The following is a 115,343-nucleotide window of genomic DNA, read 5'->3' on the forward strand; positions in this document are numbered from 1 at the left end:
AGATGCCCTGTTGTCCGGGTGATTTCTCAGATGACACATGAGCGACAAGTTGATGCCCGGACAACCCGAATGTGACGGCATGTTTTGATTCTCGTCCCAATGTGCAGCCTAGGCCAGTCACATAAAATGACTTTGCCTGCTCCAAATTATGTGTGGGGAATGCCAGATGAAATATGGGCGGTTTCATGGCCACACCGCCTTGACCGTCGGTCGATTCGTGCCGTTCCACCATCCCGCAGCCATGTAGGGCGTCACGTGGACCAACGCAAACTGGCCGGATGGCGACACGACCAGCATGCCTGCCCGCCCCCCCACCCTCGTTACCAGCTCATGCAGCAGAGCCTTCGCAGCTTTTTCAGGACCGGTTCCCATACGTAAACGATCGCAGACGGATTTCGCAATTGCAAGCCGGATGATCCCTTCGCCCAACCCCGTCATCGACACCGCTGCGCTACGATTGTCGGCATAGACGCCGCATCCGATGAGCGGCGTATCGCCGACGCGGCCCGGCAACATCGTGTCGATCCCACCGGTCGATGCCCCGGCGGAAATCGTCCCAGAGCGATCCAGCGCCACCGCGCCGACCGTTCCGTGTCCCGAGCGAGTTCGCCGCCTATTCAACAAAGCTGTATAGTCCATTCGCACACGCTTCTGTGAAGAGCGATACCTGAGAACGTTGAAGTGCCGTGCAAATCGTCCGGCGGAAGGTCCCACGAGCAGGACGTGATCCGTCTTTTCCAGGACCAACTTGGCCGCGGCAATCGGATGGAGAATGCCCTCGACGGAGGCGACCGCCCCCGCCCGCAGGTCTGCTCCGTCCATGATGGAAGCATCCATCCGCTGCACACCGTCGAGTTGCCGATTGGCACCTCGACCTGCATTGAACAGACCGGAGGCTTCCAATAGTTGAATCGAACTTTCAACGGCCATGAGGGCTGCTCCGTCACGCCGCAACACCTCGTGGCCCGCGGCAAGCGCCTCGGCAAGACAATCCGCCTGCATACGTGTCATGCGCCGTTTGCCTGCACCGCCATGGACAAGGATGAGAGGGGAGAAGGGGCGTTTCAATTCAGCAGAAGGTTCCGCGCCTGCCGGTAACCGGGATTCTTCATTCGATCCAGATCAGACCGCACGAATCCCAAGCCGGTGACGCACAATTCGAAGTTATCGGACAGGGTTTTGAACAAATGGGGTTCATCTTGCGCCAGACTGTCGGATAACTCGGCCAGTATCCCGTATGAACGCTTGCCGGTCTTCATGTAATCGACGAGAAAGTCCTTATGGTAGATCAGCCCCGCGGTCTTCAAACGACGCAGGTATTCGGGAAATAATCCCGCCATAAACAGCGTGAAATCTCCGATGTGCCGATGGACCGTGCGCTCGCGGTCCGGTGACTGCGCCTCGAACAGAATTTCAGATTCGTAAAGAAGCTCGACCACCGAGTCCACCCGATGTTCCTGTTGATTGCGAATTTTATAGAGCTGGTCGGTATGCGTAAACTCGACGAGCAGGTTGGACAGATACGTCGTGACCTTGAGATCCGGCCATCCGAGATGTTCGGTGAAGCTCTTTTCGGTCAATGCACCGAAAAGTTCCCGAAGTGGATGTCGAGGAGGGACTTCCGTGCCCATGATTCCCCTCGTGAACTCCAGACGTCGCACTCAGAGTATAGCAGACAAGTCTTTCAGCCCCTAGACTCCTTATCGGAACCTTCATCACACACTTGACAGATCCATCTCATCGGGTGTCGAAGACGAATGTCACCGGGCCATCGTTCACCAATTCGACCCTCATGTGCGCCGCGAAGACGCCGGTCTCGACCATCGTTCCTTGCGATCTCAGACCTGCCGCAACTTGCTCATACAGGTATCGCGCCTTGTCCGGCTCAGCAGCACCATCGAAACTCGGCCTCCGTCCGTTCCGGCTGTCCGCAAGAAGCGTGAACTGGGAGACGAGCAGGACGGCGCCTTCGACATCCACTAACGATCGGTTCATCTTTCCTCTGTCGTCTGGGAAAATCCTGAACGTCCTTAATTTATCGACCATCGAGCGGCAGTCTGACTCCTCGTCTCCCTTGGCCACACCCAGTAAGACCAATAATCCGAGCGAGATGCGGCCGATCGTCTGGTCGTCCACGTCCACCGATGCCCTGGTCACGCGTTGGATCACGGCTTTCATGATTGATGAGATCCGTGAATGCGGGCCAACGTTCCTTCCAGCGACAGAAGGCGACGTTTCATCGACAGTCCGGATGAAAAGCCGCCAAGAGTATCATTCGCTGCAATGATTCGATGACAGGGGACGACAATCGGAAGAGGATTGGCACCCACGGCATTACCGACCGCTCTCGCATAGGGTCGACCGCCCACCCGCAGGGCAAGCCATTGGTACGACCGAAGACTGCCGTACGGGACTCGCCGCAGAGCGCGCCATACCCGCTGTTGGAAAGGGGTTCCGTTTGCCAGGTCCAGAGGCAGCGAAAAGGAGAAGCCTCCACCTTGCAAGTACCTCAGGATCTGAGCGCGGGCGGCACGCAGCTGCATAGTGGACGACTCAACGAACAGGGGGCCGCTGCATCCGCGCAGATCGGCCAGAACCTCCTTCCTCGTGGGACGAGGGAGGATCACGGCGCGCAGCCCTTTTCGAGACTCCGCGATCCCCATCCAGCCCCACGGAGATCGAAACACCATGCCCTTCATCATGGGTGGACCCCGATCGTCATACGATGCGCGGGAGTTTCTTCCTCACGATTCCCCAGAGCAGCGACAACTCATCCGATTTCAGAAGAGCCTGCATACCCACGTATCCTGCCACGCTCGATCCGATGGCTACACTGAGCAAACCCGATTTGAGCGTCCATTCGCCCGGAGACGTCCAGATCGGAAAATCGGCGATCCAGGTGCACACAATCGTCAACGGGATGCAGGCACACGCCGAACGCAGCATCGAGCGCCCGACCAAGCCCCATTCGACCCCTCCCAGCCTCTGATTGAGGACTGAAATCAAAATAATCCCATTCACCATTCCGGCAAGAGCCGTCGACAGAGCCAATCCGGAGAATCCCAACGGTGTCATGAGTGCCAGCGAGAGGCCGATATTCGCCACGACTGCGACCACCGCCGAGATGGCCGGCGTACGGGTATCCTGCAACGAATAAAACGCCGAGACGATGATTCTGACTCCGGCAAAAGCCCAGAGGCCGACGGCGTAGCAGAGTACCGCACCGGCTGTGGCCACCGTGTCCTCATGCGTAAACGAGCCATGTTCGAAAAACAGATGGACCAGAGGCTGCCTGAGCAGGATGAGCCCCAACATGGCAGGAAGAATGATGAAGAGGATCATGCGCAGCCCAAAACCCACAGTTCCGCGTAATTCGTCCAATGCTCCTCGAGCGGCTTGAGCCGACAGCGTGGGAAGAATAGCGGTCGCTAATGCGACGCCGAAGATGCCCAACGGAAACTGGATCAGACGCATGCCGTAAAAGAGGTAGGTCGGCCCACCGGAGAAATACGACGCCAAAATGGTGCTGACGGTGATATTGACCTGCGTCACGGACAGTCCGAGCAACGAAGGAATCATGAGCGTGCCAACCCGGCGAACACCTGGATGGGTCGGTTGGAACCGCCAACCGAAGAGCATGCCGCGCTTTTTGAGGCCGGGAAGTTGCATGGCAAACTGGGCCGCGCCGCCTGCCACCACTCCCACCGCTACGGCGAGGATCGGCTCGGTAAATGCCGGGGCGAGAAAGAACGCGCAGCCAATAATGACGATGTTGAAAAAGACTGGCGAGAATGCCGGTGCCGCAAATGCGCGCATGGAATTCAAGATTCCCATGGCCACGGCGGCAAGGCTGATGAACAACAGATAGGGAAACATGATGCGTGCGAGGAACGCCGTCATGTGCAACTTGGCGGGGTCGCCATGAAAACCCGGTGCGAGCAGCCAGACCAGCGCAGGCGCGGCGATGATGCCGAGCACCGTGATCCCGGTGACCACGGTCAGCAGCGTCGTGAACACCGCGCTTGCCAGTTCCCATGTATCGTGCTTCGATCTCAGAGTCTGGTATTCGGTGAAGACCGGGATGAAGGCAGAGGACATCGATCCTTCCGCGAACAACTCGCGAAGCAAATTCGGAATACGATAGGCCACGAAAAACGCATCGGCTGCGGGAGTCGCGCCGAAGAGCCGGGCGAGCACCATGTCGCGGATAAATCCGAGGATCCGGCTGGAAAAGGTGGCCGCTCCAATCAGGCCGGCCGCTTTCATGACCGAATGGCTGTCGTCCCGGGGTTGAGCCGGAATTGAAGATTCCGCTGTGGATTCAGGCATGAACGGGGATTTTAACGGATCGATGCAGGTCAGTCCATGAAACTATGGTTAGGGCTCCTCGATCAACCGATCGGGAAGTTCATTTGGATTCTCACCGGATCGTAGCGGACAGGCAGTGGACAAAATCACTCCGCATTGTTCAATGCCATCGCACAATCCGCCGCACAGGTCGCCTTGCTTGAGCCGGCGCACCACGGCCTCCGCCACCGACTGCCATTGATCCGAAGGTACCGATGATCCGATTCCCTGATCGGGCATCACGTACACTTGATGCTCCAGCAGAGAGACCAGGATCAATACGCCGTTTCGGTCGCTCGTCCGTCCGATACCATGCCGGACGAACGCGCGCTCGGCTCTGAGTTGAACCTTCTGGCGCATCCGCTCGGCCGACGTCAGCAACCGAACGAACGCGTCACGCCGGCCGACCCAGCTTCCTGCGATATAGCCCGTCATGGTCGCCAGGAGAAGCCATGCCGCATTGCCTTGATGCCACCCCCAAGGTAACCACGACGTTTCAAGGGCCAACAAGAGTGAAAGAACCAGCATGGCCACACTGAATCCAGCCCAATGCCAAGACTCTCGATATAAGCCGGACCGAGACACCACCATCGGGACGATCTCAGCTCGCGTTCGCCGCTCTGCCTTCTGCACGGCTTCACTGATAGCGAGACGATCTTCCTGGGTCAAATGTGAGGTCTTACCAATCACCGCTGGCACCTCCACCGCCAAAATCCCCACCACCGCCGCTAAAGCCCCCGCCGAGGGATCCCCCACTCCACCCACCGTCACGACTACTGTACGAGGTCCAGTCATGGCTGATCCACTGTCCGCCGGTGCGTCGATTTCCCTGAAGGATCAGCCACAGGAGAACAGCCGTCACTCCTCCGGAGAGGAGCGCCAGCGGGATTCCGGCGGATTGCGCCACGATAATGGAGAGCAGGCTGCCGAAGAGCGCCCTCACACGATGCTTTCCTTGGCTCAGAATCATTCCAGCCAAGAAGCCGACGACTATACCGATCACGACGAATTCTATACCGGCCGTCCGGTCACCCGACGAGGCCTTCGGGGGAGGCTGATCGTGTCCAGCCTCGGCCTGTCCTATGGTCCATAGAATTGCCTGGACGCCGGCTTCGATACCGCCTGCCATGTCCCGTGCGCGGAACCGCGGGACGATTTCATCTCGTATGATGTGAGCCGACCGAAGATCGGTGAGTGACCCTTCGAGTCCGTAACCGACTTCGATCCGAACCTTCCGCTCCTTGATGGCAACCAGCAGCAAGACGCCGTTGTCAGCGCCTATTCGGCCAAGCTTCCATGTCGTGGCCACGCGATGTGAAAATGATTCGACTGGATCTCCCTCGAGCGAGGGCAGGATTAAGACGGCGACTTGATTGGTGGTAGCATCCTCGTGCGCCTTCAAAGCGCCGGTCAGCGATTCTTTCTGGGCGGAGGAGAGGACACCGGCCAGATCGACGACGCGACCCGTCAACGCGGGGACTTCCAGGCCCCAGGCCGTTATGGACCCGAGTATCCATAAAACGGCAAAGAGCCGTGCCGGCAGAGGCCAGACACGGCTCGTGAGTTTCGAAAGCGTCATCGCACAGCGACTTGCTAGAACTTGACCTCCGGCGGCTTGGCGACGGCACGTTCATCCGCGACCGTGAAATTCGGCTTCTCCTCGAGATGCAGCAGCATCTTGGCCGTCAAATTCGTCGGAAAATAGCGCACCATCTTGTTGAATTCCGCGACCCGGTCGATATAGCGCTTTCGCGCGACCGTGATCCGGTTCTCCGTCCCCTCAAGCTGGCTTTGAAGATCCCTGAAATTCTGGTCCGCTTTCAGATTCGGATAATTCTCAGCGATGGCAATCAGGCGTCCCAAGGCCGACGTCAGCCCGGCCTGAGCTTTTTGGAACTGTTCGAATGCCGCCGGATCTTTCAGCATCTCCGGAGTGATTTGCACACCCGTGGCTTGAGCGCGAGCCTGGACGACTCCCTCGAGCGTGTCCTTCTCATGAGCGGCATAGCCCTTGACGGTCGCCACGAGATTTGGAATGAGATCCGCTCGACGCTGGTACTGGTTGACCACCTCACTCCAAGCGGCTTTCGTGTCTTCATCCAGTCCCTGCAGATCGTTATAGCCGCATGCCGAGCAACTTATGGCTGCGATGAGAATCATCAGCGCTCTGCTCACCCGACCCATGGTCGACACTCCTCTCGCTGGGATGGAATCGCTTCATGCTATCATGGTCAATCTACCGAAGATATAGTGTGCCATGTCTCTAGAGCCGACCTCACAGACGCCCGGCGGGTTTCAGATACGGCATCGTTCGCTCGGCGTGTTTCAGGGGACCGCGATCGAGTTGGCGTTCTGGTATCCCTCTTCCGGTATGCCGGAATACGGCCTCTGCAGATTCTCTTCGCGTGAAAAAGCGCAAGCGATGGTCGACTGGTTGATCTCCCCGGCTTGTCCGGAGCCGCTCAGTTCCAGTGACCTGACCGTGGAACCGTACGACTTTGCCGAACACGAGCGGTTGACAACGGAGTTTCCCCTGCCGTCTGCGTGGGAACAACCCTTCTAAACAGAAACTTAGCGTTGGGGATCAGCCTGCGGCTCTGAGCGGGGGAGTCGTGCGTTCGAGATGATCGGCCGTTCTCGCCTGTACGAAGGCCAACAGTCGCTTGTTCTCCTGCGCGGCTCGCAGGAACTTGAAGGCGATCCCGCGCTGGGTGATGGAACGAACCATGGCCGCCACCTCAAGGGGAGGTTCGTCCTGATCCGTCGTGATTTCCAAATAGAAAATATCGTCGATATGCACCTGCGTGTCGCTCTTGATAATACAGCCTCCGACAGAAAGATCCATCACGATTCCCTCTCCACGGACTTTCCCTCCGGAAAAGGAGAGATACAGGCGAACGGGAATACGAAGATGTTCACGTCGTTCAACGGCATGCTGCGGGACGTTGGCGCCGATGCGCGAGGCCAGGAACCGGCAGCTGCATTGTTGACAGGAGAACGGCACCATCATGAAAAGCGCAGCCACGCGCTCGGTCGTCGAGAGCGGGCGAGCGCGGACGACCTTGTCGTGACGACATTGCGGGCAATAGAGAGAGCGGCGCATCGTGCGATTGTCGAACCTTGATTCCAGGACGGCCGGGACAAACTTTGGCCAGAGAGGTTGGCAAAGTCCCAGCGCGCGAGTCTCCTCGTAGCTAGCGATAATTGAAGCGCCCGGATCTGTCAAGAAAACAGCGCGTTTGCTCTGGCGAGCGTGCGTTCAGTGGAACTCTGAGTGGGGATCTTGAGCGGATTCGACAAGAGGGCGAGGCTCATCGATCACGGCGCGAATCAGTTCCCGGTTCAACATGGCGATAAAGCGCACGCTGATCGATTTTGGACAGACCGCTTCACATTCGTATTGATTGCCACAGGAGCCGAACCCTTCGCGGTCCATGGCGCGGACCATGGCTTTCGCGCGGCCCGTCCGTTCCGGCTCCCCTTGCGGGAGGGAGGCGAGATGAGAGACCTTTGCGGCAACGAACAGCATCGCGGATGCATTCTTGCAGGCCGCGACGCATGCGCCGCATCCGATGCAGGACGCGGCGTCCATGGCCGTCTCCGCTCGATCCTTTCCAATCAACAACACGTTACCGTCGACTGCTCCTCCGGTGTTTGACGAAATATACCCGCCTGCCTGCATGATCCGATCAAGCGCGCTTCGATCCACGACGAGATCTTTGATAATGGGAAACGCTTTTGCGCGCCAGGGTTCGATCGTGATGGTCGAACCATCGGGAAAGCGGCGCATGTACAGCTGACACGTGGTCATCCCCCGATCGGGTCCGTGCGGAACTCCATTGATCACCAGCGAGCAACTTCCGCAGATGCCCTCTCGACAATCGAATTCGAACGCAATCGGCTCTTCCCCTTTGAGAATCAATCGCTGGTTGATGGTATCCAGCATCTCCAGAAATGACATATCCGGACTGATGTCCATGGCCTCATAACTCACCAGGCGGCCGTGAATGGATGGTCCTGCCTGCCGCCAAACTCTCAAGGTGAACGTCATCGGTCTCCCGTCACTTATAGCTTCGCGCCGCTGGCTTGACGAACTCGAACGCTAACGGTTCCTTGGAGAGCGCCGGTGGGCTGTTCGGAACGTATTCCCATGCGGCGACATGTGCGTATCGCTGGTCGTCGCGGATCGGCTCGCCATCTGGCGTCTGATACTCCTCGCGAAAATGCGCTCCGCAGGACTCTTCACGCTCGAGCGCGTCATAACAAAGGAGCTCCGCAAACTCCAGGAAGTCCCCGACACGGCCTGCATATTCCAGCTCCTGGTTGAAGGCCTGCCCCGATCCCGGCACCGCGACGTCACGCCAAAATGCCTCTCGCAAAGGAGGAATGTCCTGAAGCGCTTGACGGAGTCCGGCTTGGTGACGCGCCATGCCACAGGCATTCCACATCAGCCGCCCGATTTCACGATGGAACGACGCTGCCGTCCGACGGCCCTTCCCTTGAAGCACGCGCTCGATCTTCCCCGTCGCCCGCTCCAAGGCGACGCGCACATCCGAATGCGTCTGCCCCAAGGGGATATGTTTGGTGGTGGCAAGGTAATGCCCGATCGTATAGGGCAGAATAAAATACCCGTCCGCTAAACCCTGCATGAGTGAACTGGCGCCTAACCGATTGGCCCCATGATCGGCGAAATTCGCCTCACCGATGACAAATAGGCCAGGCACCGTGCTCATCAGATTATAGTCCACCCATAATCCCCCCATCGTATAGTGAGGGGCCGGATAGATCCGCATCGGGAGCGTATAGGCATCCTCTCCTGTAATCCGGTTGTACATGTCGAACAGATTTCCGTAACGCTCACGAATCTTTTCCAAGCCCTGCTGCGCGATGGCATCAGAGAGGTCCAGGAAGACGCCCTGCCCACCGGGCCCGACCCCTTGTCCTTCGTCACAGACAACCTTGACGGCGCGTGAGGCGACATCTCGAGGAACGAGATTGCCGTAACGCGGATACCGGCGTTCAAGAAAATAGTCGCGGTCAGCATCGGGTATGTCAGACGGTACTCGCCGGTCAGAGGGTTGCTTCGGCACCCAGATTCTGCCGTCGTTTCGGAGTGACTCGGACATCAGCGTCAGCTTTGCCTGGTATTCTTCGCTTGGAGGAATCGCCGTGGGATGAATCTGCGTGAAGCAAGGATTGGCAAAGGCTGCCCCTTGTTTCCAGGCCCGATAGGTTGCCGTCACATTGCTGCTGCTGGCATTGGTCGAGAGAAAATAGACGTTGCTGTACCCGCCGGTGGCCAGCACAACGGCTTCCGCCGTATGCACGCCGATCTTTCCGGAGACGAGGTCGCGCACAACGATGCCGCGCGCATGGCCGTCGACAACGATCAAGTCCAGCATCTCCGTGCGCGGGTGCATCCTGACCTGCTTCCGCTCGATCTGCCAGCACAACGCTGAGTACGCGCCCAACAAGAGCTGTTGCCCGGTCTGCCCGCGGCAATAAAATGTTCGGGAGACTTGCACCCCGCCAAACGAGCGATTCGCCAGCTGTCCTCCATATTCACGGGCGAAGGGAACGCCCAGCGCCACGCACTGATCGACGATTTCGGCGCTGATCTGCGCCAGACGATACACGTTCGCTTCTCGCGAGCGAAAATCCCCGCCTTTGATGGTGTCATAGAACAGCCGTTGGATGCTGTCGCCGTCATCTTGATAGTTTTTTGCGGCGTTGATCCCTCCTTGTGCAGCAATGCTGTGCGCCCGGCGAGGGCTATCCTGAACACAAAAGCACTCGACGTGATAGCCGAGCTGCCCGAGCGTGGAAGCCGCACTGGCCCCCGCCAATCCGGTGCCCACGACAATGATTCGAATGTGTTGTTTATTGTGCGGACTGACCAGCTTCTCGCTGAACCGATGACGATCCCATTTTGATTCAAGGGGCCCTTCCGGCACTCTGGCATCCAGACGGATCATGCCCGCACCACCCCTGACGCAATGGCAAGGATGATGACGATGTTTCCGACCACGACGAACCCGGCGACCACCGGCCCCGTACCACGAAACAGGCGATCGAGCAGCGGATGCTCCAAACCCAGTGTTTGAAAACTGCTGGACAACGCATGACTGAGATGAAGTCCCAAGACGGCCTGGGCTGCCAAATAAATCGTCACGTACAAAGGGTTCTGGAAGGCATGGACAACCTTCCCGAACACATCGCGCTGTCCCCGTCCATCCACTCCTTCGACAAAGGTATGATCGACCACCCCGACCGTGAGGTGGAGGATATGGAAGATGATGAAGAGTATTAACAGCATACCGCTGGCCGCCATGGTCCTCGATGCGAACGAAGCTCGACGATACGTCCGTGCGGCGTAGCCCTCGGGGCGGGCGCGACGGTTGCGCTGTGCCAACCGGACTCCGATCACCAGATGCATGCCGACCAACCCCAACAAGCCCAATCTGGCGGTCCAAAGCAACAGCGGCATATCCCGGAGCACTGCGGCATACCCATTCAAAGCGGCCGCCCCCTGAAAGACCTGCAGATTCCCAAGCATGTGGAAGACCACGAAGGCGGCAAGGAGAAGACCCGACAGCGCCACGATGACCTTGTGGCCGATCGACGTCTGCACATACCCGAACGGGCGGTTCATGGTTCGACTTTCATCATGATCGATTCATCAGTTGTACGCCGGTCTGCTTCCACCCTCAAGACAAACTCTCCAATGAAGATGCCGAACGATCGGTTGGATCACCGATCAGCTTGGCGGAAATCGCACGGCCGGCCAGATATCCCGTCGCCCAGGCCCACTGAAAATTGAAGCCCCCGATACGCCCGTCGCAATCCAACATCTCTCCGACCATATACAGATTGGATATTCGTGTCGATTCCATCGTGCGAGAGTTGATCTCTTCGAGCGGCACCCCTCCGGCCGTGACCTCGGCATGGTTCCAGCCCCGATCGCCTGTCACCGGGAACGCAAATCTGGTGAGCGTCTGACACAGCCGGTCTCGATCGCCTCGGGACAATTGGCGGATGGGGGTATCCCGAGAACACTTTGCCTGTCCGCACATCGCCTCGGCGACTCGTTCGGGCAGTCGTTGAGATAAAACCCTCCTCGTCGATCGCTGCGGGAACCGAACAGCCTCGTCCTTCAGCCAAGCCGCGGCCTGGTCCGGTTGTTGATCCGGTAGAAAGTTCCCGAACAATTCGACTCTGGCTTGGACCGTTCGAGCGAGCGTCCAAAACCTGCTGGTATCCATCACGGCCGGACCGCTGATACCTTGGTGAGTCCAGAGAAGACTCCCTGTACGCCGATCAACGGGAATCCCATCAACCATGGTCGTCAATTGGACCTGATGGCTCACACCTGCCAATGATCGATGAAAAGAGGTGTCTTCTAACGTAAGAGCCACGAGGGCCGGGACGGTATCTGTCACCCGGTGCCCAAACGACCGGGCGAGCTCATAACCCAGCCCATCACTCCCCGACTTGGGAAGGGATCTCCCCCCCGTCGCGAGGACGACCTGACCGGCCTTCATCTCCCCTTGACGGTGAGAAATCATGAATGGTCGATCCGCATCGGATATCTGTGCAATGGCTGTCACTCGATGGTCGAGATATATCTGTACTCCCAATATTCTACATCGTTCCATGAGGGCGGCGAGCACGGTTCGAGCCCGGTCGGTTACGGGGAACAGCTTTCCGGTTTCCTCTCGTTTCAACTCCACTCCCAATGAACCAAACCATTTCACCGTGTCGTCGGCTGAAAAGGCAGCGAGAATGTTCCTGATCACTCTTCGATTACCGAAGAAATCTCTCGCCGTCACGTGTTGATGGGTGACATTGCAGCGACCACCGCCTGACACCAGAATTTTGGCTCCCAACGTTTTTGCGCCGTCGAGGAGCGCGACCCGACGAAATTTCATCCGTTCCGCAGCAAAGATCGCGGTGGCCAGACCTGCTGCCCCTGCTCCGACAATGGCGAGGTCCACCTCATATTTCATGATGGAAGGTCGATGTGGAGATCCACACGGGCAGTCTGAATGGAGGGAACGGAATGCATGTGTCACCGAAAGAATGCCCACAATCACCCAGCTCGATCACTGGGGAAGCGGCCTCGTCGTTGCCGGTCCGGTGCGCATCCGCAAGACGCGAAGACGCAGCCGGTCAAGGTACAGATACACCACCGGCGTGGTGTACAGAGTCAACAGTTGGCTGACGAGAAGTCCTCCTACAATGGCAATGCCCAGCGGCCGACGCAGTTCCGATCCCACGCCCGTTCCCAACGCCAACGGCAAGGCGCCAAAGAGTGCGGCCATCGTCGTCATCATAATCGGCCTGAACCGCAGAAGGCAGGCCTCATAAATCGCTTCCTCGGGGCGTTTGCCATCCCTCCGCTCTGTCTCAAGAGCAAAATCGATCATCATGATGGCGTTCTTCTTCACGATGCCGATCAGCAATATAATGCCAATCATGGCGATCATGCTCAACTCGCTCTTGAAGAGCAATAGCGCGAGCAGGGCGCCCACGCCGGCCGAGGGAATCGTGGAAAGAATCGTAAGTGGATGTATGTAACTTTCGTAGAGAATGCCCAGCACGATATAAACGGTAATCAGCGCGCCCAGGATCAGCAGGGGCTGGTTCTGGACTGAGGCTTGAAAGGCTTTCGCGGCTCCCTGAAAACTTCCTTTCACTCCTGCAGGAAGTCCGATGTCCTGCATAGATCGTTCAATCGCCTGTACCGCCTCACCCAATGAGACCGCTGGCGCCATGTTGAACGACAGGGTGACACCTGGGAACTGTCCCTGATGATTCACCATGAGCAGCGTATTGGACGGTTCAAAGCGCGCGACCGCGCTGAGGGGGACCTGTGTGCCCGCGGCGGATCTCACATAAATGTCATGAAGCGTTGAAGGGTTCTGCCAATATTGTGGAGCCACCTCCATCACGACGTGATACTGATTCAGTGGAGTATATAAAATTGATACCTGCCGCTGCCCAAAGGCGTCATAGAGCGTATCGTCAATTAGTTGAGGACTCAGTCCCAGGCGTGATGCCGTGCTGCGATCGAATACGACCAGCGACTGGACGCCTTTGTCCTGCTGATCGCTGTTGACATCCGTGATTTCCTGAAGTGTCCGCAATTGGCGCTCGACCCGTGGAGCCCAGGCATTGAGTTCGGCCAGATCCACGCTTTGAAGGGTATATTGATACTGTGCGCTGCTGGACCGGCCTCCTATGCGCAGATCTTGAATAGCCTGAAGCACCGTCGGCGCTCCTGAAATCTTGGCCAGCTTCGGACGCAACCGCCCGATCACTTGATCCACGCTCAGTTGACGCTCATGCAACGGTTTCAAGCCGATAAACATCCGTCCCGCATTCGTGTTGCCGCTGACACCCCCGCCGCTGAAACCCGTCACTGATTCGACGGCTGGATCGCTCTTGATCAGCTCCACGACTTCCGTCAGTTTCTGACGCATCGCCTGGAACGAAATATCCTGCGCGGCTTGAATGTTTCCGAACATGCGCCCGGTGTCTTGCTGGGGGAAAAACCCCTTGGGCACAATTGTGTACAGATACACGCTAACCGCCATGGTGACGAGCGTCACGGCGAGCATGCTGCGCGGATGGCGGAGCACCCAGGTCAGACTTCCGGCATATCCATTGCGCATCGCCTCGAACGTCCGTTCGCTCAGACGATACCATCGTCCATGATTCTTCTCCTGACGAACGCTCAAGATCCTCGCACACATCATGGGTGTGGTCGTCAGCGAGACCGCGAGCGAGACGATGATCGCGACGGACAGCGTGACGGCAAATTCTTTGAACAGCCGCCCCATCATTCCTCCCATGAGCAGGATCGGAATGAACACAGCCACCAGCGATACGGTCATGGACAACACGGTAAATGTGATTTCTTTTGCTCCACGGAGCGCGGCGTGAAAGGGCGCCATGCCCTGCTCCCGGTACCGGCTGATATTTTCAAGGACGACAATGGCGTCATCCACGACAAAACCGGTGGCGATCGTCAACGCCATGAGCGACAGATTGTCCAGGCTGTAATCCAGCACATACATGACACCGAAGGTACTGATGAGAGACACGGGGACCGCAACACAGGGGATCAGCGTTGCTCGAATATCCCTGAGAAACAGGAACACGACAAGAATCACAAGCAGCACGGAAATCACCAAGGTCCGCTCCACATCGTGCAGAGAGGCGCGGATAACGGGCGTACGGTCAACGACGAGGGAGAGGGTCATACTGCCCGGTATCGAGGCCTGGAGTTGAGGCATGAGCGCACGGACGCGATCGACCGTCTCGATGATGTTGGCTCCGGGCTGGCGGTTGACGATAATGAGGACGGCCGGCGTCCCGTTCGACAATCCGGTCGTGCGCAGATCCTCGACGGAATGTTCCACGGAGGCCACATCCGAAAGCCGGACGGCTCGTCCTTCCCGATAACTCACGATCAACGGCAAATAATCTTCGACGCTGTGGAGCTGGTCGTTCGTCCTGATTTCCCACGTCCGGATCCCGTCCGAGAGCTGGCCCTTCGGCCGATTGACGTTCGTCATGCTGAGCACCCGGCGGACATCGCCGAGCCCGATGCCGTACTTATTGAGCGCGGTCGGATTCACGTCCACACGGACGGCGGGCAGAGAACCGCCTCCCACTGTCACCTGACCCACACCATCGACCTGCGATAGTTTCTGTTGAAGAACGCTGGATGCCACATCGTACATCCGGCCTCGGCTGACGATGTCCGACGTCAGCGCGAAGATCAGAATGGGGGCATCCGCCGGATTGATTTTTCGATACGTTGGATTGCTCGGAAGATTCGCTGGCAAATCTCCTCGGGCCGCTGCGATCGCAGCCTGAACGTCGCGCGCCGCACCGTCAATATCGCGGTTCAACTCGAACTGCAGCGTAATGCTGGATGAGCCGAGCATGCTGGTGGACGTCATTTCCGTTACGCCGGCGATACGGGTGAACTGGTGTTCGAGCGGAGCCGCGACGGAGATGGCCATGGTTTCCGGGCTTCCTCCCGGAAGGGTCGCTGAGACGCTGATGGTGGGAAACTCCACTTGAGGCAATGCGGCAACGGGGAGAAATCGGAAGGCGATGAGGCCGACGAGCGTGGCGCCGATGGTGAGCAGCGTTGTCGCGACGGGACGATGAATGAACGGAGCGGAGACGTTCATGGAGAACCGGTACTCCAGGCATCGGCCGGTGCGATCCTCTGACGCCGGGACGTGGCGCGGCGCGCCAGACGATCAAAGGCCAGGTACACGACAGGAGTGGTGTACAAGGTCAGGACCTGGCTTAGGACCAGCCCCCCGATAATGGTGATCCCGAGGGGATGACGAAGTTCGGAGCCGACGCCGGACCCGATCGCCAAGGGCAGAGCTCCGAGGAGGGCGGCCATGGTGGTCATCATGATCGGTCTGAACCGCAAGAGGCAGGCCTCGTAAATAGCTTCCTGGGGCGTTTTCCCCTCCTTGCGCTCCGCGTCGAGAGCGAAATCGATCATCATGATCGCATTCTTTTTTACGATCCCGATCAACAGAATCATCCCGATCAGCGCGATCACGCTGAATTCGGTCCGAACGAACATGAGCGCAAGCAACGCCCCTACGCCGGCGGAAGGTAACGTCGAGAGGATCGTCAGCGGATGGATGTAGCTTTCGTAGAGGATCCCCAAGACGATATAGACCGTGACGAGTGCGGCGAGGATCAACCACGTTTCATTCGCGAGAGAAGCTTGAAAGGCCTGGGCGGTGCCTTGAAAGCTGCCTCTAATACTGGCAGGCAGGCCGATCATCCTGGTCGCCTGCTCGATCGCTGTCACCGCATCCCCCAAGGATTTGTCCGGTGCGAGATTGAACGAGAAGGTGACGGCCGGGAACTGCCCCTGCCGGACAATCGCAAGCGGCGTGGTCGTCTCGGAGAATTGAGTGAACACGTTCAAGGGAACCTGCCCACCAGTCAACGATCTGATGTCGAGAAACTGGAGAGCCTGCGGTCCGCTTTGAAACTCCGGCATGACCTCGAGCACCACACGATACTGGTTCAGTTGCGTAAACATCGTCGAGACCTGACGCTGTCCAAACGCGTCGTACAGCGTGTCGACGATCAATTGAGGCGTAATACCCAGACGTGAGGCCGTACTCCGGTCGATATGCAGCAGAGAAGCCAGGCCGTGGTCTTGCTGGTCGCTACCGACATCGCGCAGCTCCGGCAATGAATGGAGGGCGTCGAGCATGGTCGGAGCCCAACGACTCAGCTCCTCCGGATCCGCATCCTCGAGCGTGTATTGATACTGAGTACGGCTGAGACGGTCTTCAACCGTCAAATCCTGCATCGGCTGCATATATAGGGTAATACCGTCGACCGAATCGATCTGCGATTGCAGTCGGTGAATCAGATCCTGCGCGCTGATTCGACGTTCTCGAATGGGCTTCAGATTGATCTGAATCCGACCGCTGTTCAACGTCGTGTTCGTACCGTCTACACCGATAAACGAGGACAGGCTTTCCACGGCCGAATCGGCCAGGATGACCTCGGCCAGGGCTTGCTGCCGCTCGGCCATTGCGGCAAATGAAATCGATTGGGCCGCCTCAGAGATCCCGAGAATGACTCCAGTATCCTGGACGGGAAAGAACCCTTTGGGGACCAGGACATAGAGAAGGATGGTGAAGAGCAGCGTCGCGATCGCAACCGCCATCGTCGCGGGCTGATGTGCCAAGACCCAGCGCAGTGTTCTTCCATATGCAGCGATGGCATCATCAAAGACTCGTTGAGAAGTTTGATATAGACCTCCCCGTTCCGTCTCCAGCCTTTGCCGCAGCAGCCGTGCACACATCATCGGCGTCAGGGTAAGCGACACGATGGCCGAGATGACGATCGTGATGCTCAATGTGACTGCGAATTCACGAAAAAGGCGACCGACCACATCGCCCATGAATAGGAGCGGGATCAGTACGGCAATAAGCGAAATCGACAGCGAGAGGATCGTAAACGCGATTTGCTCTGATCCTTTCAGGGCCGCCTGCAGGGGCGACTCTCCCCGCTCGATGTAGCGGGAGATGTTTTCGATCATGACGATCGCGTCGTCGACCACGAATCCGGTGGAAATCGTCAGGGCCATCAGGGTCAAATTATTGAGGCTGAATCCCATGAAATACATGGCGCCGAAGGTGCCGACGATCGAGAGAGGGACTGCGGCGGCCGGGATGACCGTCGCCGAAGCAGTCCGGAGAAAGAGGAAAATGACCATGATCACCAGGGCTATGGCAAACAGCAGCTCGAATTGCACATCTCGCACCGATGCGCGGATGGATGTGGTGCGGTCCGCTAAAATGGTCACCTGCACTGATGAGGGGAGAGCGCTCTCGAGCTGAGGCATGAGTTTCTTGATCCGATCGACGACCTCGATCACATTGGCGCCGGGTTGCCTCTGGATATTGACCAATACCGCGGGGGTCCTATTCATCCACGCCGCCTGTCGGACGTTTTCGACGTCATCGACGACCTCTGCCACATCTGACAAATACACCGGCGCAGCGTTCCGGTAGGCGACGATCAATGGTTGATAGTCCCGGCTCGAGAGCAACTGGTCGGTCGCATTGATGATGGAGGATCGTCTTGGACCATCGAAGGCCCCTTTGGCTTGGTTCACATTCGCAGCCGCCACAGCCGCACGCACATCTTCCAAGGTCAGTCCATAGGCAGACAGCGCGCGAGGATTAGCCTGTATCCGGACGGCCGGCCGTTGTCCCCCGCTGATGCTGACGAGTCCGACCCCTGACAATTGCGAAATCTTTTGTGCGAAACGGGTTTCGGCGAGATCTTCGACCTGAGGCAGCGGCAACGTATTCGAGTTCAGGGCCAGCGTCAGGATCGGCGCATCGGCAGGATTCACCTTGTTATAAACCGGCGGATTCGGCAGGTCCCGGGGAAGAAACGTCGACGCGGCATTAATGGCGGCCTGAACTTGCTGTTCGGCGATATCCAAGCTGAGGTCCAAACTGAACTGCAGCGTGACGACCGAGCAACCGCTGGAACTCGTTGTGGTCATTTGGTTCAGGCCGGGCATCTGCCCGAACTGTCGTTCAAGCGGTGCCGTGACTGACGAAGCCATGACGTCCGGACTGGCTCCGGGATAGAAGGTCATGACCTGTATAGTGGGATAGTCGATCTGAGGAAGGGCCGACACCGGAAGCTGTCGATAGGCTGTAAACCCTGCGAGCAGAATGGCGACCATGAGTAATGCGGTCGCCACCGGCCGCATGATAAACAGCCGGGACGGATTCACAGCCGCTTCCCGCGTGTGTGGCGCTCCACGTCCGGAGACGGGCCATCTGCTCCTTTTCCTGCAGATTCCGTCTGATTTCGGACATCCACTTTGCTTCCCTCCCGGAGTTTTTCCGTGCCGTCGACGACGACCAGTTCCTCGGCGACGAGGCCGTTATCGATGGATGTCTCTTCTCCTTGCGAAGTTCCGAGAGTGACGTTCCTCACGGCCACAGTACGTTCGTCGTTCACTACGTACACGAACGTGCCCTTGGCGCCCCGTTGAATCGCAGCGGAGGGGACGATAGGCACGCCACGTTTGACATCCAAGAGAAGCCGGGCATTGACGAACTGGTTGGGGAAGAGGGCGCCGTCTTCATTTGGAAATACCGCTTTGAGCCGGACCGTGCCGGTATTGGGATCGATTTGATTGTCCACGGTCAACAGTTTTCCGCTCGCCAGCTTTTTCTTCTGCTCCCGGTCGAACGCATCGACCGTCAGGTCCTGTCCGGCCTTGAGACGCTCAAGGACCGGAGGAAGGCTGTCCTCAGGAATCGTGAAGATTACGGTGATCGGTGTGAGCTGCGTAATCACGAGCAACCCGTTGGCATCGCCGGCCCGCACCATGTTGCCAGGATCCACGAGCCTCAATCCCACTCGCCCGCCGATGGGAGCCGTAATCCGGCTGTATGCCAGTTGAAGTTTGGCATTGTCGATCTGTCCTTGATCCGCTTTGACGATTCCTTCCAGCTGACGCACCATCGCATCCTGCGTGTCCAACTGCTGTCTGGCCACGAAGCCTTGTTCAAGCAACCGTTTATAGCGCTGCAGATCCAACCTCGCATTCTTCAATTGCGCCTGGTCACGCGCCATCTGGCCCTCTACTTGGGTCAGTTGGACCTCGAATGGTCTCGGATCAATCTCAGCCAGCAATTGACCGCTTGAGACGAGTTGGCCTTCTTGGAACAGGACCTTCATCAGCTGCCCGTCTACCCGACTTTTGACGTTGACGGTATGCATCGGAACCACGGAGCCAAGCCCGTTCAGATAGATGCCCATATCACCCGTTTTGACGGGTGCCACCAGAACCGGCATCACTCGTGAGACTCCGGGAACTTGGCCGGCACGCGACGGTTCCTCTCCGGACTTTGCAAGGAGCGCATACCCAGCCAGGGCGAGCAAGCAGGCTGCAAACAATCCCAACAGCCATCGTTTCACCGTTGTTGCAAAGCGTACGGATTCCGTCATGATGTCCTTCTCGACAAACGCGGTCGACGCTATTGAGCCGAGGCCTCGTGTCTCTTGGAGTGAAGATACTCGCGCGAAACCTGCCAACGCTGCTGCAGGCCGCCATACATTTTGTCCAATCCGGATTGCTGTTCAGGCGAGAGTGTTTGCTTCAACTCCGCCATGCCTTTCATTAGTATCTGCTCAATTTCCGGTTGATGAGCGAACCGCAGCGATAGAATGCTCACATGAGCACGTGTGACGATCGGATCAATCTCGATACGTTGCTGTTCGGTCAGTGACAACTCATATGTGAGACGATCCATAATACGCTTGTGCTGGGCGACGGGACCGCGGTCTGGACGATGCGCCCGTTCGGACTCGGCATACAGTGATGTCCCTACGGTGCCAGTCAACACCCCGGCGCCAAACAGAAGAATCAAACCAGCCCATAATTTTAATCTCGACATTGGTAGATTCCTCCTCTGTCACCAGTCCGCCAGGCAGGACCCGTTCACCGGACCTCTGAGGGACCATAAACAGGTGACATGTCAGTCACCAAATAGCGGGGCCGACTCAAACTCTTCGGCTAACAGCGTGGGGCTCTCCCACAGCGTCGGTCGAACCCACTCGACCGCCAAAACCGTCACGACGAGAGCGATGCCAGCTGCGATCGTTGCAGTGCGCCAGACCAACTGCTCGAGCACGACGGAGGACGTCCATCCGCCCTGTTTCCATGATGCTTGGCGAATGTCCCTCATGACGGTCTGCGTTACGTCGAGTCGACCATATTCATTCGCATCAGGCGACCGATAGGCTTCGGTCAACGCACGTTCGAACGCATCAATCCTGTCATTCTGTCGTTTCATGATGTTCTCCCCGCAGGCTGCCGCTCAAAATCTTACGAAGGGCCTGGCGCGCGCGATGTGAGCGCACCTTGACGTTGACCACGCTCCACCCTAGCAAAGCGGCAGCTTCGCGCACAGAGTAACCGTCAAGGTGAACCAGGGTCACGACGGCACGATTTTCCGGCGAGAGCTGATCCAGAGCCCAGGCCAGCACCTCTTGCGCCTCACGGTGTTTGACCTCGTCCCGGAATGTTTCTTCAGACTGCGGGGACAATACGCGTTCGATCCATCGGTGATGATCTTCAGCCAAATTGCTGACCGGAATTTCACGACGTCTCTGCATCCTCCAAAAGTCGTAACACGTTCTGACGGCAATGCCCGCTAGCCAATGGTCGAGAGACACCTTTTCGGAAAATTGCGTGAGCCCTGAATAGGCTCTCACGAAGACGTCATGGACCAACTCTTCCACATGATCCGCCGGCACCCGCCGACGCACAATCCGGCCCACGTGTTGTTGATATCGATCAATGACTTCCCTGAACCGCTCGGTGTCTCCTTGTTTGATCTGGCGGAGGAGTTCATGGTCCTCCGCCATGCATCTCTGAACCGTCAACGACTCATCGGTCATCGGCAGGTGAAATCCCCACTCGACAGGCATGCTCGCTGTCCCCGCACCGCTGTGCATCATAGCACCGCGGACAATTCTGTGGAGCGTGGAATGCCTGGCATCAGCTTGCCGAGAACTCACCCGTTTCGGATCCGGAGTCGGAGAGAGCGGCCTGACCTTCCGAATCTCGCGCTCCAGCGTCCGGTTCGCCGTATTCAGCGCGCATCGCATGACGTCGTTCTGATCCGTGTTCGCGCCATAACGCTTTGAGCTTGCTCTGCTGTTCCGGCGTCAACGCGGCGATCAACTCCCGCTTGGCCCTCACATCGAGAATCCGCACATTGGCCTTCAGGGATGCCTTTTCCTTGATCTTGGCTTCGATGGCCGGCAATTCCGACTTATCGTCCCACATCAGCGAACGAAGTTCCCGTGCGCTCACTTTCATATCAGCTTCTGCGCGTATCCGCGCCTTATCGGAATCAAGCGCCATGGCACGAAGCTTCGCAATCTGTTCGTCTGTAAGCCCGATCTCCTGTTTATTCTTCATAAGATGGCGCAGCAGGTGAGTGGCCACGCTGCCCTGCCCGTGACTGCTATGACCAAACATCGCCCGGCTGCTTGAACAGCGGGAGCCTGGGTCAGCCCAGACAATTGGTGACGCGATCAATACACTCCCCAAGATGACGCCTAACATCAACCGGGTTTTCATACGTCCCTCCTATTTCTTGAAACAGTGAGTGGTTGAAGTCCGGGATTTGCCTTCTACTTCATAGTCGGAACGATTTTCAGAAGGTTACACCTGAGAGGTTATACTCGCTGATAACCTATAAGCCGCTGTAAGTGCGGCGGTTATTAGGAGTGATGCTTGAGAAGAAAGGCGATCGATGTGGGGATACGGGCTACCAATCGAGGCCATAGCGGTCTTGGAAAACCGTCCACGCAGCCAGCCCAAGGAGGATGAACCCGGCGACGTGCTTCGGTTTCAACCCCTCCCCCATATAGACGTGTGCAAACAGGATGAAGACCGTCAGGGTAATGACCTCTTGGAGCGTCTTTAATTGATAGGCAGTGAGAGCGCTGTATCCGATGCGATTAGCTGGGACCTGCAAACAATACTCGAAAAAGGCGATCCCCCAGCTCGCCAGAATGACCAGCCAGAGCGGACGGTTCATGAATCTTAGATGTCCATACCAGGCGATCGTCATGAAGAGATTTGAAAGAACCAGCAGCCCGACAGCCGAGAGAACGGTCATGGCGATATCTCCTGGTAAGTGTTGATGGCCACTCGACTACACCGCAGTATTCTCTGACACCTCGGACGCCGAGGGGTCATCCCATTCCCGTAATCCAAGCATCTCCCGCATGGATAGCAGTCCCAATTTGTTTAGAAGGCAACCCGCTACTGGCCGACATTAGAGAGTTTTAACTGCCCGTTAACACTGCATTAATGTTTCCTTGCTACATTTCCTGCCCGTATATAGGCAGAACTAAGGAGGTGGGCAATGACGTGTCAAAAGTGCAAGGGGTTGATGATCGAAGAATGGCGACCGGACTATTCGTCTGAGACAGCCGTCATGCGTTGCATCAATTGTGGTCTCGTGCTCGATCCGTTGATTCAACAGAATCGTCTGTCGAAGTCACATCAAAAGCATTCGGCATTGGATGCCGCATAAGACAAGGAACCAGGCTCAGCCGGTCCGGTGACTTTCGGGTCGGCTGCGCAGGGCAGGTGTGGATATCGCGCTGATGAATGACCGGGCATTGAGGATTTAAAGTTATGCAGATGTACGCTCATGTCCGCTCGGAACAGCTTGATATCCACGTCCACCCTGAATCTGGCATAGATGAGTACCGTCTCTCAAGAGACGAGTTGTTTGCCTGCTGATCGCTTTTTTCGTTCAAGCTCCCCACCAGTTCATCGTACTCGATGCACGCCAATACCTGACACGGGGGCGGAGAAGGTCTACGTTTTCGGTCGTCTCCGGACTGTATTGCTGTATTGCAGACTCCGAGTCAGTTCGATACTCTATCAGAATCTTCCGCCGCAATGATCAAGCAAAGGCGTGCGTTCATTCTACGATTGGTTCATGAGCACAGGCTGCTTAAGATCGAAAGGCGAGCACTGCTCTCCCGCGGCCACTCACTCCCGAAAAATACCGCCGTCTCTCAATACCATTTCCTCAGTCTTCGGCCCATGAAAGGCTAGAATGGCCCGACGATCCGTCATAGTGGGTGCGACAACCAAGAGCGTTGTATGAACGCGCCAATGGACAAAGTTTTTACGATCCTGTTCGTGGAAGATAACGGGGGAGACGTCGAAATGTTTCTCCGGACGATCGAAGATGAACTTCCCCGCGAGGAGGATGAAGAGGTCGAACTCGTGCTGGCCGCTCGTGCAGAGGGAGGCCTCAAAATTCTCGATGAACGGCGGATCGATTTGGTTATTACCGAAATCCGGTTGCCCGGGATGAACGGGATCGAATTCCTGCAGCGAATTCAGGCAAGGGATCGCCGTATTCCTGTCATTATCATGAGCTGGGTTGATACCGTGGACACGGCCGTGGAGGCCATGCGGTGTGGCGCATTTGATTACGTGACCAAACCGTTCGAAAAAATGGATCTTGCAGCCAGAATTCATCGGGCCATGCGCATCTCAGAAATCTTGTTCCGCTATGAGCCGGCGCAGCAAACAGAAACGCTTTCGTCCAAAGAGTTGATCGGGGTGAGCCCGCCGATTCGTCATGTGATGGCCATGATCGAAGCAGCCGCCCGCGTGCAATCCACAACCCTGATCATCGGAGAAACTGGTACGGGAAAAGAGTTGATCGCGAGAGCTATCCATGAACGAAGTGCCGAGCGAGATGGTCCGTTTCAGGTGGTCGATTGCACCACGTTCTCAGAAGGCACCGTCGACAGCGAGCTTTTCGGTCATGTTCGAGGAGCCTTCACAGGAGCCGTAGGCGACAAATTGGGCCTGATCGAACGAGGAATAGGCGGTACCCTGTTTCTGGATGAAATCGGCGATCTCCCTCTGCCTTTGCAGGCCAAGCTATTGAGAGTGTTGGAAGAAGGAGAAATGCGGGCCGTCGGCAGTGTGCAGATGAAGAAGGTCAGCGCAAGATTCATTGCGGCGACCAATCAGGAGTTGGCCGAAAAAGTCAAACGAAACGAGTTCCGGAAGGACCTTTTTTTTCGACTAAACGTCATGGCCATCAAGGTTCCTCCCTTGCGCGACAGATCACAGGATATTCCGCTGTTGGCCAGGCATTTCATGGCGCGATATGCAAAAGAGTTCGGTAAACCCGTCACCGATTTGCTTCCGTCTGCTGTAACAGAACTTGTCGCCTATCCATGGCCTGGCAACGTCCGTGAGTTGCGGAATGTCATGGAACGCGCGGTCATGTTGGCAAAAGGCAACCGCATCAGCAGTTCCGATGTCCTCGGTATGCTCCAATTTACCGACCAGGCGCGCAGAGGCTCGGACGACGACTATCTTGTATTGCCCTATGCCAAAGCCAAGGAAAAGGTACTTGAAGATTTTAGCCGGCGATATATTCAGAGCAAACTCGATCACCACAATGGCAACGTCACACACGCGGCCGAGGAATCCGGGCTTCCCCGCCCCTATTTTTATGAAATCATGCGTCGATTCTTGAAGACTGACAAATGACCTGCAGTGTCATTATTTACTGACACGAGGATCTTCAGAACGCTCTTCTCGCCGCTCCCACCAACTGATTCGTTGAACTAGCTATACATGTCAGTACTTACTGACACATAAAAAATCATAAATATCAGCTATTTATGTAGAGTTTTGTGTTCGGCAGTCAGGTATTACTTACTGCGACTCCAAACGTCCGACCTACCGGTTGAATTCGGCTGGCGATCAGTTTCATAAGACATTGATTTATAAGCAATAAATTGCTCACTGTTTCGTCCAAAGAGTTTGGAAAATGGCATAGGGCTTGTAAAGCACACCTGGTGGCAAGGTTCCAATTTACGTATTTTTTTGGTTCAAGCGCTGGGCTAAGAGAAAGGGGGTGAGCGGAAAAGTGTTGGAAGCTTTTCATACCGAGAGTAGGTCAGAGCAGTAGGATTTTTTGAATTAGGAGGTGTTCGCGATGCAGCTAACACAAGTATCACGTCGGCAATTCCTCAAAGCGACGGTCGGGACTGTGGCCGCGATAGCGGTGGCGGACAAGGTCCTGGCATTAACCGCTTTGCAGCCGGTCATCGAGGTGGGCAACCCACTCGGTGATTATCCGGATCGCTCATGGGAGCGGGTGTATCACGATCAATACCGCTATGATTCATCATTCACCTGGTGTTGTTCTCCGAATGACACCCACGGCTGTCGCATCCGCGCATTCGTCCGGAACGGTGTCGTCATGCGGGTGGAACAGAACTACGATCACCAAACGTATGAAGACCTGTACGGCAATCGCGGAACGTTCGCCCATAACCCGCGGATGTGTCTGAAGGGCTTCACCTTCCATCGCCGCGTCTACGGCCCGTATCGTTTGAAGGGCCCGCTGATGCGGAAAGGGTGGAAGGAATGGATGGATGCCGGCTCACCTGAGCTGACGCCGGATGTGAAGCGCAAATACAAATTCGACAGCCGCTTTCTCGATGACATGATGCGCGTGTCCTGGGACACCGCGGCGACGTATGCGGCCAAAGGTTGCGTGGTCATTGCAACCCGCTACAGCGGAGAGGCCGGTGCGCGGCGGTTGCGCGAACAGGGTTATGCGCCGGAAATGATCGAGATGATGAAGGGCGCCGGAGTGCGGTGCTTTAAGCATCGGGCCGGTATGCCTGTCCTGGGGATCATCGGCAAAATGATGAACACCCGCTTCAACGGCGGAGTGTTGCCGCTCCTGGATTCGTGGATCCGCAAGGTCGATGCGGATCGGGCCCAGGGTGGAAAATATTATTCGAACTATACGTGGCACGGGGACCAGGATCCTTCTCACCCCTGGTGGAACGGCACGCAGAACTGCGACGTGGATCTTTCCGACATGCGCTTCTCCAAGCTGAACACCAGCTGGGGGAAGAATTTCGTCGAGAACAAGATGCCGGAAGCGCACTGGAAGCTCGAGTCGATCGAGCGGGGCGCTCGCATCGTGGTCATCACTCCGGAATACAATCCAACGGCGTATCGGGCCGATTACTGGATTCCAGTCCGTCCGGAGACCGATGCTTGTCTCTTCCTGGGTGCATGCAAAATCATCCTCGACGAGAACTTGCAGGACATCGATTACATCAAGCAGTTCACGGACATGCCGTTGTTGGTCCGTACCGACACGCTGCAGTACTTGGATCCGCGGGACGTGATTGCGGATTACAAGTTCCCGGATTTCACCAAGTCCTACTCAGGCCGCATCCAGGCGCTCAAAGGTGAACAAATCGAGCGGTTGGGCGGATTCATGGTGTGGGATTCGAACAAGAAGCAACCGGTGGCTATCCATCGGGAGCAGGTCGGTCACCATTTCGTACAGACCGGTATTGATCCGGCATTGACGGGAACCTACCGCGTCAAATTACTGAACGGCCGAGAAGTGGACGTCGCGTCCATCTATCAGCTGTACCTGGTGCACTTGCAGGACTACGATCTGGATACAACACATCAGATCACGAGGTCGCCGAAGGATCTCATTGTCCGTTGGGGCAGAGATTCGGGCACGATCAAGCCTGCTGCGATGCACAACGGTGAAGGTGTATGTCACTACTTCCATATGACCGAAATGGGACGGGCCGCTGCATTCGTCCTGACCCTGACCGGTAACATCGGGAAGTTCGGCACCGGTTGTCATACGTGGTCCGGAAACTACAAGGCCGGTATCTGGAATGCCACGCCTTGGTCCGGAGCTGGCTTGGCGGTACACACGGGCGAGGATCCGTTCAATCAGACCCTTGATGCCAATGCGCACGGCAAAGAAATCAAGACCAAGTCCTACTATTACGGCGAGGAAGTCGGCTACTGGAACCACGGCGACACCGCGCTGATCGTGAACACCCCGAAGTACGGACGCAAGGTCTTTACCGGCAAGACACACATGCCGAGCCCCAGCAAAGTCCGCTGGGTCACCAACGTCAACATCCTCAACAACGCGAAGCACCATTACGACATGGTGAAAAACGTGGATCCGAACATCGAGATGATCGTGACCCAGGACATCGAGATGACCTCGGACGTCAACCACGCCGATATCGCCTTTGCGTGTAACTCCTGGATGGAGTTCACCTATCCGGAAATGACCGCCACGGTGTCCAATCCGTGGATCCAGATCTGGAAGGGCGGCATCCGGCCGTTGTACGACACGCGAAACGATGCCGACACCTTTGCAGGTGTGGCAGCCAAGTTGACGGAAATGACGGGTGACGTGCGAATCCGTCAGGTGTTCCATTTCGTCTACCAGAACCGCGTCGACGTCTATGTGCAACGCGCACTCGACGCCAGTGCGACCTGCTACGGCTACAGCGCAGACGTCATGCTGAAGTCGGAGAAGGGCTGGATGGTCATGGGAAGAACCTATCCCCGCCACCCGCTCTGGGAAGAGACGAATGAAAGCAAGCCGCAGTGGACGCGTTGCGGACGGATCGAGACCTATCGAATCGAGCCGGAAGCCATTGAATACGGCGAGAACTTCATTGTCCACCGGGAAGGCCCGGAGGCGACGCCGTATCTGCCAAACGCGATCTTCACCACGAATCCGTACATCCGACCGGATGACTACGGGATTCCGATCACGGCGCAGCACCACGATGACAAGCACATCCGCAACATCAAGCTGCCGTGGCAGGAAATCAAGCGGCACGGCAACCCGTTGTGGGAGAAGGGGTACCAGTTCTACTGCGTGACGCCCAAGACCCGGCACCGGGTGCACAGCCAGTGGTCGGTGAACGATTGGGTGCAGATTTACGAGTCGAACTTCGGCGATCCGTACCGCATGGACAAACGGACGCCGGGCGTCGGCGAGCACCAGATCCACATCAACCCGCAGGCGGCGAAAGACCGCGGCATCAACGACGGCGACTATGTCTATGTGGACGGCAACCCGGTGGACCGGCCCTATCGGGGCTGGAAGCCCTCGGATCCGTTCTACAAGGTCGCGCGCTTGATGATTCGCGCGAAGTACAACCCGGCCTATCCGTATCACGTGACGATGGCGAAACACGCTCCGTACGTGTCGACGGCGAAGTCGGTGAAGGGCCACGAGACGCGGCCGGACGGCCGGGCGATCGCGGTGGACACCGGCTATCAATCCAACTTCCGGTATGGGGCCCAACAGTCCTTTACCCGGTCGTGGCTGATGCCGATGCACCAGACCGACTCACTCCCGGGCAAGCACGCGATTGCCTGGAAGTTCAAGTGGGGCTATGCGATTGACCACCATGCGATCAACACGACCCCGAAGGAATGCTTGATCCGCATCACGAAGGCGGAAGACGGCGGCATCGGGGCCCGCGGGCCGTGGGAACCAGTCCGGACCGGGTTTACGCCGGGTCAGGAGAACGAATTCATGATCAAGTGGCTCAAAGGGGAGCACATCAAGATCAAGGTGTAACAACTTGACCCGCATGACGCACCCATTGAGCAGCAAGACTCACATGATCATGATCAGAAGGAGGATTCACAATGCCTGAAGTCTATAACTGGCAACTGGGACGGAAGATGCTGTACCCGTACGAGGAGCGGCATCCGAAGTGGCAGTTTGCCTTTGTGTTCAACATCAATCGGTGTTTGGCCTGTCAGACCTGTTCGATGGCGGACAAGTCGACGTGGCTGTTTTCGAAGGGGCAGGAGTACATGTGGTGGAACAACGTGGAGACGAAGCCCTACGGGGGGTATCCGCAGTTCTACGACGTGAAGATCACGCAGTTGATCGAGCAGGTGAACCCGGGGGGGCAGGTGTGGAACGTGCGGGTGGGCCGCAAGCACCATGCGCCCTATGGGGTGTTCGAAGGGATGACGATCTTCGACGCGGGGGCCAAGGTGGGCCAGGCGGCGATCGGCTACATCCCGACGGACCAGGAATGGCGCTTCGTGAACATCTACGAGGACACCGCCACCTCGATGCGCTCCTTGGTGGAAGGCATCGATAAGTCGGGGTTCTCGCGCGATGAACCGTGGCGGCTCACGGGCAGCAGCCTGCCGGAGCATGAGACGTTCTTCTTCTACCTGCAGCGGATCTGCAACCACTGCACATACCCGGGGTGTCTGGCGGCCTGTCCGCGCAAGGCGATCTACAAGCGGCCGGAAGACGGCATTGTGTTGATCGACCAGAACCGCTGCCGGGGGTACAAGAAGTGCGTGGAGCAGTGTCCGTTTAAGAAGCCGATGTACCGGGGGACGACCCGGGTGTCGGAGAAGTGCATTGCGTGCTATCCGCGGATCGAGGGCAAGGATCCGCTGACGGGCGGGGAGCCGATGGAGACGCGCTGTATGGCGGCGTGCGTGGGCAAGATCCGCATGCAGAGCCTGGTGCGCATCGGCGAAGACGGCCTGTGGGCGGAGGACCGGTGGCATCCCCTGTACTACACCATTCGGGTGGAGCAGGTGGCGCTGCCCTTGTATCCGCAGTGGGGCACCGAGCCCAACGGCTTCTACATTCCGCCGCGGCATTCCCCCCGGGGCTATGCGCGGCAGATGTTCGGCCCGGGCGTCGACAATGCCATTGAGAAGTACCTGGTGCCGAGCCGGGAGCTGTTGGCCGTCCTCCAACTCTGGCGGGCCAGCCAGCAGATCATCTTCCGCTACGACGTCATTCCGGGCCCGAAGGTGTTTGAAACCCAGATCCACGGGAAGCGCTTTGAGATGTACAACGATACCGTGCTGGGCTTCAACAAGTCGGGCAAGGAAGTGGCCCGCATCCAGGTCGAAGAGCCCATCTACATTCGCCCCGCCGAACGGGTGAACTGGCTCTAGGCTCAACGGGACCCTACGATCGGCTGGGCGGCAACGTCCAGCTGGATCGTACCGAGGTTCGGCGAAGGGCAGAGTATTGAACAAATACTCTGCCCTTCTTCTTTTAGACTGCTTCGTTCTTGCCACGCACCTGAAACACACACGACAAACTTGGCGGATATTGGTAGTATCCGGCTCGGATACAAAACCACCAGAGGAATCGTGGGACAACGCAACAAGATGTGGGTCTATTTCTGTACGGGGGTCGTTCTGGTCCTGCTTTTCCTGGCGGAACAGGCCTACATCGTAAAGCAATGGCACGAAGCCCTGGACGCACAACATCGTCGCAATGCCATCAAGGTACAGCTGCTGACGCTGCAACGCCTGGCAGCTGATATCGACAACGGATTTCGAGGCTATGCCCTCATGCGGCAGAGCATGTTTCTGGCCCCGATGGTAGCCGCGGAAGCCGAAATCCCTCAGGTTCTCAGGAAATTGAACGAGCTGATGGAATCGACTCCATCCCTCCAGGGCACCGTTCAGGTCCTACGGAGACGGATGGAGGAACTCGTGGATACCAAGCGTCGTCTCACCTTAAAAATCGACTCCGGACATCAAGAGGAAGTGCTGATGTACGTCCGAACCGGGGACGGGTTGGCTCTTGCCAAAACGATCGCTAATGCATTTGTTGATCTGGAAACGAAGATCGAGCGGGAATTTCACGACGCCGACATCCTCTACGCTGACAAGCAGAAACAAACGATGTGGCAACTCGTCGCCGCCCAAGGCGGTGCGGTCTTCGTCGGGGTGCTCGTCATCGAACTCTTGCTTTCCACCTTTTCATCATCTCATCGTCAGGAAGTATAGTGCTCACCGGCGCACGTTCGGAGATGCGCGTGCCAAATCCTTTGTCGGGACTATGACCGCGTGTGCCGAAGCGGGGTGGAGGCTGGAGATACCTGTCAGATCAGAAATTCCGCCCACAGAAACGTATGGTCTGATGGATCTTTTCCTCGACGGGGATCCACATCGACTTCCGCCTTGACGCATTGCTTGGCCAGCGAGGCGGTAGCCAAAATATGATCAATACGCCATCCCTTGTTGGAGTCCAGAGAACTCGGCGCTCGATAATCCCAAAATGTGAACTGCTGCCGGTCTGGAAACAGCGTCACGAAAACATCTTCAAACCCCCACCCTCGCGTCATCTCGTAAGCCTTCCGGGCATCTTCGTGATAACAGACGTGGGTGAGATGTTTCTCGGGACTATGCACATCCATCGGCCTTGGTGCCACGTTCATGTCTCCGCACCAAACCGCCGGTTTCTCAGGCGATAAGTGCCTCTCAAAATAAGTACGCAACCGCCTGAACCATTCAAGCTTGTAGGCATACTTGGGTGAATTGATCTCAAACCCCTGAGGAATATAGGTATTGATGATCGGTATGCCCTTGATCACGGCGTGGAGAAGCCTTGGCTCATCCGGCTCCCTTCCATCATCGAGCCCGGCCCGTACGGCTTCAGGCTTTTCGCGACTCAAGATCGCCACGCCATTATACGACTTCATGCCACGAAATGTGATGTCATATCCTGAAACCGCCAGGGCTTGCAGCGGGAACTCGCCATCTTGCACTTTCGTTTCCTGCAAGCAGAGGACATCCGGATTCTCTTTTTGTAGCCAAGCGAGCACGGTCGGAAGCCTCTTACGAAGCGAATTGGCATTAAATGTAGCGATTTTCACAGCAACGCCTGTAGGTGTGGTCGGATGCTACCAGATGCTCATAAGGGCAGACAAGCCGTGAGCGGACCTCACGTGTTTTCAGCGCCTCCGAAATCCAATGCTCGTAGAGGGCGTTTATTTATCGGGGGAGCGGCGCTCCGTCGTCCGAAGAAGAAGGGCGGCCTTCCCAGCGACGATGTGAACGGAGAACTGGGCAATCGGTGAGCCCGCCGACAAAGGGCGTGACGATGGTTTTGAGATTACTCGGTGTGACGCGGTCGTGTCAGAAATCGTCTCAGAATAGCTTGTTCAACTCGCGACCGACCACGATCCAGGGCTGGGAACCGAAGGACTAAACTGATCCGTCCAGGCTCAGGAAGTTGGATCGTCACCCGGGGCTCCGGTGACGGTGCTTCAAGAAGATCCGTCTCCTCCAACAGTTTCATGTGTCGACTAGCCTCTTGCATGAATGGTTCGCATTCAGCTTTAGCCGCAGCCAGTAGCCGTTGTTCCGCTTCCTGCCAATCCTCTTCTCCCCGAAGCGGTACCGTAATCGTGTAGAGACCATATTCCTGTGCCGGATTCTCCTTTATCAGAGGGGTCGTAAACAACAGGCTGTTCGGAAAGATGGTTACACGTCCGGTGTACAGATGGGTTGTCTGGCCTGGACCGATCTCCAGCAGTTTGGTTGCGAACGCATCATGGTCGAGCACCACTCCCCGATAGCCTGCGATTTGAATGCGGTCTCCGACGGAATACACTTTCCCCGCCACCCGCAGCGCTGCACCGCTCCAGCAAAGGAGCAGTTCTTTCGTGGCCAACACGAGAGCAGCCGCCAGCGCCACCATTGAGACCGCAAAGACCTGAAGCTCATGTGCCCAGATCACGGCCAGTCCGAGCAGGAACGAAAAGACGATCCAATTGCGCGTGGTCACGACCCAGCGTCGCTTTGTTTCCATTGAGAGGGCATGGTTACGTGAAATCCACCGGACGATCAGCACCCTGCTGATCAATAGAAGAACCAACCACAGCAGAGACTTCAGGCCGTCGAGAAGGACTGAGCTATCAACGGGTGCCAAATGGAACTCCATCATCATGACATGGCCTACGCGAAGACATCGGTCAAGAATCGTTCCCATTCATCCGATAGAGAGACAAGCCGACCTAAGGAGACGCGATGTCTGTGTTTTCCCTGAGCGAAGAGCCGGGGCTTGTGACCGCCGTTCGGACACACGTGCACGAAAATCTCAAATCACTCTTCGATAGCGCAAATCCATGCTTACCAGCACTGGAGAAAACGTGCCAGAAAATTCTCAGTCTCGCGGGAGGCCTCACGGGAGCCGATGAGCTGGCTCAATTAGTCAGCCGGGACCCGGCATTGACCTGTAAAGTGCTTCAGGTTGCCAACAGCATTGCTTACAGCCCTCACCATGTCATCAACTCAGTCCCTCACGCCGTCACATGGCTCGGACTCGATACCGTGCGTTCCATCGTAACGGCCGCGCAACTCGTCGAGCAACTACATGACATGCCGGAACGGCAACAATTGGTCGGAGACATCATCGGTCGCGCGCTGGTCGTCGCGGTGCACGCCAATGAATTGGGAGCGGCGGTCAATCACTCCGCAACGCATCAGTTGTTTGGATCGGCCATGCTCTACACGGTCGGTGACCTTGCGATCGCCTACCAGGCGCCGACACTGTACCGATCGATCCTGAGTGTTTCCAGTTCTCCTTTGGGCGTTTCTCGTGAGTCGGAAGAAATCAAGGTGATCGGCGTGTCGAGACGCAGGTTTACTCAGGCATTGGCACACATCTGGGGACTGCCCGGGCACATAAACCAGTTGTTTGCAGCGGATGTCGACGGTCTGCACGGCCACTGGCATGGGGACCGTGAAACGTTTCAGGGCCTCATCATTGGGTGTGCGGCCTTGGTAGAAGCAAAGATGGGTGCCGCTTCCCGTCCGGCTCTGGAGGAGGCACGGGGGTTTCTGCAGAAGGGAACAGGGTTACCGAGCCAGGTTCTGGGAGACATCCTCGTCCGAGCCATGGATAGGGGTCATCAACTCATTCGTTCCGCAGGGATGTTTTGGAACCACAAAGAGCAATGTCTGGAACCTCCCAAACCCAAGGTAGTCATGTCCGTTGGCCATTCCAGTCCTTCCGCTCAAACCGTGTCCGCACAGCCGGCGTTCCAGAAGAAACCTTCTCCGGTCGAAACCAGACCGCTTGAAACCCTGCAGGCATTGCAATCGTGTCTCCACGAAGCCAAAGATTTAAACGCGCTCCTTGGAGCGCTGGTTCGGGCGCTGCATCGGGATGCAGGCTTCGATCGAGTGGCTCTCGCGCTGCTCAATCCTCATGATACCGATCAATTGGTGGGCAGGCTTCTCTTGGGTATCGACCCTCCGGGGCCGCACCTCACGAGTTTGAATGGATCACTCGGCCATGACCATCCCTATTTTTTGAGTCTGCTAAAGCAGCCAGGACCGACACTGATCGAGGATTGGGGAAAAGAAACGCAGAACTCCTCCAGTTTTCTCCACCTTTGGAATGCCGGCTCCGGGATCGTCGCGCCTTTACGGATCGGGACCAGACCCATCGGCCTCATTTACAGCGATTGCGGACCGCGGCCTCGGACCGTCGTTGCGAAAGACTACCAGGCGTTTCAACTCTTTTTCAGCCAGGCAACGCTCAGCATGAATCGCCTGGCCGGAGTTCTGTAAAATCAACGTCACTCCGCATTCAGCTGATCGCGAGTGCCGGGCACGCATTCTTCGCGTTTCCATTGTTTGAGGATTTTTTCCTCATTAAAGGTCAGCGTGTATCGATAGCAGTAGAGTCTTTCCTTCGGCCCTTCTCCCGGTTTTCCCAATAAAGAAGCTGCCTGTTTGGTCGCATCCGCCAGGCCCGAAATATGAAAAGCGCTCAACTCCTTTTCAGTGAGCGGAACCCGGTATGTCCAAATCGTATCGCCTCCGAGCGCGGGTGTTTTGGCCGTATGGGGAGGACCCATCTTTTCGATCACGTTGTCCTGAGACAAATGATTGATCCCTTTCTTGAAATATCCGTCGCGCCACGGACCACCACACCCGGCACAGAGAACGGTCGCCAAAAGCCATGACGGCATTGTACGGATAATCGACGGGGTGTTCATCTCACGATTTGGGTGGGTCTTGAAGTTCCTGCATGCGCTTGATGGAGCAATAGAGGGCATACCCTTGCGCGAGCATTCCGGTGACGAGCAGGCCGAGGGCCGTCCGAAGCCAGTGAGACCCCTGGTCTTCAAGGCCGTACATTCCAGCCACAAATCCTAAGGCAATAGCGACGATTCCGACAAACCGCGCCACCATGGCATTGGCTCGCCAATTCGATTTGGCCGGGTCTTTGGCCGAGGAAAACATACTTGTACGCTACAACGGAACGCGCGAGCGGTTCAACTCTGCGCAAGGCGAATCGTGCGTGCTCGGGATTCGAAAGTCACGGCTTCATCTTTCCGGCCCATCTTCCTCAACGCATTGGCAAGGTCCTCAAGTGTTTTGGCCACTTCAGGATGAGAAGCACCCAGCGCGCGCTCTCTGATCATCAAGGCACGGCGATAGAGAGGCTCGGCTTGGTCGGGATGACCCTGGGAGACACGCAACTGCGCCAGATTCACCACACTGAGCGCGACATCGGGATGATCCGGCCCGAGCAATTGCTCCTTGATGGCCAACGCCCGTTTCAAGAGTGGATCGGCCTCAGCATATTGCCCGTACATGCGATGCAGGACGCCCAGATTGTTCAGCACTGCCGCCACATCCGCATGCTGCTCTCCGTGGACCGCTTGGTAAATTTTGAGGGCCTGCAAATACACCGGCTCGGCCTCCGTGTGCTTCCCCTGTCCGGCATAGACCTGCGCGAGCTGTGAGAGACTGACGGCGACTCGTCGATCCTGGAGACCGAACTCCTCGGCTTTCCCAACCGCCACCCGAAAGATCCGTTCAGCCTCCGCATAGTTGCCTTGCTGGACGGCTCGTTGCCCGGCGGCCATCGTCGATTCCCACGATTGCTGCTCGCAGCCCTGCAAACAGAGGGCGAGGACTGCGGTCACAAGGCAGGTTCGGATCATCGTTTGTCTATGCGCTCGACAAGGGCTTCGGCCGGATATGTGACGATCTCGGCAAGCGTCGGGTGGTAATGCGGCATGCGCATCAGATCATACACGGTCCCACGATAGTACATGACGGCGATCAGCTCATGAATCAGCTCACCTGCCTCTGGTCCCACGATTTGCGCTCCCAGCAATTGCCCATTCTCCGGAACCGCCAGGAGTTTCACAAATCCGTACCGATCCCCTCTGCACATGGCCTTGCCGTGATCACTGAAGGGATAGGACGCCACGAGATAAGGAATCTCTCTCACACGGCAGGTCTTCTCGCTCAAGCCCACGAGAGCGACTTGAGGATCGGTGAAGATGACCTCCGTCACGAGCCGATCGTCGAACTGTCTGGGCACCTCAGCCAAATGAGTCGCGTTGAAACCGGCCAGCTCACCCTGCTGAATGGCAATATGGACGATGTCATACAGATTGGTTACGTCGCCGACGGCAAAAATATGCCGCTGTGACGTTCGCATCGCTCCATCAACGACCACGCGCCCGTCAACCACCCTGACATCAGCCGCCTCCAGGTTCAGATCGTCGACACAGGGACGCCGTCCCATTGCCTGCAGTACCTGTTCGCCCCGGACAGTCATTGGTTCTCCACGATGTATGAACGAGACGGACCTGCTCGCTTCAACTCCTTTGCGGATTCCAGTTAGAGCCGTATCCGTGAATACCGTTACGCCTTCATCTTCAAGAGCCTGCTTCAGTACCGTCCCGATATCATCGTCGAGGTGCGACAGCAGGTGAGGGCTCCGTTGAATGACCGTGACAGACGTTCCAATACGTGAAAAAAATTGCCCCAGTTCCAGGGCAACCGGGCCGGCGCCCAATACAATCAGAGAGGAGGGTTGATCTCGAAGATCGAGGAGGTCATCGCTGGTGAGATAACCGCACTCCCTCAATCCGGGAATGGCGACTTCCCGGGGCACCGAGCCGGTGGCAATAATGAATGCCTTGCCCGTCAGACGAAATGGCCCTGCTTGCAGCTCGTGAGGACTGAGAAATGAGGCGTGATGCTCGTAGAGCGCAAAGCGAGGATCTCGAAGTTGGCCGATGCGATAGTCTGCAAATTCGCTGACTAAGCGGTCCTTGCGGTCAATAATGGTCTTGAGGTCGGCCTTCGCCGCGGCGGGTGCCAGCCCGAATTCCTGCGCCCGTTGTATTAAAGCGGCGATCTCTGCCGTTCTGAGAATCGCCTTCGTGGGCATGCAGCCACGGAGAATACAGAGGCCTCCCAACGGCCCCTGATCCACAATGGCCACATCGGCGCCTGCATCCTTTGCGGTTCGAGCGGCGGCATACCCAGCCGACCCCCCTCCGATAATGATCACATCATGTGTCCGGTCCATGTTCCGTCAGACCTGTCGTTCAGTTTACACTGTACTCAGAGCGTATGAATGGTGAAGAATACATGATGATCCGTCCAGGCCGCTATCGTCATTATAAGGGACGGGAGTACGAGGTTATCGGTGTCGCCAGGCATTCCGAAACCGAAGAGGAGTTTGTCGTGTATCGCGCTTTGTACGGCGACTTCGGTCTTTGGATCAGGCCGACATTGATGTTCAGTGAGACCATCCTGATCGAAGGTCGCTCCATTCCCCGATTCCAGCTCATCGCAGATCCCCCCTCTTAGATACTTTAATCGGCGCTTCCGGAACCCGGTGGACTTCCCGCCCAGCCCGGTCACGCAAAACAGCGACGTCCTGCTCCTTAAGTATGGACCCTCCCTGCCGATAGAGAGATGAGAGGGGAGCATGCCGATCATACTCAGTGTCAACGGCAATGTGGAATCGTATCCGGCCTCCCCGCTGCCATCGAAGACAGCTCGTGTCGAATCCGTGGGAGCTTCGGCGGATGCGCCTTCGGAGGAGCGTGGCCGACGGTCCACTCAACTTGCACGCGAAGCGTACGAACAGCAAACCAGGCAGACGGGGTTCACCAGGATCACCGTCCTCGCGCAAGATTTGATGACCTCGCCGGTCGTGACGCTCGGTTCAGACGGTACCCTCACCGAAGCGTGGGAATTGATGAAGCTGAAAGGATTTCGTCACCTTCCCGTCACATCGCTCCACGGTACGTTAGTGGGAATGGTATCCGATCGAGATCTTCTTCGACAGGTTCCAGACTTTCTGGTTTCCAAGATGGCCGTCATTGCCTCCACTCGCCGTTTGGCAGAAATTATCTCTCCCCGTCTGATCTCAGCGACTCCGACAACCGACATCCGGGAGATTGCGCGGGTCATGGCAGAAGAGGATATCCGCGCCGTTCCGATACTGGATTGGAACCGTTGCCCCATCGGCATCATTACGACTGCGGATCTTCTTCACGGACTCGCTCGCCATATTCCTCTCGAATTGTGGACGTGAGGCAGTTGCCTTCGTCGCCTGCCTTCAAGCCTGATTGCCTAATTTGCATCTCTCCGTCGAGAGATGTGACGAGGCGTCAGGACATCCACTTCCACTTTTCAAACGTGGCGGCTTGACCCACCGTCTGCCCGTTGCAATCCCGTATCGTCCAGATGCACGCATCATCGACAATAAAACGCCGTCCCGAAGACGTGATCCGGACACCCCGGTAGCGATCGAAATATCCACGCTCCCTCGCCAGAGACAACATGCGATCGCGCTCGGCCTGTTCAACAGGTTCGGCAGTAAATCTTGAGGGCATGGTTTTCATGCGTTCCCAGGAAAAATCCCACAGCGAGAGCGCCGCCTGGTTGGCATAATTCAGAATGGGATCCTCTTCTTTGCCATGTGATACGACAATGCGCGGAAATTCAAATAACCTACGGGCCTGAGTTTCCGGCCCTCCGCTCCGATCGATCAATTCACGGCCGGTCCAATGACAATGGCTGTCCAACATCCATTGGGTCCATTCCACCACCTGACCATCCTTCCAAGGCAATCGGGACACAGTCGTCCACTCCTTCGTTGAAATGATTCGTGCGTGCCCGGCTACGGTGAGGCAGGGCGCTTCACACGTGTACAGGGCCTAGGACGACTCTGTATAATAGCTCTCCCTGAAACACTCAGAGGAGATAGTCATGTCGGGTCAGACTCTATTCGAAAAAATCTGGGATTCACACATCGTTCGCTCGGAACCTGATGGAACGACTCTACTATATATCGACAGGCAACTGGTCCATGAAGTGACGTCCCCCCAAGCCTTCGAAGGCCTGAAACTCGCGGGCCGACGTCCCAGGCGTCCGGGAGCGACGCTGGCGGTCCCCGACCACAATGTTCCAACGACCGATCGCAGTCTGGGTATTACGGACCGCGTCAGTGCGTTGCAGATTCAGACGCTGAGCGACAACTGCCGGGATTTCGGGATCACGTTGTTCGGGATGGATGATCCCCGCCAGGGCATTGTGCACGTCATCGGTCCGGAGCAGGGATTCACGCTTCCGGGTACCACCATCGTCTGCGGTGATTCGCATACGTCCACTCATGGTGCCTTTGGCGCCTTGGCGTTCGGCATTGGAACCAGCGAAGTCGAGCATGTCTTGGCCACGCAATGTTTGGTCCAGAAACGACCGAAGACGATGGCCATCAAAGTGGACGGGGCCCTATCACCCCACTGCTCGGCCAAGGATGTCATTCTCGCCATTATTGGAAAACTCGGAACGGCAGGAGGCACCGGCTACGTGATCGAGTATACCGGATCCGTCATTCGTGCTCTCAGCATGGAAGGACGGATGACGCTGTGCAACATGTCGATCGAAGCGGGAGCGAGAGCGGGGATGGTGGCGCCGGATGAAAAGACTGTCGCCTATATTCAAGACCGTCCATTGGCGCCTCGAGGCGCCCTCTTCAATCAGGCGGTGAACGCCTGGGCGTTGCTGAAAACCGATGAAGATGCAAAATACGACGCGACTGTTGTATTACATGCGGAGGAGATCGCCCCGCAGGTAAGCTGGGGGACGAGCCCCGGTATGGTGACCGGTGTCGACGGCACCGTTCCTGATCCTGCGGCCATCGGAGACGAGAAGACGAGGATGGCAACCGAGCGGGCGCTGGAATATATGGGACTGAGACCCAACATGTCTATTACCGACATCACCATCGACAAGGTCTTCATCGGGTCTTGTACGAACTCACGCATCGAAGACCTTCGTCTGGCGGCGAGACTCGCGAAAGGCAGAACGGTCGCGAAATCCGTACACGCGATGGTAGTGCCTGGATCGGGGCTGATCAAGCGACAGGCTGAGGAAGAGGGTCTCCACCGAGTGTTTACTGATGCGGGATTCGAATGGCGGGAGGCAGGGTGCAGCATGTGCTTGGCGATGAACGCCGACGTGCTTCAGCCCGGCGAACGGTGTGCGTCGACCAGCAATCGAAACTTCGAAGGACGGCAGGGGGCCGGCGGCCGAACGCATCTGGTGTCCCCCGCTATGGCCGTCGCCGCGGCGATTGAGGGGCATTTCGTCGACATTCGAAACTGGAGATAGGGAGATGCAGGCCTTTACCACATTGACAGGGCGAGTAGCCGTTCTCGATCGCATGAATGTCGATACGGACCAGATCATCCCGAAGCAGTTCCTGAAGACCATCAAGCGGACGGGATTGCGCGAAGGGCTGTTTTACGACTGGCGGAAGTTGAAAGATGGATCGGCTGATCCGGCGTTCTTTTTAAACCAACCTCGTTACGCGGGGGCGGCGATTCTGCTGACCAGGGATAACTTCGGCTGCGGGTCGTCCAGAGAGCACGCGCCGTGGGCCTTGCTCGATCAGGGCTTTCGCTGCATCATTGCGCCGAGCTTTGCCGACATTTTTTACAACAACTGCCTTCAAAACGGCATCCTTCCAGTGACGTTACAGGCCGAAGAAGTGCAAGATCTCATGCGTGACGTCATCGCAACTCCCGGCGCGCAAGCGACCGTCGATCTGGACACTCAGCTCGTGACTGGGCCGGCAGGTGGGACCTATCGGTTCGCGATCGATCCGTTCAGGAAGGATTGTCTATTCCGTGGCCTGGACTCAATCGGGCTGACATTGCAGCACGAGGGAGCCATTGCCGCCTATGAGGCCCGACGACGTGCCGAGGCGCCCTGGCTGTTTGCCGATATTGGGCGGTAAGGGATGAATCTCCGTTGAACCGGTCTGCGTTGCTCATTCCCGTTATGTGGCTTTGGCGCCCAAAACTCTTTTTCCTCCTCATCCTGTTCGTTGGATCGGCGTATTTGCTCGTCGCGTTCAACTATAGTTATTCCGACGGCAGCCGGGCCGGGTATATTCAGAAGTTTTCCAAAAAGGGATGGTTCTGCAAGACTCACGAAGGTGAGCTGGCGATGACGACCGTCCCGGGGTTGGCGCCCGTCTTGTGGGATTTTACAATTTGGGACGAGAACGTGGCGACCGACCTCTCGAAGATCTTGGGAAAACGTGTGATCCTTCATTACAAGGAATATCGGTATCTTCCCACGACCTGCTTCGGTGACACGCCCTATTTTGTGGATCGCGTCGAGCTGCAAGAATAGCAGGGTTATAACCACTGCTTCTTACGAAATGCGATGAGCATTCCGATGCCGACAGCGGCCATGACCCCCAGGATGATGGGATACCCCCATTCAAATTTCAATTCGGGCATATTTTCAAAATTCATCCCGTAGATGCTGGCGATAAAGCTCAGCGGCATGAAGATAGTGGTAATGACGGTCAGCACGCGCATGACCGCGTTCAGACGATAACTCACGCTTGAAAGATAGATATCCAGGCTCGCCGATACCATTTCCCGCAGCGTTTCGATCGTGTCCACGATCTGAACGACATGGTCATAGACATCCCGGAAGAAAATCTTCGTGGTCTGCTGGAGCAACGGACAATCCGACCGTGACAAATTGTTCATGACATCGCGCAATGGCCAGACCGCCCGTCGGATGAAGAGCAACTGCCGCTTGAGCGCGTGAATGTCCTTGAGCGTGTCCGGTTTGGGATCGGCCACCACCACTTGTTGGACCGATTCGATCTTTTCACCGACTCCCTCAAGCACGGCAAAGTATTGATCCACGATGGCGTCCACGAGCGAGTACAGCAGGTAATCTGGTCCAGCCTGCCGAAGACGTCCTTTTCCTCCCCGCAGTCGATCCCGCACCGGCTCGAACACATCGGTCCCATTTTCCTGGAACGACAGTACGAAGTTTCGTCCCAATACCAGGCTGACCTGTTCGACCATCACCTCCTGACGTCCTGTGGGTGTCAGCATCTTCATAACGAGGAACACATGGGTGTCGTAATCGTCCAATTTGGGGCGCTGGTCCGTGTTCGCGATGTCCTCGAGCAACAGGGGATGCAGAGTGAATTGTCTTCCGAACGCCTCGAGCACTTCCATCTTATGGACCCCGCTGACATTGAGCCATACGGTCGAGTCGTCCGCAGGAGGCGCCACAAGGTCCCATGAGCCGTCGACCTGTCGCTCGTTGCAGGTGGCTGAGGAATAACGGAATTCCGTCACCGTCACCTGTTCGGATTTCTTCTCACCGATATGGACGAGTGTTCCGGGAGGGAGCCCAGTCTTCCTGGAACGCTTTTGCACGAGTTTCATAAGACCCTCAACGCTCAGCTTGTACGCAGGTTTCACCAATCGGTCAAGAGCCGGCCCGGCCGTCGGATGACTTTCCCTTTCCCGACAACGACGGACCTGCTAGTCTCTCATTGGAAACCCTGGGGAATGAACCATGGAACCTGAGTTGATACGGTTGACGGAAGCCATAAGACAAGCGGGCACTCGGTCGCTCGAGCTGGCGAAATTGGGCTTTGAAGTCCACACGAAAAAAGATCATTCACCGGTCACCACGGCTGACCTCGAAGTCAACGCGATCCTCCACCGGATGCAGCAGGAGCACTTTCCGTCGGACGGGTGGCTTTCTGAGGAATCGCCGGATGATCTCACCCGATTGAACAAATCCCGCGTCTGGATCGTCGATCCGATCGACGGCACGAAGGCCTATGTGAACCGATTGCCGGAGTTTTGCATTTCCGTGGCCTTGGTCGAAAATCGCACCCCGGTCTTGGCAGCCATTCTCAATCCTTCCACCCGGGAGCTCTTCACGGCGATTCGCGGGAAAGGCCTTTCGCTCAACGGCAAGCCGCTCTCACCGCCGCCTCAGCCGGATGATCGGCCCGTCGTCCTAGTCAGCCCCTGGGAATTGAGAACGGGCCGCTGGAGTGCTATGGAACAATCCGTCCATTGCCGGCCGATCCTCTCTATCGCCAGCGCGCTGGCTCTTGTCGCAGCCGGACGCGCACAGGCCAGTCTCACGATCGAGTCAGAAAATGAATGGGATTTGGCTGCCGGAGTGCTACTGATCGTCGAAGCAGGCGGATCCATTACGGATGGATCGGGTCGAGCATTCGTCTTCAATCAGCCGACTCCACGTTTTCATGGGGTCGTCGCGGTAGCAGGTACGGCTGAGCCGGGTCTACGCCGTGCGCTGGAAGCCCATGCCGCAACCGCACGAGAGAAGAAGGCTCCGTCATGAAGGTCGACAGTTCGGTTTCGTTGCTGGGGACAGGCCTATTGGGCCTGGCAATTGCGGAACGGTTACAGGCCTGCGGTCATGTTCTGTCAGTATTCAATCGCACCCCTGAGAAGGCGCGTCCACTTCAATCGCGCGGGGTGACAGTCTTCGAAAGGCCTGAGCAGGCCATTGAGCAATCCGAGTGCGTCATTCTCGTCCTGGCTGATGCGAGGGCAATCCGCTCAGTCCTGCTCGCGCCTTCATCCAAACAGTCCTTGCGGGGTCGATCGATTGTTCAGATGGGAACGATCGGACCTGATGAGAGCCTCGCGATCCAACGGGAAGTCGAAGAAGCCGGTGGTTCCTATTGCGAGGCGCCGGTGCTTGGAAGCGTGGCAGAGGCCAACTCGGGAACGCTTCTCGTCATGTTCGGAGGGACTCGTGAGCATTTTGATCAGGTCAACCCCGTTTTGCGGTCATTGAGCCACGAACCGCGTTTCACCGGACCGGTCGGCACGGCGGCCGCACTTAAATTGGCGCTCAATCACCTGATTGCAGCTGAAGTATCGGCCTTCGGGCTCAGCCTTGGACTGATTCAACGGGCAGACGTTTCGGTGGAGCTTTTCATGAGTGTTCTGAAAGAGAGTGCCTTGTTTGCGCCAACGTTCGAGAAGAAACTCCCCCGCCTCCTGGCTAGGCAGTACGACCACCCGAATTTCTCCACCGAGCATATGATGAAAGATCTCACCTTGGTGCGTCAGGAGTGTCAACGGGCTCAGCTTGCCCTTGATGGCCTGGAAGGAGTTCTTGCGCTGTTCCGACAAACTCTCGGGCGAGGCATTCAACAGGTAGACTACTCTTCTGTATTTGAAGTCATCACCTCTCCTGATAGGCACCGCTCGCGCTAATCGCCGCCCGTCCTTCCAGCACATGGCCGATCGAAGCGAACCTTCGCAAAATTCTTGTAAGTCGAAGGTAATGCTTTATACTGACGACATATTCGTTCTCGACGCGTCAATGGCGCCGGCCGGGACTTCTTCGAACGATCCATGCAAAAGATCGCCAGACCCACTATCGACCCCGAGGCCTTTGATTCGCTCATCGCGGAAGGTTTTATCCGGCAATCGGATTTGATTAAGGCGATTCAAGAGTCCTTGACCGGCACCTCCGATCTCGAAACGTTGCTGATCGACAAGTACCGGATTCCCAAGAGCGAGCTGGGGAAGGCGCTCGGCGGCTTCTTCGCATGCGCCTACGTTCCCTTCGATGACCGCTCTGTCGCCGATCCAGAACTGCTGAAAGACCTCAGTTACGATTACCTGAAAAAATACAACTGGATTCCGTTCAAGCGTCAGGGGCAAATCATCGACGTGTTGATCGATAATCCCCATGACCTCGAAAAGGGGCACGACATCAGGCGCGCCTTTCCCGGGCTGACGATCCGGTTCTCTGTCAGCCTCAGGCGCGACATTGAACGCTATTTGATGGTCGCGGCCGGGGAAACGGACATGGGATCCATTACGGATACACTCGGCGAACTTCGCCTTGAAGCCCGGTCCGAGCGCGACGCGGATAACGAGGGAACCGGGGTTAACGAGAATGACTCGGCGATCGTGCGCCTCGCCAACCAGATCATCGTGGAGGCGTATCGAAAGGAAGCTTCGGACATCCATATTGAACCCTATTCGGACCGGAAGGAAACGTCCGTCCGTTTCCGCATCGACGGGACGTGTTCCACCTATATGCGGGTGCCGGCAACCTATCGCCGGGCCCTGGTTTCCCGTATCAAGATCATGGCCAGCCTGGACATCTCCGAACGTCGTAAACCCCAGGACGGCAAGATCCGCTTCAAACTCGGTGACGACCGCCCGCTCGAGCTGCGAGTCGCGACCCTTCCGACCGCAGGCGGGAATGAAGACGTGGCGCTCAGGTTGCTGAGCGCGAAGGAGTCGTTGCCCTTGGAGGCCATGGAATTCTCGCCGGACATGCTCCGGTCGTTGCTGAAACTGGCCGAAAAGCCTCACGGCCTGATCTTGTGCGTCGGACCGACCGGCTCGGGCAAAACGACGACCCTCCATGCCATTCTACGATCGCTCAATACCGATGAACGGAAGATCTGGACGGCTGAAGATCCCATCGAGATTACACAGGACGGTCTTCGTCAGGTCCAAATCCACCCGAAGATCGGATTTACCTTCGCCTCGGCCATGCGTTCATTTCTCCGCGCGGATCCCGACGTCATCATGATCGGGGAGATGCGGGACAAGGAGACCGCCGACGTCGCGATCGAGGCGTCGCTGACCGGCCACCTCGTCCTGAGCACCCTCCACACCAACAGCGCTGTGGAGACCGTCACGCGCCTCCTTGACATGGGATGTGATTCGTTCAACTTTGCCGATTCAATGCTGTGCATCATCGCCAAGCGACTGTGCAAGCGGCTGTGCTCGATGTGTAAACAGTCCTATCATCCGCCCCAGTCGGAATACGACGAATTGGCCGCCACGTACGGCCAACAGGAATGGGAGACTCTTGGGATTTCCTACGACGAGACCTTCTTGTTGAGCCGCCAGCAAGGCTGCGCCGCCTGTAATCATTCCGGCTTCAAGGGCCGGGTACCACTTCACGAATTGTTCTGTAATACCGAGGAACTCAAGAACATGATTCAGGGGCGAGCGAAGACCACGGAGATCCAGCGGGCGGCTATCAAGGCCGGGATGGTGACGCTGTTACAGGATGGAGTCCGGAAAGTCTTGAGTGGCACGACAACTTTGAAACAGGTCCGCGCCGTCGCCATGAAATGAGAACCCCCTGCGAAGGGGTAGCCTACCTGATTGGATTTTCCCCGAGTGTGACCATAAAGAGTTTCAGCCTCTCCTGTTCTTCGGATCCCACCTTGATATATTCCAGCCCGAATCGGGTCGCGGACGACCATCGCACCGCCGCCAAGCTGACACGGACCGGCGCATGTCCGTCAACCAAATACATATCCAACTGCAGATACTGCGCCGGTTCCGCGGGCTGATCGGTCATGATCATGCACCCATCCTGGGAGAGATTCAGAATGGTGCCACTCGTCTCGGTATGTTCTTTTCCGAAGCGGACTTCAAGCTGAACCGCAAAACGGGGACATTTGCGTGAGACCACAATCACCCACTTTCCAGTTACCAGACTGTATAAGGTCAGGGAGGTGTCGGCGTACTGTTGTCGGCAATCCCTTCGGTTTTTCTCGTGAGGCGAAACGTACCACCCTTTTCTGCCGGCGCGCGGTCGTCACCGATTCGGGTGTACCACCAAGAGCCCTCTCCTTCTGAGAAATCATCCGACAATTCGACACGGAATTCACCTTCACGGTCATTGCCCTTTTGCATCCATCTTCCCAGCCAAATTCTCCCCGCCAAATCCGTCGTCTCGAAGCGACCGTCCTTCCACGCATAGTTTCCGTTGCCCTCTCGGTCCAGGCGGAGCGCGATGACGGCCCCATCCTCATAATCCCAGTCGCCCGCGAGGATACTGCGTTCGATGGAAACATCCGGGATAGCGGCTGGAACCGCTTCCGGTCGGACCACAGGCCGTGAACAACCTACGGCGAGCAGCAGCGTCATGGGGATCAGGACGGCTTTTATTGCGGTGCAAGACATAGGGATTCTCATACCATGAGCCCGGTACCTGAACAAGCGTTCACAGGAATATCAGGCAAGCGTCGAAAGTCTCCGGCAAGCTTCATCCAGATCCGCATCCGTTTTGGCGTAACTGAACCGTAGGTATCGTGAACCTTCCTGCCCAGCAAAAAATGCTTCTCCTGGCACCCCGGCCACGCCGGTACGTTCGAGCAGATGCATGGCACGCTCCTTCCCGGTTGTGCCCGGCAACCTTGCGGCATCCGCGAGCACATAGTAGGCCCCATCAGGAATGGATGGACGGAGACCTGCCTGCGCCAGCGTTGCACAGAAGCGGTCCCGTTTGGCTTCATAGTCCTTCGCCAGTTGGTGATAGAACGAGGGCGGGAGGGCCTGGATTCCGGAGGCGACGCCCGCCTGGAGCGGAGTCGGTGCGCACACGTACAACAGATCATTCATAGCACCGATGGCTCGCGCCCACTGAGCGGTGGCGACGCTATAGCCAATGCGCCAACCGGTAATGCTGAATGTCTTGGAATATCCACCTATGGTAATCGTCCGCTCGGCCATGTCCGGCAACGAGGCCATGCTGACGTGCCTGCGACCGTCGTACAGGAAGTATTCATAGATTTCATCCGTAAACACAAAGAGGTCATGGCGCCTCGCGATTTCGCCTACACCAGCCATCTCCTGGACGCTGAAAACTTTTCCAGATGGATTCCCCGGCGAATTCACGATCAAGGCTTTGGTGTTCTTGGTGACCGCTTGCTCGACGGCGTCCAACGAGAGGCTCCACTCCGGGGACGCCATCTTCACTATCACCGGCACGGCTTCGACCGCCAGCAACGTGCTGATGTGGTATTGATAGTAGGGCTCGAATAAGATGACCTCGTCTCCCGGATTCAACAGTGCCAGACATGCGGCGTGAAACGCTCCAGTGGCGCCTGCGCTGACGGTAATGTCGGTTTCAGGATCTGCGTGAATCCCATTGTCGCGCAGCAACTTGACTGCAAGCGCCTGCCGTAATTGCGGCAACCCATCGAAGCGCGAATAGACGTTATCTCCGCGATCGATAGCGCTGGCCGCAGCCTGCAGAACGATGGCGGGAACTGCGGTGTCGCAGACTCCTTGAGCCATGTTCAAACCCTTGAGTTGTGCGCAGGCCTGAGTCATCGCACGTATTTCCGAATGGCCGAGTTGTGTGATACGTCGATTGACGGTTCTTTTGGTCACATCAGTCTCCCCTTTACAAAGCCTCTTTTTTGGCAGAGCATCGTTCAAAAGGTCAAGCCTCTTTAGCCTTCAACTGGCCAGGCCACACCCCTCCAGCCGCCTAGTTTAGTCAATCATGTGGTTGTGATAGAGTTGCGCCGCCTTGCGGAATTCCACCGCAGGGCCGACACTGCACCTCCGTTTTTCTTCGAAAGGTCCGGTCCCGCCAATGGATGAACCTTCGGCCCCTTCCAATCGAACCAAGAAAGAGGATGAGGGTATTGACCGGCGTGGGAGAAGGCTCAAGATCGACAGACGCCTATTCTTTTTCGGCGAGGAGGATCTGGAGGGTGAAGCCGCGATTCTCGACATATCGACCGGTGGATGCAGAGCCACCTCGGTGACCGAAGTCAAACCTGCCATGACGTTGAAGCTATCCATTTTCTTGCAGGACCAACCCTGGCCGCTGCGTATCGATGAAGCGATCGTACGGTGGGTCAGCGGACAGGCGTTCGGTCTCGAATTCGTGGGAATCAGACCGGCGCAGCGTGAACGGTTACGGGCTATCGTGATGAAAAGCAAACTATGACCGAGAACGTGAAACAGGAGTGTCTCAGGCTTGATGGCGTGCTGTTGACGCGGGTGCGGCGTAGCGATGGTAGTATTTCATGACTTTTTTGACATAGGCTCGCGTCTCTGCGATTTGCGGAACGGACGAGCCCTTCACACGGTGCACGCCTGCGTTGTAGGCTGCCAATGCGAGAGCCAGATTCCCTTCATACCGATCGAGCAAATACCGAAGATGCTTCGAACCTCCTCGAATATTCTGTATGGGATCATAGCGGTCCGTGACCTGCAGGGAGACGGCGGCGGCAGGCGTCAGCTGCATGAGACCGACGGCGCCCTTTCGTGAAACTGCATCATGACGAAAATCGGACTCGGCCTTGATCACCGCGCGGAGCAACGCCGGATCCAACCGGTTTCGTTTTGCATAGAATCCCAATGCGCGCCCGATTTCTTCTTTGGAATAACTATGCCTCGTGTCTGCGTCCAGGCTCGTCCAGGCTGGGTAGAAGACAAATGTTGCAGAGGCTCCCACTGCCAATGACAGTCCGATAGCTCGACTCCAAAGAGTATGCCCTCTCATGATACCTGCCGTATATGGCAGCTTCCGTGCCACAACGGTTTATCCATAACCATTTGTTCCGACTCATATTTAGTGTAAGCGTGACTATATCGTCACACCCCAGCCTGTCGGTCCAATGCCTCGTCTGCGTCATTTTTGTGCCAGTTACAGCCTAAATTTACCCGGTAGGGACGGAATGTCCCCAGAGTTCCTCTAAGCGCTGAGCACGTCCACAGGTGTATTTGTAAAATTTGTACCGGACGGGATTCTTTTTGTAATAGTCCTGATGATAATCCTCGGCAGAAAAAAATTCAGATGCCGGTCCTATTTGTGTCACGATGGGCTGTTTGAATCTCTTCGATTGTTCGAGCATCTGCTTAGACTGTTCCGCCAGCCGTTTCTCCTCTTCGCTTTGATAGAAAATCGCGGAGCGATATTGCGATCCGTGATCGCAGAATTGCGCGTTCGCGGTAATCGGATCGACATTCTTCCAAAACGATTCCAGAAGTCGGGAGTAAGAAACTTTGGACGGATCGTATAGCACTTCAACCGACTCCGCGTGACCGGTTCGACCCGAGGAGACGTCCTCATAGCTTGGATTCTTCACCGTCCCATCCATGTAGCCTGACGTGACGGCAGATACGCCGTCGATTTTCTCGAAGGCCTCTTCCATGCACCAGAAACACCCTCCTGCAAAATACGCTTTTGCCGAGCGACCAACCTCGCCAGCCTGAGACATGGTTCGTTGTGATATCCCAATTCCGACTGCTGCCATCATCGTGATCAGCAGCACGGCCAATCCTGTGCGCGTCATCGGTTCACGCTTCATCTCCATACCCCTGGTACGTAGGTCGCGGGAGGAAGGCCTTCCTTACAACATCTACGTGTTGTTCACGGCACCGGATGTGTCGGCACTCTCCACTGCTTGCCTGCTATGTCACAAGCAAGGCAAACCGCTGGGACCCCTGGACGATGGCAACGGGGATTAGAACCGAGCCCAGGTTTGCGGCCCTTGCATCGCCGGACGCTCGTCTTGCTCCAACATTTTCAAGATCACGTTGATCGCATCCTCCGGCGTTTGGACGCTGAACACCGATTTGCCACCGAGATTCTTGAAGAACCTGTCCTCAGCGGGTGTTGCGCCGAGGAGGATGACGTATTTTCCGGCCTTCAGGGCCAAGGCCACTTCTGAAACCGTGCCGGCGCCTCCCAATCCGCACGCAACGATGACATGACTCGACAAGACACAAATGTTGTTTCTGGCGTTTCCCATTTCGGTCACGATGGCCACATCGACGTACTTGGACACTCGATCACGTGTGGACGGCAGGACGCCGACGGTCAAACTGCGAGGGACGCGCTTGGCTCCTTGGTTTGCGGCATGCATGACGCCCACGTCTCGGCCGCCTGTGAGAAGCACCCATTCGCGCCGCGCAATGAGTTCTCCAAGAGCGCGCGCGTTCTCAATGTCTTTTCTCCTTGCTTTGGCGGGCCCCATGACCCCGACCACATAACGCATCTACGTCTCCTCTGCGTGGTCTGCGGATTGTAGCCTTTTGTGCATCAGCGTTGTCAAAGTCATGTGCGCTCGGGCGCAGCGGTTTCAAAACCGGGAAGCCGCGAGATTCACGTCTGCATGTTCCCATGCCTTCACGAAACGGCGAGCGACTTCTGACGCTTCATCCTCTTTTTGCTGAGCTTTCAGGCTTTGCGCGAGACCGAAGAGAGCCCACCCATTTTCTGGATATCGCTTGAGATCTGCCCGGTAGACCGCTTCGGCCTCGGCCTGGCGCTGAGCGAGGAGCAAGGCCGCACCGAGATAGTGCCTGACCGAGAGCGGCCAGAGGGGGGGTTCGGAATACGGAAGCGCCTCCTCCAATCGTACGGCCTCTTGCAGAGCCTTGATCGCTTCCCCATAGTGTCCTCGGCGGACGGCAATCTCCCCGGCCAACATGCGTTCGGCAATCCTGATCTGTTCCCGTTCAATTTTTTCTTCAGGCGATCTGGTACGCCGAATCTGTTTGGTGAGCCCGGCAAGCGCATGCTGTTCGCCCGCCGCCCCTGGGAATCGTCCCGTCGCCGACAAAGCAAGCCCTCGGCCTAACCGCCAGACACTTTCCACCAGCCGAAAATCTTTAGGCGGCGGTGGCTCCTTCAACAATTCCTCCCAGCGTCCGAATCGGATCCAGGTGAACAATTTGGCTGTCACATATTGTTCTTTGAGCCGATTGTGACGCACTTCGTCGTCCGTTATCGTACCGAGCAGCGTACGCGCTGCTCTCAGCGATTCCACGCTTCGGCCTTCCATTGTCACTGACGACCAGAGGAAATGAAGATTATGACTGTAGTAGCCGTCCGCATAATCGCCGGAGAGATGCCGACTTGCCAAATAGGCTTCGTCGACTCGGGCCGCCTGCGCGTTGTGTTCAGCGGAATCGTGATACTTTCCGAGTCTGGCGTAGATGTGTGCCGGCATGTGCACCAAATGGCCGGCACCGGGCATGAGACTCGCCAGCCTGTCTGCACAAGGCAGAGCACGCTCCGGGTGCATCGACGCTTCCACCGCATGGATGTACAAATGGCACGCACCGGGGTGCTCGGGGTGAGTTTCCAATACCGTTTCCAGAGCGGAGACGATTTCATCGGTGCCCGCCTTCGGGCTTCCATCCGCAGTCCACAGATCCCACGGGTGCAGATCCATCAAGGCCTCTGCGAACAAGACGCCAGCATCGGGATCATGGCGGTACTGCCGCCATACGGATCGCATGGCATCCGCGTACGCCTTGTTGAGCACGGCGCGCCGGCCGCCTTTTGCGGCGATGTACCGTTTGGTGAGCGCATCGACATAGGCTTTGTCCAATTCGCCACCTCCTGCGGCACGGGCCTTGGCCTGCTTAATCGCCTCAAGGGCTCGCCGCTCATCGTCCTTGGACATCGCCGCATTGATGTTCGGGCCGAGCGCGAGCGCAATTCCCCAATGCGGCATCGGCGCCTGCGGGTCCAACAAGGCCGCCTGCTCAAACGAGCGGATGGCTTCCTCATGGTTGAAGGCATAGACCAGCCGCAACCCCTGGTCAAAATAACGCTGTGCCGTCTCGGAGGTGGTCGTGATGGGATGATGAAGTGCGCCCAGATTTTCAAACAATGGCGGAACTCCCCCCCAGGCGCTTCCGCAGGCCACCCAGGCCAGCATAACGGTCACGGCTGTCATGCCGACGAGCCTAGAATGTTGACGAGGAACCGTTCGCATGGGTGTGGGCTGAGATTCAGAAGGTCGTCACGCTGGAGAAGTTAAATTCTCGAATGAGCATGGACGGGACGAGCATCTTCCCCGTCTCCGACGTTACGGCCTCGGCGGGATGCGTAAAGCCTTCTATGCGGTTGAACGCCCGCAACGGGCTTTCGTGAAATCGAAAGTTTTTCACCGCCGACACAATTTGGCCGTTCTCGACCAGGAACGTTCCATCGCGCGTCATACCCGTCAGCGTGAGATCTGCGGGGTTGACCGTCCTGATGTACCAGAAATTGGTGACAAGAATCGCTCGGTCGATCTGCTTCAGGAGATCGGCGGTTCGCCCTTCGGCCACTCCGGTCATCGAGAGACAGGGGGCTTCAAGGGTCGGAATATCAGAAAGGCCATGCATCTTGGCCGTGAACCGATCATACATCAGATGATTCAGAGTGCCGTGTTCGATCCAGGTCGCTCTGTCGCTCGGCAATCCTTCCGACGTGAATCCGACGCCGAAGAGATCCGGATGATCGGGTAGATTCTGAAGGGTCAGGCGCGTATCTAGGATTTGCCGGCCGAGCTGCCCAGCTACCGGGCTCGTTCCCTTATCATATGATTTGGCGTCGAGCAGCCACAGCAGCCAGGTTACCAGCCCGGCCACCGCCGCCGGTTCGAGAATGACCGTATACTTCCCGGGCGGCAATTCACGGGTCTCCACACTACGCTTCGCTTTTCCGATTGCCGTCAGAGTCCGCTCCTGGACCTTGAGATGGTCGATGGAGCGGTGGGCCGCCGCGCTCCATCCCGTGGCGTCTCCCGCCTGGACAGTCAGGCTGAACCGCGCGTCCGTCCGAACCTCATGTGCAAACAACCCGTTGCTCGCGGCAATGCCGGCCGCGGCGGAAGACGACGACACAATGCCTGCAGCCTGAAGATTCTCGATGCGGCATTGACCGACAGCTTCGTTGGTGTATTCCAAGCGCCGTGCGGGTCCTGCCGCGGCTGTTTCCACTCTGGCAGTTTCTCGTTGCGCAAAGGACCGGCCCTCCGGCGGAGGGAGATATTCCGGATCTTCGGGTGACGCCTTGGCGATCCGTTCGGCCCGAAGCAAGGTGTCTTGCATTGAACCGGCAGTGAAATTCGTCGTACTGGCCGTTCCTCTTCGACCATCGAAGGCGACGGTCACGGTCAGAGTCCCACGGCGGGTATCGACGTTCTGAATGACCTGGCTGTTCGCAAACCTCGTTGTTCCGCTGTGTTGATCCGACAGCGTCACCGTGGTGGCGTCGCCTGACGATCGTTCAAACAGGAGATCGCAGAGAAAACCGAATTCTTCGCGGCCGGTCAATTTGGGCCAGCCTTTCATCGTCGTCACGATGTTCGCTACCCCCTGATGACGTCGACTTGCCGGAAGCGTGCCGGCGAGGCGGCATGGGTCATCCATCCCGACTGTCCAGGCTGCCCCTTCCCGCATGTGATGAACCCATAGCGCTTCCTATAGCTGCGGCCGGCCACGCCGTCACAGCGATTCCAGAACTCCGGCGTGATGCCATGGTAAATGACGTCGCGGAGCATATGGGAGCGCCTCCCGTTTTCGATCAGCCAAAATGCATCTCCTCCGAACTGGAAATTGTATCGCCGTTGATCGATGCTGTAGGAACCGTGACCCTCGATGTAAATTCCCCGCTTGACGTCTGCGATCAGCTCTTCCGGTGATGAGGTCCCGGGCTCCAGACCGATGTTGGCGATCCGCACGATGGGGACAGAGGCCCAACTGTCCGCGCGATTAGATCCGCGGGAACGGCCCTCTCCTATTTTCCCCGCCACTTCACGGTTCGTACAGTATCCCACGAAGATGCCTTCGCGAACGATGTCCCATTTCTGGCATTCGACTCCGTCGTCGTCATACCCCGTGGCTGCAAGGGTTTCGGGCTCGGTATTGTCGGCGACCAGATTGACGCAGGAGGTGCCATAGCGGAAGCTTCCGCGCTTATCGGTGGTGAGAAAACTCGTCCCGGCATAATTGGCCTCGTAGCCCAGGGCCCGATCCAACTCGCTGGGATGACCACAGGACTCGTGCATGGTCAAAGACAAATGCTCCGCATCGAGGACCAGGTCGTATCGCCCGGGCGGGACCGCCGGCGCTTTGACCTTCTCGGCCGCTTGGGCGGCAATCCGTGGAGCCTCGGCAAGGAAATTCGCGTCTTGAATCAGTTCATAGCCGGCTCGAAGGTGCGGAGTGCTGCAACTGCGGGAAGCGAAGCGGCCGTCATACTTGGCCGTTGCCGTGAACTCTCCTTGCCCGGCCAGCAGGTCGAATTCGATGTGAGATCCCTCAGTCGACGCGAATAGTTTCCGGTCGCGCCTCGCCCACAGGCTCGCGCTGCTACGGACGACCTCTGATTGCCGATGCACATATTCCATGGTTTCGCGGAGCAATTCGGCCTTTTGTTGCAACGGGACTGAAAAGGGATCCAGCAGGTACTTGGTGACCACCCGATCACGATGCGGAGGTTCAAGCACGAGCGTGGTGCGCTCTCTGGCCAGCGAGGCCGAGCTTTTCGCAATTTCAACAGCCAAATCCGCGACGCGTGGAATCTCTTCGAGGGACAGGACAGAACTGGCGGCAAACCCCCATCCTCCATGGTACAGCACCCGTATTCCAAACCCTTGATCGTCCGCATCTCTGATCGATGCGATCCGGCGATCTTCCCCGGTGATAGATTGACTGGTGCTATGAACGATCCGGATGTCGCCGTAGTCAACTCCGGCGGTGGCAAGACGCTTCAACGCAAGGTCGGCACATTCGTCCCAACTCGTATTCATCATCACCTCTCATCCTGCCAAACTCAGCGGTTCCATTCAACTTGGATTTCGCAGCAAGACGATCTAGGATTACAACATGCCAGCCCCTGAACGAACACCCCGCCAACACTTGGCCGAGCTGCTCACCGGCACCAGGTTGTCTTCCTATCAGCTGGCCCATATGCTGGGGATTCCGGAGCGCCAGGTTGAAGATCATCTGACGCACGTCGAGAAGACGATCGCTCATGACCCGACACGTCGTTTCATCCTTGAGCCTTCACGCTGTCCGGACTGCGGATATGTGTTTCGAGATCGAACCAGGCTGACGAGACCGAGCCGTTGCCCCGACTGCAAAAGTGAAGGAATCTCCGCTCCGCGTTATGGTATAGACGCACAACATGATCGTCAGGGCCGATGATCCACCTTCCCGGATAGATGCGTTCGCAACGACGATAGAAGGAATATGCACATGCACATTCGACTTATTCTCCTTTTGATCGCCTGCCTGTGGATGACAGGTTGTCCCGGCGATAACGCCAAGGAGATGCTCGAAACGGCCGAATTCGAGGAACGGCAGATGAACATCCCACACGCCAGACAGCTCTATGAGGAAGTCATCCGCCTCTACCCGGGGAGTCCGGAAGCGGTCAAAGCGCGCACCCGGCTGTCAGCACTGGGCAGCAGCTAGGACTTTGGAAACCATGGGAAGAAGGCGTTGGTTGTTCGTTGATAATCGCGATAATGCCGGCCGCGGCTTTTCAATGCTTGCGCCTCCGCCCAGGGAATGCCAGTCCATTTTATCAGTGCCAAGCCCATCACAACCGGGCCGATCCATGTCAAGGGCCATCCGGGGGATCCGGCGGCCATTACGACGTACGACCACCAATAGAGCCATTCGAAGAAATAGTTGGGATGCCGGGAATACATCCAGAAACCATCGCGGCAGACATGGCCCTTCGCGTCCGGCCTGGAACGAAACCTCGTCAGCTGATAATCAGCCAGCGCTTCGCCTCCGACCGCGATGATTCCCACTAGGAATCCCCCGAGCTCCCACAGGCCGAACGGGGGTCTGGGATTTTGCATCGCTACCAAACACGGCAAGGAAAACACGGCCACGGCGACCGCCTGCATCTGGAAATAGCCAAATACCAGAAGCCTCTCGTAAGGGCCCCACTGCCGGCGCAAAGCCGCATACCTGGCATCTTCTTGCTTGCCCATAATCCGGTGAACAAGGATGAAATAGCCAAGACGCCCTGCATAGAACGTAACCAGTGAGACAATCAGGACTTTGCGTTCGATATCTCCGGGCACCGATGCGGCGTGCCAGCACACCGACACAATTAATCCGAGACACCACCCTAGATCCGCGAGAGAAGCGTTGCGCTGCACCGTCCGTTGTATGAGCCATAGCGCGCTCATGATAACGACCATGGCCACGTACACAACCACCGACGACGCCAGCGGGTCAGTCGCAGTCATAATCTCTTCCGTCACTGTGGATGAGCTCTACCCTCGCTCATAATCCCAGAGATCTCTCCCTCGGCCGGCACGTCCATCGAGCCACTCACGGAACCCCGGGATTCGAAATGACAACATCCTTTGCAGCTTTTCGCAGCGGAGGGAGAGATCGGCCGGCCTCGGAACGCCGAGATGGGTGCGTGCAGAGCCTGCAACGAGACGGCCCTGAAGTTCCGGATACCAGCGAGACAGGAGGTCACCGATTTCCCATCGTGACAGCCGTTCGCTACCGGCCACATGATAGAGTCCCGGCCTGTCGCGGCCGACCACTTCCCAAACAATCCGGGCAATCACTCCGGCAGGCAAAGGGCATCGGAATTCATCGGTATAGAGGGTAATGGGCTTACCCGCCTGTGCCGTACGGGACATCTCTTCCACGAAACTCCTGTCGGCTCGCACGGATACGCCCGCGGTGAGGACGATCCTCAGGACCGTGTGTCGAGGGTTCTGTAGAACGATTCGCTCGGCGTCCAGCTTAGTACGGCCATATACGCTGAGCGGGACGGGGTTATCGGATTCCTCATACCGGCCCTTCTTGCCGTCGAATACATCGGCGCTCGAGAGGAAGATGAACGGCACAGCCTCGGCCAGCTTAGCAAGATGAGCCGTGGCTCTCACGTTGACACGCTGCGCATGGTCGGGATCCCGTTCGCAGTCGGAAATCCTGCTCACAGCGGCACAATGGATAACGAGGTCCGGCTTGTCCCGCAACCAATAGGAATCGAGCCGCTTCGTATCGGTCAGGTCGAAATCAGAACGCGCAAGTCCGACGATATTCCAGCCCGGTGCCCATCGGTGCGCAGTCTTAACGAGATAGTTGCCGATCAATCCTCCCGCGCCGGTGACCAGGGCACGCAGAGTCATGTCTGCACGTGACCCAGTGTCCGGATGCCAGGCACTTCGAGAATACGCACGTTCTCAGCCGGATGGTCGACAGCCCATCGCAACGCCGCCAGCATTTCCTGCAGCGTCAACAATCCCAGCCGCAAGGCCGCTTCCCGCCATCGCGAGTGGCGTTCACACAGCCAATAACCCGGCTTGAGGAGTAGCGGCCACCAATGTCCGGGCCCGAGGATGTACCAGGGGCGCAGTACGGTCGCCCGAAGGCCGCTGTCTCGCAATGCCATTTCACATTCGGTTCGGACCGCGATGTAGTCTTTCATGACAGGTGCGGGATGAGCCACACTGACGTAAATGAAATGTGGGACGCGGGCTTCGGCGGCCGCCTGGATCGATGCCAGACCGGCCACACGATCGACCGCACGGAACTGCTCGCCTTTCCAAGGCGCAGGCTTCGGCGTCCCGATCAGTTGGATGATGGTGTGGATCTGATTGAGATTGGCCGCGAGAAAGGCAGGATCGAGGGCATCACCAATCAAGGGGGTACACGTTCGAGGCAGTAAGCCGGCCGAGACCGGCCTCGCCGCCGCGACCACGCGATGCTTGTGATTCTGCAGCAAAGGGATCACACGGGAACCGAGGTACCCAGTCCCGCCGAGTACGAGAACGCGCCTCCCGATTCCAGCTGTGCTCATGGTCACCGGTAGCGAAAACGGACGCCTGGGTCTGCGGGGCCCTTCTCAATGCCTCGTCAGTTTGCGATACCTGATGCGGTGGGGCTGGTCAGCTTCTTTGCCCAAGCGTTTTTTCCGATCAGATTCGTAATCGCTATAATTCCCTTCGAACCAGAGAACCTTGCTGTCTCCTTCGAACGCCAGGATATGCGTGGCGATCCGATCGAGGAACCAACGATCGTGGCTGCTGATGACGGCGCAGCCAGCGAAGTTCTCCAGCCCCTCTTCCAGCGCCCGCAAGGTATTCACATCGAGGTCGTTGGTTGGCTCGTCCAGGATGATCAGGTTGGCTCCTTCTTTCAGCATGCGCGCAAGGTGGACTCGATTCCGTTCGCCTCCGGACAGCTCCTTGACCTTCTTCTGCTGATCCGTCCCCGCAAAGTTGAACCGGGCGCAGTAGCCCCTGGCGTTGACTTCGACCTTCCCGAGCTTCACGGTGTCATGCCCCTCTGAGATGATCTCGTAGACCGTCTTTGCGCCGTCGAGACTTCGATCCTGGTCGACGTAGCCCAATTTGACCGTCTCGCCAATCCTGATCGTGCCCGCATCCGGTTTATCCTTGCCGATGATCATCTTGAACAGCGTCGTCTTGCCCGCTCCGTTGGGTCCGATGACACCCACGATCCCGCCCTTTGGCAAACTGAAGTTGACATTTTCATAGAGCAGGTTGTCCCCGAATCCCTTGGTCACCCCCGCGGCTTCGACGACCACATCGCCCAAGCGAGGACCGGGTGGAATATAGATTTCCAGATCGTCTGTACGCTGCTCCTGCTTCTGATTGACCAGCTCCTCATACCGGTTTAACCGCGCCTTTCCCTTGGATTGACGGGCCTTGGGCGACATGCGGATCCACTCGAGCTCGTGTTCGAGGGTCTTCTTGCGTTTCGACTCGGCCTTCTCTTCCTGCGCGAGGCGCTCCTGTTTCTGCTCCAACCAGGACGAATAGTTCCCCTGAAAGGGAATCCCGTGGCCGCGGTCGAGCTCGAGAATCCATCCGGCCACATTGTCGAGGAAGTAGCGGTCGTGTGTGACGGCGATGACAGTGCCCTTGTACTGCTGGAGATGCTGCTCGAGCCACTGGACCGACTCGGCATCGAGATGATTGGTCGGTTCGTCGAGAAGAAGAATGTCCGGCTCCTGGATCATGAGCCGGCAGAGCGCCACACGACGCTTTTCCCCGCCCGAGAGCTGGCCGACCTTCTGATCCGCCGGAGGGCAGCGCAGCGCATCCATCGCGATGTCCAGTTGGTTCTCCAACTCCCAGCCATTGGCCGCCTCGATTTTCTCTTGAAGATCAGCCTGTTTGTCGAGGAGTTTCTCCATCTCGTCCGGAGACGATTCGCCGATCTTATTGCTGACCGTCTCATACTCCTTCATCAGCGCCACCAGTTCCTTCTTCCCTTCCTCGACGATCTCTTTGACCGTTTTGGAAGGATCGAGTTGCGGCTCTTGTTCCAGGAGTCCGACGCTGTACCCCTTTGACCGTGTGATCTCTCCCGTATAGTTCTGATCGACTCCGGCAATGATCTTCAGAAGTGAGCTTTTTCCCGAACCGTTGAGCCCCAAGACGCCGATCTTGGCGCCGTAATAGAAACCGAGATAGATTTCCCTCAAGACCTGTCGCTTGGGCGGATAAACTTTGCCGACGTTGACGAGCGAGAAGATGACTTGTTTGTCGTTGGTGGCCATAGTGTCCTTCGGATTGATTGGGAAAGGGTGACACCTTAACAGAGCCGGCGCACAGACCTCAAGAATTGCTCAACTCCTGGGTGGCGGACCAGATTGGCATAGGTCGTGCCGGAGATGACCGCAAGACGACATCCCTCAGATGCCGAGATCCTCTCCGAGGCGTAGTTCCGTTTCGTCGAGGATTTCCTCAAGACAGGTAAAACAGGCAAATGGGAACCGGTCGACGGGAAGAGCGCACACCTCTCCAATCGATGTGTTGGTCTCGACCGCAGGGCCTCCGCATTCTTTATGAATAATGGCCAGCATGACGGTCACTCCACCTCGATGACCAAACGGCGCAGACGTTCCATGTGTTCCGGAGCGCTTAAACGGTGATCTCCTGGAACGAGCAGCAGTTCGACCGGAAATCCTGGATGGATGACCGACAAGCGTTCCGCAAATTCGACGCTTCCGCGAAAGTGAATCACCTTGTCCTGAAGGCCGTGAACAATAGTGGTTTTGACGGGCCGAAGACGGTGGAAGCTATCATTCCAGGATGATTCACTCTCTTCAACCCATTTCCAGGCGAGCGGCCAGTCTTTATGCAATGGATCGTCATCCCACGGCATCCACCCCGTCTTGCGCCACGCCTGGCGTCTGTCTTCGGAAATGGAGCCCGCCCGCACCCCCATCATATTGAACGCCGGGGCGACCATGATGAGGCGTTCGATCAACTCATGCTCGCGGGCTATCAACCATGCAATCCAACTGCCCAACGAATTGCCGACGACCGTGATCGGTGGTCCGGTCTGTAGCGAAGCCAGTACGACGCGGGCATCCGCAATCCAATCTGAAAGCGTATAGTCGCGAAACCGGCCGTCGGAATCCCCGAATCCACGTACGTCGTAACAGCTGAAACCCCATCCACGCTCCTGACACCATTGTGCCAAAGCCTTGCTCTTGTTTCCCCACCGTTTGGAAAGGAATCCTGTGATAAAGAGCACCTGGCGATCCACGCCATCAAGGCGATCCCCTCGAATCATGCAACCGTCCGCTCCTTTGACCTCAAAGGCCCGTACATTCATGTCTTGGTCAGTCGTCATGTCGGAACCTGAAAACACACTTCTTTGATAATCTCGGTTGGCCGCATCGTCGTGCAGTTCACCACATGATGGAGGTCATTTCCCCGAATGTTGAGGAATACGGTTCATGAAGCGGGGGCCATTCGATACAGGCCGGAGTCGCACAGATGCTTCCCCACACCAGCATCGAGTTTGTCAAAAGTCTCCGTGTCATGTAGCACCCAGCACCCTGCTCAAGAAGGCACCGAGGCGAAGGAGCACGGGTTCAGGAATTTCATGTCCTCCGCGAAAGCTGTGCCAGTCTACCGTCAGTCCCGCCTTGACGAAGGCATCGCGCAGCCGCTCGGCCATGAGATAGGACAGAATTTGGTCCTGCATCCCATGACTCTGGAAGACCGGAACGCCGGACCGCCGTGAGATCGCAGGTCGCCAATCCTGTTTGGCGATCAAGGTCCCGGAAAGCTGAATCAGACCGGCACAGGGAAGGCTCGTCCTCATGAATACATCGGCGGTCAGCATCGCCCCCTGCGAGAAGCCTCCGATGCAGGTCGTTCGAGGGTTAAATGGCAGACTCCTGGGCAGCTGGGACAGGAATCGTTCGAACGTCTCGCGAGCCTGGGGGAGACCGCGCGGCACCTCGTCGGATAGATCACGCACACGGCCGGCGGCTCGATCCGCCTCGATCCTTGCCATGTCGATGAGCCACCAGGCGCGGGACTCTCCGTAGCCCATGCTGAGCGAGAGCGGACCCTCCGGATAGAGAAACCTTGTACCCTTTGGGACGGTCAAGACTTCTCCGATGGCGACCAAATCGTCGCCCGGAGCACCGAAGCCGTGAAGGAGGATCACGAGAGGGCCGTCTCCGCCGCCTTTCCCGTCCGTCCCACCGGTTATTCTGGTCTTCACACCGCCTATGAGTGCGTGATGCATGTGCGAGTCCGTCAGCGGACGTAGAGATATTGAAGCAGCGCGATCAGGCCATAGAGTGAGGATTCAATCACCGGCTGCTGGTAGAGCGGCACGAAGGCTCCCTTCTCATTATTTTCCACCTCGTTGATAATGAATTGAATCTGCTTGGTACGGATATCATAGTTCTCTCCGACACCGAGAATTTTCACCATCTGCCGGCTGAGACCCGCTAACATCGCGGCCTTGGCTTTACTGGCCGCCTGATAGAGAAGAAATGCGCCGATGAGCGCCACCAAAATGTTCAACGCCCAAGCCGACAGCAAAATCACGGGATAATTCCAAATGTCGAAATAGTCGTTTCTGGCCGCGATCATGATCAGCAGGGCGATAAACGGATACCGAATCATGCGATTGACCACTTCGGTGCGCTGGGCGATGAGATCGACGGTGGCCAGATACTTGAGCTTTTGAAACTCCGCTTTCTGAGCTGACCCCAGGCCATACTCAGCGAGATATTCCTCCTGGACCTGATCGGACCATCCGCCCGTCGAATTCGTCAGCCAGCCGATCCAGCGCCGGCACAACATAACGGCATCGAATACCGCAAGATTCAGCAGGACGACGGCGGCCATACTGATCCAGGTCATGAATGCGTCCATCGTGCAACTCAGATGACCACGGCAAGGTCTGATCATTTCCTCATCAAGAACCCACCGCTTCAGCGCCCACAGGATCGCCAGGTAAAAGAAAAACAAAATCAGGGTCCGAGCCACCCGATGCGACGGTTTCCCTGCTTCCCGATACCATGCCCAGGCCTGATCCACGGTCGCTGGAGTCATCGTGGCCGGAGGATGATGAACGCGCTTCAGATTTTCCCAAAAGCTCCGCCACGAGAATGGCCGTCGGCTGGAACTGTCTTCGAATCGGAATTTTTCCGCGATCCGCTGATTGTTTCTGGCCAAATCTCGGGCGCCCTTGGTCATGAGTACGGCAGAAAGAATCACGACGATCACGCGCAGAGTTTCGCCAGGCCAGAGACTGACGCCAGCCGTCAGCGAAAACGGTTCCCCTTCATCGTGATTGGCGAGCAGCGCCGGTGCTCCGCCCAGCGCGATGAAGGCGGAGAAGGAGCCCAATAGTACGATGCCGAGCACACCAACCAGTGTCGGATTGGCGGATACCCACAACCATGTCCGCTGATTGCTCCAGGCGATGATCGTGCCCACGAGAAGCGCGATCAATACGGATGCGGCAACGGCCGTATCGTTGAACCCGATGCCTTGTTTCAGCTGGCCGAGTTGCGGCGTATGGTCCAAGTCAGGCCGTAACGGATGGATGGTGCGGATGCCTTCGCGGTCGACGACGCTCAAATCCACTGCCCCATTACGTCCGACTTCGAAGATTCTGGGATGCAACCCGGCATCGTACAGCCGGTCATCAGGAGTGAGAGCCACATGATAGGCGGTCGAGCAGGATCCATCCGCCCGTTGCCCTCCTGGGGTGCAGACGACGTGCTGAACGGCCTGCAACGCAGCGAAATAGGCTGCGGTCTGGTAGCTGCCCCGGAACGGCGGGACATCGCGCTGGAGTCCGCCTTCCAACTGAAGACCGAACGGCGAGACGATGAGCATGTTGCGGGTCGATTTGTATTCGCTTGGATGAAGATAGCGTCCGTCGAGGTCCACCGTGAAAAAGATCGCGTGAGGAAATGACGGCCTGAGCGCCTTGATGATCAGCAAGGCATCGTAGGGATCCGAGCCAAGGATCCCAATGGCCCTGGCACCCTCTCCCTCATCGTAAATCCTCGCGGCAAGCGCCCGCACATAGTCGGTCTGGCTCGTGCCTTCGGGGCGATCTCTCGTATTGTCTTTCGCCTGGTCCGGAGCATTCGCCTTCGCAGCCCTCGCCGCTCGCGCCGCGTCATCACCCGGAATCTCCCCGTCAAGTCCGCTGAGGTAACTATAGCGGAACACATTGAGCGTGAGTGCTTCATACTCCGCCGGTCGCTGGATCTGCAGATCGAGGGCGCGAGGAACGTTCGGGCACACGTGCTTGATCTCGACGGGAACCTGGATCTTTTTTAAATCCTCTTCCGGAAACGTGGCCACCTTGGCACAGGCCGCGGCTCGAAACTCCACCGGCAGGGTTCTGCCGTAGAACGAATCCCATTCCCCGATCAAAATGACGGCATCCCAGCCGAGTCGGACCTGGCGGCGCTCCAATTCGCCGACCAATGCATCGAACAGTTCGTTGTCGGAACCAATATCATAGGCCAGCCGGATATTCGCATCCTTGAGTCGTCGATAGAATTCGTGTTCGCAGTCTTCGTACGTGGCACAGACCGCCCCTTTTCCCGATTCAGCCTTCATGCCATACGCGAGCAACCCTTTCATGGCGCTCGCCCAGGGGGAGAATAATTCGATCGTCCCGTCGGCGTTGGGCCAGACTCCGACCTCTTCGTGTGAATCTCGGTACAGACGTCCTGACTCTTCCAGAAGAGTCCGAAATCCCGATGAACGGCGCGGCCCGATGATCTTGAACGTGACCGCGCGCTGCGAGGCTCCGTCCAACCGAATGAGCTTGCGTTTCCCATCGTTCAACAGGCACTCGCCCTTTTCATTGTCCTGGCACACGAGTGCCTGGGAGAGGGAAGACAGGGTGGAAATGAAACCCCGATCAAGGGCTTCGTCGGCGAGCCAAATGAGGAGCACCCCGGTGGAGCGCGAGTTCATACCTCCACAGACCCGGGTTTTCCGAAGCCGGTACCATTCGTAGGGAAGCGCTTGGATGGGACCTTGACGTTCCCATTCGATAAAAGAGAGGTGCCCTTCATCTTCAGGAGCATAGCATCCTACCCCGAGTCCCGTGCCGATCGCATAACGGTCACGAATCCGGGATTCGGTGCTTTCGACGTATGGCCCGCCGCTCGTGCTCACAAACAAGACGGTGACGCGCTCGCCGTTCTTGACCCGTTCCCTCAAGGCGTGGCGGAGCGGTTTGAGCCGTTGCGCAAATGAGCCCTCGGGCCCGGATTTGGGAGGAATAGTCTTTATCGCGCGAGAGACGGCCGCAACTGGATCTTCCCACAGGCGCGCGCGCACCAGCTGCTCTCCCGTGGTCGGTTTCATCTCGAGGCCGGCGCCGACCGGTCGCGAGCTGCGCAACGGTTCCTTCACAAGCAGGACACCCGCAATGGCCAGGGCCAGCGTCAGCGCTCCGGCTACGGCCAGTTTCGAATCGCCGCGTGCTTTAGCCATGAAATGGGATTCTCCGCGGGTACGGCAGCGCCACTGTACAGCGACTTCTCAAGGACTTTCCAGTAGCTGGAACAGCATGAGCACATCTGTGGCAGGACGGCACCGCCGCGAGGGCGGCGCGCCATCGTATCACCATCACGTTCGGAGCAGAGCCGCAAGTCGATCTCAGCCCCGACGCCGGTCGGGATCTCTTATTGGGGGGCGTTCGGGTTCAAGACCACCCGGTAAATGCTGCCCCCGCTCGATGTGGAGCCGCTGACGTACATATACCCATCCGGTCCCTGCTTGAAGGCAATTAACCCACCGGCGGCATTTTGAACGTCCAAGGCCACGGAATCCGATGCGACCGTTTTGAATGAGGGATCAAGCACAAGGCGATGAATTTTCCCCTCCACATAGTCCGTGAAGAACAGGTTGTTGTGATAGAGCGAGGGATAGACCGAAGTGGCCTGCAAGGCGACGATATTGGTAATGCCAACCGGTTGCTCCAAGACAAAGGCGGGATCGATAAACCGGGGATCGCCCTTTCCGGTCGTTTCAGGCCAGCCGTAATTGCCGCCTTTGGCAGCGAGATTCACCTCGTCGTTTACGGTGGGTCCGTTATCCGTAAACCAGAGATCGTTGGTCGCCGGATGCACGGCCAAGCCAAAGCTGTTTCTCACACCGTACAGCCAGGTCCGCGAACCGGGGAACGGATTATCGGCCGGGATGCTGCCGTCGGTATTGATACGAAGGATCTTGCCGTTCAACGACGCCGGATCTTGAGCTAAATTGTCCTGCGTGGCTTCCCCGACCGTAACATATAGCTTTCCATCTGCTCCGAACAACAAGACCCCGCCGTTGTGCTGGTCGGCTGCAAGAATACCGTCGATGAGGATTTGCTCATTGCCCGCTTGGCCATTCATATCCGTCACCCGAACGAGACGATTCCGTTGCTGATCCGGTGTCGAGAAATAAATGTAGACAAATTTGTTTGTGGCATAGTTGGGATCGATCGCGATTCCGGCGAGCCCTTGTTCACCCAGTTGACCGACCTCTGTGTGGTAAAACGGCGTGGTCCGTCTTTGCCATGCCCCTCCGGCCGTATCGATCACCCAGACGTTCCCGCCCTTGCCATCGGTATAAAAAAGCTGGTCACCCGGGGCAAACGCCATTCCATTGGCGGATGCGTCGATCATGGGCTCGAGGTCGAAGTCCCCGGCAGCCGTCGACTGGGCGACGGAGAACGTCAAGATTTGCATTGCTTCGGGATTGGCGAGCGGCTGATGCGCGGCATCAACCAGCACAAACTGGACCTGGTGCTGTCCGGCTCCCAATGCAAACATCCGAAAACTCGTCGGACTGTGCCAATGAACGAGATGAGTATGGCCCCCCTTGTACACGACACCGTTCTCATCGTCGATTCCCGGCCCGTTGTAAAAGTGGTGTGGCTCCGTATCACCATCGACGAAGAAATGCAGGTGCGATTGTCCGTTCACCCCGATCGAATGGTTCAGGCTCACAAATGACACCGTCACCGGTCCGGGAACCTCGCTCCCGCTCAACGGAGAAATCGGGACAATCGTGGGAACCGGGGCGCCAGCCACGCCTTTCGAAAAATACAATGCCGTCGATGATCCGACAGCCTGGTTATCAGTCCCATTCGCATTGACGAGCTGAAATACTATCGCGTGCTGTCCGTCGGGAAGATTGTTGAATCGGAAAGATGTCGGGCTCAGCCACTCGGGCTCCGTCGTTTCAACCCCGTTGTAGAGGATTTTCTTATCATTGCCGTTCAGAACCGTATAGGGATTCGGATCACCGTCCAAAACGAACCGCATGTGGGGCTGTCCAACCCCGCCGATGGTAAAGTTTGTGGTCGAATACACGATGGTGACGGGTCCCGATGCCGTACTCGCATTTTGATCAGGACTCGCGATCGTAATTCCCACTGTTTGATTTGAACTTCCGGAAGTGCCGCCTCCACCATTCGTGGTACCGGGGGGGGGCGCCGAACCGTCGGATCCACTGCTACAGTTCATGAGCGTAAGAGCAACAAACAGCACGACACTCGCTTGATACAAACGGCTTCTTCGCGACATGGAATTCCTCGAATTGGGGGTACCCGGGTGTGAAATCAGCTTCCGAAAAGACTCAACGGACTGTACCTCTTGCTTTCATCCTTGCTATATACCTCTTTGGAGTCAGAGGATTTTACGTAGGCATACACACATCGATATCGGGGATTGATCGATCACATTTCTTTGCCTCGCTCCGTGTACGCGAATCTTAAGATGAGCAACTGACGGAGAGGTGTTTACCCCAATTTGGAGGGGACGCGGTGTATCCGGACATTTCCGGGCGATCCGTAAAAGGGTCCTGCAGTAATCTATACAACCGATCGATTTCGGTAAAGTCTTTCCGGTGCGCCTTGTCAATCGCCTGCTGCGCCAGATAATTGCGGAGCACGATGGCGGGGTTTGTACGGTTCATCCGCGTCAACCGTTCCTCGTCCCGGCTTTCCTCGCTTCTCAGCCGCTCGGCATACTGCGCTGCCCAGTGATCGAACATCTCGCCATTGATAAAATGTTCGCGCAGGCGGCCGTTCACCGCTCCCGGAGCGGAGGAGAAGGCCGCGAGTTCGCGAAAGACAATCGTGTAGTCTGCATGACTGTCCTGCATGAGTTGCAACAACCCCTGGATCAAGACCTCGTCTTCGGGCCGCTGTTGCGTCAATCCCAGTTTTGCTCTCATGAGCGCGGCATACTCGCCTTCATAAAGCGGCGTGTAGTGGTCGAGCGCCGACTTGAGTTCTTCTTTCGCCACCAGCGGGAGGAGTGCCTGCGCGAGGCAGCTGAGATTCCAGAGTCCGATAAAGGGCTGTTGATTGAAGGCGTAACGCCCATTGTGGTCCGAGTGATTACAGATGAATCCGGCGTCGTACGCGTCCATGAATCCATACGGCCCGTAATCCAGCGTCAACCCGAGAATCGACATATTATCGGTATTGAGGACCCCATGGGCCCAGCCGACCGCCTGCCATCGCGCGATGAGTTTCGCGGTGCGTTCGACGACTTCGTGAAAAAAGCGCGCATACTTGTCCGCGGCGACATGAATCGCAGCAAAGTGTTGACCGATGACAAAGTCGGCCAACACTTTCAAATTCTCGTACTGCTTTCGATAGTAAAATACCTCGAATGTGCCGAATCGGACATGCGATGGCGCCATGCGGACCAGCATGGCGCCCGGTTCGGTCTGCTCACGATAAATTTTATCGTCGCTGCCGACGAGACAGAGGGCCCGGGTAGTCGGAATGCCCAAGGCATCCATGGCTTCGCAGCATAAATACTCGCGGATGGTCGAGCGCAGCACCGCCCGGCCATCCCCGTCGCGGGAAAAGGGCGTCATCCCGGCGCCTTTGAGATGCAAATCCCATTTCTGTCCCCGCTCGTTCCGAACTTCCCCCAACAGGATGGCGCGACCGTCGCCCAGTTGCGGCACATAGACGCCAAATTGATGTCCGGAGTACAGCATGGCGAGTGGGTCCATGCCCGGCGCAAGCATGCTGCCGCCGAACAGGGCGGCGAATTCCGGCCGGGAACATTCCCCGTGGTCGAGATCGATCAGCTCGATCGCCGAGCGGTTGGCATGGATGAAATATGGAGGTGAGGTGAATGGTGTCGGGTTCTGCTTGGCGTAGAACGATTCAGGGAGACGGGCGTAGGTATTGTCGAACCGAAGTGTTTCCAGTGTTTGCTTCCTCATGTTACCCATGAGCCGAGCATGACAGGACCGCAGACTCGGTTTCAAGCCGAGGGACTCACCAAAATGCCATGCCCCTTCAATGCTTGTTCGGAGAATTTCGGCACGTTATGAATGAGGCGCGTGTCTGCGCGAGGAGATACTTACGGATCCAAGACGTTTAGGCTACCGTACGCCGGTTTGGATGTCCCGGTCCATCGTGAAGACAAAGACCCGTTCGCCAAGCTGTACGTCGATGTCGGTAAAGATGCCGAGAATTTTGGCACGGGAGATGTCGCTGATCTGATCACAGAGCTTGTCGCGTCCCTGTGCGATCAGAGTTTGGCGAAGCCGTTTGACCATTTCCACACCTTCAACGGTCTTGGCCAATTGACGTTCAGCGGGCGTCAGCACCCCCTTCAGTCTGACGACGATCATGTCGCGAACAATGACGGCTCGCACCTCGTCAGGGCCCCGGCCCAAGAACTCCTGTTCGAACTTAATGATGGCGTTCCGTACGGCTGTTTCCACGGATTGATTATAGATTTTGATGGAGCACCGGGACAAGGAGAATACGCGGAGATCCCAACCTGCGAAGATGTCGACTAGGTCTTTCGGGCCACAACACGACCGGACGAGAGGACCGCGTCCACATCCTGTGCTTGACGGTTATGTCAGCGCCGTATTAATGATGGTCATCATCGATGAGCGCGTCCATGTCGCCTGTTCCGAATCGATGACTGCAAACAGGCGGGATGCCGCATAGTTCGATACTGGTCCGTAGGGTAACCGGCAGCACGAGCGAGCGGCCGGTTGCAGTGCAAGCCAACCGCGACAGCTCGACCGGGAGGTCGAGAGGCCGGGTTGGCTTTTTTCTTTATACGGGTGTGACATGTGGACCTTCGCCGTGCTGCTTGTTCCGTTGCTGCCGCTCCTGACCACATGTATCGTGCTCGCGGGCGATGAAGCGGCGATTCGTAGACGGGTCAAGTTTGCGGTTGGCCCGATCGGTGCCGCCTTCGCCGGCGCCGCGGTGACCCTCTATATCGTCGCGACGCAAGGACCGATCACGGTCCGCTTCTATGATTCCGGCTTGGCCGGGTCGTTTCCCGTGCCGGTGGGCTTCTATATTGACCGTCTGAGCGCGGTCATGATGGTGCTCATTTCCGCTATCGGGACGATCATCTATACCTACTCCCTCCAATACATGAACCAGGAACCCCACGAACGCCGCTATTTCGCGCTGCTCGGCATCACCGTCTGCGTGTTGCTCTGCATGGTGTCGAGCGCCAACCTCATGATGTTGTTCATCTTCTGGCAACTGCTCTCATATCTTCTCTATCTCCTCATTCATAACCACACACACGCCGCGACGCTCGAAAGCGCATTTCGAACCTTCACACTGCTGCGGACGGGGGACGTCGCCTTTCTCGCCGGCACCGCGCTGGCCTACGCGCTCTACGGCACGCTGGAGTTTCCCGAGTTGTTTGCCGCAGCCGTTCAGTCGCAGGTCACGATCACCCTAATTCCCGGCTTGGACTGCAGCGGGGCCACAGTCGTCACGTTGCTCTTGTTGATCGGGGCCATGAGCAAGTCGGCCCAGTTCCCGTTCCACATCTGGCTCCCGCGTTACCTGTACGCGCCAACGCCTGTGACGGCGCTGCTGCACGCGGGCATCATCAACGCCGGGGGGTTCTTGATCAACCGGCTTGCGCCGCTGTTTGGATTGAGCTCGACGACGCTCCATGTCGCGTTCGTCCTCGGAACGCTGACGGCCGTACTCGGGGCCTCCATGATGCTGGCCCAGAACGACATCAAGAACATGCTGGGGTTCTCGACGATTGGCCAGATGGGATATATGATCATGGAATGCGGGCTTGGGGCATTTTCGCTCGCGGTGTTCCATTTGATCGCGCACGGACTGTTCAAGGCCACCGTATTCCTCAATTGCGGCAACGTCATCGGCAAGGCCCGGCTGGAGCCGCATTTCCCCCATCCCGCGAAGACGGATGAGGACACTTATTCGAACTTGGCCTGGGCAACCGGATTCGTCACGACGCTATTGATCCCGTTGCTGATTCTCTTGGTCACGCACGGCGTGCTGCGAATTCCCCTGCTCGAAGCGCAGGGCACCGTGATTTTTCTGTTCTTCATTTGGATCACGTCCTCACAGGCCATCTTGACTCTCACGCATCTCCGGGCTGTCGCGTCATGGAAAGTGTCCGCCGCGATGCTGCTCACCCTCTTGTTTATCGTGTTCGTGTACCTCTTCGCGGTGGAGTCGTTCACGGCCTTTTTGTATCCCAATCCGGTGGATGTCGCGTCCTACTTCAAGGCGGCGGCGCTGCCAAGCCGCCTGTTCGACGTCATGATCGCCGCAGCAACACTCATGACCGTCATCGGTTGGTGCTATGTCTATCTCAGGGCTCACGGCCGGTCCCTGCCGATGCCGGCCTGGGTCTACGCCTTCCGCATACGGCTCTATGTCCTCTTCCTGAATCGGCTCCATGTCGACGAGGCTGTCCAGCGACTGGGGCGGGCCCCACTGTCCGCTATCCGGCGATGCGAGGAGCTGACGCCGGGACGGATGTCGTGATCGCAGCTTGACGACGATCCGGGTGCCGTATTAATGGTTAGCCCCTGATGAGGTAGTTGTGACGCTCGTCCTGTTGGTACCGCTCCTCCTGCTCGCGGCCGCCTGCATCGTGCTATTCGGACCGCACGGCTCCGAACATGCTCGGGTGAAGGCGGCCGGCTATCCCATCGCGGCCGCCTTCCTCGGCTCAATCGCGACGCTGCATCTCGTGACAGCCCTCGGACCCGTCTCGATCCGGTTCTACGATCTGTCCTCGATCGCCTCCTTCGCAATCCCGATCGGATTTTACGTCGACCGGCTGAGCGCGGTGATGATGACCCTGATTACAGGCGTCAGCGTCATCATTTACAGCTACTCGACAGGGTACATGTACCAGGATCGGCACGCCCGTCGGTACCTTGCCATGATCTGCCTCACGGATTTCGTCCTCATTTGCATGGTGTCCGGCGCCAATCTCATGATGCTGTTTCTCTTCTGGCAGATCCTCAGCTACCTGCTTTACGTGCTTGCCCACAATCATGCCCATGCGGGGACGCTCGCAGGAGCGTTCAAGACGTTTACGCTTCTGCGCGTGGCCGATATGGCGTTTCTGGCCGGCATTGTGCTCGCCTACCAATTGTACGGAACTCTCGAATTCCAAGAGCTCTTTGCCCGAGCCGCCGACACACCGGTCATGTTGTCTCTATGGTCCGGTGTGGAGATAAGCGGCGCCACGGCCGTCACGCTGCTCGTTTTCATCGGGGCGATGGGCAAATCGGCACAGTTTCCCATCCATCTTTGGCTGCCGGGATCGTTGTTCGCGCCGACACCGGTACATGCGTTGCTCCACGCGGGCATCATCAACGCCGGCGGGTTCCTGATCAACCGGCTCGCGCCGTTGTTCGGGCTCAGCTCAACGACGCTGCATGTCGCCTTTCTTGTTGGCACGGTGACCGCCATCCTTGGCGCCTCCATGATGCTGGCCCAGAACGACATCAAGAAGACGCTCGGGTTCTCGACCATCGGCCAAATGGGGTACATGATCATGGAATGCGGCCTGGGCGCGTTCTCTCTTGCGGTATTTCATTTGATTGCACACGGCTTATTCAAAGCGACCGTGTTCCTGAACTGTGGCACTATCATTCACAAGGCGAGACAGGAACCCGATTTCCCGCATGTCGATCATCAGGCTGAGGAACCGGGTTTGTCCCGCCTCACGTGGTTCACGGGATCCGTCACCACGCTGTTCATCCCGCTTCTCATTCTGTTGATCACGCATGGCGTCCTGCACATCCCCTTGCTGGAATCTCAAGGGACGGTGATTTTTCTGTTCTTCATCTGGATCACCTCGTCGCAGGCGATCCTGACGTTGACGCGTCTGCGCCAGGTTGCGTCGTGGAAAGTCTCGACCGCCATGCTGATGACGCTGCTGTTTATCGTATTTGTCTACCTGTTCGCCGTCGAGTCGTTCACCGAGTTCCTGTATCCGAATCCGGAGGAAGTGGCGTCGTACTTCAGGGCCGCTGCTCTTCCCAACTGGCTGTTCGATCTCATTATTGTGACGGCCACGATTCTGACCGTTGCCAGTTGGTCCTATCTCTACATGAGCGCCCACGGGATGTCCCTGCGAATGCCTCCATGGGTTCAAGGTTTGCGCGTACGCCTGTATCTCCCCTTCATGAACCGGTTGTACGCCGACGAACTCTACGCACTGATCGGGCAGACCATCATGCGTGCCGTGCACCAGGTCGACAAACGGGAGCGAGGCTGGTCGAGATGATGGACGGTACGATGATTCCTTGGCTGCTGGCCGGTATCCCGTTGGTGGGGATGCTCGCCTGCCTGCCCTTTCGCTCGGATCCCGGACGGCTAAAACAGTCCTCTGTCGCCTGGGCCATGTTCAGCCTCGTCTCGGTTGCGGGATGTGCCAACCGAATCGACGTGCCACCTGAAGGACTTCTGCCGCTCTTCCTCCTGCCGTTGGCCGCCACAATCTCGATTCTGGGGCAACCGGTTCACGAACATCACCGGCTTTCGTGGATGTTGACGTTGTTGTTTCTTGGATTGGGCTTATCCGCCATAAGCATTCCCCCGCCGATCGGCTTCTTGAGCTTGACACTGCTCCTGGCTCTGATAGCAGGACTGCTCTACCGGCACCACAGCGAACTCTGGCCCAGATCCTCGTGGGGCATCGGCGCCTACGGTTTCGGTGCTTTGTGTGCCGTCGCGTCAGCCGCCGCCGATGCTCCGCTGTCATCGGTGGCTTCTCTGTTGACCTGCGCGGTCTTGCTCCCCCTCGTGCCCTTTCACGATGGTCACCTGACAGCGCTGACGCGGCTGCCAGGCAGTCTGCCCTCATTCATCGTCGTGCTCCTTCCACTCGCCGGTCTCCACCACCTTGCGGCTGCCATGCCGACGATCCCGGACATCGTGGCTTGGACCGTGAGCCTTTTCGCCCTGGCGGGAGCTTCCTACGGCGCGCTCAAGGCGCTGGCACAATCCCGTGTCCGTCTCCTGCTGGCCTACGGAAGTCTCTCGTTCTTTTCCATTCTCTGGTGGTTCGCCGCCGCCTCGCGCACGGCGACGCCCCGGTCCGCTCTCCTGGTAGGGACAGTGGGCCTGGCTACAAGCGGGCTCATGATCGCCTGGCAGGTCATCCGTACCAGATACGGCGATGACGTGGACCCGCAAGCCATCAGCGGCCTCGCGACCGGCATGCCGAAGTATGCGGTCTTACTATCGCTGCTCGCGCTGGCGGCGATGGGTCTGCCGCCCTTTGGTGTCTTCGCCGGATTTATGGGTCTGCTGTTGAGCCCACCGTTTCCTTCATTGGCTGGCCTGTTCTTCACGCTCCTGGCGTGGCTTGCCGCCTCCTGGTACATCATGCAGATGGTGCAACGGCTGCTCTTCGGCGTCCGGCGGCCCGAATTGCGATACACCGATCTGCTCCAAGCCGAGTTCGCTTCGTTATTGATCGTCGTGCTGGTCCTTCTCGCTTTGGGGCTGGCGCCCACGACCCTCTTCGCCTCCGAACGGGCCTTGCTCGGAACCGTCACTGCCGGAGACTCGCCCACGTGGATTCCCTAGATCGCGCGACCGACATCGAATCGAAACGGATGGAGTTACGGGGGGTCGTTCGCCTCGCCGGCGAAGTCGTCGCGCAGTACTGGCCGATGCGGACGTTCGTGCATCACAACCCGCTCCACAGCCTCGAGTATCTTCCCTTCGAGGAAACGGTCCGCCGCGGCAAGCAATTCATGGGCGGGAGCGGTTATCTTCCCGGCGAGGTGTATCGTCAGTATTTCCGGTCGGGGCGGATCCGCTCCGAACACCTGGACGAGGTCTTGACCCCGCTGGTGCAGGACACTCACGTCGCGATCGGTGCCCGCATCATTACGCACGGCGGGGTGCTGCGCGCCTGCCTGACCGAGGGACTGGGATCGCCTGCCGTCGAACCGCTCGACAGTCAGTTGCCCGATCCCTCGCACGCGCTGATCGAACGACTCGCAGCCCGGCTTGACTCCGTGCTCACCTATCCGGACCTCCAGACACGCCTACGCGCCATCGTGGATGCCGACGAAGCCGCCTTGGGACGATGGCTCACGCTGTCGCACTGGTGCGACGATACGCTGGGGACGCAGATCGTCCGCCAGATCAATGATCAGCTCATCAAATGGTGTGAGGCCTTCCTTGACGAAGGGCACGCGACCTGGGCCATGCCTGAACGCGAAAAGGGCCTGTACCAAGCCTGGAAAGCGATCGCCGCTCATGAATGGTCACCCTGCGGAATTGCCGATAGCGGCCGAAAAATTGCGGCCCTCCCCGATTATCCCGAGGATGCCCTTCTGGAGAGCCTTGATGCACTGGGCATCCCGCTCGATCTTCGCCAGGATTATCTCTCGCTGCAATTGACCGCTCTCCCGGGCTGGGCCGGTTTCATCAAATGGCGCGGCGAAGAACGGGACTATCCCTGGCAACAGGCATATCCGGCGGGGCTCGTCAAGTTCCTGGCCATCCGCCTCTGGTACGCGCGCGAGCTCGTTCAGAAAGCTTGCCGAGACGAACTCGGAATCGACGGTCGCTACGAGGCCGTGACCGCATACATGCGCAGCCGGCCAGAAGAGTATTACTTGCGGCGACAGCGGGTTGCGGGGCGATTGCCGGCGTTGTACGCGGAAGAGGTCGATCGACTCGCCCACCAGGGAGGCAACGGGTGGAAGGCGGTGCTTGATCGCTACCGAATCGAGGTGGTTCCCCGGCAGGCAACGGCAGCCCGTCGGGCAGCGGCCAGAATCCTGCTGGCGCTGGCGCAATCACTGGACCTCGATCGGGAGCAGCTCGTGACGACCCCTCCCGAAACGCTGAAACAATTGGTCGAATGGATTGAGTCATTTCCGGAGTCCACTCATGGTCCGGTCTGGCTCAAGGCCCTCGAATCCAGCTATCAGAAGTCTTTATTGGGACGGCTCCGATCCCGGACATCGGGTGCCGAAGCACCGGCACTCCGGCCATACTCGCAGTCGGTCTACTGCATTGATGTGCGATCAGAACCGTTCCGTCGGCACCTGGAATCGACCGGCGCGCACGACACTTATGGCTTCGCCGGGTTCTTCGCCGCGTTTATCCGGTTCCGTGCCTGGGGAAAGGAGCACGAGACGGAACAGTTTCCCGTCATCATGCGCGCCAAGAACGAGGTCCGGGAGATTCCACGCAGTTATCTCGATCACAAGGTATCCACCCATGAAGCCCGCACGAAGTGGGTCCATGCCGGCCACACGCTCCTTCACGATCTCAAGGAGAACGTGGTCACGCCCTATGTCATGGTGGAATCGTTAGGATGGGTGTACGCCATTCCCATTTTCGGCAAGACCTTGTGGCCGTCACTTTACCGGCGATGGACGGCCTGGTTGCGGCGCCTGTTCGTCCCACCCATCGCGACGACGTTGACCGTCGGCAAGCTGGCCCCGGATGAAACCGCCGAGATGCTGGTGGCCCAGCAGCAGGCCAGGATCCGGACAGCACTTGAAGAACACACGGGGCTGCGAAAGTCTCGGATCACCCCTCTGCTCGTCGAGGCTCTCCGGCAACGAGCCCTGGGCGGCACGGGGGAAGTCGATCAGGTGTTCCTGGATGCCGCTACGCAGGCCGGGCTCTCACCGGAATCGCTCGAACGGCTCGTGGGCGTCCTGCAACGGCAATACGACATCAGCGCACGCTCCGCGTCCCATCAGCGGGAACGGATCACGCGCACCGGATTCACCACAGAAGAGCAGGTGCTGACGGTGGACACGGCGTTGAGGATGATGGGCCTGACACGGAATTTCGCGCGGTTGGTCTTCTTCTGCGCGCACGGGAGCACCTCCGAAAACAATCCCTATGAGTCTGCGCTCGATTGCGGCGCCTGCGGCGGCAACGAGGGCAAGCCCAATGCTCGGGTTCTGGCCATGATGGCGAACAATCGGACAGTACGGGAACGCCTGGCCAAAAATGGCCTCGACATCCCGGCCGACACCCATTTCCTGGCCGGCCAGATGGATACCACGACCGACCAGGTGACGTTGTTCGACCTGGAAGATGTGCCGCCGACCCACCGCGCTGATCTGGCCCGGTTGCAGGAAGATCTGCAGGAGGCGGCCGAGCTGACCAGTCAAGAACGCTGCGCGCGCTTTCCCGACCTCGAGCCGGCGCCGGTCGGAAAACGGGCGGCGGCTCACGTGCGAAAACGCAGCGCGGACTGGAGCCAGGTCCGACCGGAATGGGGACTCTCGGGCAACACCGCCATCATCTTCGGCCGCCGGGAACTGACCAAGGGTCTCGATTTAGAGGGCCGAGTCTTCCTGCATTCGTACGACTACCGGGAAGATCCGTCCAATCGCCTGCTGGAGGTGCTGCTGACCGCACCACAAGTCGTGGCGCAGTGGATCAACATGGAACACTATTTTTCCATCACCGACAACGAGGTCTACGGAAGCGGAAGCAAGATCTACCACAACGTCGTCGGAAGACTGGGGATCATGTCGGGGCCCTGGAGCGATCTTCGCCTGGGGCTCGCGCGGCAGACCGTCATGAATGGCGAGCTTCCCTATCATGAGCCGATGCGGCTGCTCACGATCATCGAGGCGCCGCGGGAGCGCATCGACAAATTGATCGGACGACACGAAGTGCTGCAGCACTTCTATCACAATGAATGGGTCCATCTCGTCGCGCTCGATCCCATGGATACGGTATGGTATCGATATCGCCCCACAAAGGCATGGGTTGCGATTGATTGAGCATCGATGATGCCGACGGAGCAGTCACGTCCGGACCGGAGGGACTTCCGCATGCGGCCGGCGGGGCTGATACACAGATTCCTCATACTGACTTCGAAAGGAGATTGAGTCCATGGGTGGGTTGACGTTACATTCGATGAAAGAGATCCGCGTGATCGTGGCCGGTGAGCACCGGGCCTTCGTGACGGAATTGCTCGACCGCGTCAATGCGACGGGCTATACGATCATCGGCAACGTGTCGGGAAAGGGCCACCATGGCGTGCGGGAAGCCCATTTCATGTTCAGCGAACAAGAAAGCTTGGAGATGATCATGACGGTGGTTCCGGAAGAGAAGGTCGAACCTATTCTCGCCGGTCTCAGGCCGCTTTTTGAGCGCCATTCCGGCGTCATGTTCGTCGCCGACGTGTCCGTGAGCCGGCAGGAGTATTTTGGGAAGAAAAAGCCGTCGAGCTGAGGGAGTGTCGCGGAGACATCTCCAAGAGCGCCCTTGTCTTCGAGCCCTGAACACGTCTACAATGCCGATCCTGCGACTCGGCAGAAGATGTGCGTGGCATGGAGGCGAGAGTGAAGGGTTTGCGGTTCGAAAGGATCGGCCAGGGTCGCTACTATAATGTCGTGTTTCATCTTGGGAGCACCTACGTGCCTGTAAGCGATGAAACGATTGAGGAACTCAAGGCGCAAAGCCTACTCCCCGCCGAACGTTTTCTCGATCTTCTCATCGATCGCGTGGGCTATTCATCATACCTCAAGGATCAGATCCGCACAGAATTAAAAGGCTCCGGCGATCCTGTGACGCAGATTACGGTGCTCCAGGGCGCCATCCGCGAACTGTAATCAGGCGTTGAAAAACGCCGCCTGCTTCGTTCTCGCTTTACTCAAGGGCTCAACGTATCAGCAAACATACGCCTCGCCTTCCCGCTCGCTGCGGCCTCGCTGGCGACGCTTTTGAGCGCCTGCAGACCCAACCAAAAGGGGTACGTCTTCAGAATTGCTCTGCCTTAGGCATTGAGGCATTCACGAACACGACTGATCAATCCCTTTAGAGTGGACAGGCTGCGGGCCGTCCATACACCACCGAAGCGTTTTGAGCAATCCCGACTGATGGTTCCCCATGGCGGTCGCTTCGTGCGCTCAAGTATATTGAGCTCTGTCAGAGGATCTCGTTTCCATACTCGAACTAGTCGATCATTCACTGGCTCGAAGACTCCGTGATTCGTGGTCCACTGTTCGTTTACTGAGCGCGGCAGCCTAATAGTATCTACTCGGAGGGCAATGCCGCGGGTCCAACGAATTCCAGGCTCGGTCGGGGGGAGGGAGTCAGATAGTGCATCATTAAACTGTCTTTCGAGCTGATCTAGATCAAGCATCAACCAAGATGTACCTGTACCAGAACCCATTTGTTTCTGAATCTCGACAGGCAGTTCGACTCCGGCATCTATCCCGAAATTCCCAGTCTGCCGATACCAGCATAGGACTCTGGCTTGAAGTCCCATTGCTGCAAACTGATCGTTCAACTGTCGAGGCCATGTCACCGACATGAACTCCAAAGGCTAACAACATGTTCATCTTGTTACTGAGTCATCTCTTCTTATCGAATGATGCTAAGCGACAACGGTAGTCAGGTCAGTTAGTTTCTTTTAAGACCTTAGGAACCATTCACCATGGTAAGGCATGCTATAACCGACCGGCCACCGTAAGCTTGTTGAGAATGCGATCCGTCAGCTTGATCCCTTTTGGGCTTCTCCCAACGGCCCGCATCCTCGCCAACAATGAGTCGGTATCTATAGGCATGCTGTACGCCGCTTGTTGGAGATAGGAGAGAACCTGAAAGTTCAGATTCCATCTATGGGTATCTGCTGTTGTCTCAGGCGTTTCAGCAACGGCTCCGGAACGTTCTTAATAACCAAATTGACCATGGCTTCGTTTCCAAGGATGCTAAACCGGATGCTGTTATTTCGACAGCCTGCTAATCCCCGACCCGCCCTTCCTGAAACAGTTGATTCATGATGGCGTTTTTCTTATCGGGATCCTGGTAGTACTTGAGCGCCTTGGCATAGTTGTCCATCGCGCTTTCCGGCTTTCGCCGTTGTGCATAGTATTCGGCAATACCGTGGTACGCTCTCGCATCCTGTTCGTTCGCCTTCAGTCCTCGGTTGAACGCCTCGAACGCATCTTGTAAGTGACCTTTCCGTAGCGAGATCCAGCCTAGCGCCGTGTGTGCGGGGCCGAAGTCGGGATCGGCTTGTAACGCATCTCCGAACTCCTTCTGCGCCAGATCCATGCGGCTGCGGGTTTCGTAGAGGCTGCCGAGTGCGAAGTGCACTTCCGCATCATTGGGATTCAGGCGCAAGGCTTCTTTGTACGCTTGCACCGCCGGCTCCAATTTTCCCTGTTCGGCAAGCGCGCAAGCCAGATTGGCATGCGCCAGGCTGTCCAGCGGGTTGAGTTTGATGACCTCGCGATATTGCGGAATCGCCATTTCCAGGCGGCCCTGTTCCTGATAGGCCACGCCAAGATTGGACCGGGCCGGGGCAAAAGCGGGATCAAGCCGTACTGCCTCACGATATTCCTTGATCGCCATCTCCGGATGCCCGGCACGTTCATGGATCTGCGCCAGGAAGTAATGGGGATAGACCGACGCAGAATTCAGTTGAGCGGCTTGCTTGTAGGCGTGGATCGACTGTTCGGACTGACCTGACTGAGCGAGGAACAGGCCCGCCAGCAGATGTGCGGAGGATTCGTCGGGGTGCGTCGCCGCAATATCTTCGATCCATTCTTTGACGGAGGCGATATCATGCGGTTCCTGTAGTGACTTCGCATGGATCGACCACGCCTCGGCGAACTGCCCCTTGACCAAATGGACGACGTTGAGCGCAAAGTTCGGACGAGGGTCCGGCGTGCCTGATGGAGTCAGGCTTATCCATGCTTTCGCCTCCCGAGAGGCTTCGTCCCAATCTCCGCGAAGCAGCGCAGCCTCGCACCGTGCCTGATGCTCGCTCATGGATATCGGTCCCGGCTATCGGGTCAATGTATCTTCAATATCCGGGGAGGTCGCCTGCATATGGTGGCCCAGCGACGGATACCGCTCAGTGAGTTTTTGCTTCATGTGCCATGCGATGGCCCGATAGGACCAGTGCCCCTTCACCCCGGATCGTAGTTTGGCGATATACTCGGCCTCGGCAAAATCCATTTTGAACAGACAGCGGACTTTGCATCCAAACGGAATCGCATAAAGAGCCGCCTCCGCACTGACTTTCTTCAGCCGTTCGATGTCGGACAACACCACGTCCATCGCTTGCCGATATTCATCTGCAAGTCCGGCTTGCACGAGCGGCGGTGGGACGTCATAGCCGTGCACGGTCGTGAAGTTCTGCTGAATCTGCTGGCACCGGCGATGCCGGTGCATGTCTCGCCATCCTCCGATATCCATCAACACGTCGAAGATGAACGCGTAGCCGCTCCGGAATTCTTTTATTAACTCATCATATGGGCCGCGACTGCCCAGCGCCACCGCCATCGTGTCCTGCTTTTTCTTCTCTGACCAGTTCCGCACTTCGGCCAGAATTTTTCGATACGGCGCTTGAGACACCCGATACAGGAGCGTGGCAATGGTTTCGTCAACAGGATCGTGTAGATCAATGAGATCGACCGACTCCTGTTTTCCCCATGAGGCTGGTTGATCGAGATCGGTCCCTTTGAGCGCCTCTTTGGCATAACGGGAAAGGTCGCTGTAGACGCCGGCCTGATATTCGTTGGCCTTCGCATGACGCGCCAGGGTTGGAGCCATGGGCTCGTTCAACCCCGCGGACTGTCCGGAGAGTTCCCCCCACACGTTCATCGGAGGTCGCAGGCAGGCATCCTTCAACTCTTCTCCGATCATCCGCAGTTCAGGCAACTGCGAGGAGAGCAGACGTGTAATTTGCTTCTCCAGGGTCCTGATGCTGACGACTTGCCCTACGTTGGTGCGGGATGCCAAGGGGAGAAGGTATCGCGTCGCATCGAAGGCTCGAGCGGCGATCGTCCGCTGATATTCCGCTGCTTTCATGTCCTGTGGACAGGGTTCTCGATTGGACAGAAAGGTCACGAGGGGCTCATGCAACTGCCGATAGATTTCTCCAAGGCTTCGAAGCACACCCAGGTAGGTACCTTCTGTTTCACTTCCATGAATCGCATCCGGCACATACCAGCCGCTGGACGCGAAGTTCTGGTACCGGCTGGACTTGGCCTGCCCGTCCCATACCGGTTCGTCTTCGAGCCTGACAGCGGCCAGTTCGGTAATATCTTCAAAACACACGATCACGTGGCCAAGATCGGCAATGGAGGCATGGCCGTAATCGAAGTAAAACTGCTCCCAGAATTTCTCCGACGAATGTCCATGGACCCACTTGATACTGTTTTCGATCGAATCGGGAGACCGGCTGTAGCGCGCCAGCGCATAGGCGGATTTCTCCGGAGGCATCGGCGCCACGGCAATGACACGACGGGCTGGACGGTCGGCGCTCATTTGGACTCCGCCAAAGAAAGAACGGCACTATAGCCCTCCGTTCATGTCCGTGCAAGCGCATCGCGTTGACTTGCCAGCAAAGCCGCCGTTATAGTCCGCTCGCATCGAGATTTGGCTCAACGAAACGGCACTCCTCAATGATCAAGGGCATCAAAGGCGTCAAAGATATCCTTCCCGAAGACTCCGCTCGCTGGAGGTTCATCGAAAACGCCGCGAGGCGATGGGGCGATTGCTATGGTTTCCGAGAGATACGCATTCCAATCTTCGAACTCACCACGCTGTTCGCTCGCAGCATCGGCGCGACCACCGACATTGTCGAAAAGGAGATGTACACCTTTCCCGATCGTGACGGCACGTCTTTGACGCTTCGCCCTGAGGGGACGGCCGGGACTGTGCGGGCGTTCATCGAACACAATCGTGGCGCAGATCCTATCCCGCAGAAGTATTTTTATCTTGGTCCGATGTTCAGGCACGAACGCCCCCAGGCCGGACGTCTACGGCAATTCCATCAGTTCGGTGTGGAATATTTCGGCACGCAGGACCCCCGGGCCGATGTCGAGGTCATTTCATTGCTGTGGCGGTTTCTATCCGACCTGGCGCTGCCGGCGCTCACCCTGGAGATCAACAGCCTGGGGAGCAGTTCGGATCGCGCAGCCTATTTGCCGGTGCTAGTGGCCTTTCTCAAGAAGAAGGCCGGACAGCTCTGCGAAAATTGTCGGCGACGCATCGACACGAACCCGCTACGTGTCCTGGACTGCAAAGTGCCTGAATGCCGCATGGCAACCGAGGATGCTCCTCAGCTGGTGGCACATTTGTCGCCGGAGGCCAAGGATCATTTTGATCGAGTTCTGACAGGCCTCACAGCCCTGGGTATTCCCCACCATCTGAATCCCAGACTCGTTCGGGGGCTGGACTACTATTGTTTTACCGCGTTCGAAATCACGTCATCGCACCTTGGCGCGCAGAACGCTGTTGGTGCAGGTGGACGCTACGACGGATTGGTCGAGGTCTTGGGAGGTTCCCCGACTCCAGCCATCGGCTTTGCAACTGGTTTGGAACGCATTTCTCTCATGTTGCCGGACCAGCGTCTTCCTGATGCAGGTCCTTCTGTCTATGTGGCAGCGTTCGGAGCAGAAGGTTCACGAGCGGGAGTGATACTTCTCGACGAACTGCGCCGGGCCGGAGTACCGGCGCAATCCGACTATCGCTCTACGACCTTGAAGGCGCACCTCCGCCAAGCCGATCGCAGTCACTGTCTCTATGCCATCCTTCTTGGCGACGATGAAATTCAGCGAGGTTCAGCCCCTGTTCGCAATATGCTGACCAAGGAACAACAAGACATCGCTCTTCCAGACCTTCCACACTATTTTCACCAACTTCAAGCCCCATCATAAACTGCAGTTTTTTCGTGTTGACTTCCTTCCGTAAAACTCGTACGCTCGCGCTCAAATGTTAATGTAACCATTTGATTATTAATAAGAACTTTCTTTGTGTTCTTCTTTTGAAAGATGGCATCACGTAAACTTGGACTCTTGTTATCCACAGGCCCTTCTCAGCCTAATGTGAATGCGGTGGTCCGTGTCTGTGAGGCCGCTCTCCGACAGGGAATTGATGTGTATCTCTATCTCATCGATGAAGGCGTGAAAAGCCTGCCGGATGTGAGATTTACGAGCCTCATCGATAATGGACTGAAGATGTCGGTGTGCGCATACGGCTGCCATCAGCATGGGGTATCGACTGGGGACCTGGATTCGCGCATTTCTTTGTCCGGACTTGTCGTGCTTTCCGGCATCATCGACGGGTGTGATCGCTTTCTGGCATTTACATAGAGACAGACTTCCTTGTGTCGAAAAAAATTGCCGTTGTCATAACCGAAGATCCCACGAAGTCACATCGACCCGTGGAAGCATTGCGGATCGCTCTTGGGCTGTGTGCGGGAGACCATGACACCAGCGTGGTCCTACTCGGCAAGTCCTCTGTTCTCGTCGGGGAAGACATCGACGATGTGGTGGACGTCGATATTCTTGAAAAATGCCGTCCCTCCCTGGCGCGACTTGGCGTTCCGTTTTTCGTAGAATCTGGTTCCGAAACATTACGATTGCAAAATAGGTTCCTCGTGACAGGCAAAGATCCTTTAGAAATACGTACGTTTCTCGCATCTGTTGACCAGGCAATCATTTTTTCATGAACAAGATTCTTTACCTTTTGAGACGTCGCCGGGAATCTATCGACAAGTCGCTATTCGACTTTTCTGATGCTGTTGGCGAGATGGTTTTCTTACGTGACAGCGGTGGTATTTCCCCGTCATTGCTGGTTACGGACATTTCAGGAGCGGAATCTTCAATATCGTATGATGATCTCGTGAGAAAAATTTACGAAAACGATAGGACTATCGTGGTGTGAACTGTCCTTCTTCTCCGAAGATATGTCTAGAAGAAGAGAAGAGTCGTAGTGAACGGAGTAAGAGTAAGAGCTGTGAATTCTGAGGATGCTCTACAAGCCATTGAAGATGAGGAAATATTTTTTAGTGTGTCGTGTGGACAATGAAGGGGAAAAGTTATGGACGGCCATTGGGCAGCCCGTTCATAACCCTGTGCTGTCCAGACAATGACATGGGAACGGCCATTCTTTGTATTGGCAAGAGTTATGGTCTTAGGGAAAGATTGCAGGAGATTGGATACAAGTTATCCACAGTTGTGAATAAGTCTGTGTATGGGAATGGACACAAGAACCATGACAGCATCGACGGTATGGCAGGAAGCTCTGGCATACATTCAGGGTAAGGTTCCAAAACAGGTTTATGATACGTGGTTTACGCCGGTTCACCTCGAGCGGATTGAGGACATGACGGCGCACATCGCGGTCCCTAATAAGTTCTTTGGCGACTGGCTTAGTCAACATTATGGTCCTCTCCTGAAAGAGGCGGTCTCTACTGCTCGGGGCGGTGGTGAAACTTCTGTGGCGTTTGTCGTGTTCAGCCGGCTCTCGGCAAAGAACGAGGATCAGGCCGCCCCCTATCACGTAGTGAAACAAGCCGCTCAGGTGAAACCGCGGCGCGGGATTCAACTGAATCCGAAATATACGTTCAAGAATTTCGTTGTCGGGGCTGGGAATCAATTTGCTCATGCTGCATGTATGGCTGTGGCCGAACAACCGGCCAAAGCGTATAACCCGTTGTTCATTTATGGGGGGGTCGGACTTGGGAAGACGCATTTGCTGAATGCGATTGCGAACCATGTCGCTGAAAGAACTGATCTCAGGATCGCATATTTGACGACCGAGCAATTTACCAATGAGGTCATCAATTCAATACGCTACGACAAGATGATGGATCTCAGGAAACGGTACCGTCACATCGATATGCTCATGATCGATGACATTCAGTTTTTAGCTGGGAAAGAGAGGACACAAGAAGAGTTTTTCCATACCTTCAATGCCCTGTATGAGGCCCATAAGCAAATCGTCCTCTCCAGCGACCGATTTCCAAAGGAGATGCCGGACATCGAAGAACGGTTGCGGTCCCGTTTCGAATGGGGGTTAATTGCCGACCTTCAGCCTCCAGATGTCGAAACGCGCATCGCCATCCTCCGGAAGAAATCGGAAGACGAAGGCGTGACGTTGCCGGAGGATGTCATACAATTTCTGTCCACGACGATGAAAAGCAACATCCGTGAGTTGGAAGGGTCGCTCGTTCGGCTGGGGGCGTATGCGTCCCTGACGGGGCAAACCATCACGCTGGAGATGGCGAAAAATGTGCTGCGTGATCTCATTGGCGACAAGAAAAAAATCGTGGCGATGGAAGATATACAGGAAACGGTCAGCTCGTGGTTTCACGTGAAAGTTGCAGATCTGAAATCACGGCGGCGGAGCAAAACGCTCGTTCACCCGCGTCAGATTGCCATGTATCTGTGTCGGGAATTGACGGATGCGTCGTATCCGGAAATCGGCCGTCTGTTCGGAGGCAAAGACCACACAACAATCATCCATGCCTGCCGCCAGATCACCAAGGCCAGGGAGCAGGACAACGCGTTGCAGGCAACACTGGACGGCTTGAAGGAAAAGATCCTTCGCAATTGAGCGGGTGGAGGGGAGACTGGGGATTATGAAAGTGAAAATGGGTCGCGATGAGCTCCTGACCGGGCTCCAACGGGTACAGGGCGTTGTTGAGAAGCGGAACACGATGCCGATCCTCTCGAACATTCTGATCGAAGCCAAACAGGAGGGAGCCGAAATCGTCGCCACCGACCTTGAGATCGGTATGAGGGGTCTGTACAAAGCGTCGGTTCAGCAGGCCGGAGGGATCACCGTCTCTGCGCGCAAGCTGTATGAGATCGTGAAAGAAGTGCCGACCGGAGATATCGAGTTGACGTCAGGAGACAATCACTGGACGACGATCCAAGCCGGAAAGAGCCAATTCAAGATCGTGGGCCTTCCGAGTTCCGATTACCCGGCTCTGCCGACCATTGAGCGCGAGGGGTTGACCCCCTTGGCCGGCGCCGGATTGTTGGAATTGATCCGCAAGACGTTGTTCGCGGCCGGAGACAATGACGCCCGGTATATTTTGAACGGTCTGCTCGTCACGCTGATCACATCGGAAAAGAAAACGACCTTGCGGCTCGTGGGCACCGATGGGCATCGGTTGGCCGTGGCGGAACAAGACCTTGGCAAGTCTGGAGTCAAGGGGGCGCCTCAAGAGATCAAGGCGATTATTCCGAAGAAGGCGGCCCATGAAATGCGGCGTCTCCTCGAAGAAGGCGGAGACAGCGAACCCTTGATCGGGTTTACGAAAAATCTGATGATCTTCCGCAAGAGCGGATTGCTCCTGACGTCTCGATTGATGGAAGGGAATTATCCCAACTATCAGCAGGTCATCCCCAAAGAGAGTAACCGGAAGATCATGGTCAACCGGTTGGAGCTTGAGAGTGCACTCCGCAGGGTCTCGGTGCTGTCCAAGGACAAGGCTAACGCCGTAAAATTGTCCTTCACGGCGGGGCGCATGAGCCTCTTCTCCAGCAATCCGGATTATGGTGAAGCCACCGAAGATTTGCCCGCGCAATATGACGGCGAGGCGCTGAACACGGGATTCAATGCCCGGTATTTGCTGGATGTCCTGAGTGTCATGGATGGCGAAAAAGTTTCGCTGCAGATGGATAATCCGCTGAGTCCATGTCTGATCCAGGAATCGGAGACGCCAGGGTTTCGGTGCGTGGTCATGCCGATCAAGATCTGACGTACCGCGGCAGCTTGTCCGAAGGTCTGTCCCTATCACGTAGGAGACGAATGGCGACGAAAGAATCCGACGACACCTCTCAACACCCTCGCGACGTCAAATCCGATAGCTATAGTGCCGACCAGATCAAAGTCTTGGAGGGGCTCGAAGCCGTTCGCAAGCGGCCGGCGATGTACATTGGCAGCACGGGTGTGGATGGCTTGCACCACCTCGTGTACGAGGTCGTCGATAACAGTGTCGATGAGCACATGGCCGGATTCGGCGAATCGATCGAGGTGATGATCCACATCGACGGCAGCGTCACCGTCATCGACAACGGCCGGGGCATTCCTACCGGAATGCACCCGACTCAAAAAAAATCCGCCGCAGAAGTCGCGCTCACCGTCTTGCATGCGGGAGGAAAATTCGAACAGGGGGCCTATACTGTCTCCGGCGGTCTCCACGGTGTCGGGATCTCCGTCGTCAACGCGCTGTCCGAATGGTTGGAATTGGAAATCTGGCAGGACGGACTGGTATTTGAACAGCACTACGAACGGGGCAAGCCCGGGGCGCCCTTGAACAACACGGGAAAAACGAAACGTCGAGGAACCCAAGTCCGCTTCAAGCCAGACGGGCAGGTTTTTGAAACGCTGGAATTCAGTTTTGACGTGCTCGCGCAACGGCTTCGGGAACTTGCCTTTCTGAACAAAGGGCTGACGATCACCCTCAAGGACGAACGGCGAGAACCGGCCAAGGAACAGGTCTTTCTCTACAAGGGGGGTATCGTCTCGTTCGTCGAGCATCTGAACGAAGCGAAGACGCCGCTCCACAAGCCGATTTATGCCAAGGTTGAACGATCCGAGATGATCATGGAAGTCGCTCTCCAGTACAACGACAGCTACGCGGAAAACCTTTTTTCGTTCGCCAACAACATCAATACCAAAGAAGGCGGCACGCATCTGGTGGGATTTAAAGCGGCCCTGACCAGAACGATCAATAATTACGCCAATGCCAATGAGTTGCTGAAGAAAGATACCGAATCACTCACCGGAGACGACGTTCGAGAAGGATTGACGGCGGTCATCAGCGTCAAAGTGCGGAATCCGCAGTTCGAAGGTCAGACGAAAGCAAAGCTCGGCAACAGCGAGGTCAAAGGTGTCGTCGAGGCCGCGGTGAATGAAGCGCTTGGGACGTATTTCGAAGAGAACCCTCCGGTCGCCCGTAAGATCATCGGCAAAGCCATCGATGCCGCCAGGGCCCGCGAGGCTGCCCGGAAAGCCAAAGACCTTATCCGTCGCAAGAGCGCGCTCGACGGAGGTTCGCTCCCGGGAAAACTTGCCGACTGCTCGGAAAAAGATCCGGCGGTCAGCGAACTGTATATTGTCGAGGGAGATTCGGCCGGCGGGTCAGCCAAACAAGGACGGGATCGGAGGTTCCAGGCGATTCTGCCTCTTAAGGGGAAGATCCTCAATGTCGAGAAGGCGCGATTCGATAAGATGCTGACGAGCGACGAAATCCGCACGCTCATCATGGCGCTTGGAACGGGCATCGGCCGCAAGCGTGAGGAGGGTGACAAGGCGGATAAAGACACCTTCGACATTGCGAAAGCGCGGTACCACAAGATTATTCTCATGACCGATGCGGATGTGGACGGGAGTCATATCCGCACCCTTCTGCTCACCTTCTTCTTCCGCCAAATGCCCGAATTGCTGGAACGCGGTTATATCTACATCGCTCAACCTCCCCTCTTCAAGGTGAAAAAGGGGAAGGCGGAGCGGTATCTGAAGGACGAAGGCGCATTAAACGAACACCTGGCGGACCTCGCCGTCGAGGAAGTGGAGTTGTATGTCGAAGGGGCGCAGGAGTTCGTCACAGGGCGCCGCGTACTGCCGGTCCTGAAAAAAATGATCGCGTTCGAGACGCTGGTGGCCCGGTTGAATAAGCGGATGCCTGAGGCAGCGATGCTGCGCGCCTTTGTCGACGAACCGGGACTGGACCGTGATCTCCTCAAGGATCGTGCGGCGTTGGAGGCGACGGTGGCAAGTGTGAAGCGGACGCTGGCGCTCGTGTTTCCCAAACTGGAAGCGGCAATCGATATTTCCCCGGACGAAGAACATCAATCGAACAAGGTCACCTGCCGGCTCCAGGCAAACGGGGCCCTGTACACTCTGGACATTACGCACGAAGTGGTGGGTTCGGCGGATTTCCGCGAGCTCCAGAAGTTGGCTCCCTCAGCGATAGGATTAGGCCGGGTCCCCTACAGGTTGAAGGCAAAGGGCCAGGAGCTTCAACAGCACTCTACGGCTGAAGTGGTCCGGACAATTCTGGATGTCGGCAAACAAGGCTTGAGCATCCAGCGCTACAAAGGTCTCGGCGAAATGAATCCGGAGCAGCTCTGGGACACGACCATGAATCCGGAGGTCCGTACCCTCTTGAAGGTCCGGCTCGAAGATGTGACCGGTGTCGACGAGATCTTTACGATTCTGATGGGAGACGAAGTGGAACCTCGACGGAACTTCATCCAAGCGCATGCCCTCGAGGTGAGAAATTTGGACGTATAGCGGGTCCCGTCACACGTAGGAGACCGTCCGTCCTCGCACCCCGCCCGGTGTAGGGACCCCGCTGCGGGCGGGCGGGTCTCCTACGCGTGTGCCACCCGCTGCAGTCCTGTGAGAGAAATGGAGAAAAGAGAAGGATATGCCCCCTGATGAACGCCTAGGCCAGATTGCCATCGAAGACGAAATGCGATCGTCCTATCTTGATTACGCGATGAGCGTGATCGTCGGTCGGGCGCTCCCGGACGTGCGGGACGGCCTCAAGCCGGTCCACCGGCGCATTCTCTTCGGCATGAACGAAATGGGGTTGGTGCATAACCGGACCTACCGAAAGTCCGCCAAGATCGTTGGCGAGATCATGGGCAACTACCATCCTCATGGTGATTCGGCCATTTACGACACGTTGGTCCGCATGGCTCAGGATTTCAACATGCGGTATCCCCTGGTGGACGGGCAGGGCAACTACGGGTCCATGGACGGCGATTCGCCGGCGGCCATGCGCTATACCGAGGCGCGCATGACGAAGCTTGCCGAAGAATTGCTCGCCGATATCGACAAGGAGACGGTGGATTTCGGACCGAACTACGACGAATCGAGACAGGAGCCGTTGGTCCTTCCGACGAAAGTACCGAACCTGTTAATCAACGGAGCCGGCGGTATTGCAGTGGGCTATGCGACGAACATTCCCACCCACAACCTGGGCGAGGTCGTCGCGGGGTTGTTGCTGTTACTGGAACATCCCGACGTTACCGTGGCGAAGTTGATGGAGAAAATTCCTGGCCCTGATTTTCCGACTGCCGGATTCATCTACGGCCTCAGCGGGATCAAAGAGGCGTATGAAACCGGACGTGGACTGCTGAAACTCCGCGCGAAGGTGGTCATCGAATCGGACGGACGGACGGATCGGGAACGCCTCATCGTTACCGAGATCCCCTACCAGGTCAACAAGGCGAGATTGATCGAGAAGATCGCGGAGCTCATCCAGGAGGACCGGATCAAAGGCATCTCCGACCTCCGCGACGAGTCCTCTGCCCGCGAAGGCGTGCGAGTCGTGATCGAACTGAAGCGAGGGGAAATTCCGCTCGTCGTGTTGAACAATCTGTACAAGCATACTCAGCTTGAGACGACCTTCGGTGTCATCATGCTCGCGCTGGTCAACAACCGGCCGGAGGTCCTGAACCTGAAGCAGATCCTCCACTATTTTCTCGAGCACCGCCGCGAGGTGGTCGTGCGCCGGACCGCCTTCGAGCTCCGCAAAGCGGAGGAACGCGCCCACATTCTCGAAGGACTCAAGATCGCGCTCGACAATCTGGACGCGGTCATCGCGTTGATCCGTCGTGCGCAGTCGCCTGACGAAGCCAGGGTCGGGTTGATCAGACAGTTCGCGCTGAGCGAGATCCAGGCGAATGCGATTCTGGACATGCGGTTACAGCGGCTCACTCAGTTGGAACGCACGAAACTGGTCGAGGAATATGCCGAAGTGCTGAAGCAGATCGAATATCTAAAGTCCGTGCTGGGCAGTGAGGCCCTCGTCCGGAAGATCATCAAGGACGAACTGACGGAACTCCTTGAGACATACCGTGATGATCGTAGAACCCAGATCGTCAAAGAAGAAGGAGAGATCAATATCGAAGATCTCATCGCGGAGGAGGAAGTCGCCGTCACGATTTCCCATGCCGGGTATATTAAACGGAACGCGGCTTCGCTCTACCGCGCCCAACGCCGGGGCGGCAAGGGCAAAATCGGCATGGGCATCAAGGACGAAGACTTCGTGGAAACCCTCTTCACGGCTTCGACCCATGACGCGCTTCTCTTCTTTACCGATGCCGGGAAGGTGTTCTGGTTGAAGGTGCACGAAATCCCGGAAGCCAGTCGGGCTGCGAAGGGCAAGGCGCTGGTCAATCTTCTTGCCCTATCGGGAACGGAAAAGGTGACGGCGACGCTTCCCGTGAAAGAGTATCGTGAAGATCGCTACGTCATCATGGCGACCAAGAGAGGTATCATTAAGAAAACGGAGCTGTCGGCCTACAGCAATCCCAGGCAGGGCGGGATTATCGCGCTGGGGCTGGAAGAAGGCGACAAATTGATCGCCGTCCATGTGACTGACGGCCAGCGGGAAATACTCTTGGGCACCAAGCAGGGCATTACGATCCGCTTTAAAGAAGACGAAGTCAGACCGATGGGCCGTACGGCGTACGGCGTCAAGGGCATCACCCTCGAAGAGGGAAACGAGGTGATCGGGATGGAGACCATCAGGCCGGATTCCACCACGGCCATTCTGACTGTGACAGAGGGGGGCTACGGAAAGCGGACGCCCGTCACGGAGTATCGTGTTCAGGGACGGGGCGGCAAAGGCATCATCAGCGTGAAGACGACGGAGCGGAACGGGCTGGCGATTGCGTTTCTGCAAGTGCGAGACGGTGACGAGATCATGCTCATGGCTGCCCAAGGCAAGGTACTTCGATGCACGGTCGACGACATCAGAGAAATCGGCCGCAATACGCAGGGCGTCCGTATACTGGATCTTGAAGGAGAGGACGACCGCGTGGTCGCCGTCGCGAGGCTCGCAGAGACGGTTGAACGCGATGAAGCGGCCCCGGAAGATACGGGAGTGTAACCGGCAGAATCCTAATCGGCCCTTCCTGCCATGAGCGCCTCTTTCCATGAGCGATCCACACAACCCAGCTCCGGCTGCGGGCAAAACGAAGCCGCTCGACACGGTGGTCAAACTGGCCCTGATGGTCTTCTTCGGGTCCTTTGGCCTGATTTGGGGCGGCATGTATCTCAGCCGGCCCGATCGGTCGATCCCTCCTTATAGTATCGGTTCGCAGGAGGGCACTGCCGTTGCGATCCATGTCCCTGCCTGGACCAGTGACACCGAAATTCAGACACTGATCGAACGCTTCAGGAAGGTCGGTCACGAGACCAGAAACTTTGGGCCGATGAAGATCAGACCGACGACACCCGATGATCCAAAGGGACGGTACCGGAACATGACCATCTATATCTTTACCCATGAAGCTTGGGCCGAAGCTTCCATTCTTCATCAATATGTGGTCGGCGTGGATCGTGAAGTGCGAGACGGGTTCCGACGTGCAATGCGAGGTTTGTACCGGTTGACGGAAACAGAAGAGGAGGGCAGGATAGGTCCTCTCGTCGACGGACCCGATTCGGCGGCGACCGCCGCCTATTCACGACAGTTGTTCAAGGATCGCCTGACTCCCTTGCCCTAAGAGGTCTGACGGGATAGCGCCGTTGCGATCACGCGAGTCAGATGGTCGCGAAGCTCCGGGTCGTTCACCGTCTGCGTGTGCATCGAGGCTTCGAGGACCATCGATTCACTGGGTAGGGTTGGATCCATCCCGTGAACGACTAAAGAGTCGTGAGACATTCCCAGTGGAATGTCACCGACCCGGAAGGTGATATCTGTGATCAGGGGCGCCCCCGTCTGCTCGTTGAGCTTAGCCAAGAGAGCGGGTTTTAGAAACGTCAATTGTTGGAGCCAGACGGAATTCCTTACGAGAACCGACAATTTCTTGAAACGAAGGTGATGGGGCCAGGTATGCAAAGCCATTGGCTCTCCGACGATGTCCCGCCACCGACGTTGCAAGCGCATTTCGAAGAGGTGGGTATCGAGCCCGAGCCGCTTGGAAAGTGTCGTGAGGATCGCGCCGAACGGATCAAGAGTTCCCTGTGCGCGCATGGACGGATCTTAGGCTCTGATTCCCCGCCGGTCAAGTAGCGCGAAGACAAGATCCATATGAAGAACGATGATGCTGGAAAACCGGTGGCGACGAATCGGAAGGCCTTTCACGAATACTTCATCGAGGAAAAGTTCGAAGCCGGCATTGTCCTCCAAGGAACGGAGGTAAAATCTCTCCGCAACGGCAGGGTCAATCTTCAGGACAGCTACGCCTCGGTTCGTGAGGGAGAGGCATTTCTTCATCACTGCCATATCAGCCCCTACAGCCACGGCAACATCATGAACCACGATCCCATCCGCGTGCGGAAACTGTTGCTCCATAAAAAGGAGATCAACAAGCTCCTTGGGAAGACTCAGCAGAAGGGTCTGACGCTGATCCCGCTTCGCATCTACTTCTCGAAACGCGGGCACGCAAAGGTGGAGTTAGGCTTGGCAAAAGGCAAGAAGCTCTATGACCGGCGTGAGTCGATCAAGGCCCGAGAGGCCGGTCGAGAGGTCGAACGGGCGATCAAAGACCGCAAATAGCCGGTCGCATTCCCACCCTGCATAACTTTTCCGGGACACAGCCTGGTTCTTCCATAGCGCAGGGCTTTTCCCCCTTCACCGCTCACCCTGTAAAATTGTCCCACGGCCCATGAAAGGCCGCCCAACCGGGCCCCTTGACTCTGGTTCTAACTAGAACTATCTTGAACGGAGGAAGATGGCGGGGCTTTCATGAAGAAATCGGATGGTCGGACAGTGAGCTGGTACGTTGCCATCTCTCATCCTAGTGCGTAGAGGTTTCCAGGCTGCTATGGTGGGTTTGAAATGAGCGGAGGGGATTCTGCGGGCAGCTCCAGCTGCATAACGGTCGGCAACAGGGAAAAGACAGGGAAAAGACAGGGAAAAGACAGGGAAAAGACAGGGAAAAGATACGCTCGCCAATATGACTGCAAGGAGGTATCCAAGATGACGACGCATACGATAGCCGAAAAATCCGTTCATGGCGTGTATCAACCAGGCTCGAGCCATATGGTGGGCGACGGCTTTCCAGTGAGAAACCTGTTTCCCAGCAACGATCTCGATCGGCAGCTCAGCCCGTTTTTGATGTTGGACTATGCGGGTCCCCACTATTTCTCTCCGACCGATCAGCCGAGGGGTGTGGGGGAACATCCCCACAGAGGCTTTGAGACCGTCACGATTGTCTACGAGGGAGTCGTTGCGCACAGAGACTCCGCTGGTAATGCTGGGACCATCGGTCCGGGAGACGTCCAGTGGATGACCGCGGCATCCGGTGTCGTACATGAAGAATTTCACGAAAAGGAGTTTGCGCGTAAAGGCGGAACGCTCCATGCCATCCAACTGTGGGTGAATTTGCCGCAGCGGTTCAAGATGTCTGCACCGGCGTATCAGACCATTGTGGACGCTCAAATTCCTGTGGTGGATGTGGGGGGCGGCGCCGGCCGGTTGCGCATCATTGCCGGAGCGTACGAAGGACGAACGGGGCCTGCGCATACCATGACACCGGTGGAATTGTTCGACCTTGAGATCGGGAGCGGCCGTGATCTGACACTGACCCTGCCCGAGGGGCATCAGGCTGGGATTTTTGTCCTGAGCGGACGGGTCACCTCCAATCGGTCGCACGAAGCGGGCGAAGCTGAATTAATCGTGTTCGATCGGGTCGGTTCCGCGGTGACGATTCATGCAAAGGAGAACAGTCGATTGCTGATCATGGCTGGTGAACCGATCGAGGAGCCGATCGCTCGATACGGACCGTTTGTCATGAACACGAGAGCGGAACTGCAACAGGCGGCTCGGGACTATCAATCGGGAAAAATGGGCCACTTGTCGTGAGCCGTGTCGTGCGTTTCAGGATAGAGGTCATGTCTCACGGCCTGGACGTGAACGCCGAGGAGGACCGGTGAAAACAGCCTCGTCAGAATTCCATATCGATATTTATTCTGATGTGGTGTGCCCCTGGTGCTATGTCGGAAAGCGCCGCCTGGAAAGGGCATTGAAGTTGAAGCAGGCTGCGGGCGACCTCCGGCCCACGATCGCCTGGCGGCCGTTTCAATTGAACCCGACGATGCCGGAAGGCGGCGTCGACCGGCGGGCGTACCTGGAGGCGAAATTCGGCAGCATGGAGGCGTTCGAGCAAATGGAGGGACACGTCGTGGAAGCCGGGCGATCCGAGCAGATTGATTTCAGGTTCGATTCGATTGCTCGGACCCCCAATACGGCTCTCGCGCACCGGTTGATCTGGTACGCCGGGACACAACGGAAGCAAGAGCTCATGGTCGAGACGCTCTTTCGCGCATATTTCGAAGAGGGTTGTGATATCGGTGCACGGCCCGTCCTCGTGAGTTTGGCCGACCGTGCCAAGATGGACGCGGGGAGCGTGCAACGAGTATTGGACACCGATGAAGGTCTATCGGAAGTTCGAGCCGAGGAAGCAGCAGGTCATCGCCTGGGTATTCGGGGTGTGCCGTACTTCGTGCTCGATCACGCCTATGGTTTGTCCGGGGCTCAACCGGTTGAGCGGTTTCTCTCGGCGTTTGAGGCTGTCAAGGCCAAGGCCGGTGCCGGTTCATCCGGCAGAGAGGAGTGAGAGATGCCAGTCCAAGTATACGGATGTAACCATGTGGTCATAGAAGTAACCGACGCCAAGAAGGCGGTCAAGTTTTACTCGGATGTCTTCGGTCTGAAGATGTTGAAAGGTGGAGAAGGAGCGGCTTGGTGCAAGCTTGGAGAGCATCAGTTCATGGCGATCTTCGAGGTGGAGACATTACAGCCGGATCGTGTGAAGCACTTTGGTTTGATGGTTCGCGATGCCGCGCAGATTAAAGAGGTACGGAGCAAGTTGACTAAAAAATATAAGCTCAAATTGCATCCGGATTTTCGGTGTGACTTTCGGGACCCTTGGGGAAACCGCATTCAGGTCGGCGACCTGTCCGATGAGTCGTTGGTGTGGCTCCTCCCCTATCAGGAAGTGCAAAAGGCCGGCGTGACGTTCACGCCGTGATTTGACTACAGGGCGGCAAAATGGAGGTGACACGATGAGCATGGGTAATCTTGCACAGCGGCTTCAGGACCTTCACAATCACATCAGGCAAGGGAAAGTCATAGAAGCCATGAACGAATTTTACGACAACGACACCGTTATGCAGGACAACGCCAATCCGCCGACCAAGGGACTGGCCGCAAATATCGAACGCGAAAGGCAGTTCTTGAGCGGCGTCAAGGAATGGAAGGGTTTCAACGTCACGGCGTCCGGCATCGGCGACAACACGACGTTCTATGAAGCCGTGATGGATTTTATAGCCACGAACGGCCAGCCGGTCCATATGGAACAGGTTTCGGTCGCCAGGTGGAAGAACGGGAAGATTGTCCACGAACGGTTTTATTACGATACCGGGAAGAAATAATGGTTGCGGTCTGATGGTCATCGCCGTTCCAAAAGTCGTTCCCCATAAGGAATCATTCGTGTCTGCCATAAAATGGATGGCTGCTATTCTGATCTGCGGAGCCCTAGCGGTTCACGCGCCGCGCGCGGAGGCGCAGACATCCCGTCCCGATGACGAGATCACCAAACTGACCGAACACGTGTATCTATTCCGGCATCAGTTCCACCAGTCGGCGTTCATCGTTACCAACCAAGGGGTAATCATCACCGATCCGATTAGCCGGGAAGCGGCCGAATGGCTGAAACCGGAACTGAAAAAGCTGACCGATCATCCGGTGCGTTACGTGGTCTATAGCCACGACCATGCGGATCACATCACGGGGGGTCAGACATTTGCCGACACAGCGACGTTTATCAGTCACTGGGCAGCTCGTAAGGCGATAGCGAATGGTTCGCGATCCGACACTCCCCTTCCCGACCTGACGTTCACCGATAAGATGTTCATCGACCTGGGGGGGCAGCACGTCGAATTGATCTACACGGGGAAGAATCACTCTGACAACAGTCTGGTGGTTCTTGTCCCGCAGGACAGACTGCTCTTTGCGGTCGACTTCATTCCGGTGGAAACGGTGGCGTACCGGACGATGCGAAGTGATTACCCCGACGATTGGATTGAGTCGCTCAAACAGGTCGAACAGCTGGATTTCGATGTGCTTGTCCCAGGACATGGGAAGATCGGCAAGAAAGAACACGCAAGGCAGTTCAGGCGGTATTTGGAAGATCTTCGAGCAGCGGTGCAAAGCGCGCTGACTGCGCGTATGGGTCTTGAAGAAGCCAAACAGCGCATTCGTCTCCCGCAATATGAAGCGTGGCAACGGTATGATGACTGGTTTCCAGAGAATGTCGAAGGCATGTATCGATATTTGAGCGAGCGTCAGAAAGCAGCTCCTTAATCCCGTTGATCCTTGGTTCCCATGTGCCGGTCGTCCGTTGGAGATGAGATGATGAAAATCGCATTGATTGGGGCGACCGGGTTTGTGGGAAAGGCCATTCTCAAGGAAGCGCTAGACCGCGGCCACGAAGTTACCGCCATCGCCCGTGATCCCTCTAAGATCGCATCTCACGGCCGTCTCCATCTGCAGGCCTGCAATGTGATGGAGGTCGAGTCAGCCGCTAAGGCGGTTCAAGGCCATGAAGCCGTGATTAGTGCCTTCAACCCGGGATGGAGGCAGTCTGATCTTTACGAACAGCAAGTCAAAGGCACGCGTTCCATTATTGAGGGAGTGAAGCGATCCTCTGTGAAACGGTTGTTGTTCGTCGGCGGCGCCGGCAGTCTTGAGGTGAAGCCGGGAATTCAGTTGGTCGACGGGCCCCAATTTCCTGCTGAGTATAAGCAAGGAGCCTTGGCGACCCGCGAGGCTCTCGCCTTACTCCGTCAAGAAGCGGGGCTGGAATGGACATTTCTCTCTCCGTCCGCCGATCTGTTTCCCGGCACGCGGACCGGGCGATACCGGATTGGAAGAGATCAGCTGCTGAAAAACGAAGAGGGACAAAGCCGTATTTCGGTCGAAGATTACGCCAAGGCCATGGTTGATGAGGTTGAACGGCCTGCACACGTCAGACAGCGGTTCACCGTCGGCTATTGAACAGTGAGCAAGGTCGACCGTTGAGGATTGCCGGGAGTCAATGACGGACCACGGTTTTCACGATGGATTCGGGGAGGAGGGAACGTATGATGACGCCATGGGAAAAGCCTGTGTTCACAGAAGTGAGAATGGACGCCGAAATTAATGGCTACCAAGACGAGTTTGAGGATGTCCCCGACATCCGGCCCATATCCAGTCAGATTACCGTTGTAGCCCCCGATGACAAGGCCGGATCAGCCGCATGATCGTGAGGGTTCTCGGTTCAGCCGCTGGGGGCGGGTTCCCACAATGGAACTGCGCGTGTCTCAATTGCCAGGGAGTTCGTGACGGATCGGTTCTGGCGGTCGCGCGGACGCAGGAATCTCTCTGCATCGGCACCGGCACCGGCGATTGGTTTATTCTCAATGCCTCCCCCGATATTCATGCCCAGATTGAAGGCTTTCCGCCTCTTCACCCTCGGCAACTACGGCATTCTCCGGTGCAGGCCATTTTCCTGACAAATGGAGATCTCGATCACTGTCTCGGATTGTTTTCATTGCGGGAGAACCACCGTCTTGCGGTCTACGCGACCGATACCGTATGGCGCGGATTCATGGACGACAATCTATTGTGTCGAACGCTTCAGCGATTTCCCGGACAGCTCACCTGGCGGAACGTGAAACCAGGCTTGGAGGAGACGGTCTTATGCATGGATGGACGTCCATCGGGACTGAGCGTACAAGCGATGGCCGTGCCGGGAAAACTTCCGGTCCATCTCGAAGGGCTCGCCTCATCGTCCGATCCGGAGGTCAACATCGGACTAAAGTTCCGGGAGACCGCCAGCAGACGTGTCTTGGCCTATCTTCCTGCCGTCGGAAGTGTTCAACCTTCACTGATGGAATGGTTGCATGATGCGGATCTGATCCTATTCGACGGAACGTTCTGGTCGGAGGACGAGCTGTCCGCATCGGGTATCCTCAAGAAGTCAGCAGCGGATATGGCCCATTGCCCAATTTCAGGACACCATGGAAGCCTTGCCGCGCTTCAGGCCCTGAAAGCAAGGCGCGTGTTCATCCACATCAACAATACCAATCCCATTCTCAGAGAGGATTCGTCCGAGCGCCGGGCGGTCGAAGCCGCTGGATGGGAAGTGGCTCATGATGGGATGGAGATGACGGTATGACGGACGGTCGCCGGGCGGCACTTTCCAGGGACGAGTTCCTTCAGTGGCTGATGCGCGAAGGGTCCAGTCGCTATCATGATCGCCATCCCTACCATACGCTCATGCATAGGGGAGAATTGTCGGCGGATCAACTTCGGCAATGGGTATTGAATCGCTATTACTATCAGACGCGCATTCCCGTAAAAGATGCCCTGATCGTTTCGAAATCGGAAGATCCGCAGTTTCGTCGGCTTTGGCTGCGACGGGTTCAGGATCATGACGGACGAAATCCCGGAGAAGGAGGCCTGGAGTCTTGGTTGCGTCTGGCGAGAGGGGTCGGTTTGGACGTCGACGAAGTCAGGAGCTGTCGTTCCGTTCTACCGGAGGTGCGCGGCGCCTGCGATTCCTATGTAGAGTTTGTGCGGCGAGCCACACTACTCGAAGCCGTGGCCTCCTCTCTGACAGAGTTGTTCGCGCCCGATCTCATGCAGCGTCGCGTGGAAGCGTGGCAACAGCATTATCCGTGGGTCAGCGCCGAGTCGCTGGAATATTTCCGCGCGCGCATGTCTCATGCAGCTCAGGACTCGAAAGAAGGCGTCGAATTCGTAGTCACACAAGCGACGACGTACGACCTTCAGCAGCGCTGCGTCCTGGCTCTCATCACAAAAGCGGACATCTTGTGGAGCATGCTCGACGGTGTGTATCAGGTTTACGTGGGACGTGACCCGTCAAGAAGGGATCACGCGTTGGGGCAAGGACGTGAACATGGCTGGAATGACGTTGAGACCACGGCTTAGCCCCAAAGCTCGCCTTCGTCGGGACCGGCAAACCGGGCGAGACTGGCTGCTCTATCCGGAGAGGGGACTGGATCTGAACCGCACGGGAAGTGAAATCCTTCGGCTGTGCAACGGCAACAGGACGGTTGACGACATTGTCGCGCTCCTGGCTCACGGCCATGGCGACGCGCTTCGGGAGACGATCAACCGGGATGTCCATGCGTTTCTCATCGGTCTGACCAATCGCGGGCTCCTCAGAGGTGCCTCATGACGATGGAACATCGTCCGTACACGTTGATTGCCGAATTGACCTACCGTTGCCCGCTGCGCTGTCCTTATTGCTCGAATCCTGTCGGGCTCGGACATCGGGAGGACGAGATCGATGGCCATACCTGGGTCCGGGTTCTCGAAGAAGCGGAACGCCTGGGGGTCGTACAGGTCAACCTGACCGGCGGTGAGCCGCTGCTCAGACAGGATCTCGAGCGGCTGATCGAACGGGCCGGTCAGCTCGACTTGTATACCAACCTTATCACGAGCGGCATCCCGCTGACGCGCGCTCGCCTCGCCGCCCTGCAGCGGCTCGGCTTGAACGGCGTACAGATCTCGATACAAAGTGCACGCCCGGAGGAGTCAGATCACGTGGCAGGGGCTGAGTCTTTCAATCAGAAACTCGAGGCCATGGGGTGGGCGAAAGAGCTTGGCCTCCCATTGACGGTGAACGTCGTGCTCCATCGCGACAACATCGGGAATGTGACGGAATGTATCGCGCTGGCTGAACACGTATCTGCCGATCGCATCGAACTGGCGAATGCCCAGTACCATGGTTGGGCGTGGCGGAATCGGACATCGCTCCTGCCGACTAAAGAGCAGTTGGAACAGGCTCGAAACGAAGCCCAGCAAGCCAGAAGCCGTCTCCGCGGGACCATGGAAGTGCAGTTCGTCATGCCGGACTACTATTCAGACATTCCTAAATCCTGCCTGAATGGATGGGGGCGCAATTCGATCGTCGTGAACCCTGAAGGACTCGTCCTGCCGTGTCATCTAGCGCATATGCTGCCGGGTCTGAGTTTCGACAACGTCAAACTGCGAAATCTGCATGACATCTGGCATCATTCCTCCGGCTTCAACCGGTACCGGGGAGAGGATTGGATGCCGGATCCTTGTCGGGGTTGCGACCGTCGTCTGATCGACTTCGGGGGCTGTCGTTGTCAGGCCTTTCAGATTGCCGGTGACGCCGGCCTGACAGACCCGGCCTGCTCATTGTCTCCCCATCATCCGCAGATTGTCTCTGCCCGCGCTCAAGCAGACAGCTTGGGCGGAGTGCCGGTGCAATTCGAGTATCGATCAGCACGTGGAATCTCTCACGCGTGAGCCGACGGATGGATGTCAGCACGATTGTCTTGCTCGCCCTCGTCATGGGCATCGGGGTTGCGGCATACCTGAAAGACCATTCGTTGCCCATGGAGGGTCTCGCTGCGGCCGGTCGCCTGCTCGGAAACGTCTGGATAGATCTGGCGTTGGGTTTTCTTATCGCCGGTCTGTTGGACGTGCTGCTTTCTCCGGCAGAGATTACCGCATGGCTTGGAAGCGGGTCCTCTGCTCGTGGAATCATCGTCGGATGGGTTGTGGGTCTGATACTCCCAGGCGGACCGTATCTCCTCTTTCCGGTTGCGGCGAACCTCTTCAAGGCGGGAGCGGCTCCAGGAGCCTTGATCGCGCTGATTACGGCAAAGACCCTGCTGAGTCCCATCCGTATCCTGACGTACGAAGCTCCACTCTTGGGCTGGCAGCTGACCATTGCCAGGTGTGTTCCCGCGCTCTGCGTCCCGCCGATCATGGGACTGCTTGGTCAATGGATCTTCGATGCACTGGAAAAGAAATGAAAAGCGACACACTCAAGGTGCTTCTATGCTGAAGCTCGCCTGTGCAGTTGTTGTCTGTCTGATCATGAGCGCGTGCCGGCTCCATGCCGGGACGCTTCCTCTCGACAAGATCAAACTGCCTCCTGGTTTTGCCATAGCCATATACGCAGACAATGTTCCGAACGCCCGTGGCATGGTGCTCGGTCAGAGCGGCACGCTCTTTGTCGGAAGCAAGACAGGCGACGTCTATGCGGTGATCGACCACGATCATGATCATCGGGCTGACGAGGTCAAGATCATCGCCCGGGACCTCAATATGCCGGTTGGAGTCGCGTATCGTGACGGGTCGCTGTACGTGTCAGCGGTCGATCGCATCCTGCGTTTTGAGAGGATCGAGCAGCGATTATCGAAGCCATCGGAGCCGGTGGTCGTGACGGATCGCTTTCCCTCGGAGAAGGCCCATGGGTGGAAATTTATCGCCTTTGGTCCGGATGGGAAGCTGTACGTGCCGGTTGGAGCGCCGTGCAACATCTGTGAGCCTGATCCGGATCGCTATGCGCTGATCGGACGGATGAATCTCGATGGAAGCGGATATGAAGTCATCGCCCGAGGGGTCCGCAATTCTGTGGGGTTCGATTGGCATCCCGACACGAAGGACCTCTGGTTTACGGAAAATGGCCGTGACTGGCTGGGGGATGACCAACCGCCGGACGAGCTCAATCGCCTGTCGAGACCCGGGCAACACTTCGGGTATCCCTACTGTCATGGAGGCACAATCAGCGATCCCGAGTTCGGCAAAACGCGACCGTGCAACGAATTCACGGCCCCTGAGCTGATCCTCGGGCCGCATGTGGCCTCGCTGGGCATGCGGTTCTATACCGGCTCGATGTTTCCAGAAGAGTACCGGAACCGGATTTTCATCGCGGAACATGGATCTTGGAATCGGAAAAGCAAGATCGGATACCGGGTGACACTGGCCTCGCGTGATCAACAGGGAAAACTTCGCTACTCAGTATTTGCCGAGGGATGGCTGCAGGGTGAGACGTCCTGGGGACGGCCTGCCGACATCCTGGTCATGCCTGATGGAGCCCTGTTGGTCTCCGATGATTCAGCAGGAGTGATCTATCGAATCAGTTATCGGAAACCATAGCGCTGCCGGCGCGACGAATTGGGCTCTTCCCTCGATGAATGCCAGCAGCCACGGAGGCATAATGAAGAATGACAAGCGGGTAATCGTCATCGCAGGCGCCGCCGGAGGGCTTGGCCGTACCGTTGTCCCTGCGTTCACTGGAACGGGAACGCATGTCGTGGCGCTGAACCGGAGCGGCCCGCCATCCGTGAGCGAAGCATCCTCCTCTGTGCAGGTCGACGTGACGGATGAATCGGACGTTCGCCGGGCGGTCAACGACATCATAAAGAAGACGGGCCGCATCGACGTCATGATTAATCTTGTCGGGGGATTTGCAGTCGGGCGTGTCGTGGACACCGATGCATCACTCTGGCAACGGATGCTGGCCATGAATCTGACATCGGCCTTCTTGCTCTCGAAAGCCGTGCTTCCTCACATGGTGGATCGCGGGAGCGGCCGCATCGTGCACGTAGCGGCTTGGGCGGCGGTCGAGCCGTTCCCAGGAGCTGCCGCCTATATCGTCGCCAAGTCGGGTCTGCTCGCCCTGATCAACGTGATGGCGCTCGAAACGAAAGGCTCGGGAGTGACCGTCAACGGCGTGCTACCTGCCACCATCGATACTCCAGCCAACCGGACCAACATGCCCGAGGCTGATCCCTCCTCCTGGACCAAGCCGGAATCCATCGCCGGGACGTTGCTCTTCCTGGCTTCGGAAGCAGCCGACCAGATCAGTGGAGCGACTATTCCAGTCGGTACGAGAATCGGTGGAAAACAGGCGGCAAGAGAAAGGTGACAAGGCTGAATCATGGAATATCAGGGTCGCGTGAAGACTCATCTGTCCAAGCTGTCGCGAGCGCTCCTTCGTCTGCATAAGGCGTTGCTGGACGACGAACGGCAGTCCTATGAGCGCGTGCATGGCCGGATCGCCTCCAGCGGCGCCTTGCTGCAGCTCGTATTGGGGGATTCTTCGTTTGCCTGGCTGCGTCCGCTATCCCAACTGACGGCCAAACTCGACGAACTCGATGAGAGCAAGGAGCCGGAGGCATCGGCGCAAATCACTGCGGTGCTGGCTTCCATACGGACGCTGCTGACACCCATGGAAGAGGGAGAGGGATTCGGCAGGCGGTATTACAGCGCGCTGCAGCGGGAGCCCGATGTCGTGCTGGCGCATACGGAGGTCAAAGCGCTGCTTGGGCGACTGCCCGGACAAAAGGAGTCTGTCAGATGAAAGCACACTATCTCGGCCACATCGTGTTTTACGTCAAAGATCTCGAGCGGTCGCTGGCATTCTATCGCGACCTGTTGGGGTTCAAGGAAGTCGGGCGCGCCTTCAATGGGGCCGCGGCGGCTCTTACCTCCGGCCGTACGCATCACGAGTTTCTACTGATCCAAGTCGGAGATATCCCTGGTCCTCCGCCTGGCCGCCGCCGCGGGCTCTATCACATCGGCATCAAGATCGGAGACGGCCTCGATGAATTGCGTCTCGCAAAGCGGGAACTCGAACAGGCCGGGATCACGATTGATGGGATGAGCGATCATACGGTAAGCCAAAGCCTGTACCTTCGCGATCCGGACGGCAATGAAGTCGAGCTCTATGTGGATGCTCCCGAATCGACGTGGAAAAACGATCCTGCCGCGGTCCTCTCCCCGATCAAACCTCTCCAACTCTAACGACCGGCTCGATGAGCCCGCCTATGAACAACCTCGTGAGTATCGAGCGAGGCCTACTTGCTCTTCGAAGGAACCCTGAGGCATGCTCAACGACCAGCAACAGCCGAGACCGACGGGATGCCGGTTCACGCAAGGCCCGTGCGGGATATTGGGTGAACAACGGAGTGATCGATGGATAGGACTCTGATGCGCGTCAGCCCGTTTCGTATGCTGATTGGGTCGTGGCTCATGATTGCGGCCCTCGCATCCGGATGTAAAGGGGAAGCAGGGTCGGCTGCCTCCCGTCCGACCCCGGAAGTGCAGGTGGTCGATATTGCTCCTCAGACCGTACCGGATGAGCCTGAGCTGATCGGCCAGGCAGAGGCGTCCAGCATCGTCGAGATTCGGCCGCAGGTGACCGGTATCATGAAGCAACGATATTTCTCAGAAGGACGCGACGTCAAGAAAGGCGACCGCCTGTATGAGATCGATCCGGTGCCCTTCAAGGCCGCCGAGATCAGCGCCAAAGCGAGAGTGAGTCAGGCCGAGGCGCGCCTCGTCCAAGCCAAGCAGGACCTGGCGCGGGTGAAACCGCTCCTCGCTGAAGAAGCCGTCAGTCAAAAAGACGTCGACGACGCGATCGCGGAAAATCTCGCGGCCAAAGCCGCCTTGGAAGCGGCCAAGGGCGATCTCGTCAAAGCCCAATTCGATCTCGACAATACCCTCATCGTCGCCCCCATCGACGGCCTGATCGAGCGCACCCGCTTCTATCAGGGGCGATTGGTGACCGCTCAGACCGACCTTCTCACCATCATCCATCAAGTCGATCCGATGTACGTGATCGTCAGCGCCCCTGAAAGTTTTTTGTTGAAGCGCCGACGAGACATACTCTCTCGTCGCATCACGCACCCGGGAATCTACAAACTCACTGGCACAATCATCTTCGTCGATGGGACCACGTATTCCCACGAAGGGATCTTGGATTTTGCAGACGTCAGTTTACGGGCGGAAACAGGCTCACGGCAGGCCCGTGTCGTCTTTCCAAATCCTGATCGGGTGCTCTTGCCCGGTCAGTTCGTCACGGTACGGTTTCATGGAGTATCGAAGCCCAACACTATTCTCGTTCCGCAGCGGGCAGTTCAGCAGGGACCGAAAGGCCAGGTTGTCTATGTCGTCGGCAAAGACGATCAGGTGGAAGTCCGCGACGTGAAGGCGACCGATTGGCAGGGTGATCAATGGCTGATCGAAGAGGGCCTCCATCCGGGCGAACGAGTCATGGTGGAAGGATTCCAGCGCATCGCTCCGGGAACCAAAGTCAAGCCGGTAGCCGCCTCCTGACGACATACGATGAGCCTGAGCTTTTTCATCGACCGTCCGATTTTTGCGTCCGTTCTGTCCATCGTCGTCATCGTGATCGGTCTCGTGTCGATGCGGGCTCTCCCCGTTGCACAGTTTCCGCCGATCACCCCCCCGACGGTTCAGATCGAGGCCGATTATCCGGGCGCGAGCGCGGAAGTCGTGGCCGAATCGGTCGCCAGGCCGATCGAATTGCAGCTTCCCGGCATCGACAATCTTTTGTATTTCGATTCGACCAGCACCAACGATGGGCACGTGAGCATCCGGCTGACATTCCAGATCGGGACGGACGTGGACATCGCGCAGGTGCAGGCGCAAAACCGGGAAAAATTGGCAGAACCGCAGCTTCCGCCTGAAGTCATCCGTCAGGGCATCACCGTGAAGAAGATGTCTCCTGATCTCCTTACGGTCATCGTCTTGGAATCGGACGACCCGCGTCAGGATGCCTTTTTCCTTTCAAATTTTGCGATTCTGCGGATTCTCGACAACATCAAACGTTTGCCCGGTGTCGGTGACGCGTCGGTCTTCGGACAGCAGAATTACAGTATGCGTCTGATCCTCGATCCCGTCCGCATGGCTCAGCTCAGTCTGACGCCCTCCGATATCGCGACCGTCGTGCGCGAGCAAAACCGCGATTTTCCAGCCGGCACGATCGGCCGGGAACCAATGGTGACGGAGACGGAATTGACGCTTCCCCTCATTACGGAAGGACGGATGTCCGAGGTGCGCGAGTTCGAAGACATGATCGTCCGTGCACTGCCCAACGGATCCATGGTGCGGCTGAAGGATGTGGCGCGGGTCGAACTGGGGGCGCAGTCGTATGTGCTCGAGGGGCGGTACAAACGCAAGCCGACCGCATTGCTGTTGACCTTCCTTTCGCCGGGAGCCAACGCTCTGGAAACCGTCAAACGCATCCGGCAGGAAATGAGCAGCCTGACCAAGTTCTTCCCGGCCGGCGTCACCTACGACATTCCCTATGACACCACGCGGTTTGTCGAGGTCTCGATTGAGGAAGTGGTGGCGACGTTGCGCGATGCGATGATCCTCGTCTTGCTGGTCGTCTACCTGTTTCTGCAAAGCTGGCGAGCCACGCTGGTTCCGGCGATCGCGGTCCCCGTGTCTCTGATCGGCACGTTCGCCGGTATGGAGGCGCTCGGCTTCTCGATCAATACGCTCACGCTGTTCGGATTGGTGCTGGCCATCGGGATCGTGGTCGACGATGCCATCGTGGTCGTGGAAAACGTCGAGCGCCACATGGAAAACGGACTCTCTCCGAAGAACGCGGCCAAGAAAGCCATGGGCGAGGTAGCCGGTCCGGTCATTGCCATCGTCCTCGTGTTGTGCGCCGTCTTCGTGCCGGTGGGATTTCTCGGCGGCATTACCGGGCAGCTCTACAAACAGTTTGCCATTACGATTGCCGTTTCGGTGGCGATTTCAGGATTCGTGGCGCTGACATTGAGTCCTGCACTCTGCGCGCTGGTCCTCAAGCCGAGCCACGGACCTCGCAAAGGATTCTTCGGATGGTTCAACCGTGTGTTCGACCGCACGCAGCACGGATACTCTTCCACGGTGGCATTGGCGCTGCGCCACAGGATGTTGTCGCTGGCAGTATGCGGTCTGGTCATGGGGGCAGCCCTGCTGCTGTTCAAGCATATTCCGATGGCGTTCCTGCCCGACGAAGACCAGGGGTATTTCATCACCATTGTGCAGCTTCCGGACGGCGCCTCCAAGAAGCGGACCGATGCGGTCGTGGACCGGCTCGAAGAGTATTATCTGACGCTGCCGGCGGTCTACGGCACACAGGGCCTGTCCGGACAGAATTTCGTGTTCAACACACGGGGGACCAACACGGCCACCATGTTCATCCCTCTCAAGCTGTGGGATCAGCGGAAACAGAAACAGGACCATGTCAAATCTCTCATCGCCGGCGCATTCAAAGAGTTCGGAAAAATTCCCGGCGCGTTGGTGCTGGCGTTTAACGCCCCGTCGATCCGCGGTCTGGGAGCGACCGGGGGCTTTTCAGTCCAAGTTCAAGATCCCAGTGGGGGGGATTTCAAGGCGTTTGGTGCCATTGCCCAGAAATTCGTCGAAACCGCCAGGCAGGATCCGGCGATCGGATCGATCAGCACGAGCTTTCGCGTGAGCGCGCCGCGCGTGCACGCGAAGATCAACCGGGAACGGGCGAAAGCGCTGGGCGTGCCGATCTCGGAAGTGTTCGACACGCTGCAGGCCTTTTTCGGGAATCTCTACATCAACGACTTCGTGAAGTTCGGACGGGTCTACCGGGTGCAAACCGAATCTGAACCGCAATACAGGTCCCGTCCCGCCGATATCAGCAAGATCTACGTTCGGGCGTTGAACGGACAAAGCGCCTCGATGATTCCGCTTGATACTGTCGTGTCGACGACCTATTCAAGCGGACCCGATCCGGTCACGCATTTCAACGGGTTCAATACTGCGCTCGTGCTTGGCTCCGCAGCACCCGGATACAGTTCGGGTCAGGCGTTGGATGCATTGCAACGCGCGGCGGATGCCGAACTGGTCCCGAGCGGGTTCGACATCGACTGGAGCGGGATCTCGTATCAGGAACGCAAGGCCGGCACGCAGTCGGTTCTGGCGTTCGCGTTTGGCCTGCTCATGGTGTTTCTCGTGCTGGCGGCGCAGTACGAGAGCTGGACCGTGCCGTTTGCCGTCATCCTGGCCGTTCCGTTCGGCGTGTTCGGGGCGCTGACGGCCGTGTGGATGTCCGGCATGACCAACGATATCTATTTTCAGATCGGTCTGGTCACGCTCATCGGTCTGGCGGCCAAGAATGCCATTTTGATCGTGGAATTCGCGAATCAGCGCTATGAGCACGGGCTCTCACTGACAGAGGCGGCGATCGAGGCGGCGAGGCTGCGGTTCCGGCCGATTCTCATGACCTCGATGGCCTTCATCCTGGGCGTCGTCCCTCTCGTTCTCGCCAGCGGCGCGGGGGCGGCGAGCCGTCATTCGATCGGCACCGGGGTGTTCGGCGGAATGATCGCCGCGACGTTTCTGGCAATCGTGTTCGTGCCCTTATTCTTTGTGGTCATTCGGTCATTGAGCGGGCCCTCTACCGCTCCGGTCGGTCGGACCGACGGTCAGCATGCACCCCCGCCGGCCGGCGTCGTATAAGGAGAGCAGAACGTGCGTGGTCTTTGTGCAGCCATAGTCTCGGGTCTTCTACTCTCATGCGCCATGGGACCGGACTATTCACGGCCGGACATTCCGACGGCGGACTCGTTCCGCATGGCCGAGGAAGGCCATGATCTGCCGTCTCTTGCCAATATGCCGTGGTGGGAACTCTACCAGGATCAGGAGCTTCAAACCCTGATCAAGATTTCTCTGGAGGAGAATAAGGACCTCGAGCGCGCCGTCGCCACCGTCGAGGAATATGAAGCCCGGCTCTTCATTGCAAGAACCGATTTCGCTCCTCAAATGACCGGGACGGTCAACGCTCCCGTTGCGCGCCAAGGCGGCGTGCGTTTTCGGGGATTTCCGAACCCGTTCAACTACTATGTGCAGGGCAATCTGTCATGGGAAATCGATCTCTGGGGCCGCATCCGGCGGTCGAATGAAGCGGCGCGCGGTGATTTGCTAGCCCGCGAAGAAAACCGGCGTGCAATCATCCTGCAACTGGTCGGGGGGGTGGCGCAGGCGTACTTCGACTTGCGGCAATTCGATCTTCAACTGGAGATCTCGCAACGCACACTCCTCGCCTGGGAAGAGTCCGTCCGGATCGGCAAGGCGAGACATCGGCAGGGATTGATCAACCGGCTGGATGTCGATCAGTTCGAAGCCGAACGGGAAAATGCCGCGGCGCGCATTGCGGATCTCAAACGCCAGATGATCCAGAAGGAAAACGAATTGAGCATTCTCCTGGGAAGGAATCCCGGCCACATCCCCAGGGGCCAGACGTTGACCGAACAGATTATGCCCCCCGTGATCCCGGCCGGCCTGCCCTCGGAACTTCTGCAGCGCCGTCCCGATGTCGTCCAGGCCGAACAGCAACTGGCCGCTGCCACCGCGAGGATCGGGGCCGCAAAAGCCGATCGCTTTCCGAAAATCTCCCTGACCGGCATTCTAGGGATCGCCAACCCGAGTCTCTCGAAGCTCTACTTGCCCCAAGATTTGTTCGGTGCCCTTGGACCAGGGGTGACCGCGCCGTTATTGAACGCCCAGATTCTTGGATTCCAACAGGAGGCGACTCAAGCTCAGGAACGCCAGGCGTTGGCGCAGTACAAGCAGACGATTCTGGTAGCATTTCGAGAGGTGGAGGATGCCCTGGCCGGCGTGACCAACACGCGCGACCAGGCGTCGGCCCAGGAGCGACAGGTCAATGCCTTGCGGTCGGCTCTTCGTCTGGCCAATCTCCGATACAAGGGCGGACTTGCCAACTATCTCGACGTGCTCATTGCGCAACGCAGTCTGTTTGACGCGGAGCTCGCGCTGGTCGCGACCCGGCGGCTGTATCTGACGTCAGTGGTTCAGCTGTATAAGGCATTGGGCGGGGGTTGGTCTCCGGACGAGCATGGACGGGTGCAGCCAGTGAGCGCCACTACCGACGCTCAGTAGCGTCGACGCATGAACCGTCGCACGTCACGAGACCTTTCGCCGATTCTTTCCTTCTGCCTCATTGAGTGTATCCGCATACAAAGGAGGGATTTCCGCCTCTTGAGCCTCTTCGGACGATAGGCCATACTGCCTCTCTATGGAGAGGCCTTCCACATCGCCCTGCGAAACGCTGGCCGAGCGATACCAGGCGTTGCTGGAAGTCGCCGAATCTATCTCCAGGCACCGTGATCTCCGCGAGCTGTGCCGGGACCTTGCTCAACGTCTGCCTCGTGTCGTCCAGGTCAACTTCGTCTCCCTATCCCTCCATGATCCTGCGCGCAACATCATGCGGTTGCACACGATACAGGCGAATGTACCGGCCGATCTGATCGGCGGTCATGAGCAGCCGGTGGAAGACACCCCGAGCGGCGTCGTTTGGCAGACGCAACAACCCATTTTGGTTCCAGAGGTCAAAGAGGAGCGTCGGTGGCCGGGGGTCCTCGAGCGGATGAAAGAAGACGGGGTACGTTCGTTTTGCGTGGTTCCGCTGACGACGGCGGTCCGCCGCCTGGGAGCCATCGGGTTTTCGAGTTTGCAAAATCAGGCTTATGGCGAGGCGGATCTGGAGTTCCTCGGACAGGTCGGGAAACAGCTGGGTGTCGCCGTCGATAATGTGCTCCATCAACAGGACCTGGCGCATGATCGGGACCGCCTGCGCATGTTGTTGGAAGTGTCTGAGTCCATCGCCTCGTACGGCGATCTTGAACAGTTGTTTCAAGACCTTGCCCAGCGCCTTCCCAAGATCGTCCCGTTCGACTACATCAATGCAGTCCTGCACGATGAAAGCCTCAACGTCATGCGCTTGTGGTTGTTGGTCACGGCGGAGCCGAGCACGATCAGTCCAGGATTGGAGTTGCCGGTCGATGAGTCCCCGGGCGGGCTCGTCTGGAAAACGCAGGAGTCGCTGACGGTGAACGATGTGGCACAGGAGCGGCGGTTTCCAAAACTGATGGCCTTGCTTCGGGACAACGGTGTGGCATCGTTCTGCGTCGTTCCCCTGACGACTGCCCAACGCAAGCTTGGGGCCATGGGGTTCGGCAGCTTGCATCCGAAGACCTATGACGAAGCAGAGATCGATTTCATGCGGCAAGTGGCCAAACAGATCGCGGTCGCGGTGGATAACGCGCTGAATTCGAAGGCGGCGCTCGCCTATCAGCGGCAGTTGGCGCTGGAACGCGACCGGCAACGCCTGCTGCTCGAGGTCAACAACGCCGTCGTTTCTCACCTGGAATTGCGCGAGCTGCTGAAGGCAATTTCAACCTGTCTCAGGCGCGTCATGCCGCATGACCTCGCGGGGTTCGCCCTCTACGATCCCGGCACAGGCCAATTGCTGACGCATGCGCTGGACTTTCCGCGAAACCAGGACTTCATCGAGGCTGGTGTCGCCATCCCGCTCGAAGGAACCCCGGAGGGTCGTGCGTTCACGTCTCGGCAGGCCGTGCGTATCAAACACCTCAGTTTGAGTGAATTTCCCGCGGAGATCATCAAGCGAGCGGAACTGGAAGGTTTGAAATCAGGATGTGCGGTTCCTCTCATTTCCCATGGGCGGGTCCTCGGCACCCTGAGCGTCGTCAGCTTGCGGGACGATGCGTTCAGCACGGACGACGCCGAATTGTTGACCCAAATCGGGGCGCAGGTGGCCATTGCCGTAGAGAATGGCCTGGCCTACCGCGAAATCGCCGATCTCAAAGACAAGCTCGGGAAGGAGAAGCTCTACCTCGAAGACGAAATCCGCACCGAATACAATTTTGAAGAAATCATTGGAGAGAGCACGGCCCTCAAAAAGGTTCTGAAACAGGTCGAGGTGGTCGCCCCGACCGATTCGACCGTGCTGATACTGGGAGAAACGGGTACCGGAAAGGAACTGTTGGCACGCGCCATTCATAACCTGAGCGGACGGCGTGAGCGAACATTCGTGAAGATGAATTGCGCGGCGATTCCCACCGGCTTGTTGGAAAGCGAACTCTTCGGGCATGAAAAGGGCGCCTTCACGGGAGCCATCGCCACCAAGATCGGTCGCTTTGAGCTGGCGCATCAAGGGACGATTTTCCTCGATGAGGTAGGAGAGATCCCGTTGGATCTGCAGGTCAAATTGCTTCGTGTTCTGCAGGAGCAGGAATTTGAACGTCTTGGCAGTACGCGCACGATCAGGGTCAACGTGCGCGTGGTGGCGGCGACGAACCGGGATTTGTCGCGGATGGTGGAAGAGGGCGCCTTTCGTAACGACCTGTACTATCGATTGAATGTTTTCCCCCTGACGGTCCCACCGCTCAGAGATCGAATCGGAGATATCCCACCCTTAGTCCGCCATTTCGCTCAGAAATTTGCGTTGCGCATGGGGAAAGGCATCGAAACAATTCCCTCAGAAGCGATCAGGGCGCTCGAAGCCTATCCCTGGCCGGGAAACGTGAGGGAGCTCGAAAACTTCATCGAGCGGGCGGTCATTCTCTCTCAGGGGTCGGTGCTGCATGTATCATTGGCTGAGCTTCGTCCTCGAGGAGGCGGCAAGGTGCAACCAGCGGCAACGCTGGAGGCCGCCGAACGAGAGCATATTCTTCGCATACTTCGTGAAACCGGGTGGGTCATCGGAGGCGCTTCTGGCGCAGCGACCAGGCTGGGCATGAAGCGCACCACGCTTCAATCCAAGATGCAAAAGCTGGGCATTGCCCGTCCTTCCTAACTGTCTGCCCTTCTGTTCCATCCTCTACCGCTGGGGTCGCGCCGATGAATCGGCACGTGCCGAGATGTCGGCAGTCATTCATCGGCCTAGAGGAGCATCTTCGTCCCAGCCCATTCGGCAAGCCGATGGGTAATTCTCGGATTTTCGAGTGTTTAAACGTCTCCCAGTCGTCGTTGAACGCGGTGGAACGATCATTGCCACTGTCGAGGTCGAAACAGGCGTCGGCCCACGAATCGGAGATCAAAATGGATGCGGTGATCCAGTTTCTAGGCGGTCAAGGCGCGATGGTGCTCTTCGTCGCCATACTCGCAAAACAGATCGGCCTGCCCATACCCGCCGCACCCTTGCTGATTGCAGCGGGAGCGCTGGCAGGCAACGGGCAGTTGAGCCTGGGCATCGCCTTCGCCTCTGCGATGAGCGCCGCGCTCCTAGGAGATCACGTGTGGTACGAACTGGGCCGCCGTAAGGGCCGCGTGGTGCTGATGTGGCTCTGCAGGCTTTCATTTGAGGCGACTGCATGTGTTCGGAGGATGGAGGACATCTTCACACGGCACGGTATGCGCTCGCTGATCGCCGCGAAATTCGTTCCGGGTCTGAGCACCATCGCGCCTCCGCTGGCTGGAATCGTGGGGATGCGATCTGCTCACTATTTTTTCTATAACGCCCTCGGAACCGCGATCTGGATCGGTGCGGAGCTTGGACTCGGATATCTCTTGCGGGATCAACTTGATTGGCTGCAGGCGGTCACGTCTCAGATCGGACCGTTCCTCGCGGTACTCACTGTGGCGGCGCTTGGGAGCTATGTCGTTTTCAGGCTTGTTCGGCGACGATTTGTTGAAAGGTTGGTGCCCCGCATGACCGCCGAACGCGTGACTGAGAAACTCGCAGCCGGAGAGGATCTTTTCATTGTCGATCTCCGTTCACGGGAAGCTCGTCAGGATGAGGCGGGCATTCCAGGAGCCGTGGCTCTCTCCATTGAGAATCTGCTCGCGATGCGCA

The 115,343-nt window shown here is 57.3% G+C and carries 108 protein-coding genes (2 of these 108 cut by a window edge); 54 read left to right on the forward strand and 54 right to left on the reverse strand.

Features of this window, described 5'->3' with window-relative positions; all coding sequences use genetic code 11:
• The 9 genes from W02_RS11190 to W02_RS11230 form a co-directional block, all read right to left on the reverse strand.
• Positions 1 to 187, reverse strand: the 5' end (the start) of a protein-coding gene (locus W02_RS11190; protein WP_173047679.1) for a VOC family protein. 254 nt of this gene lie to the left of the window's left edge; 187 of the gene's 441 nt are visible here — the first part of the coding sequence; its start codon is at positions 185 to 187; the stop codon falls past the left edge of the window.
• Complete coding sequence (locus tag W02_RS11195; protein WP_255458495.1) at positions 184 to 1,068, reverse strand: isoaspartyl peptidase/L-asparaginase family protein; 885 nt, start codon at positions 1,066 to 1,068, stop codon at positions 184 to 186. Before W02_RS11195 ends, W02_RS11190 begins: the two co-directional genes overlap by 4 nt.
• Positions 1,065 to 1,631 (reverse strand): hypothetical protein, encoded by a 567-nt coding sequence (locus W02_RS11200; RefSeq protein WP_173047683.1) that lies wholly within the window; start codon positions 1,629 to 1,631, stop codon positions 1,065 to 1,067. The genes W02_RS11195 and W02_RS11200 overlap by 4 nt, the downstream gene beginning before the upstream one ends.
• Positions 1,632 to 1,737: 106 nt before the next feature.
• Positions 1,738 to 2,178, reverse strand: coding sequence for a D-aminoacyl-tRNA deacylase (gene dtd, locus W02_RS11205; RefSeq protein WP_173047685.1), 441 nt, complete (start codon positions 2,176 to 2,178; stop codon positions 1,738 to 1,740).
• A complete protein-coding gene (locus tag W02_RS11210) occupies positions 2,175 to 2,690 on the reverse strand; it encodes a methylated-DNA--[protein]-cysteine S-methyltransferase (protein WP_173047688.1) in 516 nt (171 codons plus the stop codon). The genes dtd and W02_RS11210 overlap by 4 nt, the downstream gene beginning before the upstream one ends.
• A gap of 28 nt (positions 2,691 to 2,718) precedes the next feature.
• A complete protein-coding gene (gene murJ / locus W02_RS11215; RefSeq protein WP_173047690.1) occupies positions 2,719 to 4,329 on the reverse strand; it encodes a murein biosynthesis integral membrane protein MurJ in 1,611 nt (536 codons plus the stop codon).
• 48 nt (positions 4,330 to 4,377) lie between these two features.
• Positions 4,378 to 5,037, reverse strand: coding sequence for a TPM domain-containing protein (locus W02_RS11220; RefSeq protein ID WP_173047692.1), 660 nt, complete (start codon positions 5,035 to 5,037; stop codon positions 4,378 to 4,380).
• The gene (locus W02_RS11225) at positions 5,027 to 5,926 is read right to left on the reverse strand and encodes a YgcG family protein (RefSeq protein ID WP_173047694.1); all 900 of its coding nucleotides are present in this window, start codon (positions 5,924 to 5,926) and stop codon (positions 5,027 to 5,029) included. The genes W02_RS11220 and W02_RS11225 overlap by 11 nt, the downstream gene beginning before the upstream one ends.
• 14 nt (positions 5,927 to 5,940) lie before the next feature.
• Entirely contained in the window at positions 5,941 to 6,531 is a 591-nt protein-coding gene (locus W02_RS11230; protein WP_173047696.1) for a LemA family protein, read from the reverse strand.
• 73 nt (positions 6,532 to 6,604) lie between these two features.
• Here W02_RS11230 and W02_RS11235 point away from each other — a divergent pair, with 73 nt between their 5' ends.
• Positions 6,605 to 6,910 (forward strand): hypothetical protein, encoded by a 306-nt coding sequence (locus tag W02_RS11235; protein ID WP_173047698.1) that lies wholly within the window; start codon positions 6,605 to 6,607, stop codon positions 6,908 to 6,910.
• Between the two features lie 21 nt (positions 6,911 to 6,931).
• Here W02_RS11235 and W02_RS11240 read toward each other — a convergent pair whose 3' ends face one another.
• From W02_RS11240 to W02_RS11300, 13 genes are all read right to left on the reverse strand, one after another.
• Positions 6,932 to 7,450 (reverse strand): PilZ domain-containing protein, encoded by a 519-nt coding sequence (locus tag W02_RS11240; RefSeq protein WP_173047714.1) that lies wholly within the window; start codon positions 7,448 to 7,450, stop codon positions 6,932 to 6,934.
• 156 nt (positions 7,451 to 7,606) lie between these two features.
• A complete protein-coding gene (locus tag W02_RS11245; protein ID WP_173047716.1) occupies positions 7,607 to 8,398 on the reverse strand; it encodes a succinate dehydrogenase/fumarate reductase iron-sulfur subunit in 792 nt (263 codons plus the stop codon).
• Positions 8,399 to 8,408: 10 nt separating this feature from the next.
• Positions 8,409 to 10,322, reverse strand: coding sequence for a fumarate reductase/succinate dehydrogenase flavoprotein subunit (locus tag W02_RS11250; RefSeq protein WP_173047718.1), 1,914 nt, complete (start codon positions 10,320 to 10,322; stop codon positions 8,409 to 8,411).
• Complete coding sequence (locus W02_RS11255) at positions 10,319 to 10,999, reverse strand: succinate dehydrogenase cytochrome b subunit (RefSeq protein WP_173047720.1); 681 nt, start codon at positions 10,997 to 10,999, stop codon at positions 10,319 to 10,321. Before W02_RS11255 ends, W02_RS11250 begins: the two co-directional genes overlap by 4 nt.
• A 55-nt stretch (positions 11,000 to 11,054) precedes the next feature.
• On the reverse strand, positions 11,055 to 12,353 hold the full coding sequence (locus W02_RS11260) for an NAD(P)/FAD-dependent oxidoreductase (protein ID WP_173047722.1): 1,299 nt from the start codon (positions 12,351 to 12,353) through the stop codon (positions 11,055 to 11,057).
• Positions 12,354 to 12,449: 96 nt separating this feature from the next.
• A complete protein-coding gene (locus W02_RS11265) occupies positions 12,450 to 15,554 on the reverse strand; it encodes a multidrug efflux RND transporter permease subunit (RefSeq protein WP_173047724.1) in 3,105 nt (1,034 codons plus the stop codon).
• Positions 15,551 to 18,667 (reverse strand): multidrug efflux RND transporter permease subunit, encoded by a 3,117-nt coding sequence (locus tag W02_RS11270; protein WP_173047726.1) that lies wholly within the window; start codon positions 18,665 to 18,667, stop codon positions 15,551 to 15,553. The genes W02_RS11265 and W02_RS11270 overlap by 4 nt, the downstream gene beginning before the upstream one ends.
• Positions 18,664 to 19,893: an MdtA/MuxA family multidrug efflux RND transporter periplasmic adaptor subunit gene (locus W02_RS11275; RefSeq protein ID WP_173047728.1), complete on the reverse strand. Its 1,230-nt coding sequence runs from the start codon at positions 19,891 to 19,893 to the stop codon at positions 18,664 to 18,666. Before W02_RS11275 ends, W02_RS11270 begins: the two co-directional genes overlap by 4 nt.
• A 29-nt stretch (positions 19,894 to 19,922) precedes the next feature.
• Positions 19,923 to 20,342 carry a hypothetical protein gene (locus W02_RS11280; RefSeq protein ID WP_173047730.1) on the reverse strand — a complete coding sequence of 140 codons (420 nt, stop codon included), beginning with the start codon at positions 20,340 to 20,342 and terminating at the stop codon, positions 19,923 to 19,925.
• An 81-nt stretch (positions 20,343 to 20,423) separates the two neighbouring features.
• Positions 20,424 to 20,741 (reverse strand): hypothetical protein, encoded by a 318-nt coding sequence (locus W02_RS11285; RefSeq protein ID WP_173047732.1) that lies wholly within the window; start codon positions 20,739 to 20,741, stop codon positions 20,424 to 20,426.
• Entirely contained in the window at positions 20,725 to 21,378 is a 654-nt protein-coding gene (locus W02_RS11290) for an RNA polymerase sigma factor (RefSeq protein WP_173047734.1), read from the reverse strand. The genes W02_RS11285 and W02_RS11290 overlap by 17 nt, the downstream gene beginning before the upstream one ends.
• Positions 21,379 to 21,448: 70 nt before the next feature.
• On the reverse strand, positions 21,449 to 22,036 hold the full coding sequence (locus W02_RS11295; RefSeq protein WP_173047736.1) for a Spy/CpxP family protein refolding chaperone: 588 nt from the start codon (positions 22,034 to 22,036) through the stop codon (positions 21,449 to 21,451).
• A gap of 190 nt (positions 22,037 to 22,226) precedes the next feature.
• Positions 22,227 to 22,580 (reverse strand): DMT family protein, encoded by a 354-nt coding sequence (locus tag W02_RS11300; RefSeq protein WP_173047738.1) that lies wholly within the window; start codon positions 22,578 to 22,580, stop codon positions 22,227 to 22,229.
• Between the two features lie 249 nt (positions 22,581 to 22,829).
• Here W02_RS11300 and W02_RS11305 point away from each other — a divergent pair, with 249 nt between their 5' ends.
• The 5 genes from W02_RS11305 (at position 22,830) to W02_RS11325 (ending at position 31,102) form a co-directional block, all read left to right on the forward strand.
• On the forward strand, positions 22,830 to 23,000 hold the full coding sequence (locus tag W02_RS11305) for a hypothetical protein (RefSeq protein WP_173047740.1): 171 nt from the start codon (positions 22,830 to 22,832) through the stop codon (positions 22,998 to 23,000).
• A gap of 581 nt (positions 23,001 to 23,581) precedes the next feature.
• Positions 23,582 to 24,997, forward strand: a complete 1,416-nt coding sequence (locus tag W02_RS11310) for a sigma-54 dependent transcriptional regulator (RefSeq protein WP_173047742.1) — start codon at positions 23,582 to 23,584, stop codon at positions 24,995 to 24,997.
• Positions 24,998 to 25,448: 451 nt separating this feature from the next.
• Complete coding sequence (locus W02_RS11315) at positions 25,449 to 28,895, forward strand: molybdopterin-dependent oxidoreductase (protein WP_173047744.1); 3,447 nt, start codon at positions 25,449 to 25,451, stop codon at positions 28,893 to 28,895.
• Between the two features lie 71 nt (positions 28,896 to 28,966).
• A complete protein-coding gene (locus W02_RS11320) occupies positions 28,967 to 30,256 on the forward strand; it encodes a 4Fe-4S dicluster domain-containing protein (protein WP_173047506.1) in 1,290 nt (429 codons plus the stop codon).
• Positions 30,257 to 30,457: 201 nt separating this feature from the next.
• The gene (locus W02_RS11325) at positions 30,458 to 31,102 is read left to right on the forward strand and encodes a CHASE3 domain-containing protein (RefSeq protein WP_173047745.1); all 645 of its coding nucleotides are present in this window, start codon (positions 30,458 to 30,460) and stop codon (positions 31,100 to 31,102) included.
• A gap of 95 nt (positions 31,103 to 31,197) precedes the next feature.
• Here W02_RS11325 and xth read toward each other — a convergent pair whose 3' ends face one another.
• Both xth and W02_RS11335 read right to left on the reverse strand, forming a co-directional pair.
• Positions 31,198 to 31,971 (reverse strand): exodeoxyribonuclease III, encoded by a 774-nt coding sequence (gene xth, locus W02_RS11330; protein WP_173047747.1) that lies wholly within the window; start codon positions 31,969 to 31,971, stop codon positions 31,198 to 31,200.
• A 239-nt stretch (positions 31,972 to 32,210) separates the two neighbouring features.
• Positions 32,211 to 33,089 (reverse strand): mechanosensitive ion channel domain-containing protein, encoded by an 879-nt coding sequence (locus W02_RS11335; RefSeq protein ID WP_173047749.1) that lies wholly within the window; start codon positions 33,087 to 33,089, stop codon positions 32,211 to 32,213.
• 38 nt (positions 33,090 to 33,127) lie between these two features.
• Here W02_RS11335 and W02_RS11340 point away from each other — a divergent pair, with 38 nt between their 5' ends.
• A complete protein-coding gene (locus tag W02_RS11340) occupies positions 33,128 to 34,675 on the forward strand; it encodes an HDOD domain-containing protein (protein WP_173047751.1) in 1,548 nt (515 codons plus the stop codon).
• An 8-nt stretch (positions 34,676 to 34,683) separates the two neighbouring features.
• Here the strand turns inward: W02_RS11340 and W02_RS11345 are convergent, their stop codons facing one another.
• From W02_RS11345 to W02_RS11360, 4 genes are read right to left on the reverse strand one after another with little or no spacing between them, the layout of a single operon-like run.
• Entirely contained in the window at positions 34,684 to 35,079 is a 396-nt protein-coding gene (locus tag W02_RS11345) for a hypothetical protein (RefSeq protein WP_173047753.1), read from the reverse strand.
• 28 nt (positions 35,080 to 35,107) lie between these two features.
• A complete protein-coding gene (locus W02_RS11350) occupies positions 35,108 to 35,353 on the reverse strand; it encodes a hypothetical protein (RefSeq protein WP_173047755.1) in 246 nt (81 codons plus the stop codon).
• A 32-nt stretch (positions 35,354 to 35,385) separates the two neighbouring features.
• The gene (locus tag W02_RS11355; RefSeq protein WP_173047757.1) at positions 35,386 to 36,060 is read right to left on the reverse strand and encodes a tetratricopeptide repeat protein; all 675 of its coding nucleotides are present in this window, start codon (positions 36,058 to 36,060) and stop codon (positions 35,386 to 35,388) included.
• Positions 36,057 to 37,445 (reverse strand): NAD(P)/FAD-dependent oxidoreductase, encoded by a 1,389-nt coding sequence (locus W02_RS11360; RefSeq protein WP_173047759.1) that lies wholly within the window; start codon positions 37,443 to 37,445, stop codon positions 36,057 to 36,059. Before W02_RS11360 ends, W02_RS11355 begins: the two co-directional genes overlap by 4 nt.
• Before the next feature lie 62 nt (positions 37,446 to 37,507).
• On the opposite strand from W02_RS11360, the gene W02_RS11365 reads away from it, so the two are divergent.
• Positions 37,508 to 37,729 (forward strand): DUF1653 domain-containing protein, encoded by a 222-nt coding sequence (locus W02_RS11365; protein WP_173047761.1) that lies wholly within the window; start codon positions 37,508 to 37,510, stop codon positions 37,727 to 37,729.
• A gap of 121 nt (positions 37,730 to 37,850) precedes the next feature.
• A complete protein-coding gene (locus W02_RS11370) occupies positions 37,851 to 38,462 on the forward strand; it encodes an HPP family protein (RefSeq protein WP_173047770.1) in 612 nt (203 codons plus the stop codon).
• A gap of 76 nt (positions 38,463 to 38,538) precedes the next feature.
• Here W02_RS11370 and W02_RS11375 read toward each other — a convergent pair whose 3' ends face one another.
• Positions 38,539 to 39,009, reverse strand: coding sequence for an MEKHLA domain-containing protein (locus W02_RS11375; protein ID WP_197741997.1), 471 nt, complete (start codon positions 39,007 to 39,009; stop codon positions 38,539 to 38,541).
• A gap of 130 nt (positions 39,010 to 39,139) precedes the next feature.
• Between W02_RS11375 and leuC the strand changes: the two genes are divergently transcribed.
• From leuC to W02_RS11390, 3 genes are read left to right on the forward strand one after another with little or no spacing between them, the layout of a single operon-like run.
• Entirely contained in the window at positions 39,140 to 40,543 is a 1,404-nt protein-coding gene (leuC, locus tag W02_RS11380; RefSeq protein WP_173047772.1) for a 3-isopropylmalate dehydratase large subunit, read from the forward strand.
• 4 nt (positions 40,544 to 40,547) lie between these two features.
• Complete coding sequence (leuD, locus tag W02_RS11385; RefSeq protein WP_173047774.1) at positions 40,548 to 41,171, forward strand: 3-isopropylmalate dehydratase small subunit; 624 nt, start codon at positions 40,548 to 40,550, stop codon at positions 41,169 to 41,171.
• 14 nt (positions 41,172 to 41,185) lie between these two features.
• Positions 41,186 to 41,572: a hypothetical protein gene (locus W02_RS11390; protein WP_173047776.1), complete on the forward strand. Its 387-nt coding sequence runs from the start codon at positions 41,186 to 41,188 to the stop codon at positions 41,570 to 41,572.
• Positions 41,573 to 41,577: 5 nt separating this feature from the next.
• Here the strand turns inward: W02_RS11390 and corA are convergent, their stop codons facing one another.
• Positions 41,578 to 42,636: a magnesium/cobalt transporter CorA gene (gene corA / locus W02_RS11395; protein WP_173047778.1), complete on the reverse strand. Its 1,059-nt coding sequence runs from the start codon at positions 42,634 to 42,636 to the stop codon at positions 41,578 to 41,580.
• 133 nt (positions 42,637 to 42,769) lie between these two features.
• On the opposite strand from corA, the gene W02_RS11400 reads away from it, so the two are divergent.
• The 3 genes from W02_RS11400 to W02_RS11410 all read left to right on the forward strand — a co-directional run bounded on the left by W02_RS11400 (position 42,770) and on the right by W02_RS11410 (position 46,353).
• Positions 42,770 to 43,573: a 3'(2'),5'-bisphosphate nucleotidase CysQ gene (locus W02_RS11400; protein WP_173047780.1), complete on the forward strand. Its 804-nt coding sequence runs from the start codon at positions 42,770 to 42,772 to the stop codon at positions 43,571 to 43,573.
• Complete coding sequence (locus tag W02_RS11405) at positions 43,570 to 44,460, forward strand: NAD(P)-dependent oxidoreductase (protein ID WP_173047782.1); 891 nt, start codon at positions 43,570 to 43,572, stop codon at positions 44,458 to 44,460. Before W02_RS11400 ends, W02_RS11405 begins: the two co-directional genes overlap by 4 nt.
• A gap of 141 nt (positions 44,461 to 44,601) precedes the next feature.
• Positions 44,602 to 46,353, forward strand: a complete 1,752-nt coding sequence (locus W02_RS11410) for a GspE/PulE family protein (RefSeq protein ID WP_173047784.1) — start codon at positions 44,602 to 44,604, stop codon at positions 46,351 to 46,353.
• Positions 46,354 to 46,375: 22 nt separating this feature from the next.
• On the opposite strand, the gene W02_RS11415 is transcribed toward W02_RS11410, so the two are convergent.
• The 3 genes from W02_RS11415 to W02_RS11425 are packed head-to-tail and all read right to left on the reverse strand — an operon-like array spanning position 46,376 to position 48,402.
• Positions 46,376 to 46,702 (reverse strand): PilZ domain-containing protein, encoded by a 327-nt coding sequence (locus W02_RS11415; protein ID WP_370467926.1) that lies wholly within the window; start codon positions 46,700 to 46,702, stop codon positions 46,376 to 46,378.
• Positions 46,703 to 46,731: 29 nt separating this feature from the next.
• On the reverse strand, positions 46,732 to 47,190 hold the full coding sequence (locus W02_RS11420; protein ID WP_173047788.1) for a hypothetical protein: 459 nt from the start codon (positions 47,188 to 47,190) through the stop codon (positions 46,732 to 46,734).
• A 51-nt stretch (positions 47,191 to 47,241) separates the two neighbouring features.
• Complete coding sequence (locus W02_RS11425; protein WP_232068522.1) at positions 47,242 to 48,402, reverse strand: pyridoxal phosphate-dependent aminotransferase; 1,161 nt, start codon at positions 48,400 to 48,402, stop codon at positions 47,242 to 47,244.
• 208 nt (positions 48,403 to 48,610) lie between these two features.
• Here W02_RS11425 and W02_RS11430 point away from each other — a divergent pair, with 208 nt between their 5' ends.
• Positions 48,611 to 48,970 (forward strand): PilZ domain-containing protein, encoded by a 360-nt coding sequence (locus W02_RS11430; RefSeq protein ID WP_173047790.1) that lies wholly within the window; start codon positions 48,611 to 48,613, stop codon positions 48,968 to 48,970.
• Positions 48,971 to 48,994: 24 nt separating this feature from the next.
• Here the strand turns inward: W02_RS11430 and W02_RS11435 are convergent, their stop codons facing one another.
• From W02_RS11435 to W02_RS11460, 6 genes are all read right to left on the reverse strand, one after another.
• A complete protein-coding gene (locus W02_RS11435; protein ID WP_232068523.1) occupies positions 48,995 to 49,561 on the reverse strand; it encodes a lytic transglycosylase domain-containing protein in 567 nt (188 codons plus the stop codon).
• Between the two features lie 124 nt (positions 49,562 to 49,685).
• Positions 49,686 to 50,336, reverse strand: coding sequence for a peptide-methionine (S)-S-oxide reductase MsrA (gene msrA / locus W02_RS11440; protein WP_232068524.1), 651 nt, complete (start codon positions 50,334 to 50,336; stop codon positions 49,686 to 49,688).
• Between the two features lie 156 nt (positions 50,337 to 50,492).
• Positions 50,493 to 51,026, reverse strand: a complete 534-nt coding sequence (locus tag W02_RS11445; protein WP_173047792.1) for an LOG family protein — start codon at positions 51,024 to 51,026, stop codon at positions 50,493 to 50,495.
• Between the two features lie 84 nt (positions 51,027 to 51,110).
• Complete coding sequence (locus W02_RS11450; RefSeq protein WP_173047794.1) at positions 51,111 to 52,718, reverse strand: hypothetical protein; 1,608 nt, start codon at positions 52,716 to 52,718, stop codon at positions 51,111 to 51,113.
• Positions 52,719 to 52,773: 55 nt separating this feature from the next.
• Positions 52,774 to 54,180 carry a TldD/PmbA family protein gene (locus tag W02_RS11455; protein WP_232068525.1) on the reverse strand — a complete coding sequence of 469 codons (1,407 nt, stop codon included), beginning with the start codon at positions 54,178 to 54,180 and terminating at the stop codon, positions 52,774 to 52,776.
• Positions 54,120 to 55,565, reverse strand: a complete 1,446-nt coding sequence (locus tag W02_RS11460) for a TldD/PmbA family protein (RefSeq protein WP_173047798.1) — start codon at positions 55,563 to 55,565, stop codon at positions 54,120 to 54,122. Before W02_RS11460 ends, W02_RS11455 begins: the two co-directional genes overlap by 61 nt.
• A gap of 73 nt (positions 55,566 to 55,638) precedes the next feature.
• On the opposite strand from W02_RS11460, the gene W02_RS11465 reads away from it, so the two are divergent.
• Together W02_RS11465 and W02_RS11470 are read left to right on the forward strand one after the other, a co-directional pair.
• Positions 55,639 to 55,959 carry a transcriptional regulator gene (locus W02_RS11465; RefSeq protein ID WP_173047800.1) on the forward strand — a complete coding sequence of 107 codons (321 nt, stop codon included), beginning with the start codon at positions 55,639 to 55,641 and terminating at the stop codon, positions 55,957 to 55,959.
• A 51-nt stretch (positions 55,960 to 56,010) separates the two neighbouring features.
• Positions 56,011 to 56,229 (forward strand): hypothetical protein, encoded by a 219-nt coding sequence (locus tag W02_RS11470; protein ID WP_173047802.1) that lies wholly within the window; start codon positions 56,011 to 56,013, stop codon positions 56,227 to 56,229.
• Here the strand turns inward: W02_RS11470 and W02_RS11475 are convergent.
• The 12 genes from W02_RS11475 to W02_RS11530 all read right to left on the reverse strand — a co-directional run bounded on the left by W02_RS11475 (position 56,226) and on the right by W02_RS11530 (position 70,163).
• Positions 56,226 to 57,020 carry a DUF1295 domain-containing protein gene (locus tag W02_RS11475; protein WP_232068526.1) on the reverse strand — a complete coding sequence of 265 codons (795 nt, stop codon included), beginning with the start codon at positions 57,018 to 57,020 and terminating at the stop codon, positions 56,226 to 56,228. The two genes, W02_RS11470 and W02_RS11475, sit on opposite strands and share 4 nt — an antisense overlap.
• 27 nt (positions 57,021 to 57,047) lie before the next feature.
• Positions 57,048 to 57,923, reverse strand: coding sequence for an SDR family oxidoreductase (locus W02_RS11480; protein WP_173047804.1), 876 nt, complete (start codon positions 57,921 to 57,923; stop codon positions 57,048 to 57,050).
• Complete coding sequence (locus tag W02_RS11485) at positions 57,920 to 58,594, reverse strand: SDR family oxidoreductase (protein ID WP_173047806.1); 675 nt, start codon at positions 58,592 to 58,594, stop codon at positions 57,920 to 57,922. Before W02_RS11485 ends, W02_RS11480 begins: the two co-directional genes overlap by 4 nt.
• Before the next feature lie 45 nt (positions 58,595 to 58,639).
• Positions 58,640 to 60,322: an energy-dependent translational throttle protein EttA gene (ettA, locus tag W02_RS11490; protein WP_173047808.1), complete on the reverse strand. Its 1,683-nt coding sequence runs from the start codon at positions 60,320 to 60,322 to the stop codon at positions 58,640 to 58,642.
• Between the two features lie 135 nt (positions 60,323 to 60,457).
• Entirely contained in the window at positions 60,458 to 60,628 is a 171-nt protein-coding gene (locus tag W02_RS11495; RefSeq protein WP_173047810.1) for a hypothetical protein, read from the reverse strand.
• Positions 60,629 to 60,633: 5 nt separating this feature from the next.
• Positions 60,634 to 61,404: an alpha/beta hydrolase gene (locus W02_RS11500; protein WP_173047812.1), complete on the reverse strand. Its 771-nt coding sequence runs from the start codon at positions 61,402 to 61,404 to the stop codon at positions 60,634 to 60,636.
• 189 nt (positions 61,405 to 61,593) lie between these two features.
• Entirely contained in the window at positions 61,594 to 62,313 is a 720-nt protein-coding gene (locus tag W02_RS11505) for an alpha/beta hydrolase (protein WP_173047814.1), read from the reverse strand.
• An 11-nt stretch (positions 62,314 to 62,324) separates the two neighbouring features.
• Positions 62,325 to 65,549 (reverse strand): hypothetical protein, encoded by a 3,225-nt coding sequence (locus tag W02_RS11510; RefSeq protein ID WP_173047816.1) that lies wholly within the window; start codon positions 65,547 to 65,549, stop codon positions 62,325 to 62,327.
• 191 nt (positions 65,550 to 65,740) lie between these two features.
• Complete coding sequence (locus W02_RS11515) at positions 65,741 to 67,630, reverse strand: sorbosone dehydrogenase family protein (protein ID WP_173047818.1); 1,890 nt, start codon at positions 67,628 to 67,630, stop codon at positions 65,741 to 65,743.
• Positions 67,631 to 67,817: 187 nt separating this feature from the next.
• Positions 67,818 to 69,293, reverse strand: a complete 1,476-nt coding sequence (locus tag W02_RS11520) for a protein adenylyltransferase SelO (RefSeq protein WP_173051457.1) — start codon at positions 69,291 to 69,293, stop codon at positions 67,818 to 67,820.
• Positions 69,294 to 69,455: 162 nt separating this feature from the next.
• Positions 69,456 to 69,800, reverse strand: a complete 345-nt coding sequence (locus tag W02_RS11525) for a DUF2294 domain-containing protein (RefSeq protein ID WP_197741998.1) — start codon at positions 69,798 to 69,800, stop codon at positions 69,456 to 69,458.
• 138 nt (positions 69,801 to 69,938) lie between these two features.
• Complete coding sequence (locus W02_RS11530; RefSeq protein WP_173047820.1) at positions 69,939 to 70,163, reverse strand: hypothetical protein; 225 nt, start codon at positions 70,161 to 70,163, stop codon at positions 69,939 to 69,941.
• Between W02_RS11530 and W02_RS11535 the strand changes: the two genes are divergently transcribed.
• The 6 genes from W02_RS11535 (at position 70,162) to W02_RS11560 (ending at position 78,950) form a co-directional block, all read left to right on the forward strand.
• A complete protein-coding gene (locus tag W02_RS11535; protein ID WP_173047822.1) occupies positions 70,162 to 71,865 on the forward strand; it encodes an NADH-quinone oxidoreductase subunit L in 1,704 nt (567 codons plus the stop codon). The two genes, W02_RS11530 and W02_RS11535, sit on opposite strands and share 2 nt — an antisense overlap.
• A 58-nt stretch (positions 71,866 to 71,923) precedes the next feature.
• On the forward strand, positions 71,924 to 73,624 hold the full coding sequence (locus W02_RS11540; RefSeq protein ID WP_173047824.1) for an NADH-quinone oxidoreductase subunit L: 1,701 nt from the start codon (positions 71,924 to 71,926) through the stop codon (positions 73,622 to 73,624).
• Positions 73,625 to 73,635: 11 nt separating this feature from the next.
• Positions 73,636 to 74,931, forward strand: coding sequence for a proton-conducting transporter membrane subunit (locus W02_RS11545; RefSeq protein WP_173047826.1), 1,296 nt, complete (start codon positions 73,636 to 73,638; stop codon positions 74,929 to 74,931).
• Positions 74,919 to 78,116 carry a DUF2309 domain-containing protein gene (locus W02_RS11550; protein ID WP_173047828.1) on the forward strand — a complete coding sequence of 1,066 codons (3,198 nt, stop codon included), beginning with the start codon at positions 74,919 to 74,921 and terminating at the stop codon, positions 78,114 to 78,116. The genes W02_RS11545 and W02_RS11550 overlap by 13 nt, the downstream gene beginning before the upstream one ends.
• 112 nt (positions 78,117 to 78,228) lie before the next feature.
• On the forward strand, positions 78,229 to 78,570 hold the full coding sequence (locus W02_RS11555) for a P-II family nitrogen regulator (protein ID WP_173047830.1): 342 nt from the start codon (positions 78,229 to 78,231) through the stop codon (positions 78,568 to 78,570).
• Positions 78,571 to 78,680: 110 nt separating this feature from the next.
• Positions 78,681 to 78,950, forward strand: a complete 270-nt coding sequence (locus tag W02_RS11560) for a hypothetical protein (RefSeq protein WP_173047832.1) — start codon at positions 78,681 to 78,683, stop codon at positions 78,948 to 78,950.
• Positions 78,951 to 80,082: 1,132 nt separating this feature from the next.
• Here W02_RS11560 and W02_RS11565 read toward each other — a convergent pair.
• Together W02_RS11565 and W02_RS11570 are read right to left on the reverse strand one after the other, a co-directional pair.
• On the reverse strand, positions 80,083 to 81,117 hold the full coding sequence (locus W02_RS11565) for a tetratricopeptide repeat protein (protein ID WP_173047834.1): 1,035 nt from the start codon (positions 81,115 to 81,117) through the stop codon (positions 80,083 to 80,085).
• A gap of 15 nt (positions 81,118 to 81,132) precedes the next feature.
• Entirely contained in the window at positions 81,133 to 82,620 is a 1,488-nt protein-coding gene (locus tag W02_RS11570) for an FAD-dependent thymidylate synthase (RefSeq protein WP_197741999.1), read from the reverse strand.
• Positions 82,621 to 82,757: 137 nt separating this feature from the next.
• Here W02_RS11570 and hisS point away from each other — a divergent pair, with 137 nt between their 5' ends.
• The 8 genes from hisS to W02_RS11610 all read left to right on the forward strand — a co-directional run bounded on the left by hisS (position 82,758) and on the right by W02_RS11610 (position 93,617).
• On the forward strand, positions 82,758 to 84,014 hold the full coding sequence (gene hisS / locus W02_RS11575; RefSeq protein ID WP_173047836.1) for a histidine--tRNA ligase: 1,257 nt from the start codon (positions 82,758 to 82,760) through the stop codon (positions 84,012 to 84,014).
• A 114-nt stretch (positions 84,015 to 84,128) separates the two neighbouring features.
• The gene (locus W02_RS11580) at positions 84,129 to 84,449 is read left to right on the forward strand and encodes a DsrE family protein (protein ID WP_173047838.1); all 321 of its coding nucleotides are present in this window, start codon (positions 84,129 to 84,131) and stop codon (positions 84,447 to 84,449) included.
• A 71-nt stretch (positions 84,450 to 84,520) separates the two neighbouring features.
• The gene (locus tag W02_RS11585) at positions 84,521 to 84,808 is read left to right on the forward strand and encodes a hypothetical protein (protein WP_173047840.1); all 288 of its coding nucleotides are present in this window, start codon (positions 84,521 to 84,523) and stop codon (positions 84,806 to 84,808) included.
• 545 nt (positions 84,809 to 85,353) lie between these two features.
• A complete protein-coding gene (dnaA, locus tag W02_RS11590; RefSeq protein WP_173047842.1) occupies positions 85,354 to 86,697 on the forward strand; it encodes a chromosomal replication initiator protein DnaA in 1,344 nt (447 codons plus the stop codon).
• 25 nt (positions 86,698 to 86,722) lie between these two features.
• Entirely contained in the window at positions 86,723 to 87,850 is a 1,128-nt protein-coding gene (gene dnaN, locus W02_RS11595; RefSeq protein ID WP_173047844.1) for a DNA polymerase III subunit beta, read from the forward strand.
• Positions 87,851 to 87,900: 50 nt separating this feature from the next.
• The gene (gyrB, locus tag W02_RS11600) at positions 87,901 to 90,390 is read left to right on the forward strand and encodes a DNA topoisomerase (ATP-hydrolyzing) subunit B (RefSeq protein ID WP_173047846.1); all 2,490 of its coding nucleotides are present in this window, start codon (positions 87,901 to 87,903) and stop codon (positions 90,388 to 90,390) included.
• A gap of 136 nt (positions 90,391 to 90,526) precedes the next feature.
• Positions 90,527 to 93,001, forward strand: a complete 2,475-nt coding sequence (gene gyrA, locus W02_RS11605) for a DNA gyrase subunit A (RefSeq protein WP_173047848.1) — start codon at positions 90,527 to 90,529, stop codon at positions 92,999 to 93,001.
• A 46-nt stretch (positions 93,002 to 93,047) separates the two neighbouring features.
• Positions 93,048 to 93,617, forward strand: coding sequence for a hypothetical protein (locus W02_RS11610; RefSeq protein ID WP_173047850.1), 570 nt, complete (start codon positions 93,048 to 93,050; stop codon positions 93,615 to 93,617).
• Here W02_RS11610 and W02_RS11615 read toward each other — a convergent pair.
• Complete coding sequence (locus tag W02_RS11615) at positions 93,614 to 94,087, reverse strand: DciA family protein (protein ID WP_173047852.1); 474 nt, start codon at positions 94,085 to 94,087, stop codon at positions 93,614 to 93,616. The genes W02_RS11610 and W02_RS11615 overlap by 4 nt on opposite strands.
• Positions 94,088 to 94,144: 57 nt before the next feature.
• Here W02_RS11615 and smpB point away from each other — a divergent pair, with 57 nt between their 5' ends.
• The 22 genes from smpB to W02_RS11725 form a co-directional block, all read left to right on the forward strand.
• Positions 94,145 to 94,612, forward strand: a complete 468-nt coding sequence (smpB, locus tag W02_RS11620; RefSeq protein ID WP_173047862.1) for an SsrA-binding protein SmpB — start codon at positions 94,145 to 94,147, stop codon at positions 94,610 to 94,612.
• Between the two features lie 423 nt (positions 94,613 to 95,035).
• Positions 95,036 to 95,920, forward strand: coding sequence for a pirin family protein (locus tag W02_RS11625; RefSeq protein WP_173047864.1), 885 nt, complete (start codon positions 95,036 to 95,038; stop codon positions 95,918 to 95,920).
• A gap of 67 nt (positions 95,921 to 95,987) precedes the next feature.
• A complete protein-coding gene (locus W02_RS11630) occupies positions 95,988 to 96,674 on the forward strand; it encodes a DsbA family oxidoreductase (protein WP_197742000.1) in 687 nt (228 codons plus the stop codon).
• A gap of 3 nt (positions 96,675 to 96,677) precedes the next feature.
• On the forward strand, positions 96,678 to 97,088 hold the full coding sequence (locus W02_RS11635; protein ID WP_173047866.1) for a VOC family protein: 411 nt from the start codon (positions 96,678 to 96,680) through the stop codon (positions 97,086 to 97,088).
• Positions 97,089 to 97,122: 34 nt separating this feature from the next.
• On the forward strand, positions 97,123 to 97,491 hold the full coding sequence (locus W02_RS11640) for an ester cyclase (protein ID WP_173047868.1): 369 nt from the start codon (positions 97,123 to 97,125) through the stop codon (positions 97,489 to 97,491).
• 58 nt (positions 97,492 to 97,549) lie between these two features.
• Positions 97,550 to 98,422: an MBL fold metallo-hydrolase gene (locus tag W02_RS11645; protein WP_173047870.1), complete on the forward strand. Its 873-nt coding sequence runs from the start codon at positions 97,550 to 97,552 to the stop codon at positions 98,420 to 98,422.
• A 51-nt stretch (positions 98,423 to 98,473) separates the two neighbouring features.
• Positions 98,474 to 99,115, forward strand: coding sequence for an NAD(P)-dependent oxidoreductase (locus tag W02_RS11650; protein WP_173051461.1), 642 nt, complete (start codon positions 98,474 to 98,476; stop codon positions 99,113 to 99,115).
• An 86-nt stretch (positions 99,116 to 99,201) separates the two neighbouring features.
• Entirely contained in the window at positions 99,202 to 99,360 is a 159-nt protein-coding gene (locus W02_RS11655; protein ID WP_173047873.1) for a hypothetical protein, read from the forward strand.
• On the forward strand, positions 99,357 to 100,277 hold the full coding sequence (pqqB, locus tag W02_RS11660) for a pyrroloquinoline quinone biosynthesis protein PqqB (RefSeq protein WP_173047875.1): 921 nt from the start codon (positions 99,357 to 99,359) through the stop codon (positions 100,275 to 100,277). Before W02_RS11655 ends, pqqB begins: the two co-directional genes overlap by 4 nt.
• Positions 100,274 to 101,053: a pyrroloquinoline-quinone synthase PqqC gene (pqqC, locus tag W02_RS11665; RefSeq protein ID WP_173047877.1), complete on the forward strand. Its 780-nt coding sequence runs from the start codon at positions 100,274 to 100,276 to the stop codon at positions 101,051 to 101,053. Before pqqB ends, pqqC begins: the two co-directional genes overlap by 4 nt.
• Positions 101,022 to 101,303, forward strand: coding sequence for a pyrroloquinoline quinone biosynthesis peptide chaperone PqqD (gene pqqD / locus W02_RS11670; RefSeq protein WP_173047878.1), 282 nt, complete (start codon positions 101,022 to 101,024; stop codon positions 101,301 to 101,303). The genes pqqC and pqqD overlap by 32 nt, the downstream gene beginning before the upstream one ends.
• A complete protein-coding gene (pqqE, locus tag W02_RS11675; RefSeq protein WP_173047879.1) occupies positions 101,300 to 102,403 on the forward strand; it encodes a pyrroloquinoline quinone biosynthesis protein PqqE in 1,104 nt (367 codons plus the stop codon). The genes pqqD and pqqE overlap by 4 nt, the downstream gene beginning before the upstream one ends.
• Positions 102,400 to 102,915 carry a permease gene (locus tag W02_RS11680; protein WP_173047880.1) on the forward strand — a complete coding sequence of 172 codons (516 nt, stop codon included), beginning with the start codon at positions 102,400 to 102,402 and terminating at the stop codon, positions 102,913 to 102,915. Before pqqE ends, W02_RS11680 begins: the two co-directional genes overlap by 4 nt.
• Positions 102,916 to 102,940: 25 nt before the next feature.
• On the forward strand, positions 102,941 to 104,044 hold the full coding sequence (locus W02_RS11685) for a sorbosone dehydrogenase family protein (protein ID WP_197742001.1): 1,104 nt from the start codon (positions 102,941 to 102,943) through the stop codon (positions 104,042 to 104,044).
• A gap of 61 nt (positions 104,045 to 104,105) precedes the next feature.
• Positions 104,106 to 104,816, forward strand: a complete 711-nt coding sequence (locus W02_RS11690) for an SDR family NAD(P)-dependent oxidoreductase (protein ID WP_173047882.1) — start codon at positions 104,106 to 104,108, stop codon at positions 104,814 to 104,816.
• 12 nt (positions 104,817 to 104,828) lie between these two features.
• Positions 104,829 to 105,251, forward strand: coding sequence for a hypothetical protein (locus W02_RS11695; RefSeq protein ID WP_173047883.1), 423 nt, complete (start codon positions 104,829 to 104,831; stop codon positions 105,249 to 105,251).
• On the forward strand, positions 105,248 to 105,694 hold the full coding sequence (locus tag W02_RS11700; RefSeq protein WP_173047885.1) for a VOC family protein: 447 nt from the start codon (positions 105,248 to 105,250) through the stop codon (positions 105,692 to 105,694). The genes W02_RS11695 and W02_RS11700 overlap by 4 nt, the downstream gene beginning before the upstream one ends.
• Positions 105,695 to 105,865: 171 nt before the next feature.
• Complete coding sequence (locus tag W02_RS11705) at positions 105,866 to 107,011, forward strand: efflux RND transporter periplasmic adaptor subunit (RefSeq protein ID WP_173047887.1); 1,146 nt, start codon at positions 105,866 to 105,868, stop codon at positions 107,009 to 107,011.
• Between the two features lie 9 nt (positions 107,012 to 107,020).
• The gene (locus W02_RS11710; protein ID WP_173047889.1) at positions 107,021 to 110,185 is read left to right on the forward strand and encodes a multidrug efflux RND transporter permease subunit; all 3,165 of its coding nucleotides are present in this window, start codon (positions 107,021 to 107,023) and stop codon (positions 110,183 to 110,185) included.
• Positions 110,186 to 110,197: 12 nt separating this feature from the next.
• Positions 110,198 to 111,625 (forward strand): efflux transporter outer membrane subunit, encoded by a 1,428-nt coding sequence (locus tag W02_RS11715; protein WP_232068530.1) that lies wholly within the window; start codon positions 110,198 to 110,200, stop codon positions 111,623 to 111,625.
• Positions 111,626 to 111,761: 136 nt separating this feature from the next.
• On the forward strand, positions 111,762 to 114,344 hold the full coding sequence (locus tag W02_RS11720) for a sigma 54-interacting transcriptional regulator (RefSeq protein ID WP_173047891.1): 2,583 nt from the start codon (positions 111,762 to 111,764) through the stop codon (positions 114,342 to 114,344).
• A gap of 245 nt (positions 114,345 to 114,589) precedes the next feature.
• On the forward strand, positions 114,590 to 115,343 hold the 5' portion of the coding sequence (locus W02_RS11725; RefSeq protein WP_173047893.1) for a VTT domain-containing protein. Its footprint extends 203 nt past the window's final position; 754 of the gene's 957 nt are visible here — the first part of the coding sequence; it begins with the start codon at positions 114,590 to 114,592; its stop codon lies beyond the right edge, outside the window.

It is taken from the genome of Nitrospira sp. KM1, assembly GCF_011405515.1.
Classification (GTDB): Bacteria; Nitrospirota; Nitrospiria; order Nitrospirales; family Nitrospiraceae; genus Nitrospira_C.

Excerpts from the sequence above, each read along its gene's own strand:
- W02_RS11625 (WP_173047864.1), top strand. The coding sequence starts at position 95,036 with ATGACGACGCATACGATAGCCGAAAAATCCGTTCATGGCGTGTATCAA.
- W02_RS11465 (WP_173047800.1), top strand. The coding sequence starts at position 55,639 with ATGCCAGCCCCTGAACGAACACCCCGCCAACACTTGGCCGAGCTGCTC.
- W02_RS11485 (WP_173047806.1), bottom strand. The coding sequence starts at position 58,594 with ATGAGCACAGCTGGAATCGGGAGGCGCGTTCTCGTACTCGGCGGGACT.
- murJ (WP_173047690.1), bottom strand. The coding sequence starts at position 4,329 with ATGCCTGAATCCACAGCGGAATCTTCAATTCCGGCTCAACCCCGGGAC.
- W02_RS11580 (WP_173047838.1), top strand. The coding sequence starts at position 84,129 with ATGGCATCACGTAAACTTGGACTCTTGTTATCCACAGGCCCTTCTCAG.
- W02_RS11615 (WP_173047852.1), bottom strand. The coding sequence starts at position 94,087 with ATGCGCGCACAGGGAACTCTTGATCCGTTCGGCGCGATCCTCACGACA.
- W02_RS11720 (WP_173047891.1), top strand. The coding sequence starts at position 111,762 with ATGGAGAGGCCTTCCACATCGCCCTGCGAAACGCTGGCCGAGCGATAC.
- W02_RS11420 (WP_173047788.1), bottom strand. The coding sequence starts at position 47,190 with ATGTCTTGCACCGCAATAAAAGCCGTCCTGATCCCCATGACGCTGCTG.
- W02_RS11470 (WP_173047802.1), top strand. The coding sequence starts at position 56,011 with ATGCACATTCGACTTATTCTCCTTTTGATCGCCTGCCTGTGGATGACA.
- W02_RS11340 (WP_173047751.1), top strand. The coding sequence starts at position 33,128 with ATGTCTGTGTTTTCCCTGAGCGAAGAGCCGGGGCTTGTGACCGCCGTT.
- W02_RS11200 (WP_173047683.1), bottom strand. The coding sequence starts at position 1,631 with ATGGGCACGGAAGTCCCTCCTCGACATCCACTTCGGGAACTTTTCGGT.
- W02_RS11345 (WP_173047753.1), bottom strand. The coding sequence starts at position 35,079 with ATGCCGTCATGGCTTTTGGCGACCGTTCTCTGTGCCGGGTGTGGTGGT.
- W02_RS11455 (WP_232068525.1), bottom strand. The coding sequence starts at position 54,180 with ATGGATGACCCATGCCGCCTCGCCGGCACGCTTCCGGCAAGTCGACGT.
- W02_RS11255 (WP_173047720.1), bottom strand. The coding sequence starts at position 10,999 with ATGAACCGCCCGTTCGGGTATGTGCAGACGTCGATCGGCCACAAGGTC.
- W02_RS11365 (WP_173047761.1), top strand. The coding sequence starts at position 37,508 with ATGATGATCCGTCCAGGCCGCTATCGTCATTATAAGGGACGGGAGTAC.
- W02_RS11530 (WP_173047820.1), bottom strand. The coding sequence starts at position 70,163 with ATGTCACACCCGTATAAAGAAAAAAGCCAACCCGGCCTCTCGACCTCC.
- W02_RS11640 (WP_173047868.1), top strand. The coding sequence starts at position 97,123 with ATGAGCATGGGTAATCTTGCACAGCGGCTTCAGGACCTTCACAATCAC.
- W02_RS11535 (WP_173047822.1), top strand. The coding sequence starts at position 70,162 with ATGTGGACCTTCGCCGTGCTGCTTGTTCCGTTGCTGCCGCTCCTGACC.
- W02_RS11495 (WP_173047810.1), bottom strand. The coding sequence starts at position 60,628 with ATGCTGGCCATTATTCATAAAGAATGCGGAGGCCCTGCGGTCGAGACC.
- W02_RS11280 (WP_173047730.1), bottom strand. The coding sequence starts at position 20,342 with ATGTCGAGATTAAAATTATGGGCTGGTTTGATTCTTCTGTTTGGCGCC.
- W02_RS11370 (WP_173047770.1), top strand. The coding sequence starts at position 37,851 with ATGCCGATCATACTCAGTGTCAACGGCAATGTGGAATCGTATCCGGCC.
- pqqE (WP_173047879.1), top strand. The coding sequence starts at position 101,300 with ATGACGATGGAACATCGTCCGTACACGTTGATTGCCGAATTGACCTAC.
- W02_RS11500 (WP_173047812.1), bottom strand. The coding sequence starts at position 61,404 with ATGACGACTGACCAAGACATGAATGTACGGGCCTTTGAGGTCAAAGGA.
- W02_RS11555 (WP_173047830.1), top strand. The coding sequence starts at position 78,229 with ATGGGTGGGTTGACGTTACATTCGATGAAAGAGATCCGCGTGATCGTG.
- W02_RS11460 (WP_173047798.1), bottom strand. The coding sequence starts at position 55,565 with ATGATGAATACGAGTTGGGACGAATGTGCCGACCTTGCGTTGAAGCGT.
- gyrA (WP_173047848.1), top strand. The coding sequence starts at position 90,527 with ATGCCCCCTGATGAACGCCTAGGCCAGATTGCCATCGAAGACGAAATG.
- W02_RS11275 (WP_173047728.1), bottom strand. The coding sequence starts at position 19,893 with ATGACGGAATCCGTACGCTTTGCAACAACGGTGAAACGATGGCTGTTG.
- W02_RS11360 (WP_173047759.1), bottom strand. The coding sequence starts at position 37,445 with ATGGACCGGACACATGATGTGATCATTATCGGAGGGGGGTCGGCTGGG.
- W02_RS11565 (WP_173047834.1), bottom strand. The coding sequence starts at position 81,117 with ATGAGCGAGCATCAGGCACGGTGCGAGGCTGCGCTGCTTCGCGGAGAT.
- W02_RS11260 (WP_173047722.1), bottom strand. The coding sequence starts at position 12,353 with ATGAAATATGAGGTGGACCTCGCCATTGTCGGAGCAGGGGCAGCAGGT.
- W02_RS11700 (WP_173047885.1), top strand. The coding sequence starts at position 105,248 with ATGAAAGCACACTATCTCGGCCACATCGTGTTTTACGTCAAAGATCTC.
- W02_RS11655 (WP_173047873.1), top strand. The coding sequence starts at position 99,202 with ATGATGACGCCATGGGAAAAGCCTGTGTTCACAGAAGTGAGAATGGAC.
- W02_RS11315 (WP_173047744.1), top strand. The coding sequence starts at position 25,449 with ATGCAGCTAACACAAGTATCACGTCGGCAATTCCTCAAAGCGACGGTC.
- W02_RS11710 (WP_173047889.1), top strand. The coding sequence starts at position 107,021 with ATGAGCCTGAGCTTTTTCATCGACCGTCCGATTTTTGCGTCCGTTCTG.
- leuD (WP_173047774.1), top strand. The coding sequence starts at position 40,548 with ATGCAGGCCTTTACCACATTGACAGGGCGAGTAGCCGTTCTCGATCGC.
- W02_RS11290 (WP_173047734.1), bottom strand. The coding sequence starts at position 21,378 with ATGCCTGTCGAGTGGGGATTTCACCTGCCGATGACCGATGAGTCGTTG.
- W02_RS11335 (WP_173047749.1), bottom strand. The coding sequence starts at position 33,089 with ATGGGAACGATTCTTGACCGATGTCTTCGCGTAGGCCATGTCATGATG.
- smpB (WP_173047862.1), top strand. The coding sequence starts at position 94,145 with ATGAAGAACGATGATGCTGGAAAACCGGTGGCGACGAATCGGAAGGCC.
- W02_RS11305 (WP_173047740.1), top strand. The coding sequence starts at position 22,830 with ATGACGTGTCAAAAGTGCAAGGGGTTGATGATCGAAGAATGGCGACCG.
- msrA (WP_232068524.1), bottom strand. The coding sequence starts at position 50,336 with ATGAAGCGTGAACCGATGACGCGCACAGGATTGGCCGTGCTGCTGATC.
- pqqD (WP_173047878.1), top strand. The coding sequence starts at position 101,022 with ATGGCTGGAATGACGTTGAGACCACGGCTTAGCCCCAAAGCTCGCCTT.
- W02_RS11320 (WP_173047506.1), top strand. The coding sequence starts at position 28,967 with ATGCCTGAAGTCTATAACTGGCAACTGGGACGGAAGATGCTGTACCCG.
- W02_RS11245 (WP_173047716.1), bottom strand. The coding sequence starts at position 8,398 with ATGACGTTCACCTTGAGAGTTTGGCGGCAGGCAGGACCATCCATTCAC.
- dnaA (WP_173047842.1), top strand. The coding sequence starts at position 85,354 with ATGACAGCATCGACGGTATGGCAGGAAGCTCTGGCATACATTCAGGGT.
- hisS (WP_173047836.1), top strand. The coding sequence starts at position 82,758 with ATGATCAAGGGCATCAAAGGCGTCAAAGATATCCTTCCCGAAGACTCC.
- W02_RS11235 (WP_173047698.1), top strand. The coding sequence starts at position 6,605 with ATGTCTCTAGAGCCGACCTCACAGACGCCCGGCGGGTTTCAGATACGG.
- W02_RS11685 (WP_197742001.1), top strand. The coding sequence starts at position 102,941 with ATGCTGAAGCTCGCCTGTGCAGTTGTTGTCTGTCTGATCATGAGCGCG.
- W02_RS11310 (WP_173047742.1), top strand. The coding sequence starts at position 23,582 with ATGAACGCGCCAATGGACAAAGTTTTTACGATCCTGTTCGTGGAAGAT.
- W02_RS11410 (WP_173047784.1), top strand. The coding sequence starts at position 44,602 with ATGCAAAAGATCGCCAGACCCACTATCGACCCCGAGGCCTTTGATTCG.
- W02_RS11285 (WP_173047732.1), bottom strand. The coding sequence starts at position 20,741 with ATGAAACGACAGAATGACAGGATTGATGCGTTCGAACGTGCGTTGACC.
- W02_RS11520 (WP_173051457.1), bottom strand. The coding sequence starts at position 69,293 with ATGAGGAAGCAAACACTGGAAACACTTCGGTTCGACAATACCTACGCC.
- W02_RS11480 (WP_173047804.1), bottom strand. The coding sequence starts at position 57,923 with ATGACTCTGCGTGCCCTGGTCACCGGCGCGGGAGGATTGATCGGCAAC.
- W02_RS11400 (WP_173047780.1), top strand. The coding sequence starts at position 42,770 with ATGGAACCTGAGTTGATACGGTTGACGGAAGCCATAAGACAAGCGGGC.
- corA (WP_173047778.1), bottom strand. The coding sequence starts at position 42,636 with ATGAAACTCGTGCAAAAGCGTTCCAGGAAGACTGGGCTCCCTCCCGGA.
- W02_RS11610 (WP_173047850.1), top strand. The coding sequence starts at position 93,048 with ATGAGCGATCCACACAACCCAGCTCCGGCTGCGGGCAAAACGAAGCCG.
- dtd (WP_173047685.1), bottom strand. The coding sequence starts at position 2,178 with ATGAAAGCCGTGATCCAACGCGTGACCAGGGCATCGGTGGACGTGGAC.
- W02_RS11450 (WP_173047794.1), bottom strand. The coding sequence starts at position 52,718 with ATGACAGCCGTGACCGTTATGCTGGCCTGGGTGGCCTGCGGAAGCGCC.
- W02_RS11445 (WP_173047792.1), bottom strand. The coding sequence starts at position 51,026 with ATGCGTTATGTGGTCGGGGTCATGGGGCCCGCCAAAGCAAGGAGAAAA.
- W02_RS11510 (WP_173047816.1), bottom strand. The coding sequence starts at position 65,549 with ATGGCTAAAGCACGCGGCGATTCGAAACTGGCCGTAGCCGGAGCGCTG.
- W02_RS11705 (WP_173047887.1), top strand. The coding sequence starts at position 105,866 with ATGGATAGGACTCTGATGCGCGTCAGCCCGTTTCGTATGCTGATTGGG.
- W02_RS11265 (WP_173047724.1), bottom strand. The coding sequence starts at position 15,554 with ATGAACGTCTCCGCTCCGTTCATTCATCGTCCCGTCGCGACAACGCTG.
- pqqB (WP_173047875.1), top strand. The coding sequence starts at position 99,357 with ATGATCGTGAGGGTTCTCGGTTCAGCCGCTGGGGGCGGGTTCCCACAA.
- ettA (WP_173047808.1), bottom strand. The coding sequence starts at position 60,322 with ATGGCCACCAACGACAAACAAGTCATCTTCTCGCTCGTCAACGTCGGC.
- gyrB (WP_173047846.1), top strand. The coding sequence starts at position 87,901 with ATGGCGACGAAAGAATCCGACGACACCTCTCAACACCCTCGCGACGTC.
- W02_RS11225 (WP_173047694.1), bottom strand. The coding sequence starts at position 5,926 with ATGACGCTTTCGAAACTCACGAGCCGTGTCTGGCCTCTGCCGGCACGG.
- leuC (WP_173047772.1), top strand. The coding sequence starts at position 39,140 with ATGTCGGGTCAGACTCTATTCGAAAAAATCTGGGATTCACACATCGTT.
- W02_RS11210 (WP_173047688.1), bottom strand. The coding sequence starts at position 2,690 with ATGGTGTTTCGATCTCCGTGGGGCTGGATGGGGATCGCGGAGTCTCGA.
- W02_RS11515 (WP_173047818.1), bottom strand. The coding sequence starts at position 67,630 with ATGTCGCGAAGAAGCCGTTTGTATCAAGCGAGTGTCGTGCTGTTTGTT.
- W02_RS11430 (WP_173047790.1), top strand. The coding sequence starts at position 48,611 with ATGGATGAACCTTCGGCCCCTTCCAATCGAACCAAGAAAGAGGATGAG.
- W02_RS11295 (WP_173047736.1), bottom strand. The coding sequence starts at position 22,036 with ATGAAAACCCGGTTGATGTTAGGCGTCATCTTGGGGAGTGTATTGATC.
- pqqC (WP_173047877.1), top strand. The coding sequence starts at position 100,274 with ATGACGGACGGTCGCCGGGCGGCACTTTCCAGGGACGAGTTCCTTCAG.
- W02_RS11570 (WP_197741999.1), bottom strand. The coding sequence starts at position 82,620 with ATGAGCGCCGACCGTCCAGCCCGTCGTGTCATTGCCGTGGCGCCGATG.
- W02_RS11240 (WP_173047714.1), bottom strand. The coding sequence starts at position 7,450 with ATGCGCCGCTCTCTCTATTGCCCGCAATGTCGTCACGACAAGGTCGTC.
- W02_RS11475 (WP_232068526.1), bottom strand. The coding sequence starts at position 57,020 with ATGACTGCGACTGACCCGCTGGCGTCGTCGGTGGTTGTGTACGTGGCC.
- W02_RS11355 (WP_173047757.1), bottom strand. The coding sequence starts at position 36,060 with ATGATCCGAACCTGCCTTGTGACCGCAGTCCTCGCCCTCTGTTTGCAG.
- W02_RS11350 (WP_173047755.1), bottom strand. The coding sequence starts at position 35,353 with ATGTTTTCCTCGGCCAAAGACCCGGCCAAATCGAATTGGCGAGCCAAT.
- W02_RS11695 (WP_173047883.1), top strand. The coding sequence starts at position 104,829 with ATGGAATATCAGGGTCGCGTGAAGACTCATCTGTCCAAGCTGTCGCGA.
- W02_RS11250 (WP_173047718.1), bottom strand. The coding sequence starts at position 10,322 with ATGATCCGTCTGGATGCCAGAGTGCCGGAAGGGCCCCTTGAATCAAAA.
- W02_RS11545 (WP_173047826.1), top strand. The coding sequence starts at position 73,636 with ATGATTCCTTGGCTGCTGGCCGGTATCCCGTTGGTGGGGATGCTCGCC.
- W02_RS11650 (WP_173051461.1), top strand. The coding sequence starts at position 98,474 with ATGAAAATCGCATTGATTGGGGCGACCGGGTTTGTGGGAAAGGCCATT.
- dnaN (WP_173047844.1), top strand. The coding sequence starts at position 86,723 with ATGAAAGTGAAAATGGGTCGCGATGAGCTCCTGACCGGGCTCCAACGG.
- W02_RS11230 (WP_173047696.1), bottom strand. The coding sequence starts at position 6,531 with ATGGGTCGGGTGAGCAGAGCGCTGATGATTCTCATCGCAGCCATAAGT.
- W02_RS11505 (WP_173047814.1), bottom strand. The coding sequence starts at position 62,313 with ATGCATCACGCACTCATAGGCGGTGTGAAGACCAGAATAACCGGTGGG.
- W02_RS11635 (WP_173047866.1), top strand. The coding sequence starts at position 96,678 with ATGCCAGTCCAAGTATACGGATGTAACCATGTGGTCATAGAAGTAACC.
- W02_RS11690 (WP_173047882.1), top strand. The coding sequence starts at position 104,106 with ATGAAGAATGACAAGCGGGTAATCGTCATCGCAGGCGCCGCCGGAGGG.
- W02_RS11300 (WP_173047738.1), bottom strand. The coding sequence starts at position 22,580 with ATGACCGTTCTCTCGGCTGTCGGGCTGCTGGTTCTTTCAAATCTCTTC.
- W02_RS11405 (WP_173047782.1), top strand. The coding sequence starts at position 43,570 with ATGAAGGTCGACAGTTCGGTTTCGTTGCTGGGGACAGGCCTATTGGGC.